We start from the raw sequence: 113,893 nt of genomic DNA on the forward strand, positions 1-113,893 counted from the left end.
TCCGAACAGCCTGCAAGCGTCTCGGCCTCAAGCATATCCGTACCAAGCCCTACACACCCAAGACCAACGGCAAGGCTGAGCGCTTCATCCAGACAAGCCTGCGCGAGTGGGCTTATGCCCGCGCTTACGACACCTCAGACGAACGCGCCGCCGAACTGCCACGCTGGCTTCACCGCTACAATTGGCACAGACCTCATGGCAGTATCGGATCAAAGCCACCCATCAGCAGACTCGGTCTAACCGGGAACAACCTGTTGAGGCTCCACAACTAGAGCGTTTTCAGCGGCGTGGAAACCGCAATATCGCCTCGCCCGATACGCGGCCGGCCTCGCGCTGCTGATGCTCTGGAACGCGCCGGCGGATGCCCGCTCGCTGGCCGTCATCGAGCGCGGCGCGTTGACGCTCTGCGCCAGCCCCAATGCGCTGCCGTTTGCAAGCAAGACCGGACCGGTCCCGGGATTTCAGATCGAACTCGGCGAGAAAATTGCCCAGCAACTCGGCGTCAAGCTGACGCGGGAATGGGTGGTCAGTGCGATCGCCAAGGGCGGCACCGCCACGTCTCCATTCGTGTATGAGGACGACATTGTCGCGGCATTGGCCAATCGCGAGATCGAGGCCCGCCACACCGATGATGGTCGGCTGGTTCAACCTGCAGCATGCCGACAAGCCGTTGCGCCTGATTCCAGCGTTCGACAACGATTCTGACTTGAACTGGAATATTGCGGCGGGGCTGCTCCGCCCCGACGACAAGCTGCAACAGCGTGTCGATGCGGCGATCGAGGCGCTGCTGGCCGATGGCAGCATCGCGCGGATCTATGCTCGCTATCGCATCGAGCTGCGGCCTCCGCAGTGAGGCTATCGGATTGGTGTGTGTATTGTTATGGGACGTGCGCACCACGCATATGGGCCGTGCTTGCGTGTTCCGCACCCAGATGACACGCTTCACGGTAAACTGAGACCCGCCACAGGGCCTTTGTGCTAGTCTGGTAAAGGCAGGTTCTGCGTGTGTGCGGTCCAGAAGCATGCCAAGGGAACCAAAATGGCAATGCATCTTTACCGAGCGCGGTTGGCTGATTGCGCTGGCCGTCGCGGTGGGAATGTTGCTCGGCTTGGCCGGCCCCACCTCTGCACAGTTCTTTAATTTCGGCGGATATCAGCAGGGGCCACAACCGCAACGCGGCGGCGGCTGGTTTGGTAACGAACGCGGTGGCGGCTGGTATGGTAACGACACGTTTGCGCCGTACCAAGAGCACGCGCCGCAGCCTCGTTGGAATGGGCGGCAAGCGCCTCCGCCGCCGCGCGAGGATTTTTCAAAGGCGCCGCCGCCCGAGAAACGCAACACTGTATCGGAGCGCCACATACTTGTGCTCGGTGACGCCATGGCAGACTGGCTCGCCTATGGGCTCGAGAACGTCTATGACGACCAGCCCGAGGTGGGTGTGATCCGCAAACACAAGACAGTCTCCGGCCTGATCAAATATCAGCCGAAGGGCGATCCAGCCGATTGGGCCGCCGCCGCCAAAGGTATTCTTGCCGCCGAAAAAGCGGATGCCATTGTCGTCTTGCTCGGGCTTCATGATCGCACCTCAATCCGCGAGCCGGCGGTCGACAAATCCGACAATAAAGCTGGGAACAAGAAGGACGCCAAGGCGAAACCTGATGGCAAGGCTTCGAGCGCAAAGCCCGAGGCGAAGCCCGATGGCGCAGCCAAGGTGCCGGATCCCGAATTGCCGCCGGACGATGCCGCCGAAAACAATGGCGCGCGGGCGGTGATTGAACCGGAGAGGAGCGCGCATTCGCCGAACGACATCCATGAGTTTCGCGAGAAGCGCTGGGTCGAACTCTACATGCAAAAGATCGAGGAGATGATCGGCGTACTCAAGTCCAAGGGTGTGCCAGTGCTGTGGGTGGGTCTGCCGGTCGTACGTGGCCCCAAGTCGACCGCCGACACGGCGTTTCTGAATACGCTCTATCGCGATGCGGCCGGCAAGGCCGGCATCACCTATGTCGATGTCTGGGATGGATTTGTCGATGAAACCGGCCGCTTCTTGCAGCACGGCCCCGATTTCGAGGGGCAGACCCGCCGGCTGCGCTCTTCCGATGGCGTGTACTTCACCAAGGCCGGCGCGCTCAAGCTCGCGCATTATGCCGAGCGCGAAATCAACCGACTGTTGGCTGCGCGTTCCGCGCCGATTGTGCTGCCCACTGAGCCGGCTACGCCCGACGCCAGTGCGCGGCCGGATGAGCCGGCGCCGCGTCCGCTGGCCGGGCCGATCGTTCCCTTGGCGCCCTCCTCTGTCGGCACGAATCAATTGCTCGGCGGTCCGGGGGGGCGGCCTGTGACGATGGATGCGCAAGCGGCGCGGGTCCTGATCACAGGGGAGCCTTTGTCGGCGCCAGCCGGTCGAGCCGACGATTTTGCCTGGCCGCGACGCGAAATCGGACGCGAAGGGGCCAAGGGTGAGACCCCAATGGCATCAACATCGCTCGATGCCAACGCACGGGCGCCGGCGGCATCGCTAAAGCCGAAAAAGCAACGCCGCTAGAGCGTGACCAACAATCGCTTTTGACGGTTTCCAAGAATGGTCGAAAGACTGTTTCAGTGCATAGCTATGTGGCTCAATGACAACACTGACGCGAAATCGCGCGAATGGATGCCGTGATCGCCCTCTCCGACTTGTATCCGCCCTCATTGGATTGCGACCCTTGCACGTCGAATTCGGTGGGTGGGGTACGATATGTTTTCCATCGGCTGTGCCAGGACTTCGTTCGTCGACATCAACGCAAGCCTCATTCGAGTTAGCGCGCCTTCGGGTTCGGTCGCTGGGCGAGCATGAAGCGCCGCGCGTTCATTTGTGTTCTCGACGCTATCGCTTCGCGATTTTGGCGTCGCGGCCGCATCGTCGTTGCCGCAATGGCCGCAATGATGCTTCTGCCGATCGAGGTCAGCGACGCGGGCTGGCTGTCGGACGTCTTCAAAGGCTCGTCAAAACAGGCGAAATCGCCAAGGCAAGGCAAGCCGTCAACGCACGTCACTTCGCGCAAGCACGTCGCTTCGCGCAAGCCAGCTACTTCGGCAAGATCAGCCGCCTCGCCAAAGCGCCGCACCGTGAAGCTTGCCGCCCTGGGCCCAGTCGCCCTGCCCTCTGCAGCTTTCAAACCGGTCGTCCCCCTGTGCGATCCCTCCAAGTTCCGGATCGTTCTGGATGTGGGACATACCGCCGAATCAGAAGGCGCGATCAGCGCCCGCAACGTCTCCGAGTTTGTCTTCAATCTGCGCCTTGCGAAGCGGATCGAGGAGAAGTTGAAGGCCGAGGGCTTTACTGAAACCAGATTGCTCGTGACCGAGGGCAAGGCGAGGCATAGCCTCGTCAAACGCGTCGCCGCCGCCAACAATCTGCCCGCGGATCTCTTCCTGTCGATCCACCATGACTCCGTGCCCAACAAATTCCTCGAGGACTGGGAGTTCGAGGGAAAGAAAAGCCATTTCAGCGACCGCTTCAGCGGATATTCCGTCTTCGTCTCCCGCAGCAACCCGGACTTCAAGACGAGTTTCGCCTTCGCCGAACTGATCGCCAAGGAAATGAAGGCCCAGGGCCTCGACTATGCCAGGCAATATTCCCAGCCCATCATGGGCCGGTACCAGCGTGAGCTGCTGAACAAGGAGACCGGCGTCTATCGCTACGATGAGCTCATCGTGCTGAGAAAAACCCGGATGGCTGCCGTCCTGCTGGAAGCGGGCTCGATCATCAACCGGGACGAAGAGCTCAAGATGAGTTCGCCTGAGCGGCGGGACATTATCAGCAGCGGTGTTACGGCGGCGGTGAAGGCATTTTGCGAGCCCCGATGGGCCGTGCTCGGTCCGCTCTGATGACGCGGTAGCGTAGCATCTGGACCCCGCCCTCCGGCTTCAACCCTTTGACTGCTTCTTGATTTCGTCGAATTTGGAAAGCGCTCGTTCAAATTTTTCGTTGAACAGCCACATCGCATCGAGAATTTCGCGGTAGGTCGCGGATGTTTTGGCCCGGTCAGCCTGTCCGAAGGTGAAAACGCTGTTGTTTCGCAGATAGGCCATGATCTTCGGGTCTGAAATTCTGTAGTCAACCAGGTTGCGCGAGCCGAGCGCAGACCTGGTCGGGCTCGGAATAATCTGGATGAGTTCAAAGAGCTTCATCTGATCGATCGGATCTGGCAGTGTTTTCACGATCGCCGGTACTTGCGGAAAGATATCCGCGTGTGCGTTCATGAGACCATCTCGCACGGCGGTCCAGTGGTTGTACCGATGGTCCACATTGCCGGCCCGTGCCTCTTCCTTGTCGTCGCGGGCGTTCAGTGCGGGATCAAAGGCTGCGATCGAATTCTTTATCGCCGCCCATTTCTTCCGTCCATTTTGATCTTCGGGTACGCCTGTTTGCAAGCTGCCCTTGTATTTGTTCGAGCGCGCATTCCCGATGTTCTGATTGCCATTTGTCTCGGCAAAAAACAGGCCCAGGCTGATACGGCCTGCTGCTTCGGCATTGGCCGCATCAAGGCCCTTGGCTCGCGCAATGGCCGTGCCCAGATCGACAACGTCCTTGAATGGAGTATCTGAGTTTTGCGCGTTGGCGGGCGGCGCTTGCATCAGGTCGAAAAGTCTCCTGTACTCGTCGAGCAGCGGCTCATTGTCGGCGCTAAAATACGCCGGTGGGATTCCGTATTTATTGGGCCCGCCTATCTTGGACGGAAGAGCGTCGGTGAGATCCTTGTACGCGCTGATCATGTTGTTGCGTGCAAGGTAGAGGGCTTGTCCTGGCAAGTTCGGCAGTCGCTGGTTCGAATTGATCTGCGCGCGCCGCTGGCCCAGGATCGACTCGAAGTTGCTTCGTGCCTCATTGTATGTATTGAGCGCATCCGATTGGGTTTTCGTTAGTGTGGCCGGCTCGCCCATTGCAGGCGACATGAAGCTGAGATTGCCGATCGCGGCCGCCACAAGCGACGCGACCGTGCTGACGATCGCGTTGGTGGCAACGGAAGCCGGCGCAGTGAAGAAGATTCCGAGAGCAAGAGCTGCCGCGGGCGCAGCAGTATGGCTTTTTATCCCCATGGCGATTTTTCCATGCCCAAGTTTCATTGGATCGCGACCGACGCGATCGTAAACAATGAACGTGCAGCTTGGCGAGGCGAAAGCAGCTCCAAATCCGATGCAATGTCCTTTGGTGCTTTTCAGATATTACGCCAAGTCCGGCTTGAGTCCGTAATACGCTTCAAGGCGGACATCGGCCGACGATCGCAGCGCGGGATGATTTCGACAGAGATCACCTAAGCGAGCCAGCGCTTGCGTCGCTTGTAGTGCTTCACATCGCGGAATGATTTTCGCTTCTCCCCGGCGACGCCAAGATAGAATTCCTTGACATCTTCATTTGCGGCGAGCGCCCGCGCCTCGCCGTCCATCACCACGCGCCCATTTTCGAGGATGTATCCGTGTCTGGCGTATTTGAGCGCCATATTGGTGTTCTGCTCGGCGAGCAGGAACGTAACATTTTCCCGGACATTGAGGTCCTTGACGATCTCGAAGATCTCTTCGACGATCTGCGGAGCGAGGCCCATCGACGGCTCGTCGAGCAGGATCATCTTCGGGCGCGACATCAGCGCACGGCCGATCGCGCACATCTGCTGCTCGCCACCCGACGTATAGCCGGCGGTAGAACCGCGCCGCTCCCTGAGACGGGGAAAATAGGCATAGACCCGCTCGAGATCTTCCGCGATCGCGGCCTTGCCGTCCACGCGCGTGAATGCGCCGGTCAGGAGATTTTCTTCGACGGTAAGGTGAGCGAAGCAGCGCCGCCCCTCCATCACCTGAATGCAGCCGCGCCGCACTAGATCGTTTGGCGACAGCGACTGCACTTCCACACCGTCAAACAGGATTGAGCCCTTGGTGACCTCGCCACGCTCTGAATGCAGCAGATTGGAAACCGCCTTCAGAGTCGTGGTCTTGCCCGCACCATTGGCTCCGAGAAGCGCGACGATTCCGCCCCGCGGCACATCCAGCGATACGCCCTTCAATACCAGGATGACGTGATCGTACACGACCTCGATGTTGTTGACCGACAGGAACGGCGCCGCCGCTTCCGTCGTTGTGGCGGCCTTGGGAATCGACACGCTGCTCCCTCCAAACTGTTACAGCTTCAGGAATACCCGGAAGGAAGCGAACGCTCCTTCCGGATCTCCGAGATGTTTTCAGCTCTCTTTCGAGCAGTCGCGAGGCTGAATCTTCTTGTCCGCGGCATACTTCGCGGAAACTTCGTCAACGAGCGGTTCGGTCTCGGATTGGTTGGCCGTGTACCAGTCGGAGATGACCTTCCAGCCCTTGCCGTCCCACTGCTGTACGCGCCCGTCCCGCGCGCCCTCGTGATCGGAGCAGGAAATCTTGATCGGCTTCAACATGCCCTCGAAACCGAGCTCCTTGAGACGCGCTTCCGAGAGGTTGAGGTTCTCAAGACCCCAACGGACCTGCTCGCCCGTCAGCGGCTTCTTGCCGAACTTTTCCTGCGCCTTGCGGATCGCTTCCACCCCGAGCATAGCGTTCACCATGCCGCGGTTGTAGAGAACCTCGCCGATCTTGCCAGGCTCCGACGCGCCCTTGCCCTTTGCATAGACGTGCTTCTCGATCTCGGCATGCACGGGGAATTTGCCCGCACCATGCTGAAGCATCAGCGCCTTGTAGCCGACGGCTTGATCGCCCGCGGGCTGCACATCCGGCTCTGCGCCCGACCACCAAACACCGATCATCTTGTCGCGCGGATAGGCAACGGCCGCCGCTTCCTTGACTGCCGTCCCGTTCATGACGCCCCAGCCCCAGACCAAGACATAGTCCGGGCGGTTCTGGCGGATCGACAGCCATTGCGACTTCTGTTCGACACCGGGATGCGTGACCGGGATCGGTGTGAACTCAAAGCCGTACTTCTTGGCCAGCACCTGCAGCATCGGGATCGGCTCCTTGCCGTAGGGGCTGTCATGATAGAGCAGCGAAATCTTCTTGCCCTTCAGCTTGTCGAAGCCGCCCACCTCCTTGGCGACGTGCTGGATCGCGATATCGGCCGCGGACCAGTACGTGCCGAGCAGCGGGAAATTGTAGGCGAACACGGCGCCGTTCTTGGAATCGGCGCGGCCATAGCCCATGGTGATAATCGGAATCTTGTCAGTCGTGGTCTTCTCGGTGAGGGCGAATGTAATGCCGGTCGACAGCGGATTGACGAAGGCCGCGCCGGTCGGCCCCTTGCCTTTGAGACGCTCGTAACATTCGACACCCTTGTCGGTGGCGTAGCCGGTTTCGCATTCCTCGAACAAGATCTTGACGCCGTTGATGCCGCCGTCGCGCTCGTTGACCAAGTTGTAATAGTCGGCCACGCCGTTTGCGTACGGCACGCCATTCACGGCGTACGCGCCCGTTCGGTAGGATAGTATCGGGATGAACTGCTCGCTCTGCGCTGCAGCAGGAGAGGCAAACGCCCCGCCTGAAAGTATGGCTGCAGCAAGTAATAGTTTGTTGCGTACCATATAACTGTCCTCCTCGTTCAGCCCGTTTTTTCTGTACCGGGTCTTGTTTTCGCGGGCTTCCTTGCCTCCTATTGCCAACGACCGCCGCTCCGCATTGCGATCTTCGGCTTGCTTCGTACTACCCGCCCCTTCAGTAGGGAAACGGCCACAGTCTGAGCTTCTCCTTGCCAATCGATATGAGCCGGGCAAATCCATGTGGCTCCTTGATGAGAAGATAGCAGATCAACGATCCAAAGATGATGAATTCCAGATGGGTAATCGTCTCTGTCGACAGCGGCACACCGAGCTGGGTTGGAAGCAGGTTCAGCATGATGGGCAGGATCAAGATAAAGGCCGCGCCGATGAATGACCCCATGATCGAACCCAACCCGCCGATGATCACCATGAACAGAAGCTGCAGCGAACGCTCGATTGAGAAGGCGAGCGGCTCCCACGAGCCCAGATAGACGAACGCCCAAAGTGCGCCCGCCACGCCGATGATGAATGAGGAGACCGCGAAAGCTGTAAGCTTCGCGTAGAGTGGCCGGATACCGATGAGCTCCGCGGCTATGTCCATGTCGCGGATTGCCATCCATTGTCTGCCGAGATTGCCGCGAACCAGATTCTTCGCCAGAAACGCGAACACCGTTACGAAGATCAGGCACAGCATATAGCGCTCGATCGGCGTGCCTACGTTCAGACCGAAGAAATCCAGCGTCGGTGCACTGACCGACCCCGACGGCGCATAATTGGTGAACCACGGCACCCGCAGGAACACCCAGTCAAAGAAGAACTGCGCTGCGAGTGTTGCGACCGCTAAATAGAGGCCCTTGATCCGCAGACTTGGAATACCGAAGAGGATGCCGACAACCGCCGCCGCCAGCCCGCCGAGCAAAATAGATAGCAGTACGGGCAACGGCGGGATCGAAATCGCAAAGCCAAGCCAGTCGAGCGGAATATGAACGCCGGTCCCCAACTTGTAGGCCGAGTAGGCGCCGATGGCCATGAACGCGCCGCTGCCGAGCGAGATCTGGCCGCAATAGCCGACAAGGATGTTTACGCCGATAGCGGCAAGCGCGAGGATCAGGAAGGGCAGCAGAATGGCGCGAAGCAGATAGTCGCTGCCGAACGGCCAAATGTCGAAGTCGGCCAGCAGCGGCACGCCAATGAAGGCGATACCAAGCAAGATCGCGAGCGCCATACGGTCCTGGCGGATCGGGAAGATCGCCATATCCTCCGCGTAGGTCGTCTTGAATTGGCCTGCCTCGCGATAAAGCACAACTAACTCCTCATCTCAGATGCGCTCGATGATCCGCTCGCCGAACAGCCCCTGCGGCCGCACGAGCAGCACCGCCAACGCCAGCACATAAGCGAACCAATATTCAATACCGCCGCCAATATGCGACCCCAGGAACACCTCGGCGAGCTTCTCGCCCGCACCTACAATAAGCCCGCCGACGATCGCTCCTGGGACAGAGGTAAGGCCCCCAATGATCAGAACCGGCAGGGCCTTCAGCGCGAGAAACGTGATCGAGAACTGCACACCCAGCTTGGTGCCCCACACGGTCGCCGCAACGAGCGCAACGAGACCGGCAACAAGCCAGACCACAAACCAGATCCAGCCGATTGGAATCCCGACCGACTGCGCTGCCATGTGATCGTCAGCAACCGCCCTGAGTGCGCGACCAGTCTTGGTTTGCTGGAAGAAGATCGCGAGACCCGCGACCAGAATGCCGGCGATAAGGCCGCCCCAGACATCAAGCTGGTTGACCAGAATCCCACCCGGAAAGTGACTTTCGAACAGCAGCCAGATGTCGGTCGGGAACAGCCGCAACGGGTAAACATCGGAACCGAAGATCATCTGCGCCGCACCCTCGAGGACGAATGTCACGCCAATGGTGGACATGAACAGCGTAAGAGCGTTCTGATTGACAAGAGGTCCAATCACGAACCGCTCGATCAGCCAGGCCGTTATCGCCATGATCACGGCGGCAAAGCCGATGCCGAGGACGATCGCAACCCAAAGCGGGAAGCCATTGGCCACGAGGAGATCGAGCGAACGAACCAGCGCCAACCCGGCGAGCAACACCATTGCGCCTTGCGCAAAATTAAAGACGCCGGATGCCTTGAAGATCAACACGAAGCCGAGCGCGACCAGCGAATACAGGACGCCAGACATCAATCCGCCGATCAGCACCTCCAGAAATTGACCCAATGCGATCACACTATCGCTCCCTAGTGCGCGATGCCGAGATAGGCGTCGATGACGCCCTGGTCCTTCTTGACCTCATCTGGCGTTCCGTCGGCGATCTTCACGCCATGATCGAGCACCACCACGCGATGGGAGAGATCCATCACCACAGCCATGTCATGCTCGATCAGCGCGATGGTCGTTCCGTAATAGTCGTTCACGTCGAGGATGAACCGCGACATGTCCTTCTTCTCTTCGAGGTTCATGCCTGCCATTGGTTCGTCCAGCAGAAGGAGATCGGGCTCCATCGCAAGGGCGCGGCCGAGCTCGACGCGTTTCTGCAGGCCGTATGGCAAGCGCGCGACCGGCACCTTGCGGATCGGTTCGATCTCCAGAAAATCGATGATCTCCTCGACGCGGTGCCGATGCTCGATCTCCTCCGTCAGCGCAGGGCCGTAGCGCAGCATCTGCCACAGAAGGCCCCGCCGCATCTTCAATGTGCGGCCAGCCATGATATTGTCGAGCGCGCTCATTCCCTTGAACAGTGCGACGTTTTGAAAGGTGCGCGCAATGCCGCCACGGGACGCCTCGAACGGCTGCATCTGGGCGCGGGTTCGTCCCTTGAAGGTGATGGCACCACGATTGGGATGATAGAAGCCGTTGATGACGTTGAGCATCGAAGTCTTTCCGGCGCCATTCGGTCCGATGATGGCGCGAATTTCACCTTTCCTGATGTCAAGCGAGACATCCCTCAGCGCTTTCACGCCGCCAAACGCCAGCGATACCCCCTCGACCTGAAGCAGGATTTCGCTCGTGTCTGGCATCCTCATGCGGCCCTCCCAAAGGGCTCCGCTGCACCAATTGTCTGCACGTCGCGGATCTTGACCCGCGCCGCGATCACGCCTTTGCGGCCATCTTCAAAAGTGACTTCGGTGGAAATGTCGGCTTCATGCGAACCGTCGTAGAGCGCTGTAACCAATGGCCCGTAGCGCTCGGCGATGAACCCGCGGCGAACTTTCTGTGTGCGTGTCAATTCGCCATCGTCCGCGTCGAGTTCCTTGTGCAGAATCAGAAAGCGGCGAATCTGCGCGCCGGCCATCACCTTTTCCTCGGCGAGTGAGCGGTTCACTTCTTCAACGCTTTTCGTCACCAGGTCGTAGACCTGCGGATGCCCCGCCAGTTCCTGGTAGGAGCCGTAGGCAATGTTGTTACGTTCGGCCCAGCTCCCCACCGCAGTCAGGTCGATATTGAGAATGGCGCAAACGAACTCCCTGGAATCGCCGAAGGCGACCGCCTCCTTGATGCTGGGAAAGAACTTCAACTTGTTCTCAAGATACTTCGGCGCAAATATCGTTCCGTCGGCCAGCCGGCCCACATCCTTTGCGCGATCGATGATCTTCAAATGTCCCGTCTGCTCGTCGAAGAAGCCGGCATCACCGGTCTTGACGTAACCGTCAGGCGTCAGAGCCTCCGCAGTTTTCGCCTGATCCTTGAAATATCGGACAAACATGCCGGGTGAACGGAATTGCACTTCGCCCGATTCCGCAATGCGAATGTCGACGTTCGGCGCCGCCGGCCCAACAGTATCGGAGTAGATCTCCCCGTCAGGCTGACACGTTACGTAGAGGAATGCTTCAGTCTGACCGTAGAGTTGCTTCAGGTTCAATCCGATCGATCGGTAAAACGCGAAAAGATCCGGGCCGATAGCCTCACCTGCAGTATAGGCAACGCGTACGCGAGATAGGCCGAGAACGTTTTTGAGGGGCTCGTACAGTATCAATCGTCCAAGCGCATAGAGCAGCCGGCCTGACACCGGCACCGGCTTTCCGGTCAAAATCGATTCGCCATGCCGTCGGGCAATGCCGAGGAAGTAGTCGAAGATACGCCGCTTGATTGGCGCAGCATCCTCCATGCGGATCATCACCCGCGTCAGCATGTTTTCGAAAACGCGCGGTGGAGCGAAATAGAAGGTTGGTCCGATCTCGCGCAAATCCTGCTCGACCGTCTCACCGCTCTCCGGACACGCCATGCAGAAACCGGCGGCAAGGCCCTGCGCATAGTTGAGGTAATGGTCTCCCACCCAGGCGAGCGGCAGATAGGCAAGCGCCACGTCGTTCTCGGTCAACCTGTCGAACCTGACAGTATCCGTTACAGCGTCGATGCACCGTCGCGCCGACAGCATGACGCCCTTCGACGCGCCGGTCGTTCCCGAGGTATAGAGGATGATCGAGACGTCAGAACCTTCACCCTGACGGATGATTTCATCGATCTGATCGCCAAGCGCAGGGTTGCCCGCAAGCGCGGCCCGGCCGCCTTCGATGACATCGTGGATTGCGACCAACCGGCTGTGATCGTAGTCGCGGAGTCCACGCGGTTCATCGTAGACAATCTTCCGGAGATGCGGCACCCGGTCGGATACGGACAAAATCTTGTCGACCTGCTCCTGATCTTGCGCTGCAACAAACTTCACATCGGCATGGGCAAGGACATAGGCAAGCTCGTCAGCCACCGCATCCGAATAGACCGGGACCGGAATGGCACGCAACGCCTGCGCTGCCATCACGGTCCAATAGAGCTTCGGCCGGTTTGAACCGACGATGGCGATCGTGTCCCCTGGCTGCAATCCAATCCGCTGCAAACCCGCGGCATAAGCACGTACGATCCCGGCGACTTCGGTCCAGGTCCACGTCTGCCAGATACCAAGATCCTTGTGCCGAAACGCCGGACCGTTGCCAAACTGCGCCGCGTTTCGCAGAAGCAACTTGGGGAACGTATCAAACGATCCGCCATCGGCCATGTCGGTCTCCACCCAAAAACCGGCACGTTGGTTCGCGCCTGCTTATGGTGATCTGCGCCGTTCAGGCAGCAGTCATGCGAGTTCCGCATGCTTCCCTTGAGAATACAATTGATCGAAAGTCCTACAAGCCCGGTTTGGCAGTCCGGGATGCGGCTAATTGTGTTGCCGCATGTCTCGACCCAATCACCTTATGATTGTGGGCTCAAAGACGGACCTCCCGAGAATGTGGGCTATTGGCGCCACAAGCAGGTATCGCACGAGTGTTTGTTTTCATCCGAAGCCGAAATTGCTTCTGTCGTTCTACGCCCTTCACTGCAGCCGCGCGTTGACCGCGCCGACGAAGCTTGGTCGCTCCACCGGCGCGGCCGTCTAACGCTTACGCGGCGCGAACGTAGCCGTAGCGCAGGTTCGAGGGCGCCTGGGCCGCCTGCGTATACTCGTTCTTGAGCGAAGCGAGGCGGTCCTCGGAATAGGCCGGCATCCTGGTGTTGTCAGCCGCTCTCAGCTTGATCTTGTAGAACCTGGTGGCGTTGCCTGCGAAGATCAGTTGCTTGGTGGCGCTATTGGCGTCGCCGAGCGGCGCAAAGCCGTACTTCTTCTGCATGTCCTCCGGGATTTCGAGCCGGCGCATCGCCTCGATCTGCCACTGCGGTGAGCCGTACCAGACCGAGTCGGTGCCCCACATCACGTGGTCGACCCCCATGCCCTTGATCAGCGTGCCCACCAACGCGGCACAGAACTTGGGATGCGCCACTGCCGAGTTGGCAAAGGACGTGCCGAGTTCGGCATAGACATTGTTGACGCCGAACTTCTGCGGGATTTCCGCGAGATCCGTGGCCCACTGGATGCGGCCGGTCTGCTCGAACTCAGCCCACGCCTTGTCCGGCAGTTCGGTGAACGGCCGTAGCGCCGAGTGATAGATCACGAAGTTCATCTGCGGCCAATCCTTGGCAGCCTTTCCGATGTCCCATGCTGTTGCGTATTCCCACACGCCGGCGAACGACTTCTCGTAATCGGGCGGCAGCAGCCCCTTGTGGATGCACAGCGTGTTGATGCCGGCCTTTACCGCTTTCTCGTAAAACGGATACATCACCTGCTCGTCGTCGAGCCGCCACGGATATTTGGAGGGCGCCAGCGGATCGCCGATCGTGTAGGACTTCCAGGAATCCGGCTTGTAGACCTCGATCGCCTTGTCGGCCTCCTCCATCCAGCCGGGCTGCTTTGGGGTGATGACGCTGTGCGCCAAGAGGCGGCGCGAGCCGGCGAAGTCGTTGATGAGTTCGCGTGCCTTGACGATCTGCTCATTGGAAAGGAGCCACCAGCTCGGATCGTCGAACGGCGCGCCGCTTAGCAGCGCCATGTTGGTGTCGCTGTCGTAGTAGATCTCTTTCACATAATTCTGGAACTTGTAGCGGCCGAGCGAGGAGACGCCCTCCTCCTTCATCTTCGGATTCCAGTGCTGGCTCGCAAATTCCGCCAACCCCAACAGCTCCTTGTGATCGAAGTCGTCGCGCACGAAATGGGTCTGAACGTCGAAAATGAACTGGCCGGCGAGGCCCTGCGCGCGCGCCTGCATCAATTCGGGCTCTCGCGCCTCCGCGGGCGCAACCTGAAAAACATTGCCGTAGACGTCGTTCATGGCGAGGAATGCCGCCGCCATGCCGCAGCTCGTGTGCAGAAACTGCCGGCGACTCAAGCCGAGGTGCTTGCCGTTCGCGTCGGCGAGCTCGTTGATCCGCGCCTCGACTTTCTTTTGCACGGCGCTCTGCGGGGGCGGCAGATACTCGCCGTTGGAAACAATCTGCGTGGGAATCGGCGTTGCCGCCGATGCCGCCTCCGCGCCCGCGACAAGACGCTGCTCTCGCTCGCTAAGCCAGGTGCTCATTGTTCTCCTCCCTGTTTGTTGGGCCACGATGGCGCTGGTCGGTGCGCGCCTCAGCTTCCCGCATTTGGCCACTCCCGATCAGTCACGTGGACGCACCTCCCACGCATGAGGCCATCGCACTCGCCTCATGCCGAAGCCGAGTCTCTTCATCACGTCATTCTGTGAGGGTACAGACACACTTGAGAACTACTTACGGTAGTGGCGCATCTTCGCCGAATTCAATGCTCAAATTTCCAATGGCGCAAGTAATGTTATCGGGCAGTCATGCTGTCCCAAAGGTGGCAGGTTTGCCCCGGGGCGAGTGCAAAGCGCCTTTCGACCTTTACGGGGCGCATGAAACATCGTCCTTCGCGGACGGATGGAGGGATCCAACCCGCGTCAATTGCCCGGGCCTAGATTCGATCGCGTAGCCCTTTGACGCCCTCACCTTCGGCGCAATGCTCGCAACAGAAGAACGTGCCGGACTTCTCCAATCCGTGCCCGACGATGCGGATGCCGCAATGATCGCAGGTCGGCGCGAGCGCATGAATGGCGCACTCGAAACTATCGAAGGTGTGCGATTTGCCGTTCATGGTGACCTGAAAGGACTTGTCGTAGTCATTGCCGCAGGTTTCACATGTAGCCATGATGTCCGCCTTCACTTATGACACGGTCGCCCCTCGCATTGATTAAATTCAATAACGGGGTCTTAAAAGGATGGTTCCTCACTGTTGTCCGCCGGAGTTCGACAGCATCTTCTGGAGTATTGTCTCGACCGGGTGCGGCGATATCCCAAGCTCGGCAAATCCAGGCATATCCGGCGATGACACGGTGTCGATTTCCATCAGCTCCACTTGATTGCGCGTCAGGAATGGAATCCGGAGCATTTCGGAGGCCCATGCCAGTGCATGCCAAGCGGCAAACGGGACTGGAATCAGTCGAGGCGCAAGTCCAGCTTGACGCGCCACGGCTCTAAGCAACTCCTCGTAAGAGTAGACGCGCGGGCCGCCGAACTCGAAGATATCCGGCGTCTCGGCGCGCTGCATGATCCGGCCAATCGCTTCCGCAACATCATCCACATAGGCCGGCTGCAATCTGGTCACGCCGCGGCCGAACATCGGATAGACGGGAAGCTGGCGGAGCAGCTTGAGGATGACGACGAGAAACGCATCGTCCGGTCCGAACATCACCGCAGGACGGATCAAAGTTGCCTCGGGGAACGCGGCCCGCACCACCTGCTCGCCCTCGCCACGCTTTCGGATGTAGCGCGACTGGGAGGCGGCATCGGAGCCGATTCCTGAAAGGTGGACGAGCCTTTTGACTCCGGCCTTGTGCGCTTGAATGGCTACCCGCCGGGCGGCCTCGACATGAACGGAATGAAAAGTCTCCGCTCCGCGCTCGACGTAAAGACTGACCGCATTCACGACGCCGTAAGCGCCGGCAAGCGCATCCGCGACCGACCGCTCGTCGTGAATGTTGGCCTCTACGGATTGAAGTTGCGGATCATCAGCACCAGGCAATGTGTAGCCTTGATCCGGATGCCTTGACGCGATTCGAACCGGAAATCCGTATGAGCGCAGTTGTCGAACGATGCGGCGACCCAGAAAGCCGGTTCCGCCGAACACGGTGACGATCTGATCGTTCGTTGCCACCATGGCCCACTCGCCAATTCATGTCGCAACCACCCCATTATAGCGGCTTCGAACCCTGCCGCGAGGAATAACTGCAAGTCTAGGATGAGGCCGAATCTCGCAACGGTCTTTGCAGTCGAGCGTGACCGCGATCCCGGCACTTACCCGCGGACAAACGCGATTTCGGCTGCGGACCCCAGGGCGGACATCCCCGGCGCAGGTCGTTGCCATCGCAACGGACCAAAACAGCCGCTTAGGGTGCTTCTGCGAAGCGCCTCAAGGGCACCCGTGTACTCAGCCCGAATCTGGATTTGGCGGTGCGCCGCACACGCCGCCGGACCATCCTTGTCGCATCATTGTTTGCCAAGTTCCGGCGTCTTGCTATGATCGAAAAAAATCAATCAAGAGCGATAGGGAGAAGCGTCATGAGGACCGTGCTCCGTATTTTGGCGGCGACAGCAGCCTTGGCCGCGATGGCCATGCCGGCCGCGGCTCAAAACTATCCTGAGCGCCCGATCAAGATGATCGTGCCGTGGGCGGCAGGCGGCGATACGGACAACATCTTCCGCCCATTTGCGCCGCTTCTACAGAAGCACATCGGCCAGCCAATCGTGATCGCCAACGTCACGGGCGCCTCCGGCACCGTCGGGGCGCGCGAAGCCAAAGGCTCGCCGCCGGACGGCTATACGCTTTATGCGGTGCACGACTACATCCACCTTGTGCACTATGCCGGCGTCACAGACGTCAAGTACAGCGACTTCGAGCCGATCTGCCTGCTCTCTGCGACGCCATCGGTCCTGACGGCGAGCCCCAAGACGCCCTGGAAGAGCTGGGCCGAGCTTGCCGAGGACGCCAAGAAGCGTCCGGGCCAGATCACCGTGGGGGCTACCCTCGGATCGACCAGCCACATCTTCCCGGCGCTCATCGAGAAGGCGGCCGGCGTCAAGTTCAAATACGTCTCCTATGAAGGCCTTGCGCCGCGCATGAATGCCATTCTCGGCGGCCATGTCGATTTGACGGATTCCAACCTGACACAGAAGGGCAAGGTCGATGCCGGGCAGCTCAAGTTTCTTGCCATTGCTGCCGAGAAGCGCGATCCCGAAGCCCCTGACGTGCCGACGTTGAAGGAGCTCGGCATGGACATCGTCTACGCGGTTTTGCGCGGCCTGATCGTACCGAAGGGCACGCCGGCCGCGGTGCGCGCCAAGCTGGACGAGGCCTGCGGAAAAGCCGCCAAGGAGCCGGAGTTCGCGGACGCAATGAAGAAGCAAGGCACGCGCGTCTCCTATCTCAACGCCGCCGAATACGGTCCATTCCTCGACAAGCTCGACCGCGAGAGCAAGGTGATCATGACCGAGCTCGGTCTTGCCAAGCAATGAGACTTGGCCGCGATAGCCTTGCCGGATTGATCTTCCTCGCGGTCAGTCTGGCTCTGCTCGTGCAATCGTTTGGACTTCCGCAACTGCCGCTGGTGCCGGTCGGTCCCGGCTTCTATCCGCGCATCGTTCTGATCTTCATGGCCGTGACCAGCGCGGCGCTGATCGCACAGGATCTGCTCGCGCGGCGCGCTGAGCCGGCCGACGTCCCTGCTCCAGCGCAGCCGCAACCGGCCTATGGCCTAGTCGCGCTCGCCTTCGTCATCGTTGCGCTCTACTTGGTGGTTCTGCCTCTGCTCGGCTATCGCATCGCGACCGTCCTGTTCGTCGCCGGACTCCAGGCGACGCTCGAAAGGCCTGCGACCTGGCGGCAATGGGCGATCCTCGCGGCAATAGCGATTGCTACGTCGGCTGTAACGTACCTGGTCTTCGAGCGGTATCTCACGGTGCTGCTTCCTCGCGGTAGCTGGACAAACTGGTAGGCCATGTTCGAGCTTTTGGGACATGGGCTGCTGACGGTGTTGCAGTGGAATTATCTCGTTCCGCTATTCGCCGGCACGCTCATTGGCATCATCGGCGGCGCGCTGCCGGGCGTCACCATCACGATGACGATCATCGTCATCCTGCCGTTCACCTATGGCCTCGATCCCTTGCAGGGGCTGGCCGCGATGACCGGCGTCTATGTCGGCGGCTCTGCCGGCGGCCTGGTTACCGCGTGTCTGCTTGGAATTCCGGGCACGCCCTCGGCGATCGCCACGACCTTCGATGGCTTTCCGATGGCGCGGGGTGGCGCGCCGGGCCGGGCGATCTGGCTCGGCGTGTGGTCGTCGTTGTTCGGCGGGCTGCTCGGCGGTCTTTTCCTGATCCTGGTAACCGGACCGCTCGCGGCCATCGCACTTCAGTTCGGACCGTGGGAGTATTTCTCGCTGTTCGTGCTGGCCATGGCAATGGTGGCCGGCCTGGCCGAGTCCTCATTCATCAAGGGCCTGCTGTCGACCGCCATTGGCCTCCTGATCACCGTCATCGGCACGGATCCGATCGGCAGCGTGCCGCGCTTCACCTTCGGGTCCGAGTTCATCAGCGGCGGCTTCCCGTTCCTGCCGGTGCTGATCGGGATCTTTGCGTTCGCGCAGATCATGTCTGACATCGAGAAGGCAGCAGTTCCAAAGACGCCGGAGGCCGTTCTGACCGCGCAGCCGAGTCTGCGGGTTTCCCACCTCAAGGTGATCGGCGAAATCCTCAGCCGTCCGTTCCTGCTCTTGTGGTCGACGATCGTCGGTATCCTGATCGGCGTGCTGCCGGCGATCGGCGGCAGCGCTGCCAATATGCTGGCCTACGACCAGGCGAAGAAGTTCTCGCGCCACCCCGAGCGTTTCGGCACAGGCGTCCCCGAGGGCATCATCGCTTCTGAGTCCTCCAACAATGCCAATGTCGGCGGCTCGCTGGTGACCATCATGGCGTTCGGCATCCCCGGCGACGCCGTGACCGCCGTCATGCTGGGCGCCATGACGATCCACGGCATCCAGTCGGGGCCGCTGTTCGTCTCGCAGCAACCCGCCCTCGCCTACGGTATCTACGCCGCATACATTTTGGCACACCTGCTGATGGTGCTGATCCTGGCCGCGGGCGCGCTATTCATGCTTCAGATCACCCGGGTCAGGCTCGCGGTGCTTGCGCCGGTCGTGCTGGTGCTTTGCGTAATCGGTGCTTACGCGCTCAACAACACGATGCAGAGCGTCTATGTCCTGCTCATCTTTGGTGTGTTCGGCTATGCGCTGGTGAAGGGCGGATTTCCGCTGGCTCCGCTGATCCTCGGCCTCATCCTCGGCGACCAAATCGAGATCAACCTTATTCGGGCGATCATGACGGACGACAACCCGCTGCTGTTCTTCACGCGGCCGATTTCCGGCGCGTTACTGTTCTGTGCGGGGCTATCGGTCGCCCTGGCTGTCTGGCAGCACATGCGTCATCGGGCGCGAACCGCGCGTGAGGAAGCGCCCGACTTCTGACGCCCGAGTTCGACTTTGCGCTTCATGCAGCCCCACTACCAACTACGAGGCTTAGATTGCGTCTATATTGAAGAGGACTAACTCTCATTTCCGAGCGAAACATGAATATGAATGCTGACGCCGAGGAATAGCCAAGGCGTAGTGCGATCTCCGTGATCGGAAGGTCGCTGCCCAACATTTCGATCGCCTTGAAAAGGCGCAGACGCTGACGCCAGGTGCGCAAGCTCATGCCGACTTCGCTCTCAAAGCGTCGAGTCAGCGTTCGCGGCGACATCCCGATCTCAAGCCCCCACTTGTCACTGTGACGGGGATTGGCGGGATCGGCATAGAGGCTCTCACAAAGTGCAAGCAAGGCCGGGTGTGTAGGCCATGGCAGGGCTCCCGAGATAGGCGTTGCCCGTCGCAACTGCTCGAGGATGAGTGCGGTAACGCGGTCGGCGTAGTGACGATCTTCTTGTTTGAGCGATGCGGCCTCTATGATGAGTGCCCGCAGAAGCGTGGATACATGAATGACCGCCGTCCCGGAGGTCATTCCTTGGCTTGCGTCATCGGCTATCCAGAGGCTTCGGAATTCCGCGCCCATGAGGGAGCCGACCGAGTGTTTGGTACCGGGCGGCAGCCAGACGGCCTGTTCTGGGGAAATGACGAGACTTCTTCCGTCAGCGTTGACGGTGAGCGCGCCGGAAATCGCGTAGACGAGTTGATTCCAGGTGTGGCTGTGCTCGGCAAAGTAGCTTCTCGCAGGAAGCGACTGGACCCGGACGATCAGAGGCTCAGGTGATCCAAGACCTCGCGGGCTATCGAGTGGCTTCCAGCCAACGTTTTTGCGCGATTTGTGACGTTTCATCGATATAAATTGGCATTTTGTAGAGGGAAACACCAGTGCTTTGTTCTTAGGCTAGCCGGATCTACGACGATGCCGAGCTTGATCGCGGGACATCTCATTGACTGGCGGAGCAGTCGCAGCATGAACTTCAATTTTCCCGCGCTCAACCATGAGGCGGCGACAGCCGTTCGCCGAGAGCGCAGCAATGTCGTAAGGCTTGCCGTCGCTCAGGCTCTCGCGGGCGCCAATTCTACGGTCGTCTACGCAATCGGAGCTGTCGTTGGCGACATACTGGCGCCCAGCAGGACGCTGGCGACGCTGCCGGTTTCCGTTTTTGTCGTCGGCATGGCCCTCTGCACCCTACCGGCGGGCGCCGTCGCCGAACGGTATGGCCGGCGTACGACTTTCCTGCTCGGTGCGGGCAGCGGCATCCTCGCGGGCTTGATCGCGTTTCTTGCGGTCCTGCAGGCCTCGTTTCCGCTGTTCTGCATGTCGACCTTTTTCGGGGGCGCCTACGCCGCCGTGGTGCTCTCCTTCCGCTTTGCCGCTGCCGATTGCGCGGCGCCGGAACGGCGGCCCCGTGCTCTTTCCGCTGTGATGGCCGGCGGTGTATTCGCTGGTGTGATAGGTCCGCAACTTGTGACGCACACCATGAACCTGTGGGGGCCTTACCTCTTCGCTGCGACGTTTATTGGCCAAGCGGCGCTTGCGGCTTTCTCCGCAGTCATCCTGGCGGGCGTTCAGCTTCCTCGGCCAACTGCAACTGAGCGAGGCGCCGGAAGGCCGCTCGCTGTGATCGCCTACCAGCCGCGTTTCATCCTGGCAGTGATCTGTGGGGTCGTTTCCTACCTGCTCATGAATTTCATCATGACGGCAGCCCCGCTGGCGATGAAATTCTGCGGCTTGTCCCAGGAGTCAGCCAATCTTGGTCTGCAGTGGCACGCCATCGCGATGTACACTCCTAGCTTTTGGACAGGACGCCTTATCACGCGATTCGGTTCATCCGCTGTCGTCGCCGTCGGGCTGGCGCTCATCGCTGGCTCATCGTCGGTTGGTCTGCTCGGCATCGACGTCGGGCATTTCTGGGTGACGCTGATCTTGCTCGGGATCGGCTGGAATTTCGGCTTCATTGGCGCTTCGGCCATGGTTCTGGAATGCCATCGTCCCGAGGAAAAGGCACGGGTCCAATCGCTTAATGACTTCGTCGTCTTCGGCACGATGACGGTCGGTTCATTCCTCTCCGGCGGGCTGCTGTCGTCCTTCGGCTGGTCGACCGTCTTGGTTCTGTCGTTCGTACCACTACTGATCGCGTTGTTGGCGCTAATTGGGTTTTCGTGTCGAGGCGACCTACAGCGAACCTGACCAGCACGGCGCTTGCCGCCTTGCCAATACAAAGTGTTCAAGCCAGCCGGCTTGCGCAAGAAACGTTTCGAGGAGATGCGACATGAACGAAGCAGACGCCCCAGTGCAATATATGGAGCGAACGCGCCGCTATTACCGTGCTCTCGGTTACGCCAACGACTATGTCTGGGCGAGCTTTGATGATGTCCCCTTCACCCGGCCGGCCAAGCCACTGTCGGAGCTGCGCATCGCACTGATTACCACGGCTAGTCCGCTGGACTTTGATGGGGTGAAGCGGGTGTGGTCAGGCGTCGTTTCGCCGCCGCCGGAGAAGCTGTTTACCGACAATGTTGCGTGGGAGAAGGAATCGACCCACACCAATGACCGGGCCAGCTTTTTGCCGATAGAAGCCGCTTTCGAATTAGTCGCCGAGGGAGTCATCGCCGGACTGACCCCGCGTTTTCACGGCGCGCCAACAGAATACAGCCAGCGAAAAACGGTGACCAAGGATGCGCCCGAAATCCTGGCGCGCGTTCGACAGGATGGAGCGGATGCTGCAATCCTTTGCCCCCTTTGCCCCGTTTGTCACCAGACCGTGAGCCTGGTGGCGCGTCACCTCGAAGCGAATGGAATTCCGACCGTCATTGTCGGTTCGGCGCTGGACGTTGTCGAGCATTGCGGCGTTCCACGGTTCTACTTCACGGATTTTCCGCTGGGCAATCCGTGCGGGCATCCTTGGCGACCCGACATGCAGCGTAAGATCGTACGCGAGGCGCTCGCCCTTTTTGAGACATCGAAGGTGCCGCGAACAACTGTCAAGGCGCCATTTGCCTGGAACGAAGAAGGAGCGGTCTGGCGGGCACGATACGGGCGAGTCACCCCCGCAGATCGAGAGCGACTGCTCAAACTAGGCGATGAGCGGCGCCGTAAGCAGGCGCAATCCAAGCAGGCGGCTGCCAATAGAGAGTTATCCGAATGACTGCGAACTCGATGAGAAATTTCGTGAGCGCTTTTGAAGACCGATACGGGAACACGTTGAGCACAAGCTCCAGCAATGCCCGAGACGCTTATATCGTCGGCGTTGACAAGCTGTTATCGGCTGGCTGGGGCATTGATCAAGCTTTCCGTGAGGCGATCGCGGCCGATGAAAATTTTGCCCTTGCGCACATCGCGCTTGCGCGGAGCTTGCAGATTCTCGGTCGGGGCCACGAAGCAAAAGATCCGCTCGAACGCGCGTTGGCACTCGCCCCAGCTACGACAGCGCGCGAGCAAAGTCATATTGCGATCTTTGCCAAAATCCTGGGCGGTCGGGGCGCTGAAGCTGTTTCGATGATAACCGAACACATCAAGGACTGGCCCCGCGACGCCATGGTGCTGGCGCCGGCCACCGGTGTTTTCGGTCTGATCGGCTTCTCCGGTAAATCCGGGCGCGAGGTCGAGCAGCTAGCACTGCTGGAGCCGCTGGCCACGCACTATGACGATGACTGGTGGTTTCGAACGGTGCTCGCGTTTGCCGAAATCGAACTGCATAAGCTCGATAGTGGTTTCAAGAATATCGAGGCCGCACTTCGCGGCTTTCCTCGCAATGCACACGCTGCGCATATCAAGGCTCACATGTTCTACGAGAAGGGGCAGCGCGAAGAAGGGCTCGCCTATCTCGACCAATGGAATGCCGCCTACCCGCGAGAGGGACAACTGCATTGCCATATAAGCTGGCATCTTGCCCTCTGGTCGTTGGAGACCGGCAGGCGCGATCAGGCATGGAAGATCTATCGCGAAGCGCTGCATCCGGGCGGTTCGTGGGGACCGCAGATAAATGTCCTCACCGACTGCGCTTCGTTCCTTGCACGGGCCGAGATGGCAGGTGAGCCGCGATCTCCGGAATTGTGGGAAGAAATCAGCCAGTATGCGGCGAAATGGTTTCCCAATTCAGGGATCATCTTTGCCGATATACACAGCGCACTTGCCTTTGCAATGGCTGGCGATGCCGAGGCACTTGCGAGGATGATCGAGAACCCAAAGGGTCCCGCTGCGGACATTCTGGTACCGATTGCGCGCGGCTTCGACGGTTTAGCGAGGGGTGACTGGACACGGGTCGTCGATGAACTAGATCCGGTTTTGCACGCCCATGAAAGGGTCGGAGGTAGTCGCGCGCAGCGCGACCTCCTGGAATATTCCGTGACCTGCGCCTTGCTGCGCAGTGGTCGCGCCGACGAAGCGCGGCGCCTGATAACGTTGCGACGACCTCAGAATGCAGCGAGCGGACTTCCGCTCGCCGGAATCTAGAGCGGACCCACTACAGCCAGGCGCGAGCAACGGCGAAAGAGCCGAGGTAGTGGAGCGCCAAACCTTGTATAGTGCTACGATGAGGGAGAGCAGCGATGCGCATTAACGATGACCTATCAAAGCCAGTTTTCGTTCATGCCGCGAAAATGGACTGGGTAGCCAGTCCGTCGGCCGGCGTTGATCGGCGCATGCTGTTCCGCATTGGCGGGGAAGTGGCGCGCGCCACATCGATTGTGCGTTATGCTCCCGGCAGCATCTTCCCGCGTCATACGCATAGCGGTGGAGAGGAAATTGTCGTCCTGGAAGGCACCTTTCAGGACGAGCATGGCGATTACCCCGCAGGCACCTATTTTCGTAATCCTCCGGGCACGTCGCACGTCCCCGCCTCGAAGGATGGCTGCACCATTTTCGTCAGGCTATGGCAGTTCCGTGATGCGGACCAGATTCAGATCGTGCGTCGACCAGGTCAGGGAGAACAGGTCGAGCCGCGGCCTGGCGCAATGAAAGCAACCGTCCTGTTCGAGGATGGGCATGAGGAGGTGCGTCTGGAACAATGGGCGCCAAGTGAAACCATCAGGGTTGCGAACACGCGCGGGTTGGAGTTTTTCGTTCTATCGGGGGAACTGATAATCGGGAACGAAGCGCTGGAGCCGCAGAGCTGGGGCCGCCTGCCCGCCGGCGTCGACCTGAACGTGAGAGTTGGTTCGCAAGGTGCGAAAATCTGGACGAAAGAGGCGCCGCTGCTGCATCCGGATGTCAGTCGGCTGCCCGGCAATCCAGCAGCCTAACCGACCGGGAACAACAAAATAGGAAAAGCTCCTCGCCGAATTGAGCTCTTCCCTAGATCGTCACCTGCGTTCCCACCTCCACCACGCGCCCGGTCGGGATCTGGAAATAGTCGGTGGCGTCGTTGGCGGCGCGGCTGAGGCGGATGAACAGCAAATCCTGCCAGCGCGGCATACCGGAATGGGCGGCGGGTTTGAGCGCGCGGCGGGACAGGAAGAACGATGTCGACATGATGTCGAACTGCCAGCCGAGCTTGCGGGCGATCGCCAGCGTCTTTGGCACGTTGGGCGATTCCATGAAGCCGAACCGCAGCGTCACCCGGGAGAAGGTCTCGCTGAGCTGCTCCATCCGCACCCGCTCGGCATCGTCGATCCGTGGGCTGGGCGCGGTCTCGATGGTGAGGATGACATTCTTCTCATGCAGCACCTTGTAGTGCTTCAGGCTGTGCATCAGCGCCGTCGGCGCGCATTCGGGGTCGGAGGTCAGGAACACGGCCGTGCCGGGGACCCGTTGCGGCGGACGCTTCTCCAACATCGCGACCAGTTCGGCTAGCGGGAATTCCAGCTTGCGCGATTTCTCGAACAGCAGCCGGCTGCCGCGGCGCCACGTGTACATCAGGAGCATCACGATGCCGCCGAGCGCGAGCGGCACCCAGCCGCCCTCGAGCACTTTCAACAGATTGGCGGCGAGGAAGGTGATGTCGAGAAACAGGAACGGGGCGATCAGGGCGGCGGCCGCGATCGGCGACCATTTCCAGACGCGCCAGACCACGACAAAACCCATCATGGCCGTCACCACCATCGTGCCGGTCACGGAGATTCCGTAAGCCGAGGCCAGCCCGCTCGACGAGCGGAACAGGACCACCAGCAAAATCACCGCAACGAACAGCAGCAGGTTGATGCGCGGGATATAGATCTGACCGGAATGCGCTTCCGAGGTATGGCGGATTTCGAACCGCGGCAGCAGCCCGAGCTGGATCGCCTGGCGCGTCAGCGAGTAGGCGCCGGTGATGACGGCCTGGCTCGCGATCACGGTCGCCGCTGTCGCAAGCGCCACCATCGGGATCAAGGCCCAGTCCGGGAACATCAGGAAGAACGGGTTTTCAATCGCCTTGGGGTCGGCGATCAACAGCGCGCCCTGCCCCAGATAATTGATCGCCAGCGACGGCAGCACGATGAAGAGCCAGGCGGTCTGGATCGGCCGCTTACCGAAATGGCCGAGATCGGCATAGAGCGCTTCCGCTCCGGTGACGGCAAGAAACACCGCACCGAGCGTGATGAAACCGATCATGCCGTGATGAAGCATGAAGGACACGGCGTAGAGTGGATTGAGTGCCTGCAGCACTTCGGGATGCCGCATGATCTGCGGCACGGCTGCCACCGCAATGACAGCGAACCAGACGCACATCACCGGTCCGAAGAACGCGGCGACGCGCGCGGTGCCGCGGGATTGCACGGCAAACAGCGCCACCAGAATGATCACCGTCAGCGGCACGACATAGTGCTCGAAGGTGACGGTGACGAGCTTGATGCCTTCGATCGCCGACAACACCGACAGCGCCGGCGTAAGAACCGCGTCGCCGTAAAACAGCGCACCGGAGATGATGCCGAGCAGCACGATCGCCGCCCCGCCCTTGCCGACCGCGCGCTGCGCCAGTGCCATCAGTGCCAGCGTTCCGCCCTCGCCATTGTTGTCGGCGCGCAAGAGGATGACGACATATTTCAGCGTCACCACCACGATCAATGCCCACAGGATCAGCGAGAGCACGCCGAGCACGGCCTGTGGCGTGGCAGCGGTCGAGGCCTCGCTGGCGGCGACCACCGCCTCGCGCAGCGCGTACAAGGGGCTGGTGCCGATGTCGCCATAGACGACGCCGATGCTGCCGAGCATCAGCGCCTTGAAGGTGGCGGTGGAATGCGCTTCGCCATGACCATTGGCCGCGGGCGTTTCCGCCGCGGGGATCGCAAACTGGACTGACATGAGATGGGGGGCCTCGGTTCCTTACCGCACTGCACAAGTGCAGAAGCGCAGCCCTATACTCCCGGGACGAATGGACCGGTTAGCCGGAATCCAGGCCTCCGGTATGCGCCTTCTGCATAGATGGCGGCAACGGCTGCGGCCAGTTTTCCATCTGAAATCAGATGGTTACTTGGGTACCCACTTCCACGACCCGCCCGGTCGGGATCTGGAAGTAGTCGGTGGCATCGTTCGCCGACCGGCTCATCGCGATGAACATATGATCCTGCCAGAGCGGCATGCCCGACTGCGCCGAGGGCTTGAGCGACCGCCGCGACACGAAGAACGAGGTCGCCATGATGTCGAACTGCCAGCCGAGCTTGCGCGCGATCACCAGCGCCTTGGGCACGTTCGGGGATTCCATGAAGCCGAACCGCAGCCGGACGGTAGAAAACTTCTCGCTGATGGTTTCCATCTTGACGCGCTCTGAAACGTCGACCCGCGGCGTTTGTGCGGTTTCGATGGTCAAGATCACGTTGTGCTCGTGCAGCACCTTGTTGTGCTTGAGATTGTGCATCAGCGCGGTCGGCACAAAGCTCGGATCCGAGGTCAGAAACACCGCCGTGCCCTTGACGATGTGGGGCGGTCGCTTTTCCAGGCTCTTGATCAGGTCCATCAAGGGCACCTCGATGCGCCGCGTCTTGGCAGTCAGGATCGCGGCGCCGCGGCGCCAGGTCCAGATCATCACTGCGACCGCAGCGCCGAACAATAGCGGCACCCAGGCGCCTTCCAACAGCTTCAAGAGGTTTGCGGCAAAGAAGCTCATGTCTACGACAACGAAAGGCAGGATCACGGCCGCCGCGGTTGCGGCGCGCCAGTTCCACAACTTCCAGATCACGACAAAGCCCATGATGCCGTCGACCACCATGGTCGTGGAGACGGCAATGCCATAGGCCGAGGCCAGACCGCTGGAGGTGCGGAACAGCAGCACCAGCAGCACGACCCCGATCAGCAGCATCCGGTTGACCCGCGGCAGGTAGATCTGGCCGGCATGGGTTTCGGAGGTGTAACGGACCTCGAAGCGCGGCAACAGACCGAGCTGCACCGCCTGGCGGATCAGGGAAAAGGCGCCCGTGATCACCGCCTGACTCGCGATCACGGTGGCGGCGGTCGCCAGCACCACGAGCGGGATCAACAACATCTCCGGGACCATCCGGTAGAATGAGTTTTCGATCGCCGACGGATCGGACAAGACCAACGCGCCCTGTCCGAAATAATTGATCAGCAACGACGGCAACACAAAAAAGAGCCATGCGGCCCGGATCGGCTTGCGCCCGAAATGCCCGAGGTCGGCGTAAAGCGCTTCGCCGCCGGTCACCGCCAGAAACACCAGGCCCATCGTCACCAGACCGATGACGCCATGGGACAGCATGAACTGGATCCCATACCAGGGATTGATCGCGTAGAGCACCGTGGGATCGTCAGAGATATGGACGAGGCCCATCACCGCCAGCGTCAAGAACCAGACCACCGTGACCGGCCCGAAGGCCGAGGCGACGCGCGCGGTGCCGCTGCTCTGCACCGAGAACAGCACGACGAGGATGAAGATCGTCAGCGGCACCACATAATGTTCGAGCGCGGGCGTGACCAGCTTGAGACCTTCGACTGCCGACAAAACCGAAATCGCCGGCGTGATCATGGAATCCCCGATGAACATCGACGCGCCGACCACGCCGAGCGCCAATAGCGGCCAGCTCCGCCGGCCCAGCGCCCGCTGACCCAACGCCATCAGGGACAGCGTACCGCCCTCCCCATTGTTGTCGGCGCGCAACAACAGCAGCACATATTTAGCTGTCACCACGATCAACAGTGACCACAGAATCAGCGAGAGCACGCCAAGTACAATGATGCGCGATACCGGCTGGCCTTCGGCCGCGTGTGTGGCAGCCTCGCGGAACGCATACAGTGGAGAGGTGCCGATATCGCCGAACACCACGCCGATACTGCCCAGCGTCAGGGCCCAAAAGCCGGAGGTGGCATGCCCATCATGGGCTGCTTCGGTAGATGTGACGCTGACAGTCATGATGGAGAAGGAACGTTCTCGTCGTTGAATTGATCCGCGCGGCTATCGGCGCTTCCGCGTTGCCTGTCAATCATCGCGCGACCATAGCACCACGCGCGATGCGCGACTGGCACAAAGTAGCCACAGCGCGACGCTGGTATTATGGTAGTCGAACCGAATTACGGCTTCAGGTTAGGCGGAAGCGGTGGATTTTCGCGCATCAACGTGATGGTAACGCGACGGTTTGCCGGCAGCGTCGGATCGTCGGGAAACAGCGGCTGGCTGTCGGCCTTGCCGCCGACGGCGTAGATGTGGGATGCGGGCAGCCCTTCGCGTTCGAGGATCTGGCGCACGGCGTTGGCACGGTCCGCCGACAGATCGAAGGCGCCATATTCGCCGCGTGACGGCAGGAAGCCGGCAGAGGTGTGGCCGACAATGTTGAGCCGCAGCGGTGTCGCCTTCAGCGGCACAGCCAGTTTCTGAATCAGCCGGCGGGTGCGGTCGTACGGCACTTTGGAGCCGTCGGCGAACATCGAGCGGCCATCCTGGTCGACGATTTCCAGATTGAGCCCCTCTTTGGTTTCCTCGAACATGATGTTCTTGGACATCTCGGTCAGTTCCGGCATGTCCTGCAGCGCCTGGCGCAACGAGGCCGCAGCGAGCGCGAACTCGCGATCGACCTTCAATCGGGCTCCGTTTTCGCGCTGACGGTCCTTGTCGTCGGGCGTCGGGGTATTGGAGGCATCCTCGGGCGGAATATGCTCGACATTCTTCAGCTTCGGCCGCGTCGGCAGGCCGTCGGATTCGACGATTCCCGAATGCCGGGACTCGGTCTGCACACCAAATGCCTCGCGCATCGAGCCGGCGACGATCTTGAGCTTTTGCTGGTCCTGGCTGGAGAACGCAACCAGCATCACGAAGAATGACAGCAACAACGCCATCAGATCGGCGAACGTCACGAACCAGCCGTGACCGCCATGCGCCTCTTCGCGTTTTTTCTTGGCCATGCTTTATGTCCGCGCCTTGATGCTATCAGCCGATCAGGCCGGAACCAGTTCGCCTTCCTCGTGGCGGTGCTTCTCGGGCAAATAGGCCAACAGCATTTCACGCACCAAGGCCGGGCTCTTGGAATCGCGGATCATCAGGATGCCGTCGATGATCAGCGTGCGATTGGTTTCCTCGTCGATCAGCTTGCCATGCAGCTTGTCGGCGATCGGCAGGCAGATCAGGTTCGCAACGACCGCACCGTAAAGCGTGGCCAGCAAGGCCACCGCCATGAACGGTCCGAGCTTCGAGGGATCCGACATGTTCGAGAACATCTGCACCATGCCGAGCAGCGTGCCGATCATGCCGAACGCCGGCGCGCAGTCGCCGATCGCCCGATAGATCTTCGAACCTTCGTTCAGGTGCATCAGAAAATTGTCGCGATCGCGCTCCATGTTGTCGCGGATGAATTCGAGGTCGTAGCCGTCGGCGACATAGCGGATGCCCTTGGCGAGAAACGGCTCGTCGGTCTCTACCTTTTCCAGTCCGACCGGGCCCTGCTTGCGGGCGATTTCGGCGATGCGCGCCAGTTCGTCGACCAGGTCGCGCGCCGAAAGACGGCTCATGGTGAAGGCGAATTTCGCGCCGAGCGGCATGCCGTGCAGGATCGCGCTGAGCGGAAAGCGGATCATGGTGGCGGCGAACGAACCGCCGAAGATGATGATGACGGCGTGGATGTCGTAGAACATCCGGAAATCACCACCCATCAGGATCAGCGTCGCCAGCACGATTGCACCGGCTGTCAGGCCAACGAGCGTGGTGATATCCATTCTGAACTCCAACGCGTACGCGAACTACCGGCCATCCTGACCGGTCGCGCGCTCCATTCGGAGCTGGCGCAGAGGAACCCTACGACCGCGCAATTAAAGAGCCGTAAAGGTTAAACTCGAACGGGGATCGTAAAAATGCGGGACGGCGGCCTGCGCAATCTCAAGGATTCGCTAACCATAGTGCGCCGGCAGGTTTCGCCCTCGTCATTGCGAGCCACCCGGTCGGCGCAAAGCGCCGCCGGATGACGGGCTCCGCGAAGCAATCCATAGCGCTACGAGCGGATGGATGGATTGCTTCGTCGCTTCGCTCCTCGCAATGACGGGGTTAGGTCAATCGTCCGCGGTTGGCTGCTACTGTGCCTGGGTGCCGATGCCGGTTGACTTGATGATAGGCCACCATTTTTCGATCTCGGCCTTCTGGAAGGCGGCCAATGCTTCCGGCGTCTGCTGCGCGCGCGGCGCGACGTCGAGGCCGAGTTCAGTAAAGCGCTTCTGGATCGCCGGGTCGGCCAGCGCCTCCCGCGAGGGATAGGTTTGTGCCTGCACGGCTGGGACACCGAGAAGGAACGCTAATGACAGTGCCGCCCAGAACCGTCTCATAGCGCTCCCCCTCGCCCGTTTGTTAGATCCGAGTTTCGTCAGTGAATCTCCGCCGAGCGCTTCAGCGCCTCTTTCAGTTTTTCCAGCGTAAAATCCGGGCTGCGCGCGATCTCCAGGATCGGCGTCTCGCGCCGGCCGCAGAGTTCGGCGGCCTCCGGAATCTTTGCGGCGATGTCGACGGGGATCACGATGGCGCCGTGCTGGTCGGCGTGGATGAGATCGTCCGAATGCACCGTCATGCCGGCGACGCGCACCTCACCGCCCCAATGTTCGGCATGGACCCAGGCATGCGACGGTCCGATCGAACCGGCCAAGGCCTGGAAGCCCGGCGCCCATTGCGGGATGTCGCGGATCGAGCCGTCGGTGATGACGCCGAGGCAGCCGAGCGCCTTGTGCACGTTGCTCTGCACCTCGCCCCAGAACGCACCATAGCCGACATCGGCGCCGTCGATATCCTGGATCACGGTGATGCGCGGGCCGAAGCCGGTGCCGACATATTCGTAATAGGCGATGCGGCGCTTCGCCTGCTCATCGGCCGGAAGCGTGGATTTGAGCACCGAGCGGATCGTCACTGTGCGGGCGTAGCCGACCATCGGCGGCAGGTCGGGGAACGGACAGACCAGCGGCTTGGTGGTGTAGCCGATCAGGCGGCGCTCTGGCGCCACGATCTCCATCGCATTGCAGATCGTCGGGGTGTCGTAGCGCGCCAGCGCCTCGAGGACGGAAGCAGGCAGCGGGGCGGTAACGGCTTTGTTCACGGCGTTCTCTCCTGATTTTTCGGCCCGGCTCTTTGAGGCCGTATGTCACTAGGCCCTATAGCCGAGATTGGGGGAGAACCCAACTCGGCTGCCGCTCATGGCAGCCATATCGGAGAGTGGCGAGGACGCTCAGTTCAGCCTCGCCGGCCGTTCGTCCTCGGTGTCGCTGGGGGGCGGCGAGAATGTCGCCGGAGATGACGGCGCGGTTTCAGCCGTCGGAGCCGGCTGTGTGGCAAGGGCGGCGTTGCGCTCGTGGTCGCGATAGGATTTCCAGCCCCAGGGCAGGCTTACGAGGTAGAGCACCGAACCGATCGACAAGATGTGCCAGGGGTAGCCGATCAGAAGCGCGACGAAGAACACCACGGAGACGAAGACCGGCAGCACCATTTCCGGCGGCACGCGCATCTTCACCGTCTTGCCGGAAAATACCGGCAGCCGCGACACCATCAGGAACGCGATCAGCACCGTATAGGCCGCGGTCAGCATTGCCGGCGGCTTGGGGACGCCGAGAAACGCCAGATAGAACGGCAGCATCGCAAGGATCGCGCCGGCAGGCGCCGGCACGCCGGTGAAATAGTTCGCTGCAAAGGCAGGCTTGTTCGGATCGTCGATACTGGCGTTGAAGCGCGCAAGCCGCAGCCCACCCGCGATCGCAAACACCATCGCCGCGATCCAGCCGCCGTTGTTCAACTCCTGGAGCTGCCAGAAATACAGCATCAGGCCGGGCGCGACGCCGAAATTGACGAAATCCGCCAGGCTGTCGAGCTCGGCGCCGAATTTCGACTGGCCCTTGATCATGCGCGCCACGCGCCCGTCGACCCCGTCAAGCACCGCCGCGAATACGATCGCTGCGACGGCAAGCTCCATCCGCCCTTCGATCGACAGGCGGATCGCCGTCAGCCCGGCGCAGATCGCGAGCAAGGTGATGACGTTGGGCACCAGCATCCGCACCGGGATCGGGCGAAACCGGCGGCGGCGCAATTCAGGGTATTTGGGGTCCGGGATCAGCATGCCAGCCATTATATAGCAAGCGCCGGACCAGTTTGCCATTGGCAGCCGCCTAGCCATTTAGGCGCCGAAGGTAGTTAATCAGCGCGAAAAGTCCGGCCCTGCTCGGTCGAACCGAAATCGGCCAAAATCGTTTCGCCGGCAATCGCCGTCTGGCCTTCCGAAACCAGCGATCTCGTGCCTTCGGGCAGATAGACGTCCAGACGTGAGCCGAAACGGATCAGGCCGAATCGCTCGCCGGCGCCGATGGACTGGCCTTCGCGCACGAATGAGACAATCCGCCGCGCTACCAATCCGGCGATCTGAACCACGCCGATCCGGCCGTTCGTGGTCGAGATCACCAGCGAGTTGCGCTCATTGTCTTCGCTGGCCTTGTCGAGCTCGGCATTGATGAAGGTGCCGGGCCGGTAGGCGATACGGTCAATCCGGCCGGTCACCGGGCTGCGGTTCACGTGGCAGTTGAACACGCTCATGAAGATCGAAATGCGCGGCAGGGGCCGATCGCCGAGGCCGAGTTCGGCCGGCGGCAGCACCTGAGCAACCATCGAGACGCGGCCATCGGCCGGCGACACCACGATGCCATCGCGCACCGGCGTCACGCGGACGGGATCACGGAAAAACAGCGCGCACCAGACGGTCAGGATGGTGCCGATCCAACCCAGCGGCGTCCAGAGCCAGAACAGGATCAGGCTGGCCAGCGCAAAGCCGCCGATGAACGGATAGCCCTCCGAGTGGATCGGTGGGATCTGCGCGCGGATGGAGTTCGCAATCGACATTGAGGCTCACTGTTGTCTGGCCAGCTTCCTGCCTTTGAAATACCGGCGTATTTGGATTATTCCGCGGCAGTTGCCAAGGGATCTTTGGATTTTGGCTGGTCAACGGCCGGTTCATTGAGCGGATCATCGACCGGCGGCGGGGCGCGGTTCGGCGCTTCGTTGCCGTCGTCGATCTGCGCGAGCTTCTCCCGCGCCGCCTCGGCTTCACGCTGCCTATTCCACATGCTGGCATAAAGCCCGCCGGCTGCCAAAAGCCTGACGTGGGTGCCGCGCTCGGCGATGCGCCCTTGATCCAGCACGATAATTTCATCGGCGCCAACGATCGTCGACAGCCGGTGCGCAATCACCAGCGAGGTGCGGCCGCGCGAGACGCGCTCCAGCGCTTCCTGGATTTCATGCTCGGTGTGGCTGTCGAGCGCGGAAGTCGCCTCATCGAGCACCAGGATCGGCGGCGCCTTCAAGACCGTGCGCGCGATCGCCACGCGCTGCTTCTCGCCGCCCGACAGTTTCAGGCCGCGTTCGCCGACCTGGGTTTCGTAGCCCTTGGGCGAGTTGCGAATGAAGCTGTCGATCTGCGCCAGTTGCGCCGCCTCTTCCACCTCGGCATCGCCGGCGTCCCAGCGGCCGTAGCGGATGTTGTAGCGGATGGTGTCGTTGAACAGCACGGTATCCTGCGGCACCATGCCGATGGAGGCGCGCAGGCTTGCCTGCGTGACGTTCCTGATATCCTGGCCATCGATCAGGATTTTGCCGCTGGAGACGTCGTAGAGACGGAACAGCAACCGCGAAATCGTCGACTTGCCGGCGCCGGAGGGGCCGACGATCGCGACCGTCTTGCCGGCGGGGACCTCGAAGCTGAGGCCTTTGAGGATCGGCCGCTCCGGATCATAGGCAAAGCGCACGTCCTCGAAGCGCACCCTTCCTGCGCTGACCACGAGCGGCGCGGCGCCGGGGATGTCCTTGATCTCCGGATTGCGCGACAGCACGTTGAACATCTTCTCGATGTCGATGATCGCCTGCTTGATCTCGCGATAGACCATGCCCATGAAGTTCAGGGGCTGGTAGAGCTGGATCATCATGGCGTTGACCATGACGAAATCGCCGACCGTGTTGGTGCCGTTGCGCACGCCGAGCGCACACATCAGCATGGTCGCGGTGAGGCCCATGGTGAAGATGACCGCCTGCCCGGTGTTGAGCACCGCGAGCGAGGTATAGGTCTTGACGCTGTTGTGCTCGTAGCGCTCCATCGAACGGTCGTAGCGTTCGGCCTCGCGCGTCTCGGCGCTAAAATACTTCACCGTCTCGTAGTTGAGCAGCGAGTCGATCGCCTTGGTATTCGCTTCGGTGTCGGAATCGTTCATCTTGCGACGAATTCCGATCCGCCATTCGGTCGCGATGTAGGTGTAATACATGTAGATCACGACCGTGATCGCGGTGACCAGCACATAGCGCCAGTCGAACTGCCACAGCAGCACCGCCATCAGGAGCGAGACCTCGACAATGGTCGGGATGAGCTGCAGGATCACCATCCGCACGATCACCTCGATGCCGGTGCGGCCGCGCTCCAGGACGCGCGTCAGGCCGCCGGTCTTGCGCTCCAGATGAAAGCGCAGCGACAATTCGTGCATGTGAACGAAGGTGATGTAGGCGAGTTTGCGCACCGCATGCATTGCGACGCGGGCGAAGATGCCGTCGCGAAACTGCGTCAGCACCGCCATCAGCACCCGCACCGCGCCGTAGCTTGCGGTCATCAGCAGTGGCGAGGCGATCAGCCACAGCATCCAGTTCGAGGCCTCGACCGGCGCCGTGCCCATGCCGTTGAGCGCATCGATCGCCCATTTGAAGGTGAACGGCACCGTCAGCGTCGCGAGCTTCGCGAGCAAGAGCAGCACCATCGACCAGACCACGCGCATTTTCAGGTCGGCGCGGTCGCCGGGCCAGATATAGGGCCACAGGTGAACCAGCGTCCCGATCAGGGTCGCCTTTTCGGCAGCGTTGTCGGCCGGCAGTTGGGCGATATCGGTGTGCGAATCAGAATCAGCCATCGCTGTCGCGCCCAACGCAAGATGGCGCACCGACCGCCGTCAGATGGTTTCTGATGATCTGCATAGGCCCGTCATATAAAGCGTTTAACTCTCCCGTACAGCCTTGAAAGATAAATCTTTCCCCCGTTTGGTTTGATTTCGGGCCTATTTCTGCTGCATCAGCGAAATCAATCAGACTTGAGGTTTCCTGGGTGCAGTGCCACATGGTCTTTATGGATCAAATCAAAACTGTCTGTGTCTATTGCGGCTCCGGCGCCGGCTCCAATCCCCGTTTTGTCGAAGCTGCCCAAGCCCTGGGAAAAACTTTTGCCGAGAACAGTATCCGCCTCGTCTATGGCGGCGGATCGGTCGGGCTGATGGGCGAGATCGCCAAGTCCACCCTGGATCATGGCGGCCTCGTCACCGGCATCATCCCGGATTTTTTGAAATCGCGTGAACTTGCGCTGTCGCGTGTCCAGGAGATGATCGTCACGCCCGACATGCACGAGCGCAAACGGCTGATGTTCGAACGCTCGGACGCCTTCGTGGCGCTGCCCGGTGGCATCGGCACGCTGGAGGAACTGGTCGAGCAGATGACCTGGCAGCAACTCGGCCGCCACTCCAAGCCGGTGCTGCTCGCCAACATCGACGGCTTCTGGGAACCGCTGCTCTCGCTGCTCGCGCATATGCGCGCGACCGAATTTATCCGCCCGGCGTTCCCAATTGACGTGCTGATAGCCGACCGCGTGGAAGACATCCTGCCGCGCCTGAGTGCCCACGCCGCCCGTACGCCGGCGGCGACAAAGGAGCTTGCGCCGGAAGTGGCGCGGAGGCTTTAGCCCTCCTCGGCTCACTCGCTCGGAAACGTTACCGCTTCGATGCGGTTGCCATCGGGGTCGATGACAAAGGCGGCGTAATATTTGACGCGATCATGCGGCCGAATTCCCGGCGCGCCGTCGGAACGGCCGCCGGACTTCAGCGCTTCTGCGTGAAACGCATCGACATCATCAGTTGTTTTCGCGCGAAGGCAGATATGCGTGCCGCTCTCGGGCGGCACGGGCGCCATGCCGGCGCGCAGGTTAATCCAGAATTCGGGATAGGTTTTGCCGAAGCCGATGGTGGCCGGACGGGCGACGAGGCGCGAGAGACCGAGGGCTGCGAGGGTTGCTTCATAGAAGCGTGCTGAACGTTCGAGGTCGCTGACGCCTACGGAGATGTGATCGATCATTTGCATCTACTCCCAGCCGTCATTCCGGGGCGATGCGAAGCATCGAACCCGGAATCTCGAGATTCCGGGTCTGGTCCTTCGGACCATCCCGGAATGACGACCCTCCTCACGCCGGCGCGCCCGATTTCACCAGCTTGTAGACCACCGAATCCATCAGCGCCTGGAACGAAGCGTCGATGATATTGGGCGAGACGCCGATCGTGGTCCAGCTCTCGCCGTTCTCGTCCTCGCTCTCGATCAGCACCCGCGTCACCGCTTCCGTGCCGCCATTGAGGATACGCACGCGGTAATCGATCAGCTTCAGGCCCTCGATGTATTTCTGGTACTTGCCGAGGTCCTTGCGCAAGGCAACGTCGAGCGCATTCACCGGGCCGTTGCCTTCGGCCGCCGAGATCAGCCGCTCGCCGGCGACATTGACCTTCACTACGGCGAGCGCCACCGTGACGCGCTGGCCGTTGGCGTTATAGCGCTGCTCGACATTGACATCGAACTGCTCGACCTTGAAATATTCCGGCACCCGGCCGAGCGTGCGCCGCGCCAAGAGATCGAACGAGGCGTTGGCGGATTCGTAGGCAAAGCCGGCCGCCTCCCTCTCCTTCAATTCCTCGACGAGCCGCGCGAGTTTTGGATCGTCCTTCTCGTAAGGAATACCGGCGCGGTCGAGTTCGGCCATCACGTTGGAGCGGCCGGCCTGATCCGAAACCAGCACCTTGCGATGGTTGCCGACCAACTCGGGCAACACGTGCTCGTAACTGTGCGGATCCTTCATCATCGCAGAAGCATGAATGCCGGCCTTGGTCACAAAAGCGCTTTCGCCGACATATGCCGCGTGGCGGTTCGGCGCACGGTTGAGCATGTCATCCAACGTGCGCGATACCCTCATCAGCGTCGCCATCTTCTCGTCCGTGACGCCGATCTCGAACGCATCGGAGAATTCATTCTTCAGCCGTAGCGTTGGGATCAGCGAACAGAGATTGGCATTGCCGCAGCGTTCGCCGAGCCCGTTCAGCGTGCCCTGGATCTGCCGCGCGCCGGCCCGCACCGCGGCCAGCGAATTGGCCACCGCCTGCTCGGTGTCGTTATGGGCGTGGATTCCGACATGACTGCCCGGGATGTGCTTGGTGACAGCGCCGACAATGGTCTCGATCTCGTGCGGCATGGTGCCGCCATTGGTGTCGCACAGCACCACCCAGCGCGCGCCGGAATCATAGGCCGCCTTTGCGCAGGCGAGCGCGAAATCGGCATTCTCCTTGTAGCCGTCGAAGAAGTGCTCGCAGTCGACCATCACCTCGCGCCCGGCGTCCTTCGCAGCAGCGACGCTGTCGCAGATCGAAGCGAGGTTTTCCTCGTTGGTGGTCTCAAGCGCCACCCGCACCTGATAGGCCGAGGACTTTGCGACGAAGCAGATCGCATCGGCCTTGGCTTCGATCAGCGCCGTCAGCCCCGGATCGTTCGAGGTCGAACGGCCCGGACGGCGCGTCATGCCGAACGCGGTGAATTTCGCGTATTCGAGCTTCGGCTTTTCGGCGAAGAATTCGGTGTCGGTCGGATTGGCGCCGGGATAACCGCCTTCAACGTAGTCGATGCCGAGTTCATCCAGCATCTGCGCGATGATCTGCTTGTCATGCAGCGTGAAATCCACGCCGTTGGTCTGCGCGCCGTCGCGCAGCGTAGTGTCGAAAAGATAGAGACGTTCGCGGCTCATGTCGGCGCTCCCGGCGCGGCGCTACCGGCCAGCGTCTTCTGCATCGTGGTGTTGGCGAGCCACTCGCCGTTGAGCGAGACGGTATTGCGCTGCTTGGCGGTATAGCCGCGCTTTCTGAACAACGGCTCGGCCGTATCGCTTGCATCGACCGTCAGGGTTTTCGCGCCGCGCGCGCCCGCCAGTTTTTCCAGCGCATCGACCAGCATCGAGGCCACGCCCTGCCCGGCCACGCTCGGATGCACGTAGAGCATATCGATTTGGTCAGCGCCCTTCAGCGAGGCGAAGCCGACCGGCGCGTTCTGGATGGTCGCGATCAGCGTCAACTGCCCGGCGAGCTTCTTGCCGAATGCGGCTTCGTCGTCGGCCACCTGCGCCCAGGCCTCCTGCTGCGCCTCGCTATAGTCGTCGCCGGTCAACCCCTCGATGGCGGCAACGAAGATCGCCGCCAGCATCGGAACATCCGCCGGCAAAAACGGCCGCAAGCCAGGTTTTGGCAATGCCTGTCCCATCGCGTCAAATTACTCCGAACAATCGCAGGGCCAGCACGACCGCAGCAACGATCAGCGCCCACTTGATGAAGATGTAATAGCGCCAGTGTTTTGGGAACGGCGTATCGGGCTTGTCCATCACGCGATCTCCCAAGTGGTTACAGGTTTTCCGTCCGTGTCCTTGCCGTCCTTGATGGCAACGCCCATCGCGGCGAGCTCATCGCGGATACGGTCGGATTCCTTGAAATCCTTACGCGCGCGCGCCGCCGCGCGATCCGCAATCAGGCGGTCGACGTGTTGGGGATCTATGCCGCTCGCCTGCTGCTTCCGCCCCTTCCATTCCGCAGCGCTCATCGAGAGGAAGCCGAGCAGGCGGAGCGAGGCCGCAAACTCGCCGCGTTCCCGCGCGCCGCCGGACGCCGCCGCGTTGCGCAGGCTGTGCAGGACAGCCATCGCCAGTGCCGTGTTGAGGTCGTCATGGAGCGCCTCGATCATGGCCGGCGACGGCTCGGTGGCGACGGCGTCGGCTGTGATCGCATACCAATCGTCGAGCGTCTTCGCGCTCTCTTCCGCACCCTTCAGGGTCCAGTCGAGCGGTGAACGATAATGCGTCTTGAGCATGCTCAAACGCAGCACCTCGCCTGGCCAATCGGCCAGCATCTCGCGGATCGTGAAGAAGTTGCCGAGCGACTTCGACATCTTCTCGCTCTCGATCTGCAGGAAGCCGTTATGCATCCAGACATTCGCCATGCGATCGGAATGGAAGGCGCAGCAGGTCTGCGCGAGCTCGTTCTCATGGTGCGGAAACACCAGATCGATGCCGCCGCCATGAATGTCGAACTTCTCGCCGAGATGCTTCCAGGCCATCGCCGAGCATTCGATGTGCCAGCCGGGGCGGCCTTCCACCTTAATGCCCGCGGGCGACGGCCAGGACGGCTCGCCCGGCTTCGACGGCTTCCACAGCACGAAATCGGTGTTGTCACGCTTGTAGGGGGCAACATCAACGCGGGCGCCGGCGATCATCTCGTCGAGCGAGCGTTTCGACAGCGCGCCGTAGCGCGGCATCACGGAATTGGCTTCGTTCATCGCCTGCGGCGAGAACAGCACGTGGTCCTCGGCGACATAGGCAAAGCCGCCGGCGACCAGTTTCTCGATGATCGCCCTCATCTCCGGGATGTGTTCGGTCGCGCGCGGCTGCACCGTCGGGGCCAAGCAGCCAAGCGCGGTGACGTCGTCCTGGTATTGCTGATAGGTCTCTTCGGTGACCTTGCGGATCGCCTCGTTCAGCGGCACGCCGGGATAGTCGCGCGCGGCGCGCACGTTGATCTTGTCGTCGACGTCGGTGACGTTGCGGACATAGGTCACGTGATCGGCGCCGTAGTGATGGCGCAGCACGCGAAACAGCACGTCGAACACGATCGCCGCGCGGCCATTACCGATATGGGCGAAGTCATAGACCGTCGGTCCGCAGGCATACATGCGGACGTTATCGGCATCGAGCGGCACAAACGGCCGCTTCTCCTTGGTCAACGTATCGTAGAGACGCAATTCCATGGAAAACCCATCCCAGTGCCGAGGGCGATTTGAAGTTCCTGCAGTGGTAGCAGCGAGATCGACCAGGAACTTCAAATCGCAGGCGGCACTAAACTTTTAGTTTCTTGCAGCGCACCTGCTCTCGCATTCGCAACCCCATTCGCCGCAAGAACATGCGAATGCGAGAGCCGATGCGCTGCCGGCCGGGCGTCCAGTGATCTCATTTTGAGAAAAGACGGCCTCAGCCAGCGAATCGCTAGCTAATAATCTCGCGGCAAATGGCGCAGATGGCGAGGAGACCGTTCATGGTTCCCACCATTGCGGTATCGCAGGCACGCCGTCAAGGCCTTGCTTGTGCCCGATTTGGGGGCGATCAGGCCGCCGAACCCCGCCATTCGCAGCCGCCCTGGGCCCTCATGGTTAATCATTATTAACGTTTTGGGCCTATTTCTGAGGGCGGTCCCTTCCCGCCGCCGGTGCCATCCATGCGACTTTCCTCCGCACTCATTGCCTGTGCCTCCCTGCTCGCCGCCTCGGCCGCTGCCGCCGACAGCCGCGTCTTCATCGTGGCCAACCAGGCCGACGGTTACGGCGTGGACGAGTGCCTCGCCAGAGGCGACAAATGTGGCGCCCATGCCGCCCGCTCCTATTGTCAGTCACGGGAATTTGCGCAGGCGACCGCCTATCGTCGCGTCGTACCCGACGAAATCACCAACGCGGTTCCGATCGGCGGTGGCGACCGCTGCTCAGGCCCGGCGTGCGGCGAATACGTCGCCATTACCTGCCAGCGCTAAAGAGACCTAATCCCGTAATTTCAAGGGCCGGTTTGCCACACCCGCGCCCCGGAAACGACGTGACGCTGCCCCGAGAAGCAGCTATTGGATGCGGCCTTGGCCGCAGAACGCCGCCTTGGCCGCGTCATCAGGCTTTTTGAGCCGCGCGGATCAGCTCTCAATGGCCGGATATGCTGGAAATTCGCAACGCTTCCCTCTCCCTTCGAATTTTGACCTGCGCCATGCTGCTCGGCATCGCCGTACCGGGCGCACCCGCTCTGGCGCAGAGCAACGAAGACGCCATGGCGCAGATGAACCAGGACGCCCCGCCCCAGCAGGGCGCGCAGGCCAATCCGATCTGCATCCGGCTCGAAGGACAATTGGCGACGATCGACCGCGGCGCCGGCACCGGCGACCCCGCCAAGGATGAGCAGATCCGCCGCTATCAGGACGCCGAGGCCAAGCAGCAGGCCGAGCTCGATCGGGTGACGCTGCAGGCCAAGCGGATGGGCTGCGAAAGCTCAGGCTTCTTCTCGCTGTTCAGCGGCCGTTCCGCCCAGTGCGGTCCGGTGAACAACCAGATTCAGCAGATGCGCGCCAATCTCGATCAGATCACCACCAGCCTGGAGCGGCTGCGCAGCGGCGGCATCGGCGGCGCTGACCGCGAAAACCAGCGCCGCTCGGTGCTGGTGGCGCTCGCGCAGAACAATTGCGGCCCGCAATATGCCGCTGCCGCGCGCGGCCCTGGCAACTTCATCGACAGCCTGTTCGGCAACAACAACAACACGCTGCCGCCGCCGAGCGCCGATCTCGGCGCGCCATCCGGCACCTACCGCACCGTCTGCGTCCGTACCTGCGACGGCGCCTATTTCCCGGTCTCGTTCGCGACCGTGCAGGCTCGCTTCCAGGACGATGAGCGGACCTGCAAGGCGCTATGCCCGGCGGCCGAGGCGAACCTGTTCGCCTATCGCAATCCCGGCGAAGACATCAACCAGGCGGTCTCGATCAACGGCCAGCCATATTCATCGCTGCCCAACGCGTTCAAATTCCGCACCGAGTTCAACGCATCCTGCTCCTGCAAGCCTGCGGGCCAGACCTGGTCCGAAGCACTGAAGTCCGTCGACGACAGGGCGGCGGTCGAACAGCAGGGCGACATCATCGTCACCGAGGAAAGTGCGAGGCGGATGCAGCAGCGCGGGCAGTCGAAAGGCGCGCCGCCGCCCAAGAAGGGCGCTGCGCCCGCAGGCACCACCGCCGCCGCGCCTGCACCGGTGACGGCTCCGGCTGATACGACCGCGCCGACCAACGACAAGGACAAGCCGATCCGCACCGTCGGCCCGACCTTCATCCCGCCGAAGCAGTAGGCGCCAAACGACCTACCCTTCGAACGCATCCGCCGAGGCGCGGCCGGCGCGGGCGACCAGCTTTTCGTCGGGCGCGGGCAGCGCCTTGCCATTGTCGCGGAAGCGGTTGGTGATGGGATAACGGCGGTCGCGGCCAAAGTTCTTTTCCGTCACTTTGACACCGGGCGCAGCCTGCCGCCGCTTGTATTCGGCGATGTTGAGCAGGCGATCGATCCGCGTCACCATTTCAGCCGGGAAACCGGCCGCGATGATCGTGGCCAGCGGCTCCTCGCGCTCGACAAGACGCTCCAGTATGCCGTCCAGCATCTCGTAGGGCGGCAGCGAATCCTGGTCTGTCTGGTTCTCGCGCAGCTCTGCCGTCGGCGGCCGGGTAATGATGTTGACCGGGATCACCTCGCCCGACGGCCCGAGCGCGCCGTCCGGCTTCCATTCGTTGCGCAGGCTCGATAGCCGGAACACTTCGGTCTTGTAGATGTCCTTGATCGGATTGAAGCCGCCGTTCATGTCGCCATAGAGCGTAGCGTAACCGACCGACATTTCCGACTTGTTGCCTGTCGTCACGACCATCGCGCCGGTCTTGTTGGAAATGGCCATCAAGAGCGTGCCACGGGTGCGCGCCTGCAAATTCTCTTCGGTGATATCGCGCGGCAGGCCGGCAAATGGTCCGGAGAGGATTTTCTCGAAGCCGTTCACCGCGTCGGCAATCGGCAGCACCTCGTAGCGGATGCCAAGTGCTTTGGTGAGTTTCGCGGCATCGTCGAGCGACACCTGCGCGGTGAAGCGGAACGGCAGCATCACGCCGCGGACCTGATCGGCGCCGAGCGCATCGACGGCGATGGCCGCGCACAGCGCGGAATCGATGCCGCCGGAGATCCCGAGCAAGACGCCCGGAAAGCCGTTCTTGCGGACATAGTCGCGCAGGCCCAGCACGCAGGCGGCATAGTCGCCCTTGTCGCCTTCGAGCAGCGGTACTACGGGGCCCGAGCAGCGCCAGCCGTCGGCGCCCTTGGTCCAGCGCAGCGTGGTGATGATTTCTTCGAACGCGGGCAGTTGCGCGGCCACCGACAGATCGGCGTTGAGCGCGAATGACGCGCCGTCGAACACCAGTTCGTCCTGCCCGCCGATCTGATTGAGATAGACCAGTGGCAGCCCGCTCTCGGTGATGCGTGCAACTGCGATCGACAGCCGGAGGTCGTTCTTGTCGCGCGCGTAGGGCGAACCGTTAGGCACCACGAGAATTTCCGCGCCGGTCTCGGCGAGGCACTCGACGACGTTCTCGTATTCCTCGGACTCTTCGAGCCAGATGTCCTCGCAGATGGGGACGCCGACGCGGATGCCGCGGACCGTCACCGGCCCGGCGGCCGGACCGCGCGCGAACAGGCGCTTTTCGTCGAACACGCCGTAGTTCGGCAGATTCGCCTTGAAGCGCAACGCGGCGATGCGGCCCTGATCGAGCAGCGCGCAGGCGTTATAGAGCTTGCCGTCCTCGACCCACGGCGTGCCGATTAGAACAGCCGGTCCCCCGCCCGCGGTCTCGCGCGCCAGCTCTTCGACCGCGGCGCGGCAGGCGGCCTGAAAGGCCGGCTTCAGTACCAGGTCTTCCGGCGGATAGCCGCAGATGAACAATTCGGGCAGCAGCAGGAGGTCGGCGCCATCGGCCGAGGCCTTGTCGCGCGCCGCGCGGGCCTTGGTGGTATTGCCTGGCACGTCGCCGACCGTCGGGTTCAACTGCGCCAGCGTGATCGTAAAGGTGTCGGTCATGGGAGCGATGGTGCCTTGCACAAGAGCAAACTGCAATTGCTCGCTTTGATAGCGTTTTCGAGCGAAAGCCTGCCCCGGACTTGATCCGGGGTGGATACCGGTTCGCGTGAAGAAAACGCGTCAAAACAAAAACTTAGATATGCGGTTCTGATGCAAATCAGAACCGCATATCTAAATGGCGCCTATGCGTTCGGCGAGGGCGAACAGCCAGAAAGCACCGGCCATTAGTAGCGCCACGCCGACCGCGGCCGAACCCATGTCCTTGACCCGGCCGATCTGCGGATCGTGATCGGTGGTCAGGCGGTCGGCGAGCTTTTCGATCGCGGTGTTGAGCAGCTCGACCACCAGGACAAACGCCACGGCCGCGACCAGTTCCACGCGGCGCATCATGGTCGCGCCGATCAGCCAGGCCAGCGGTACCGACAGCGCCAATGCGAACAGTTCCTCGCGGACGGCCTGCTCCGAGCGGATCGCAAAAGCGAGGCCGTTACGCGTGTTGATGGTGGCCCGCCAGAGTCGCAGCAAATCAAAGTCCCGCTGCGGCCGGCATCGGCTGAGCTTTCCCGGCGCGTTCCTGCTTCAGCAGTTCGGCAATCAGAAAAGCCATATCGATCGACTGTTCGGCATTGAGGCGGGGATCGCAGACCGTGTGGTAGCGGTCGTTGAGGTCCTCGTCGGTGATGGCGCGCGCGCCGCCGATACATTCGGTGACGTCCTGGCCGGTCATCTCCAGATGCACGCCGCCGGCATGGGTGCCTTCCGCCGCGTGGATCGCGAAGAACGACTTCACTTCCGACAGCACCCGGTCGAACGGACGGGTCTTGTAGCCTGATGTCGAGGTGATGGTATTGCCGTGCATGGGATCGCAAGACCAGACCACAACCCGCCCTTCCCGCTGCACGGCGCGGATCAGCGGCGCGAGATGATCGCCTACCTTGTCGGAGCCGAAGCGGTTGATCAGCGTCAGCCGCCCCGGCTCGTTGTCGGGATTGAGGATATCGATCAGCTTGAGCAACTCATCCGGCTTCAGCGAGGGGCCGCATTTCAGGCCGATCGGATTCTTGATGCCGCGGAAATATTCGACATGGCCGTGATCGAGCTGGCGGGTGCGGTCGCCGATCCAGATCATGTGGCCTGAAGTGGCGTACCAGTCGCCGGTGGTGGAATCCACCCGGGTCAGCGCCTGCTCGTAGCCGAGCAGCAGCGCCTCGTGGCTGGTGTAGAAATCGGTGGCGCGCAGTTCGGGATGGCTTTCGAGATCCAGCCCACAGGCGCGCATGAAGTTCAGCGCGTCCGAAATACGATCCGCCAGCTCCTTGTACCGGCGTGACTGCGGGGAATCCTTGAGGAAGCCCAGCATCCACTGGTGCACGCTGCCGAGATTGGCAAAGCCGCCGGTCGCGAATGCGCGTAGCAGGTTCAGCGTCGCCGCCGACTGCCGGTACGCCATCATCTGGCGTTGCGGATCGGGGATGCGCGCTTCCGGGGTGAAGGCGATGTCGTTGATGATGTCGCCGCGGTAGCTCGGCAGCTCGACGCCGCCAACCTTCTCCGTGTTCGACGAGCGCGGTTTTGCGAACTGCCCGGCGATGCGGCCGACCTTCACCACCGGCAGCGCGCCGGCATAGGTCAGGACCACGGCCATTTGCAGCAGCACGCGGAAGAAGTCGCGGATGTTGTTGGCGCCGTGCTCAGCAAAGCTCTCGGCGCAATCGCCGCCCTGCAGCAGGAAGGCCTCGCCAGCCGCGACGCGGGCGAGCGCCTTCTTCAGGTTACGGGCCTCGCCGGCGAACACCAGCGGCGGAAACGTAGCAAGCTGTGCCTCGACGTCGGCCAATGCCTTGGCATCGGGATAATCGGGGACCTGCAGCACAGGCTTGGTGCGCCAGCTATCGGGCGTCCACCGCTCGGACATGACGTTAACTCCTGAGCAAAAACCGCAACTTAGGTTACGAAGGCCGGGTTATACACAGGCCGCGGGCCGACCGCCAGTTAGATTTCCAGTAGTCCTGACAAGCTCTTGCGGCGAAATCCGAATTCGCATTTGTTATGGCCGCTCGCAAAGCTGGCAGGAGAACACGGTGGCCGAGCCGGGGCTGGACGACGTATTTAGCGACGACATCACGGTGCCCGCGACGGATGGATATCCCCTTGCCGCGACGCTGTTTCTGCCCCGCGGGGCCAAGCGCCACGCGGTCCTGGTCAATTCGGCAACCGCCGTTCCCCGCAAGCTTTACCGCGGTTTTGCCAGCTATCTCGCCCACCGCGGATGCGCGGTTCTGACCTACGACTATCGCGGCACCGGCGACTCCAGGCCGCAGGCGCTGCCCGGCTCCATCAGGCCGAAATCGCTGGTCGGCTTCAAGGCCTCGATGTCGGACTGGGCAGCCCAGGACATCACCGCAGCGGTCGCCTGGATGCGGGAGCGTTACAAGGCGCTGCCCTTCGCCTATGTCGGGCATTCGTTCGGCGGGCAGGCGCTCGGCCTATTGCCGAACAATTCGGAGATTTCGCGCGCACTCCTGATCGCCGCACAAGCCGGCTACTGGAAGCTGATGACGGCGCCGGAGCGATACCGCGTCTACGCCCTGCTGAATTTCGTCGGCGCTCCCTTGACCCGCGCGCTCGGCTACATGCCCGGCAAGGCCGGCCTCGGCATGGATCTGCCGAAGGATGCATTCCTGCAATGGGTCCGCTGGGTGATGAGCCCGCGCTACCTGTTCGACGATGCCAAGCTCGAAGCCGTGCAGAATTTCCCGAAATATCAGGGCGCGTTGCGTGCGCTCTGCATGTCCGACGATCCCTGGGCAACGCGGCCGGCGGTCGAATTGTTGTGTTCGGGATTTACCTCGACCGCGCCTGAGATCATCACGGTGAGGCCTGCGGATACCGGCGTGAGCAAGATCGGGCATATGGGATTTTTCCGGCCCGAGCATCGCGACACGCTGTGGCGCGGGGCCGCGGAATGGATCCAGGCGGGCCGCGCATAATTCACCATCAGCCCTCGCACCGAGGACATTGGCCGTCCGCGGCCTCACCAAGCTGACGCGAGAGCTCGCTCCTGACAGCTTCCACCGGCCAATGGGTGCCATCGCTCCTGACCATTCTTCTTGCGCGCTCGAACGCATGACTCTCGGCGGCGTCATCGCCGACGCGAACAATCACATCCCAATGGAAAGGGCATGCTGCCGTGGCGCGCGTGGTCTCCAACGCGTAGCGCACCGTTGCTGTCAGATCGTCGGCATCGACCTTCACAGGCATGAATAATCCCCTCTACGCAGGGACGGCCATCGGCGCTGAGACCGCGCATACGCGTAGCGGCCGGCGCTCACCTCACCACGGCGGCCGCGTCACCTTCGTCGCGGGGCAAGACGTATTCGACCGCCAGCAGCCCGCCTTCAACGATGAGAAACGCAACCGCGCCGCCTAGCCAGCCGAAGTACGCAATTGCGAAGGCCAACAGGAGCAAGGCACATACGACATCCGCCAGTATCTTGCCGCTCCGCTCGATCGTATCCTGTCCTCTGGAAAAGTAAGCCATGGCCTTCTCCCACCACGCGCCATCAACCACGAATGCAACGTGGCACAAAGGCGGGAGTTCCGTTCACCCTCGGCTATCGCCGAACCTCGGTCGCGACTTTACACATGCTCGGCAAGGCCGGACGTTCCCCGCCGGCTGTTGAAACCAGCTCCCATTTTCCGAATTAGCCTTCTCAATGAGGCGAGAGGCCAGCCATGGAAGGAATTCGCGACGCCGCACATCTGTGCATCGATATGCAGAACATCTTTGCCAAAGGCGGCGTGTGGGAAACGCCATGGATGGAAAAAGTATTGCCGGTGATCTCGCAGATCGCCGCACGATATCAGGAGCGGACGGTATTTACGCGCTTCATCACACCCGAGCGGCCGGAAGACCGTCGCGGCCAGTGGCGCGTCTACTTCACCAAATGGGAGCGCGCGACGCGCGGCCATCTCGCACCCGGCGCGCTCGATATCGTACCGGCCCTAGCACGATATTCGCCGCCGGCTCTGGTCGTCGACAAGCCCGCCTATTCGGCGTTCTTCGGATCGCGGCTCGGTCATCTCCTCGTCGAGCGGCATGTCGGCACGGTGGTGGTGTCAGGCGCGGAGACCGATGTCTGCGTGCTTGCCACGGTGCTCGGCGCGGTCGATCTCGGCTTCCGCGTCATCATCGTGCAGGATGCGCTCTGCAGTTCCTCGGACACCGGCCATGATGCGCTGATGACCATGTACCGGACACGGTTCAACGAGCAGATCGAGCTGGTCAGCGCCGCGGAACTGTTCGAGATGTGGCGTCCGGACTAGATGCTCCGGTCACGCCCCGGAACCGCCGCTCCGGCTGCAACGTTGAGACGGCAGCCATCGTCGTGCGAAAGGATCGATCCATGGCGGCGCCGGACGTTCGCAAGGAAATGCCGCCCGTCAAATTGCCACGCGAGGAATTCGAGAGGCGCTATCGCGGCCGCTTCGTCGATCCGGTCTTCCAGCCGCTGCAGCGCGAGCTCGACGCCATCGTCGCGGCGGCATGGGACGCCTATAGCCATTCCCGCAAAGCCCCGCTGACGCGCAAGGCGGGCGCCGGCTTCGCCGATCCCGAGTACGAAATCGCGGTGGACTGGCTGGCCGCACGCGAGGCAATTCTCGAAGCGCAGCGGCGCCACGACGATGCTGCTGCGCAGCCGCGCATCCTCGTCATCAACGGCTCGGCGCGAAGCGAGCATACCTGCCCCGGCGAGACATCCAAGACGTGGCGGCTGGTCAAGCTCGCCGAGCCGGTGCTGGTCGAAATGGGATGTGCGGTCGACATCCTGGATCTGTCGCGGCTAACGTCGGAATATGGCCGGCAGATTCATCCCTGCAAATCCTGCGTCGCCACCGCGATGCCGCTCTGCCACTGGCCCTGCAGTTGCTATCCGAACTATTCGCTCGGCCAGACCGACGACTGGATGAACGAAATCTATCCGCTCTGGGTGGCAGCGCACGGCATCCTGATCGTGGCGCCGGTGAACTGGTATCACGCGCCGACACCGCTGAAGGCGATGATGGATCGCCTGGTCTGCGCCGATGGCGGCAATCCCGATCCGACCTCGACACACGGCAAACACGCCGACCAGGCCAAGGCGCTCGAACTGAAGGGATGGCCCTATCCGCGGCATCTGGCCGGCCGATATTTCGGGCTTGTGATTCACGGTGACAGCGGAGGCGCGGAAACGCTGCGCCGCTCGCTGTCGGACTGGCTGACCGACATGGCGCTGATCTCGGCTGGCCGCACTGCCGAAGCCGAGGGCTATATCGGCTACATGGAGCCCTACGCCACCTCGCATCAAGCGCTGGATGAGGACCGCGAATTCCACAATGAGGTACGCAACGCAGCACGCGCGCTGGGGAATGCAGTGAAGTTGGCGCGGGCGGGGAAGCTGGAGAATCCGGCCAAGGGTCTTGTCGAGCCCGATCCGAAATGACTTCGTCGAGTACGTAGGATGGGTGGAGCGAAGCGATACCCATCACCCCTCCGCGCAAAGAATGATGGGTTTCGCTTACGCTCTACCCATCCTACACCTCTCACTTCCCGTAACTATAAAACCCCTGCCCGGTCTTGCGGCCGAGATGACCGGCGGCGACCATTTCCTTCAAGAGCGGCGCCGGGCGGTATTTCGGGTCGTTGAAGCCCTGGTAGAACACCTCCATCACCGACAGCATGGTGTCGAGGCCGATCATGTCGGCGAGCGCCAGCGGGCCGATCGGATGGTTGCAGCCGAGCTTCATGCCGGCATCGAGGTCTTCCGCCGTCGCCAGTCCCTCCTGCAACGCGAAGATCGCCTCGTTGATCATCGGGCAGAGGATGCGGTTGACCGCAAAACCCGGGCTGTTCTTCGCGGTGATCGACACCTTGCCGATCCGCTTTGCAAAGGCTTCCGCCTTGGCATGGGTATCGTCGGAGGTTTGCAAGCCCCGGATCAATTCCAGCAGCGCCATCAACGGCACCGGATTGAAGAAGTGCATGCCGATGAAACGGTCCGGCCGGTCGGTCGCCGCCGCGAGTTTCGTGATCGAGATCGAGGACGTGTTGGTCGCGAGCAGCGCCTGCGGCCGCAGTTTTGGGCAAAGGTCCTTCAGTATCTTGACCTTCAGCTCTTCATTCTCGGTCGCCGCCTCGATCACGAGATCGCAGGTGGAAAACTTCGCCGTGTCCGTGGTCGTCGTAATCCGCGCCAGCGCCGCCTGGCGGTCGGCGTCGGTCATCTTCTGCTTGTTGACGAGGCGCTCCAGGCTGTTGGCGACCACAGACATGCCGCGGGTGAGCGCTGCATCGGAAATATCGGTCATGACCACCGGAAGGCCCGCCGCCGCGCACACCTGCGCGATCCCGTTGCCCATCGTGCCTGCGCCTACGATACCGATCTGCTCAATCATTGTTCGCCTACCTCTGTTCTTGAATACTGAATGACGCCGTTATCAGAATGCGGCGGATGTCGGTAGTCCGAGCCCGTAGGACGGGTGGAGCGACTTGTCCGCCGTAGCTCAACGAGCGTAGGCGGAAGCGATACCCCATCCTTCGCGTTGCGCAGCAGATGATGGGTTTCGCAAGGGCTCAACCCATCCCACGATTCTGCCTACTCCGCCGCCTGCCTCACATACCGTGCCGTCGGCGTCCGCATGGTCACCAGTTCCTCGGCCGCTGTAGGATGCAGCGCGATTGTCGCGTCGAAATCGGCTTTGGTCGCTTTCATCTTTACGGCGATCGCGACCGCCTGGACGATCTCGGCGGCGGTGTCGCCGACGATGTGACAGCCCAGCACGCGGTCCGTCGTGCCGTCGACCACGAGCTTCATCAGCATGCGGGTGTCGCGGCCGGACATCGTCGCTTTGATCGGGCGGAAATCGGCCTTGTAGATGTCGACATGGCTTACTTGCGCGCGCGCCTGCGCTTCGGTCAGGCCGACGGTGCCGATCTCGGGCTGCGAGAACACCGCCGTCGGAATGGTGGCGTGGTCGACCGCTACCGGCCGCTTGCCGAACACGGTGTCGGCGAAGGCATGGCCCTCTCGGATCGCGACCGGCGTCAGATTGAGGCGATGGGTGACGTCGCCGATCGCATAAATGTTGTCGACCGACGTCTTCGACCACTCGTCGACGGCGATGCCGCCATTGGCGGGATTGATGACGACGCCGGCCTTCTCGAGCCCGAGATTGGCGACGTTCGGGTGGCGGCCGATCGCGAACATCACCTTCTCCGAGGCGATGCTCGAACCGCTGGATAGATGCGCGGTGTACTCGTTGCCGTGCTTGTCCACTTTATCGATGGTGCAGCCGGTGATGATCGTAATCCCCTGCTTCTCCATCTCGGCGCGCACGTGCTTGCGGACGTCCTCATCGAAACCGCGCAGAATGTTGTCGCCGCGATAGATCACGGTCACGTCGGAGCCGAAGCCGGCAAAGATGCCGGCGAATTCCAGCGCGATATAGCCGCCGCCCTGGATCACGATGCGCTTCGGCAGTTCGGTGAGGTGAAACGCCTCGTTGGAGGAAATCACGTGCTCGATGCCGGGGATCTCCCGCCCATGGTTGGGCGCGCCGCCGGTCGCGATCAGGATGTATTTTGCGGTGACCGTTTCGCCGGTCAACAGGCGCAGCGTGTGGGCGTCTTCCAATACCGCGCGCGTCTTGACAATGCGCGCGCCTGATTTCTCGACATTGGCGGCATAGATGCCTTCGAGGCGGGCGATCTCCTTGTCCTTGTTGGCGACCAGCGTCGGCCAATCAAAGGAGGGTTCGGCAATGGTCCAGCCGAAGCCTTTTGCGTCCTCGATCTCGTGGCGGACGTGCGAGCCGAGCACGAACAGCTTTTTGGGCACGCAGCCGCGGATCACGCAGGTGCCGCCCATCCGGTATTCTTCGGCAACCATGACCTTTGCGCCATGGCCGGCAGCGATGCGGGCGGCGCGAACGCCGCCCGAACCACCACCGATGACGAACAGATCGACGTCGAACTTAGCCATCTCAACCCCGCCCGAAGTCGCCCGTTTGCTCTCTTATATCTGACGCGTTTTCTTCATGCGAACCGGAAGTCCACCCTCGGATCAAGTCCGAGGACATGCTTCGCTTGAAGATCATATATCCTTGCCGCGCTTCTTCATCTCGGCGCGGAACTGGCCGTTGATGACTTCAGCAAATTGCTGTGCCCACTGGTTCATGTAGGACATGCTGAACTGAATGGCGCGGGGCTCGTTCGCGAGCAGCTTCTGGCCGAGCGGCGACTTGTAGAAGGTCACGAGGTCCTTCAACTCCTGCTCGGTGAACTCATTGGCGTAGACCTGCGCCATGCCTTCGCCGATCTCCTTTTCGCGGCCGGCGAGATTCTTGGCCACGATCACCGCGACTTCGTTGAGATCCTTCTGATAGTTCAGATTGCTCTGCATCAGCACGTTCTTGGTCTGCTCGACGAGATTGGGAACGGCATTGGCGTACATCGCCGCCGCGTTCTTCATCGCCAGGATTTCCTTGGCGGCGGCGATCGCCGCCGGTGAACCGGGCTTGAGTGGCGCGGTCGCAGGCGCCGCGGGCGCGTTCTTCTGCTGCGCGCCGGCCGGAGCGCCGGTCAGGGCCAGCCCCACCGCAAGGCCGGCCGCCGACAAAATCCGTGAAAGCCTCTTCATTCCAATTCTCCTCGATTACCGGCGTTACCGCCGCTCAACTACGCGAATTCCCTGGGCACCTGCCAGGACGGCGGTGCTGGCCAGGCCAATGAACAACCCGTGTTCGACGACACCCGGGATCAGGCTCAACAGGCCCGCCAGACGCGGCGCATCGGCGATGCGCCCGAGATGGGCATCGATAATCCAGTGGCCGCCATCGGTGACAAAAACGTGGCCGTCCTTGCCCTTGCGGAGCCCCATTTGCCCGGAAACGCCGCTTTGGGCAAATGCCGCGGCCATGGCCCGCTGGGTGGCGGCCAACCCGAACGGAATCACCTCTACAGGTAGGGGGAAGCGGCCGAGAACATCGACCCATTTGGTATCGTCGGCAATCACGATCATGCGATCGGATGCCGCTGCCACGATCTTCTCCCGGAGCAGCGCCCCACCGCCACCCTTGATCAGGTTGAGGGCGGGATCGACCTCGTCGGCGCCATCGATGGTGAGGTCGAGCCGGTCGACTTCATCGAGCGTGGTCAGCGGAATTTTGCAGGCTTCGGCCTGGGCGCGGGTCGCTTCCGAGGTCGGCACGCCGATCACCTTCATCCCGCCGGCAACCCTCTCGCCGAGCAGTTCGACAAAGTGCCTGGCGGTCGAACCGGTGCCGAGCCCGAGCTTCATGCCATCCTGCACGTGCTCCAGCGCCCGTGCCGCCGCTTGCCGCTTAAGTCCATCCATATCCACGCTGACGATGCTCCCAGAATCCGCTGATCCGCGGGCGCATGTCTAGCGTCGTTTTGGCTTTGGGAACAGCGCCGCGGCCCGTCTAAATTGCCAGAAATAGGTTGTCCGCTGTGTCGGGGCTGCACTTGCATGAAGGCGCGCCTGCCGCTAGCGAATTCCGGATGAGCCTTCCCCGCACTGTAGTCTTCGATCTCGACGGCACACTGGTCGACACCGCGCCCGACTTGATCGCCGCCCTCAATTTCGTGCTTGATCGCGAAGGATTGCCGCCGGTGCCGCTGCGCGCCGCGCGCAACATGATCGGCGCGGGCGCCCGCAAGCTGATCGAACGTGGGCTGGAGCTGGAGGGCCGTGCGACAAGCACCGACGACATCGACCGTCTCACCAGGGATTTTGTCGATTATTACGGCGCCCATATCGCAGTGGAATCGCGCCCCTTCGAGGGTCTGGAGGCTGCCCTCGACGATCTCGAGGCGCAGGGCTGTCGTTTTGCGGTCTGCACCAACAAGCTGGAATGGCTGTCGAAGCGGCTGCTCGACGAACTGGGATTGAGTGGACGATTCGCCGCGATCTGCGGCGCCGACACGTTCGGCGTCGCCAAGCCCGACCCCGTGATCCTGCAGCAAACGGTGGCGCGCGCCGGCGGGGATATCGGTGCGACCATCATGGTGGGTGACGCGGGACCTGACGTCGGCGTCGCCAGGCGGGCCGGCGTTCCCGTGATCGGGGTCGAATTCGGCTACACCGACGTTCCGATCGCCCAGCTCAAGCCTGACCGGCTGATCGGGCATATGCGCGAATTACCGGCCGCCGTGGATGGCCTCAGCCGTCGCTTTACGGATTTAACTGCTTGATTTTGCATAAATTATTGGACCGCCACGCGCCAGGTCCGCCCTGTCCCGCGGCCCCCTCTGAGAGGTTGCGATTGTAGGCGCCTTACAAGGTGCCTAGATTATGCTAGCGAACCAGCGTGCGGCCCTTTAGAGGCAGTTTGAATGAGCGGCTTCCCGTCACCCGATCATCTGATACGTCCGATGGTCGATCCCTTCGGCCGGACCATCCGGTATCTGCGCGTGTCGGTCACCGATCGCTGCGACCTGCGCTGCTTCTACTGCATGTCCGAGGACATGACGTTCCTGCCGAAGAAGGATCTCCTGACGCTGGAGGAACTCGACCGGCTGTGCTCGGCCTTCATCGCCAAGGGCGTGCGCAAGATCCGCCTCACCGGCGGCGAGCCGCTGGTCCGGCGCAACGTGATGTCGCTGGTGCGCTCGCTGTCGCGGCATCTTGGAACCGGCGCGCTCGATGAGCTGACGCTGACCACCAACGGCTCGCAACTGGCGCGCTTTGCGGCTGAACTGCGCGACTGCGGCGTGCGCCGCGTCAACGTCTCGCTCGACACGCTTGATCCCGCAAAGTTCCGCGCCATCACGCGCTGGGGCGATCTCGACCAGGTTTTGGCCGGCATCGAGGCTGCGCGGGACGCAGGGCTTGCGGTCAAGATCAATGCGGTGGCGCTGAAGAACATGAACGAGGAAGAGATCCCCTCGCTGATGGAATGGGCGCACGGCAAGGGCATGGCGTTGACGCTGATCGAAGTCATGCCGATGGGCGACATCGGCGAAGGGCGGATCGACCAGTATGTGCCGCTGTCGCTGCTCCGTGCCCGCCTTGCGCAGCACTATACGCTCACCGATCTCGACGACAACACCGGCGGCCCCGCCCGATACGTCCGCGTCACTGAGACCGGCGGCAAGCTCGGCTTCATCACGCCGATGACGCATAATTTCTGCGAGTCCTGCAACCGCGTACGGATCACCTGCACCGGCACGTTGCACACCTGCCTCGGCCATGAGGATGCCTCCGATTTGCGCAAGCCGTTGCGCGCGTCCGCCGACGACGACCTGGTCTCGGCAACGATTGATCGCGCCATCGGGTTGAAACCGAAGGGCCACGACTTCATCATCGACCGCCGGCATAATCGCCCGAGCGTCTCGCGCCACATGAGCGTGACCGGCGGTTAGATCTTTTCGGTTCTGATTGAATCAGTACCGGGCTCTAGCTACCGCAACCCCTATAGTCCGACGCATTTTCCGATTGACGCTGTTGCAGCACGCTGGAATGGTGCGGCTGCTTCACGCCAGCATGGCTGGACAGGCCACGCACCTAAACGGAGCGGCGAAGACGGCGGAAGCGCAAGAAGGGGGAGGACGATCGATGCCATCGATCGCGACATCGGCGATGGCGTCGTGGCCACCGCCTGGGCAGGTATGATGCGGCCGTTGTTAGCGCTCAGTGCCGGCATCGATCTGCTCAACGAAAAGATCGGCAATCTCTGCAACTTTCTGGTCCTCGCAGCGTGCACGGTCAGCGCCGGCAATGCGATGATCCGCTGCGCGTTCGGCTATAGCTCCAACGGCTGGCTCGAACTGCAGTGGTACATGTTCGCCATCTTCGTGATGTTCGGCGCCTCCTACACCTTTAAGCGCAACGAGCATGTTCGCGTCGAAATCTTCTATTTGATGCTCTCTGAACGCGGCCAGCTCTGGCTCGACCTGATCGGAACGCTGTGCTTCCTGATCCCGGCCTGCCTGCTGCTGACCTGGCTGTCCTGGCCGTTCTTCCTGCAGGCCTACGCCGTCGGCGAGGAATCCAGCAACGCTGGAGGCCTGTTGCGCTGGCCGATCAAGCTCGTCGTGCCCGCAGGTTTCGTGATGCTCGCACTGCAGGGCGTCTCCGAGGTCATCAAGCGCGTCGCCGCGCTGCAGAATCTCGTGACCATCGATGCCAGGTACGAAAGACCGGTGCAATGATCACGCTGGAAATGATGCCGCCGCTGATGTTCGGCGGACTTATTCTGGCGATGCTGATCGGCTTTCCCGTCGCATTCACGCTGGCGGCGGTCGGATTCTCGTTTGGCTTTCTCGCGATCCATCTCGGCTTTTTCGACTTCAGCTTCATGCAGGCGATTCCAGGCCGCATCTTCGGCAGCGTGCTGGCCAACGAATTGCTGCTGGCGATCCCTTTCTTCACGTTCATGGGAGCCGTCCTCGAACGATGCGGCCTGGCCGAAGACATGCTGGATTCGATGGGCCAGTTGTTCGGCCCGGTGCGCGGTGGACTAGGCTACTCCGTCATCATCGTTGGCTTCATTCTCGGCGCGATAACCGGCACGGTGGCGGCCCAGGTGATCGCCATGGCACTGATCTCGATGCCGGTGATGATCCGCTATGGCTACAATATGCGCTACATCACCGGCGTGCTGGCGGCCTCGGGCACCATCACCCAGCTCGTGCCACCGTCGCTGGTGCTGATCGTATTGGCCGACCAGCTCGGCAAGTCGGTCGGCGACATGTATCTCGGCGCCTGGGGGCCGTCGCTGTTCCAGATCGCGCTGTTCGCCGGCTACACCTTTCTTCTCGGCATCATCAAGCCGGACCACGTGCCGCCGGTGCCGAAGTCGGCGTTGACGCTGACCGGCTGGCCGTTGTGGCGAAAATGCCTGATGGGAATCATCCCCTCGGCGGTGCTGATCTTCGTCGTGCTCGGCACCATGATGCTGGGCCTGGCGACACCGACCGAAGCCGGCGCGATGGGCGCCGTTGGCGCCGTCGTGCTTGCCGCAATACACCACAAGGAATTCAGCGCCGCCGGCAACAAGGTTCTGCTGATCGGCATCGTCGCCGCAGGCGTCGGAACGATTCTCGGAATCCTCTACACGGGCAGCTTTCTCTTCAAGATCGCCTTCGCAATCACCTATCTCGGCGTGATCTGGATTTGTCTGGAAGCCGTGCGCATCCCCGACCTCCGCGACCTCATCCGTCAGGGCTATCAGTCGACGATGCGCCTCACCTCGATGGTGGTGTTCATCCTGATCGGTTCGACCTGCTTTTCCGTGGTGTTCCTCGGCGTCTCCGGCGGCGTCTGGCTGGAGCACATGCTGACCTCGGTACCCGGCGGGGTCTGGGGCTTCCTGATCTTCATCAACCTGTTCATCTTTTTCCTGGCGTTCATCCTCGACTTCTTCGAAATCGCCTTCATCATCCTGCCGATGGTTGCGCCGATTGCGCAAAAGGTGCTGGCGCCAGTGGTCGGCGCGGATGCGGCGCTGATCTGGTTCGGCGTGATGCTGTGCGTCAACATGCAGACGTCGTTCCTGCATCCGCCGTTCGGGTTTGCGCTGTTTTACCTGCGTGGCGTGGCGCCCAAGGAGGTCAAGAGTTCCGACATCTACTGGGGAGCGATTCCCTGGATCGGCCTGCAGGTCATCATGGTTGTGCTAGTGATCGCTTTTCCCTGGACCGTTACCGCGTTGCTGGACAAGCCGGTGAGCGCGGAGGATCTCAGCAAGATCAGAATTGAGGTTCCGCAGATCGAATTGCCGCCGCTGGATTTAGGTCCGCTCAAGCAGCAGTAGAAACTACCCCTGAAAACAATGACTCGTTGACGAAGTCGCGCCTACGGCCTGCCGCCTGGGCCAAGACGCAATGGTGTTCCGCAGACGAAATATTCCCCTTCAATATCAACAAACTTCCGATTGACGGCGGCAACGAGCGCTGGTTTGGTGCATCGGCTTCATGCTAGCTCGGCAGGATAAGCCGGCTGCGCCTAACCGCGCGGTCAAGACAGCAGAGGTCAGTCTGGGAGGGTAATCGTTGCAATCGCTCTTGAAATTGAGCCGGGGAATCGACGCGTTCACGCGTTGGACGGGCAAACGCCTGGCGTGGCTCATTCTGATAGCCGTGCTCATCTCGGCCACCAACGCGATCGTGCGCAAGACTTTCGACGTGTCGTCAAATTCCTGGCTGGAACTGCAGTGGGTGCTGTTCGGCGTTGTCTTTCTGCTGTGCTCGCCGTGGACGATGCTCGACAACGAGCACATCCGCATCGATATCGTAAACAACCTGTTTTCCAAGCGCTGGCGGGATATCGTCGACATCATCGGCCACGTATTTTTCCTGATGCCACTCTGCATCGTGATGATCATCACCGGCGGTCCGTTCTTCATGCGCTCGGTTGAAATCAACGAGCAGTCCGGCAATGCCGGTGGCCTGCCGCAATGGCCGGCCAAATCGCTGATCATCATCGGGTTCGTGTTCCTGTTCGCTCAGGGCATTTCCGAACTGATCAAGCGAATCGCCGTGATGCGCGGCCTGATTCCAGATCCACACGCATCGCAGATGCATGCTCTCGAAGCCGAGGTCGAGCACCTCGTCGAGGCGATCGAAAAACGCTGATCGTCGGGCGCGCTCTCAGGGGGACTAGATGACTGCTTTTCTCATCGCCAACATGGCGCCGATCATGTTCGCGTCACTGGTGATTATCCTGCTGCTGGGCTATCCGGCGGCATTTTCGCTCGGCGCGGTTGGACTGATCTTCGCCTTTGTCGGCATCGAGCTTGGCGAGTTCCGCCCGGACTTCCTGCAAGCGCTGCCTGAGCGCGTCTACGGCGTGATGAACAACGACACGCTGCTCGCCATTCCGTTCTTCACGTTCATGGGACTGGTGCTCGAACGGTCGGGCATGGCCGAGGATCTGCTCGATACCATCGGACAATTGTTCGGCACGATCCGCGGCGGCCTCGCCTATGCCGTCATTTTCGTCGGCGCGTTGCTGGCGGCGACCACAGGTGTCGTTGCCGCTTCCGTCATCTCGATGGGCCTTATCTCGCTGCCGATCATGTTGCGCTATGGCTACGACCGAAGGATGGCCTCCGGCGTCATCGCCGCTTCCGGTACGCTAGCGCAGATCATTCCTCCCTCACTCGTCCTGATCGTGATGGCCGACCAGCTCGGCAAGTCGGTCGGCGACATGTACGAGGGCGCGTTCGTCCCGGGAATGGTGCTTGCCGGCCTGTATGCCGGCTACGCGTTCCTGGTAAGCATGATCTTTCCCAAGGCTGCTCCGGGTCTGCCAGCGGAGGCGGTCGGTTTCCGTGAGCCCAATGGCAGCCGCGGACTTTGGTCGCTCGGTGTCCTCTTCATTGTCAGTTGCGTATTCGGCTGGTTCATGATGCGCTCTTCGGAAGCGCGCGGTGCCGATTACGTCGTGCTCAGCATGTTCTATGGCATCCTATTCGCCTTCTTCGTGGCTGTGGTGAACTGGTTGATCCACAAGGTCTCCGGCTTCCGCTTTCTCTCGGCAATGGCGCAGCAAACCACGTTCGTGATGGTACCGCCGCTATTCCTGATCTTCCTGGTGCTCGGCACCATCTTCATCGGTGTCGCTACACCGACCGAAGGCGGCGCGATGGGCGCAGCCGGCGCACTTATTCTCGGCGCCGCCAAGCGCCGGCTGAGCTGGGATCTGATCCGGCAAGCGACGGAATCGACGGCCAAACTGTCGGCCTTCGTGATCTTCATCCTGATCGGCGCGCGCGTTTTCTCGCTGACCTTCTACGGCGTGAATGGCCACATCTGGGTCGAGCATCTCTTGACCTCCCTGCCCGGCGGACAGATCGGTTTCCTCCTTTTCGTCAACGCCCTCGTCTTCGTCCTGGCCTTCTTCCTCGACTTCTTCGAACTGGCCTTCATCATCATTCCGCTGCTCGGACCCGCGGCTGAAAAGCTCGGCATCGACCTGATCTGGTTCGGCGTCATTCTCGGCGTCAACATGCAGACGTCGTTCATGCACCCGCCGTTCGGATTCGCGCTGTTCTATCTGCGCTCGGTGGCGCCAAAGGAATCCTATATCGACCGCGTCACCGGCAAGCGCATGGATCCTGTGACGACCGGCCAGATCTATTGGGGCGCGGTGCCGTTCGTCGTCATCCAGGTCATCATGGTGGTGCTGGTCATCATGTTCCCGGCGATGGTGATGCACTACAAGGGCGCGGCGTCGACGATTGATCCGAACTCGATCAAGATCGAGGTGCCGCAGATCGAATTGCCGCCGCTCGATTTCGGGCAGCCCAAACAATAGCGCCCCGGCTCAAATCATCCGCTTCCCCCAAATAAAGAACCCCGGAGCTTTCGCTCCGGGGTTTTGTTTGCTTCGCGCAGGTTCGACGAAATCAGCCCTGCGAGTGACGCGCCATGAAGCCGTCGTATCCGAGTTCGGCCACCTGGAACCATGAATAGCCGTTGTTCGAGAATGACGTCAGCGATTCATACACCTTCTTGAAATCGGCGTTACCGGCCGCGACTTCGCTGTGCAATTCCTTCGCCGCCTTGTAACAGGCTTCCATCACAGGCGCCGGGAACGGGCGCAGCTTGGCGCCGGCTGCGATCAGCTTGCGCAACGCGGGCGGATTAGCCTGATCGTACTTCGCCATCATCCAGTTGTTGGCGTAGTGGCCGGCTTGCTCGAGAACCGACTGATAGTATTTCGGCAAGGCATTCCACTTGTCGAGATTGACGAAGGCCAGCAGCATCGGGCCGCCTTCCCACCAGCCGGGATAATAGTAGTTGGGGGCAACCTTCGCGAAGCCGAGCTTCTCGTCGTCGTAGGGGCCGACCCACTCCGCGGCATCGATGGTGCCCTTTTCGAGCGCCGGGTAAATGTCACCGCCGGCGATCTGCTGCGGGACGACGCCAAGCTTCTGCAGCGCGCGACCGGCAAAGCCGCCGATGCGCAACTTCAGCCCCTTAAGGTCGTCCGGCGTCTTGATCTCCTTGCGGTACCAACCGCCCATCTGCGCGCCGGTATTGCCTGCGAGCAGCGAGGTCACGTTGTACTTCTTGTAGAATTCGTTGAGCAGATCCCTGCCGCCGCCAAGCATGTACCAAGCCTGGTTGAGACGCATATTCGGCCCGAACGGCACCGCGGAGCCGAAGGTGAAGGTCGGATCCTTGCCGAAATAGTAGTATGACGCGGTATGGCCGATCTCGACGGTGCCGTTCTGCACGGCGTCGAGAACCTGCAGGCCGGGGACGATTTCACCGCCGGCAAATGTCTGGATCTGGAACTTGTTGTCGGTGGCTTCGCCGACCATCTTGGCCATCAATTCGGCACCGCCATAGAGCGTGTCCAAGGACTTCGGCCAGCTCGTCGGCATGCGCCACTTGATTTCGGGCAAGCCCTGCGCAATCGCGGGCGCTGCGATCGTTGCAGCCCCTGCCGCACCCAAGCCGGTTACTTTGAGAAAGTCTCTTCGCTTCATATTTCATCCCTTTGGTTGTGCCGATCAGCCTTCGTGTCGAGGCTTGGAACCGAGCATGAAGCATCCGGCCGCCAAATTCCATAAGCAATTGGATGCAAACGCAAAAAAGCCCGACCTTCCTGCGAAGGCCGGGCTTTCTTGTAAGCTTTTGGGACAGGTGTGCGGGTCAGATCAGCCGCGCGTGCGCGAACGGATCATGAAGCTGTCATAGGTATACTCGGCGACCTGCCACCACAGATACTGGTCGGAGCGATAGGCCTGCATTGCGTCGATGGCCTTCTTGAAGTCCGCGTTCTTGCCGGAAATTTCGGCCCACAATTCGTTGGTCGACTTCAGGCAAGCTTCCAGCACTTCGTTGGTGAAGGGACGAAGCTGCGTGCCGCTGGCGACAAGGCGCTTCAGTGCCGCGGGGTTCAGCATGTCGTAGCGCTGATTCATCCAGGCATTGGTGTTCGCCGCCGCGTTGGTGAGAATGCCCTGGTAGCTCTTCGGCAGTTCATTCCACTTCTCGAGATTGGCGAAGGCGTGGACCGTCGGGCCGCCCTCCCAGAAGCCGGGGTAGTAGTAGAACTTCGCGACCTTCTGGAAGCCGAGCTTTTCGTCGTCATACGGACCGACCCACTCGGCGGCATCGATGGTGCCCTTTTCGAGCGCCGGATAGATATCGCCGCCGGCGATCTGCTGCGGCACCACGCCAACCTTCTGCAGGACCTGGCCAGCGATGCCGCCGATGCGCATCTTGAGGCCCGACAGATCGGCAACCGTCTTGATCTCCTTGCGGAACCAGCCACCCATCTGCGTGCCGGTATTGCCGCAGGGGAAGCCGATCACGCCGGACTTCTTGAAGAACTCATTGGCGAGGTCGTTACCGCCGCCTTGCGCCAACCAAGAGTTCTGCTGGCGCGCATTGAGGCCGAACGGCACGGCCGAAAAGATCGCAAAGGTCGGATCCTTGCCGACGTAATAGTACGAAACCGTGTGGCACATCTCGACGGTGTTCTTGGAGGTCGCGTCGAGTGCCTGCAGACCCGGAACCAGCTCGCCGGCCTGGAAGACCTGGATCTGGAATTTGTTATCGGTCATTTCGGCGACCTGCTTCGCCAGGTGCTCGGCACCGCCGTAGATAGTGTCGAGCGACTTCGGGAAGCTCGACGTCAGGCGCCATTTGATCTCAGGCGACGATTGCGCGATCGCCGGCGAGGCAACGGCTGTCGCGGCAGCACCGGCCGCTGAAACCTTCAAAAAATCACGACGCTTCATTCAAGCTCTCCTTCGGGTCGTTCCCCAAATTTCCTCGAGCGTTCCTCCGGCGGGACGAATTCCATGGCATCCGGGGCGCTCTGGCGGGGGCGCTTTAACACGGAAGTTCGCGCCAGAAAACGCGACAAAGGCATGACTGCACTGATTAAACGAAAGTCGTATGGGCGCGAATAAGGCGACTTCAGGCCGCGGCAATCGCGCCCTGAAGCTGGTCGCGAACTTTGGTCCCGATGGCCCGGTAGACCGCGGCATGCGGGCCGTCAGGCTGGCTCGCGACCACAGGATTACCTTCGTCCGAGGTGGTCCGAATCGACATGTGCAGCGGGATTTCGCCCAGGAATGGGACACCCAGCCGCTCCGCCTCATGGCGCGCGCCGCCATGGCCGAAAATGTCCGAGCGCGTGCCGCACTCGGGACACTGGAAGTAGCTCATGTTCTCGATGAAGCCGAGCACCGGCACGTTGACCTTCTTGAACATCGCAAGCCCCCGCCGCGCGTCGATCAGGGAGAGGTCCTGCGGGGTTGAGATAATCACCGCTCCCTTCAACGGCACGTTCTGCGCCAGGGTCAATTGCGCGTCCCCCGTACCGGGCGGCATGTCGACGACGAGAATATCGAGCGTGCCCCACGCCACGTCGCGCAGCATCTGGGTGATCGCCGACATCACCATCGGCCCGCGCCAGATCATCGCAGTGTTTTCCTCGACCAGGAAGCCGATCGACATGATCGAAAGCCCAAAACGCTTGATCGGAATCATCTTGCGATCGTCGTTGAGCTGCGGCTTCTCATTGATGCCGGAGAGCCGCGGCACCGAGGGGCCGTAAATGTCGGCATCGAGCAGCCCGACCCGCAGGCCGAGGTCGCGCAGGCCAAGCGCAAGGTTGAGCGCGGTAGTCGACTTGCCGACACCGCCCTTGCCCGAGGCCACCGCGATGACGGCGGCAACGCCAGGAATCTCCGCCTGCTTCGACATCGGCGACGCCGCGCCCTGCGGCGGCCGGTGGGCGGAAGCGGGTTGCACGCCATGCGCATGCCGATGCGCCGCGGGCGCGGCCTGCGGAGCACCGGGCTTGCGCTCGGCCGTGAGCGCGATCATCGCCATGCTGACGCCGGGGATCGCGCGCACTGCAGCTTCGGCTTGCGCGCGCACGCTTTCCCAGACTCTAGCCTCGGCGGCGTCGACATTGATGGAGAAGAACACCTTGCCGTCGGTGACCGAGATCGCCGATAGCACGTTGGCATTGGTCAGTGGCACGCCGCGCGGCGAGGCCACCCGGCTAAGGGCATCGAGAACCTGTTGCTGCGTTACGCTCACTCGCGTCTCCTGAAGCCCTTGCAGTTCCGAGCGAGAACCGGGCCCTACTCGCTTGTTTTGACGCGCATTCTTGATGCGAACCTGACCTGCTCCGGACCAAGTCCGAAAGTAGGGCCCCGTTCCAATACGCCGGAGCATGATCTCTGCGCAAACGCATTCCGCGTTTGTCGCGAGGAAAACCGGTCCCCACTTTTCCGGATCATGCTCGTCCGATGCGACCCATAGAGCGATTCAGCCCAAAAGGCTATCTCGCTCCTACGTCATCCCACCGCTCCGCGGGGGCGGCAGCCGCCTGCTCCTTCGCCGCCTCGTAATTCAGCTCGATCATCACGCCATTGGGGTCATTGACGAAGATTTGCCAGAGGTCACCGCCCGGAACCTGCCGGGAGTCATACGCCATGCCCTTCTGTTCCAGCCGCCGTTTCATGCCGTCAAAGCCGTAGCTGGCAAACGCGACATGGTGGACGACGCCGGAATCGGGCTTCTGCGGCTCGTCGGTCTTGGAGATATCGACGAGGTGCACCACCGCCTTGCCCTCGCTGTACATCCACGCCCCGGGAAATGCGAAGTTCGGCCGGGCGCCCTTTTCCAGGCCCAGAATGTCCTCATAGAACCGGACCGTATCGGCAAGGTTGCGGGTCCGGATGTTGAAATGGTCGAGCACGCCCACGCTGACGCCCATGCGATGTCACTCCCTTTTTTGTGAGGTTCTTGAGGAACCTATCCTAGCACGAATCCGGCTCCGCCCACCAACGAAGGCGTTGCCCTCCCCTGCGCAGTGGTTATGGTGCGGCTCCTCCAAAAACACCGTCCGGCCGGCCCAACGTCGCCGGCGAAAACTCCAAGGTAACACACATGGCTAAAGTCGCTTTTCTCGGTCTCGGCGTAATGGGCTTCCCCATGGCAGGACATCTGGCGAAAAAAGGCAGCCACGAGGTGACCGTGTACAACCGGACCGGGGCCAAGGCGAAGGAGTGGGCGGACAAGTTCGGCGGGCGCACCGCGCCGACGCCGAAGGCCGCGGCGGAAGGTCAGGATTTCGTGATGTGCTGCGTCGGCAACGACAATGACCTGCGCGCGGTCACGATCGGCACCGATGGCGCCTTCGCCGGCATGAAAAAGGGCGCGGTATTCGTCGACCACACTACCGCCTCCGCCGAAGTCGCCCGCGAGCTCGATGCTGCAGCCGTTAAGGCGGGCTTCAAGTTCATCGACGCGCCGGTGTCCGGCGGCCAGGCGGGTGCGGAAAACGGCGTGCTGACGGTGATGTGCGGCGGGAAGGAAGACGCCTACGCCGCTGCCGAGCCAATCATTTCCGGCGCTTATGCGAGAATGTGCAAACTGCTCGGGCCCGCCGGCGCCGGACAGCTCACCAAAATGGTCAATCAGATCTGCATTGCAGGTCTCGTCCAAGGCCTGTCGGAAGGCATTCACTTCGCCAAGAAGTCCGGACTCGACGTCGCGGCCGTGATCGAGACCATCTCCAAGGGCGCGGCGCAGTCCTGGCAGATGGAGAACCGCTACAAGACCATGAATGACGGCAAGTTCGACTTCGGCTTCGCCGTCGAATGGATGCGCAAGGACCTCTCGATCTGCATCGCTGAGGCCCGCCGCAATGGCGCCAACCTGCCAGTGACCGCCCTCGTCGATCAGTTCTACGCCGAGGTCGAGAAGATGGGCGGCAAGCGCTGGGATACGTCGAGCCTTTTGGCCCGGCTTGAGCGGTGAGTTAAAGAAACAGGTTAAGACAAAGCGCAAAGCCCCCGCTTCTTATCCAGTCAGAAGCGGGGGTTCCGTCTGCCCGACAGGTTAATTTTAACTTCCTGTTTACGAGAATTTTTAGCTCTTTAAGTCATCGCTTAATGATTTAGCGGCACAGATAGACAATGCAAAAGCCCGCGCAGTTCGCGGGCAGGATTTGTGTTGTTCAATGAGTAAGCCCGCAGAGAAGCCCGAGGTTGTCCAGCTTCCGGCAGAAGCGCCGGTCGCATCAGCGGTCAACACCCGGCGCGTGGCGGCGCAGCGGGTGCGCGAGGCGCGTGATCGGTTAACGTCGACCAGCGGGACCCGCCCCGCCTTCGATACCGAATTGCTCCGACAATACGCCCAGACCCGGGTATCGGCTTCCTTCGTGGTCATGCTGCTGGTGGTTGCGACCGGCGTTCTGTTCGGCCTCTGGAAGTATGCCGTGCCGGCCGCGGTCTGGACCGTCGGCATGCTCTGCATCCATTTCACCATCATTCGCAACTGCAAGCGCTTCCTCAGCGAGCAGCCTAATCTCGCCGCCACGCGCAAATGGCAAACCCGCTTCGTGCTGCTCGACCTGCTCTACGGCCTGAGCTGGACGGCGATCCTGCTCGACCCTGCCGGCCTCGACGTCGTCTCGAACACGATGATGATGTTCCTGATGCTGCTGGTGATCGCGGTGTCAAGCATGCTGGCCGCGACGCTGCCCATTGCGGCGGTGGCGGCAACCGCGCCGGTGACGGCTGCGATCGCGCTCAATTTCGTGATGGGCGGAACCTTCGACAATTACGCGCTCGCGCTGTTGGCAGTCGCCGCCGAAAGTTATTTTGCGCTGCTTGCCCACCAGCTTCATTCGACGACGCTGGAGACGATCGAAGCACGCGCCGAGAAGGACGCGCTGATCGGCGAGCTCGAACAGGCCAAGGCGATTTCGGACGAAGCGCGGCACCGCGCCGAATCCGCCAACGTCGCCAAGTCGCGCTTTCTGGCGCAGATGAGCCACGAGCTGCGCACGCCGCTGAACGCGATCCTCGGATTCTCCGAGGTGATGAAGAGCGAAATCTTCGGCGCCCACGCCGTGCCGGTCTACAAGGAATATTCCGCCGACATCCATAATTCGGGCGTCCACCTGCTCAACCTCATCAACGAGATTCTCGATCTGTCGCGGATCGAGGCCGGCCGCTACGAACTCAATGAGGAAGCGGTGTCGCTGGTGCATGTCGTCGCCGACTGCCACCATCTGTTGAAGCTGCGCGCGACCAGCCGCGGCATCACCATTCATGAGGTGTTCGAGCACGGCATGCCCAGGATCTGGGGCGACGAGCGCGCCACGCGCCAGGTCGTGCTCAATCTCATATCCAACTCGATCAAGTTCACTCCGCCGGGCGGCGATATCTGGCTTAAGGTCGGCTGGACCGCGTCCGGTGGCCAATATCTCAGCGTCAAGGACACCGGCTCCGGCATTGCCGAGGATGAAATCCCGATCGTGCTGGCGTCGTTCGGCCAGGGCTCCAACTCGATCAAATCGGCCGAACAGGGCGCAGGCCTGGGCTTGCCGATCGCCAAGAGCCTGATCGACATGCATGGCGGCACCTTCACGCTGAAATCGAAATTGCGCATCGGCACCGAAGTCATCGTCACCTTCCCGCCGGAGCGCGTGATGAGCGCGCTGGCGCCGATGGCCGAGGAGGCCCCGCCATTGCAGCCGGACCCCGCAATCACAGTAGCCGCCGAGGACAAGCGGCGGCCGCGTCACAAACCGATTATGAGTGCCGGCACCGGGTTGTAGCTGCAATCGCTTGCGCAAAGGATGCAAACCACTTCACTATCCAGCAATGAGCAAAGAAACGCCGTGTATCGCAGTCTGTATGATGGATCCCAAAACCAAACTCTGCTTCGGCTGCGGACGAACGTTGCCGGAGATCGCGCGCTGGCACCGCATGGAAACGGCGGAGCGATTGGCCGTGATGGAAGGGCTTGCGGCGCGCATGGTGGATGCGGGCCTAGTTCCGATGCCGCCGCGCACCGAGCGCGGCTGATCACCGGAGGAAACGGCGGAGGCGCCAAGTGATCCGCATCATGCTCGTTCTGGCGATGCTCGCTGCCACCGCCGGCGCCGTCGTCGCGTATGGCGATCCGAACCAGATCGCGCGCGCCAGCAACTCGGTATCGAAAATGCTATGGCAACGCAGCCTGGAGCCGGCGCCCGCTGTGGAGATCGCACGCGGCAAGGCCGGCGAGTTCGCGCTGCACGCCAAGATCAACGGCGTCAAGGCGCCGATGGTGATCGACACCGGCGCAACGTCGGTGGTGCTGACCTGGGAAACGGCGAAGGCGATCGGCCTGCCGACCGAGATGCTCGAGTACAACGTCGAACTCGAAACCGCCGGCGGCCACACCAAGGCGGCGCGGCTAACCCTCGATCGTCTCGCGGTCGGCGGCCTCGTCGAGAAATCGGTCCCGGCGCTGGTGGTGCCGCGCGGGTTGATGAAGACCAACCTGCTCGGCATGAGCTTTCTGGACCGGCTGGAAAGCTGGGGCGTGCGGGCCGACAAGCTGAAGCTGCACGGCTATCCCGAAGTGGCGGCGTCCAACCGCAAACGCACCCGGTCGGCTGCGAATTAGATTTGGCTGTTGTTCACGGCTGCTTAGGGTCCAGGAGCGGCGCTAAGCAGAGATGCCGATATCGATGCAATGGGCCAATAGGCGACATACCGGCAAGGAACGGCTTTTAGTTGATGTAACCTAGTTCACATACCGAAAAACGCCACCGTAGTATTCCTTGATCCGATATCGCGTCGCTTCCGCAGCCGTTTTGAAAGCTGCGCACTATCCCAACTCGATCGTTCGAGAACTCAAACGTTCTTTTTGAATAACAGGTTTGCCCTTCTGCAAACCACTCCACGCGGACGATACTGAAGGAATTGTCGGATTGCATTGCGGGGCGCAGTAACGTGCGCCAGGTAGGTCGCCATGGACCGAACTGTTGGCAACGAAAGCGGTTACCAGGCCATACAAAGTGGCGGTACTCTCCTTGTTGCGATGCTCTGCATCGCCCTCTTCGCGAGCGAAGCCAGTGCTCAATGTACTGCGCGAGACGTCCTGCAGAAGCGCTTGATGTTTAAGCCAAGTCCTTCAGCTAATACTCCGCCAATTCTGATCAAATCCGCCTTCGCTGTTCCGGTGTGGAGAACGATCACAGTAGGGACGTTTGCAAATTCGTTTGCCCTCATTAACGCGTTGGATGCAGCAGGCTGTGGCATCGGAGGCTTGGCTGAGGAAATTCTCGCTCGACCGGCTTTCAGCGTCGGCACCACGAAAACAAACGTGGAGCTTTTTGCGGTGTCGGCGGCCGAACTCGGCTTTCAGACCGATACCGCGCCGCTAGCAGACGTTTATGCGCGCGCTCGACAATTGGGCTTCGGACTTGCCGCAGCAGAAGTAGCTCCGCAACTAAGGCTCCAGTATTTTGACCAGCCGATGGGTGAGTTTGTTATCGGGATGGAGCCGATCAAAACGTGGAAAGGCGAGCCTGTCATTTTAACCGTGGCCAATGGCGGAGCGGGATTAGTCCTCATCGGCCGGGATGGTAGCGCCGACGCAGAAATACCTGTGGCGTCCCGCTTTTTGTTCGTGCGGTCCAATGAGCCTGCGTTAGCGAAGGCGGCCCTTGGGGCTCGGTGAGGCCGCAACGCTCGGCCACGCCGGGCAGATCGTTCGTTCCCCGCGATCGACCTACAGTCACGATGATCTCGCCACTGTGCCAGCAGACATCTTGGAGCGAATGGCGCGCTCCATCGCTCGTGCGTTACGGAAAGTTAGACTCTCGCCTTCGCCGCCTTGCGCGCCTTGTTGACTTCCTCGATTTCGGGCTCGATCGAATTTAGGCTCTCGTAGATTTCTGCGAGCACCGTCTTCAGATCCGAAACGTTCTTCGACGGAAAATTGCGAACCGCCACCTCCTCGAAATGGATGGCGATCGGGATCAATTCTTCCACCAGCGTCCGCCCCTTGGGCGTGAGGTTGATCGCAACCGTGCGCGCGTTGTCCTTCAGCCGCGTGCGCGTCACGAGGCCTCGCCGCTTCATCTCCCCGACCAGGCGCGACAGCGTCGATATCTCGATCGTCGTCATGTCGGCGAGATCGCCGAGGCGCTGATCGCCTTTTTCCCAGAGCGCGGCCATCACGCGGTACATCGGTAATGTTACGCCATAGCCCGCGATGCGCCGGGAAAACAGGTCGCCCATCCGCACGCCGACGCGGTTGAGCATGTAGGGCAAGGAATTCGTCAGCCGGTACAAGGTCTTGCGTCCCGCTTTGGTGCAACTTTTGCATCCCTCCAATAGCCGGGCGCCGATCATTTTTCAAGGCAATTGTTGCAATTGAAAGTTTTCGATTGACTTGTCATTTGCAAATGCAATTATTGTTCGCGAAAATTAAGCCGCCGATCAAGAGCGGATTGTTCAGTGGAGGAAACCATGTCGCTGGATTCGGCATCCGACGAATTGCGTGAAACGTTCAAGCGCGCGTTGCGGCGATTTCCGGCCGCCGTGTCGGTGATCACGTCTGCCGACCAGAACCGCCGCCACGGGATGACGGCGACCGCGGTGACGTCGCTGTCGCTTGATCCTCCCTCGCTGATCGTCTGCGTCAACCAACAAACGCTGCTGCACGACATCATGCTGCTGGCGCGCCGCTTCTGCGTGAACGTGCTGCGCCGCGATCAGGTTTCCCTTTCATCGGCGTTCAGCGGCGCGGTCCCCGCCGAGGAGCGGTTCGGGCTCGGCCAATGGATGACCTCGGCCGAGGGCGTCACCTATCTCGCTGACGCGCAGATCAACATCTTCTGCAAGAAGGCCGCCGCCGTGCCCTACGGCACGCATACGATTTTCATCGGCGAAGCTGAGACCGTGAACGTGCGCGATCCGATCGAGCCCCTGATCTACCAGGACGCGACCTACTGCTTCTCGGTGCCCCACGACAGCCAGGCTGCGTGATCCGCCCAGCCGCCGCCTTCCAGCCCATCGAAGATACGGAGCAAACCAATGGTATCAGTCGCCCAGTTGAAGGACGTGCCGGCGCCGCCGCCCCCTCGCCCCGACATCAGCGAGTTGCGGAGCCGCGTGGCGCAGATCGCGCCGCAGATCAAGGCGCGCGCCCACACCACGGAAAAGGCAGGCCGCGTGCCGGAAGAGAACATCACGGCGCTGCGCAACATCGGCTATTTCGACATCGTCAAGCCGGCGATGTTCGGCGGCTACGAGCACGATTTCGACGTGCTGGTCGAGCTGAACATCGAGCTCGCGAAAAGCTGCGCCTCGACGGCGTGGGTCGGCGGCCTGCTCGCCGCCCATCAATGGCTGATCGCGGGATTTCCGGAAGCCGCGCAGCGCGACGTCTGGGATGATAATCCGGACGCACTCGCTTGCGGCTCCTACGCACCGGCCGCCAAGGCGATCGAGGTCGAGGACGGCTATCGCCTCACCGGGCGCTGGTCGTTTGCGAGCGGCTGTGACAACGCGCAATGGTCGTTGTGCGCGGCGCTGTTGCCGTCGAAGACGGAAGCCGGCCAGTTTGCGCCGGCCTTCCTGCTGGTTCCGGCCACCGACTACGTCATCGACGATACCTGGAATGTCGTCGGCCTCAGCGGCACCGGCAGCAAGACGCTCGTACTGTCAGACGTGTTCGTGCCGGCGCACCGCCTGCTGTCGTTCGCCGACACCACATCCGGCAAGACGCCGGGCGCTGCGCTCTATGCCGCCAACCCCACCTTCTCGATTCCGATGCTCTCGAACATTCCTTCCTGCCTGGCGTCCACCGCAGTCGGCGCCGCCGCCGGCGCGCTGGAGGACTATCTTGCCGTTACCTCCAGGCGAATCACGCGCGGCGCGGTGGCGGGCCACAACAACCGCATGGCGGATTTCCCCACCATCCAGCTACGTGTTGCCGAAGCGGCCGCCTCCGTCGATGCGGCGCGTGAAGTGCTGCTGCGCGATCTCAGGGACCGTGCGGCGACGATCCGCGACGGCAGGCCGGTCTCGATCGAGGACCGCATCGTCAGCCGCCGCGGCCAGGCGTTTTCAGTTGCACTGGCCATCCGCGCCAGTGAGGCGCTGAACGCCTCGACCGGCGGGCTCGGCCTCGACCTTTCCAATCCGGTGCAGCGCGCCTGGCGCGATGCCAATGCCGTCGGCCGCCACATCAGCATGAACTGGGACGCCGTCGGCACCATGTACGGCCAGCTCGCGCTCGGGCTGACGCCCCAAGGTCAATACTAAGGGACAGTACTAACAACATCAGACATCAGCGAGGACGACATGCAGGGCAAGATCGCATTAGAGGAACATTTCGCCATCCCGGACACGCTGATGGACTCAGCGGGTTTCGTTCCGGACTCCTATTGGCCGGAGTTGAAGGACCGCCTGCTCGATATCCAGGACAAGCGGCTGGCGCAGATGGACCGCCACGGCGTCGAGATGATGATCCTGTCGTTGAACGCACCGGCGGTTCAGGCGATTCCCGACGTCGTCAGCGCCAACGAGATCGCGATCCGCGCCAATGATTTCCTCGCCGAACAAGTGGCAAAACGGCCGTCACGCTTTCAGGCCTTTGCCGCACTGCCGATGCAGGACCCCGATCTCGCGATCGCCGAACTCGAGCGCTGCATCAAGACGCTCGGCTTCCGCGGCGCGCTGGTCAACGGCTTCTCGCAAATCGGCGACGGCAAGCGGCCGGTCTATTACGACCTGCCGCAATACTGGCCATTCTGGGAAGCGGTCGAGCAGACCGGCCTGCCCTTCTACCTGCATCCGCGCAATCCTCTGCCGGAAGACTGCGCGATCTATGAAGGACATCCGTGGCTGATGGGCCCGACCTGGGCGTTCGGACAGGAGACCGCGGTCCATGCGTTGCGCCTGATGGGATCGGGATTGTTCGATGCCTATCCAAAACTGAAGATCATCCTCGGCCATATGGGTGAAGGCCTGCCCTACAGCATGTGGCGCGTCGATCATCGCAACGGCTGGGTCAAGGCGCCGCCAAAACATAAGGCGAAAAAGAAGATCTGCGACTATTTCAATGCCAACTTCTTCCTGACCACGTCGGGCAATTTCCGCACCCAAACGCTGATCGATTCCATTCTCGAAATCGGAGCCGACCGCATCCTGTTCTCGGTCGACTGGCCGTTCGAGAACGTGGACCACGCCTCCGACTGGTTCAACAGCGCCAGTATCAGCGAGAACGATCGCCTGAAGATCGGCCGGCGCAACGCCATCGACCTGTTCAAGCTCGATCTCGGTGACTTGGCCGTCGCCGAGCACGGCATTCACCAAGCCGCGGAATAAGCGGCCTCAAACGACATAATCACCATCTGGGAGGGAAACGGCCATGGCCGCGCAGGCAATCGACCTTCACGAAGAGCTCGCCGAAGCAAAGGTAGGGAAATTTCACTGGCGCCTCGGCGCCATCATGGGACTGCTAACGCTGTTTGACGGCTATGACACGTTCAACCCGGCTTACGTCATTCACTATGTCGCAAAGCCATGGGGCCTGCAGGCCGGCCAGGCGGGACTGTTGATCTCCAGCGGACTGGTTGGATTCCTGCTCGGGGCCGCCATCCATGGCATCATTGCCGATCGGCTCGGCCGCCGTGGCACCCTGCTCGGCGGCTTGTGGATCACCAGTATCTTTACACTGCTCACCGCGACCTCGGCGGACTCGTTCCTCTCCTTCTGCATCCTGCGGCTCCTGACCGGCATCGGCCTCGGCGTGTTGCTACCGCTCGCGACCACCTACATCAACGAGCTGGCGCCGCGGCGCGTGGCGAACACATTTGCGCTGTGGGGCGTCGCGCTTGGCTGGGCGCTCGGCGGCACCCTCGCCGGTGTCGCCGGCGTGTTTGCAACCCCGGTGTTCGGCTGGACGTCGCTGTACTGGATCGGCTCGCTGTCTTTCCTGCTCTTGCCGTTCATGCACATGATGTTACCGGAATCGCCAAAATTCCTCGCACTCCAGGGCCGCACCGATGAAATCCGCGACATGCTGACGAAGCTTCGGCCCGAGCGCGCCGGCGCCTACAAGTTGGCTGAAATTGCCATCGGACAAGCGGAGAAGCCGGTCAATTCGGTGGCAGTGCTGCTGCAGTCGAAATATCGACGGACCACATTTGCGATCTGGGCCTCGGCCTTCCTCAGCCTGTTCTGCATCTTCGGCCTTTCGGGATGGATTCCGACGGTGATGATGCAGCGTGGCGAAACCTTTGCCGCAAGCTTCGGCTTCGGCGCGCTGATGCAGATCATGTCGTTCGTCGGCGGCCTTGTGCTTGGCAACCTCGTCGATCGATCGGGCGGCAGCCGCGGGCTGATCGCGACCTGGTGGGCCTTTGGCGGCCTCGCCGTGTTGTCGCTCGTGGTACTGAACGTCCACATCGTCAACATCACCTCGGTCGCCGCCGCCGGCTTCTTCATTATCGGCGCGCAATTCGTGCTGAACAATTTCACTGCGGCTTCCTATGAGACCGGCGTGCGCGCCACCGCTGTCGGAATGGAGCTCGGGGTTGCCCGCGTCGGCGCCATCCTCGGCCCGTTCGTGGCTGGTGCGCTTCAGCAATATTACCAGAGCCCGACACCGATGTTCCTGTCGATCGGCGTCTCCGCGATTGCCGCCGGTGCGATCATCTTGCTGGCCAGGCGGCCGGCGAGCGTACCAGCAAGCAGACTTGAAGAGGCCGCCGGCTTGCGCAAGGTTGCACAGCCCGCCTCTTGAGCCGGAAGTCCGGCTCCAGGGCGGCCTGATCCTGGAGCCGGTCATTCGTCCGCAAGGAGCAACCATGCAAGACTTCACCTACCAGAGCGCGCCGATGCGGGTGGTGTTCGGCACCGGCACGCTGCGTCAATTGCCCGATGAATTGTCTCGCCTCGGCGTTACCCGCGCCCTCGTGCTGGCGACCCCGCGACAGAAAGATCTGGTCGCCGGCATCCGGGAGATGATCGACGAACGCTTGGCCGGCGTCTTCTCCGGAGCGGTCATGCATACGCCCGTCGAGGTGACGGAACGGGCGATGGAAGTCGTGCGCGAGAGCAAGGCCGATGGCGTCGTCGCGATCGGCGGCGGTTCGACCACCGGCCTCGGCAAGGCGATCGCCTTGCGCACCGATCTGCCGCAGATCGTGCTGCCGACAAGTTATGCCGGCTCGGAGATGACGCCGGTGGTCGGCCAGACCAGCGGCGGGATCAAGACCACGCAATCGAGCCCGAAGATCCTTCCCGAGATCGTGATCTACGACGTCGACCTCACCATGACGATGCCGGCAAAACTATCGGCGACATCGGGCGTCAACGCCATTGCGCACGCGGTCGAGGCGCTCTACGCGCGGGATCGCAACCCCATCATATCGCTGATGGCGCGGGAAGGCATCGGCACGCTAGCGCGGGCGCTGCCAAAAATCTGCGCTGAGCCAAGCAACAAGACGGCGCGCACCGACGCGCTCTATGGCGCCTGGCTCTGCGGCGTCTGCCTCGGCGCGGTCGGCATGGCGCTGCATCACAAGCTCTGCCACACGCTGGGCGGGCTATTCAATCTGCCGCATGCGGATACCCACACCGTCATTCTCCCGCACGCCCTCGCCTACAATGCGCCTGCCGCACCTGATGCAATGACACGCATCTCCACAGCGCTTGGCGTGAGCGACCCGGCGCTCGGCCTCCACGATCTGGCGCGAAAGCTTGCCGCGCCGCTGTCGCTGCGCGAGATCGGCATGCCCGAGAGCGGCATTGATCAGGCCGCCGACCTCGCCGTGAAGAACCCCTACTGGAATCCGCGCCCGATCGAGCGAGAAGCGATCCGCGGATTGATCGCGCGCGCCTGGCGCGGAGACGCTCCGCAAACCGCCGAATGATTCCCTGGACGACGCCCGTGGTCGACGTCTGGCATTCGGACAATGACGGCTATTACGCCGCGACGGGCTCCGCCGCGCGATCCTCGACCAGTGCGATCGCATCGCGCAGCACGTCAACGCCGGCGCCCGGCCTAGTGCCCTTCTCCGCGAGATGGCGGCGAAAGGCGCGCGCGCCGGGCACGCCGTGAAACGCGCCGACGAAGTGCCGCGTCATCGCATGCAGCTTTGCGCCTTGCGCCAACTGGTCTTCAATATAAGGCAACATCGCTTCGAAGACGTCCTTCATCGTCGCGTGAGGTGCCACCTCGCCGAACAATTCCGGATCGACATCGAGTAGGCGCCATGGCTCCTGATAGGCCGCCCGCCCCAGCATCACGCCGTCGACATGGTCGAGGTGCCGCTTCGCCTCGGCAATACTGCCGACGCCGCCATTGATGATAATCGGCACACCCGGCAGCGCGGCCTTGAGCCGGTAAACCCTATCGTAATCGAGCGGCGGGACGTCGCGGTTTTCCTTCGGCGACAACCCGTTGAGCCAGGCCTTCCGGGCATGCACGATCAGCGCGTCGGCGCCGGCCGCGACCACGCCGCGCGCCAGCACGTCGAGCGCCACTTCCGGGTCCTGGTCGTCGATGCCGATCCGGCATTTGACTGTAACCGGAATCTTGACCGCACGCTTCATGGCAGCCACGCCCTCGGCGACCAGCGCCGGCTCCGCCATCAGGCAAGCGCCGAAGCGGCCATCCTTCACGCGGTCGGACGGACAGCCGACATTGAGATTAACTTCGTCGTAGCCAAAATCCTCGCCGATCGTCGCGGCGGTCGCAAGATCATCCGGAACGGAACCACCGAGCTGCAGCGCCAGCGGATGCTCGCTTGGATCGAAGCCGAGCAGCCGCCTCCGGTCGCCATGAATGATGGCGCCCGTCGTCAGCATCTCCGTATAAAGCCGCGCGCGCCGGCTCATCAGACGGTGGAACACGCGGCAGTGCCGGTCAGTCCAATCCATCATCGGAGCCACAGAAAAGCGATAGTCTTGCGATTTCAATGATTTATCCTGTACCCTCAATAGGATGAAAGAGGAACGTGTGCACTTCAAACTAGCCGAAATTGCACACGTTTGTACCCGTTTTGACCTCTCGGTGCACACGTAGCGCACACGAATTGGGGAGTGCACACGGCTATGGCCAGCTTCACTCAGTTGCCCTCCGGGAACTGGCGCGTCCAGGTCCGCCGCAAGAACCGCTATGTGTCAGAGACCTTTCGCCGTCGCAAGGACGGCGAAGACTGGGCGCTCGATATGGAGCGCAATATCGACCGCAGTGGATCACCAAAGCCACGCGCTGCCGTACAGGCGCGTACATTCGGTGACATCATCGACCTTCATGTCGAGGATATGCATGAGGTAGGTCGCCCTCCCCGCCGTTCCAAGGCGGCCGTATTGGAAGCACTGAAGGAAGCCTTAGGCACAGTGAAGTTGGCCAAGCTCAATCGCGAGCGACTTATCGAATTTGGTCGCAAGCGGGCGAAGGAAGGTGCGGGCCCAGCCACGCTGGCGATCGATTTCTCCTTTATCAGAACTGTCGCCACACACGCTGCAGCCGTTCATGGCATTGAAGTCTCGGCCGAAGAGGTTCGCTTAGCGCGCTTTGCGATGAAGCATTTGGGCCTTGTCGGGAAATCGGAGGAACGAGATCGACGTCCAACTGAAGACGAGCTTGGCGAACTCATTGAATATTTCGAGACCAATCCTCGACAAGTCATTCCAATGGGTCGGATCGTTCGGTACGCAGTCGCGACAACGATGCGACAAGAGGAAATTTGCCGACCCGACTGGCCGGACGTGGACATGAAAACGCGGGTTCTGATCATCCGTGACCGCAAAGATCCCCGGGCGAAGGATGGCAACGATCAGAAAGTCCCCCTTCTCAATCTGACCGGCTACGATGCGTGGGAAATCATGCTCCAGCAGCGGATCATCACGAGAGGTTGGGGTCGCGTGTTTCCGTATAATCACCGCTCAGTAAGCGCTGCTTTCACGCGAGCCTGCGATGAGTTGAAGATCGAGGATTTGCATTTTCATGACCTGCGACACGAGGGGACTAGTCGTCTTTTTGAAGCAGGGCTCACGATCGAGAAGGTCGCGCTGGTAACCGGCCATAAGGATTGGCGGACGCTGCGGCGTTACACCAAGCTGAAGCCGGAAGAACTCCACAAGCTACAAACGGCGCCGCAACCCTCTTTGGAGGAGTTCATCCAAACGCTCACGAGAAACGAGCTTGCAACGGGAGTGCGACAACAGGTGTAAAGACGCGGGCTGCGAGTTGCGGCTTTACGGCGCGCTCGGAGGCGGTCGCATTTGCTGTGTTTTTCAATCGCTTGCCGGGATGGACAAAGAAATAAGGTGAATTTCCGACCTATTTGTCGCTTTAGGCTCTCGGCCCAACCACGCCTGCGCTCGCCAGAACAGGCGCAAGGCATCCCCAAGGACCGCTGCGAAGCTCGCATTCAGATTGGAAGGCTGTGGCGCTGAAGCAAAGCGTCCTTCCCGCTTCGCCTCGTACGGAGCATTTAACGATGGAGGTCGGCCAACCGATAGATGGCGTCACAGTGGATCTGGGCCGCCAAGTTCGAGACCGGAATCCGGCTGGGTCGAACGCGCGCCCTCGCCCAGCCGCCTCCGCTAGCCGTCAGACGTTTCGTCCGAGCCGCATGATGTGCTCGCGCAATTCGTTGCAGGCCGGCGCCATGCTGGGCGCCGGCTCCTTCGGATCGAAGCGATAGCTTATCGTCGTGACGCCGGCGAGGTCGCTCGGCAATTTCACGCGGGTCGCCCGAGGCTCCATAAGGATCGCGCGGCTTCGGCCTAGCCGTCCCATGAAGAACCCGAGCTCGAACACGACGTTGTCGCGCGGCGTCGGCCAGTCCTCGTCTCGCACTTCTGTCCGATCGTCGGGATGCGCGATGGCTACGGCGAAGTCGGAGCGGTCGAGTTCGTTCTCCAAGGATTCGAGGGTGTAGTTAGTGACCCGGAAGACGCCGTCAGCCCAGACGACGGTTGCGAACGGATCGTGGGCGAAAGCATTCTGGATGGTCCGGGCGACCGGCAGCGCCTCGGCTGAGGAGATGACGAAGACGCGGATCTTCTCGTTGGGCTCCCGAATGAACACGTTCCGTTGCTCCAGGCGCCTCGCGACTTCCTGAGCGACGCGACGCCAGATTTCCGGGAACTTGGTCGCGATCTCGGAGAATTTCGGCTCCTCGATCTTCAGGACCACGGCGTCCTCGTCGCAGATGACCGTTGCCGAGCGCTTCTGAATCGGCGACACCGTCGCCATCTCGCCGATCGAGTCCCCACTGAAGCGACGCGCGACTTGCTTACCGTTGACCAGGACGCGAAATGCGCCGGCGACGACGAGGAAGATGTCGTTGTCGGTGCCGTTCTGCTCGACAAGCGTATGGTCCTTGACCACGGCGTCGAGGACGCCGGTGTCGGCCAACGCCTCGGCGGCGCCGGCGATCCCGACCACAATCTTCTGCTTGCGGAGCTCCTCGATCAGGAGGGCGCGTCCCCGGTCGCCGTGAAACCTATTGATCATCACGCGGTCTCCTTCCGCAGCGGACAATAGTCCATGGTTCCGCAGCACTCGATACCCAGCGCGGTGTAGGCTGCATAGAATTCCTCCTCCGCCCGTTTCCAGCCATGTAAGGCGAGAGTGAGGTTGGTGAGCGCAGCTTGGTGATCGCCGCAGGCGCAGGCCGGAAGGCCGAGACGTGCTGCATCATCGCATTTGCAGCGCGCCCGTTTGGTCATCAGGCGGGAATCTCGTTCCGAAACCGTGACCAGACGTACGCCGTCGCGCAAAAGACGTATCCGCGGCTGGCCCGCGACCGACTTGCGCCGTGTGCTCAGACGCATCAGCTGCTTTCTGAATCGGGGTCCGAGCTCGGAGGCGGCGCGCTCTGCCACCACTTGGTGTCTGGCTGCACGCATGCCGTGAGCTCTGGCTTCGGCCTGGGCCGGCCACTGCCGACGCGCCGCGGCGACCCGCTGCCTGCGCAAGAACACGAGGAGCTTGCCGAACCAGAGCGAAGCGGATTTCGCATCCGTGACGGAAAGGGGTTCGGCTTCCTCCCAGTACAGGCAGAATGTGCCGTCGCAGTTGATGTGCCGTTCGGGGCAGCAAGCCGGCAACAGCGTCGGCTCGACCTCGCGGACCACGGCGGCATCCCCGACTTCGTCGATGCGCAGCCTGTACGTCGGCCCAGGCGCCCCGGAGACGGCCGGCGGAGCCACATCGAGGATGGCGTGATCGCGCTCGAGTACAATCGGCTGCGCATGGTGCGCAGCCGATACGCCGCTGATGATTTCAAGTGGGCTCGGCGGCATTCACGGCGTTTCGCTGAAGGGCCGGAACGGCTGTTCGACCGCCTTGGCCATTGCGGGAGCCGCCACCGCGTAGGCCGCGATCGCGGCGTCCTTCGCGACCTTGTCGCCCTCCGCTTCGAGCGAGTCCACGGCTGTGTCGTAGTCGAGGCCGGAGAGCTTGCGCGTCTTGCCGAACAGCTTCCTGACCGCATCGGTGCCGGCGTCATATGCGGCCTGTCCGATCGCCGTCTCGACGCCGTTGCACCGGCACTGCTCGTCTTCCGAGGCAAGAACGCCGCGGCTGACCGAGCAACGCACGCGGTCGCCTTGCATGCCGAGACGGGTCACGGTCATCGGGCCGAATTCGTAACCGATCGCCAGGCCCAGACCGGCGACGCCAACCTTGTTCGCCTTCAGCCGCTCGAGGGCGAGATCGAAGCTGCTCCTCAGAGCGCCGGCGCACAGCGTCGCCGTCGAGATGGTCTCCTGGTCGTAGGTCGTATGAGCCGTCCCCTCCATCAGAAGGGCGTGGATGCAATCGCCGACGAAGCGGATTCTGCGGCCGCCGAAGTCGGACGAGACGACCCGATCGAGCTCCGAGCGGATGACCTGGAAGCAGCGCACTACGTCGGCCGCCTTCTTGTCGATGTTGTCGGCGACGTACTTGGTGAACCCGTCGATATCGGCGTAGACCGACATTGCCTTCATCCGCTTGGAATTGCCAGGCGTGAGGACCGAGATGTTCAAGCTGCGCAGCGGCGGAGTCGGACGCGAGAAGTCGAACGAGCCGATCGGGTTGTCCTTGTTGTCCTGACGCCATTCCTTGACTATCGTGTCCTTGCCGACCTCGAGCTTGGCAACATCCTGACAATAGGCGATCTGGTCCGCCGTGAGCGGCGTCGTTCCCTCCTTGCCTTCTTCGGTCTGTTCGATGCCCGCCGCCTTGCGGGCTCCGTTCGTGAGATAGATGCCCTCGGCGCGCCAGTTGGACGCCAGCTTGGCGGCGAGGTTGGCCGCCGACCCGAGGAACAGCGGCTCGCGGTTACCGTTGCGCCCGTTGTTGACGGCCAGCGTCAAACCGCTGTCGATGCCGATCCTGACCTTCGCGTTGGGGATGTCCTCATCGTCGTCTCCGGTATCTGCGAGCACGTCGATGATGAGCTTGCCGATCGCGACCGCCCGACAGACCCGCTTCTTCTCTTCTTCGGTCCCATAGGGCTTCGCGACCAGGGAATGAAGACGCTGGTTGTGAAAGTCCACCCGGCGCGCGTCGCAGCGGGACAGGATCCTATGGACCGCGCGTTGATGGAGGTTGAGGAAGCGCAGCGTCCGCCTATGGCTGCGCTCGCCCTCCTTCTCGGTCGTGGCGAGGATGTCGGCCATGTTGAGGATATCGGCATACAGATGGGCGCCATCGACGCGATAGGCCTTGTTGGTCGGGATCGACTCCAGCGACATATCTCGCTTGTAGTCGACGATCTCAACTGTCTTGACCTCCTCGAAGCGCTTGTCGATCGCTTCCTTCGCGCGGTCGTATTTCCAGGAATTGCCCACGAGAAAACTCCAGCTTGTCGGCACTCGGTGCTGACCGCTATGCCGGGTTAGGCCAGCCAAAGAGCGGCCCTAGCCGACTCCGGCACGAAAACGTTCGGTATATCGAACACGATTGGTGTTCGCTTGTCAACTACGATCTCGTACGGTATATCGAACTCGATCTAACTAATTGCCCTGGCTGGAGAATTACTGGACATGCCCGTTTCGCTCCGCGACAAGCTGAAGGAATTGCGCAAAAAGAAGGGGTACTCGCTGGACGAACTCGCCCGGCTCAGCGGCGCCAGCAAAAGCTACCTGTGGGAGCTCGAGAACCGCAGCGAGCGCAAGCCATCCGCCGAGAAGCTCATCGATATTGCGAGGGTACTCGATACAACCACCGACTATCTCGTCGACGACAACGCGGGCTTCGACGACCAGCAGGTCAAGGAGGCATTCTTCCGCAAGTTCAACAATCTCGACGATGACACCAAGGGGCGGGTGATGGACATGATCGAGACCTGGAGCCGGAAGAAATGAAGATGCCGAAGACGTGGGAGGGTTGGGCCTCCCGGGTTTCGCTCTATGTCCGCGAAGGAAAGAAGCTGCTGGGCGAGCCTCGTTTTCCCATCAGGATCGCCGAGATCGCGCAGGACTATTCCCGGAACGTTTTTCCGGCGGATCCTATCGTGCACGTCGAAGGCAGAAACTTCGCGGGGAAGTTCGAGGGTGCCCTCGTCCCCAACGAAAGCAGGCAGTGGGCGATCTTCTACGACTCCGGTCATTCATCCAAAGGGCGCATCAACTTCACGATGGCTCACGAGCTGGGTCATTATCTCGCGCATCGCCACCTCTCCGGCCAACCTTTCTACTGCTCTAGGCGCGACATGTGGACGTGGAATGGAGGCGGAGGCGAACAGCTTTGCCGCCTTCGTCCTCATGCCTCCCGACGACTTCCGCGAACAAACACGCGATTTCATCAAGCCGACATTGGCTCAATTCGAAGTGCTGCGGGACCGCTACGAGGTTTCGCTCACCGCAGTCGTTCTAAACTGGCTGAAAAGGACGAAGCGTCGGGCCATGCTGGTGGTCAGCAAAGAAGGCTTCATCGACTGGTCTTGGGGGAGTGACCCGCTGTTCGCGTCGGGTGTGTTCTTCAAGGCCAAGCAGATAACGACGCCGGTGCCGGAGCGCTCTCTCGCGGCACTCGGTGTCGGCGCAGGCGTAGCAGAGATTCAGCATCCGCCAGGCGTATGGAATCCGCGCGAGTCTGTCCTCGAGTCTGTGGTTTTCTCCGAATACCACGACATGACCTTGTCGCTGCTCATCTTCCCTCCCCACGGTCCTGCGATCGGGTTGTCAGGCTCGGAAGAAGACCAGCTCGTGGACACTTTCGACGCTTTCCGCGGGTGATCGAGCGCACCGCCATTGTGTCATTCAGTCGGCCGCCATGACCTGGAAGTTTCGGAGAAAAGAGCGCGAAAAGACCCATTGCTCGCAAATGGCTGAACCTAGCTCTCGCTTCCTTCAGCCTTCGCCAACTCGTCAATCCATTGAGTGACCCAATCGTGATCCAAGCGCGCCAGAGACACTTGTCCCTCCACGAGGATCATCCAATCCATTGATATATTGGAAGATCGGTGGACGCACCAGGGCTCGAACCTGGACCCTCTGATTAGGAGTCAGATATCTTTTTACGCCACACCCTGCACTCAAAATCGCGGAAACGCTTGCGCTGCAGTGGTTTTCGTATACATAGCGCGTTGAGGCTATCACACGCACCACGCCAATTGCAGGGTGCCAAATCGGTGCCACGATGCAGAAGCATCAAGCGTTGACCGACATCACCCTTCCCTAACGCACATGTCATCGAGTCTCACCGCTTTGCGATCTATCTTCCTGACCGCAATGCCCAGGCCGAATTCATCGTCGATATCGAACTTTGGGTCCGCGAAGCCGCGTATGTACTCACAACCATAACCGGAGGGGGCAGCCCGCTTGGCACCCGCTACAGGTATGTGGCAGAACACGGACACGGGCGTGCTGATCGAAGAGACAACTCATATCGTTTACACGATCATTGAGCCGCCCGCTTTTGCCATGGATATCCAGCTGGTGCGAGACTTCATCTTCCGCTTCGTCAAAGAGATCAAACACCAAAGCGTCGCAGTCGAGCTTCTCGGAAAGGTATATTTCATCAGCGACTTCGAGCCGAAGCCGCCAAAGCTATCCGTCGTCGCTTGACGCTGGTCCGCTTTGGCGGGCCTTTTCTTTCGTGCGGTGCATTGGGCAGGAAGATCCCCGAAAGCATGAGCCTACCATGACGCTGATGCTACACAGCGGCGCTAAGGCCGTGTCTTACGACGAGCTCCGTCCCCGAGCCGACCGCCTCCCACGTCCCCGTCCCCGCTTCATGCTCGACCTCCACCAACGAGATCGCCGAGGAGCATCACGCCGTCACGCCCGACGGCGCTAGGTACTTCGGCATCATGTGCCTGCGCTCCCCGCACGGCGACTACACGGACATGCTCGGGCTGCCCAACAGCCACGACAAGTCCCTGCCGATCGGCATCGCGTGAAGAAGGCGGTCAAGAAGGTCGGCAACAGCCGCAAGAGGCTACGGAAATCATTACTGGGTCGCTGACCAGCCATCGAGCAGAAATCCGTCCCACAACACAACGCCGGGCGTATCTCATGGAGCGGCGTGCGCCCGGTGGTTCGCCGCCCATTCGGGCCGCCATTCGAACGTGGTGCCGGTTGAGGCCGTCGTGCACTAGGCGCGGCTTGTCCGGATCGAACGAGGCCATAGAGTTCACTGGACGGTTTACGCCTCGGAAGCCATGCGCTCCGCAAGCTCCTTCTCGTTCCAGACACGGCCAGAGGGCTCCCGCAGTTCGATCACACGGCGTCCCTCAGTGACCGCCTTTCGCCCGCTTGCCAAAGCTTCCCGCAAGGTCATCCAACCCGAGTGGTCGGGCGAGACCTGGGTCTTGTCCTGAATCGCTATCCAAAAGAACATTAGTTACTCCGGTCGTTACTCTCCCTCATATAGTGGTTAGTTCGCCAGCCAGAAGCCCTAAAATGTGCCGTCCTGCTAACGCAACGACCCGTTAGAATGGCCACCCCTGCCAAAGCCGTCGGACGCCTTCCAAGAAGTCGATATAGCCTTGTACGCTCCACGACGTGTGCGTGTTGTCGCGAACGAGCGGATGAATGCCGTTGGCGCACGTCAAATCAGCATGACTATTACAGTTATTGATCCATCCCCAGCAGTTCTCGACGGTAGCTTGGCGGCTCCTGACAAATTGGTTTGCAGGAACGTTATACAGCATTCCCTCGATAAAATAGGACGGTGCGGAGCCGCTCTTCAACTTGCCGTCCCGGATTAGACGATTGCGCATGTTTTTGAATATGCGCACCGTCGGCTTTAGCCGCTCCTCGGTGTTTTGATGCTTCCACGTCATGTTTTCGGAATGCTGCTTCGGGTAATTGATGATGCTGGTTCCGTCGGTAGTGATGAACATAACCCCGTCAACGCATTGCTTGTCCTGCTCGCTGTAGTAGCGCGTATACTTCCTATGCGGCGCGACAAGCAGGATGTCGGAGCTGCGGCGGTTGTCGGTTGCCTTCAAACGCAGCGCCTTCTTTCCAGATGTGTCGAGGTCGGTCTTATACTGGTCGTACAGCCATTTGATCGCGTCATCCCGGAAGTTTGCCAACTGGTATTTAGAATCCGTCGGGTGCACGGTCCTGAACGCGGTCTTCTCCCCTTCGGACAGGGAATCGAGGTTGTAGTGGAAAAATGCCTTAGTCCGCAGAACAATATCGACGTCGCTATCGGCTCCGTACACGTTCGTGTCGTTTCCGTAAGATCCCTGCAGAAATGAGTCTATCCGCCGGGACGCGTAGGGAGCATTGCTGCTCTCTATCACGCCCTTGATGGACTGGTATGTGGCGGCGGATTGCGCCGCCGCCCCGATATGGGTCCAAGTTTCGAGCTGATTTTCGGGAATCGCCACGCCGCCCTCCTCAAAACAATTTCTTCAATGCGGGTTCGTACTCGCGGAAAGACTCGCGGCCCCGCTGGTAGAGCTGGTCCAGCTTGTCGAGGTCCGCTTCGAAAAGGTCGGCCGCCATTCTCGGCTCGGTGTACTTATTGCTGATGCGCACCGTCGCGATGTCCTTGAACAGGACGTGCAAAAGCTGGTCCATCGACTTCGTGTTGATCTCGAGAACCCGCTGCAAGAGGCGGACTGTGAACAGGTAGCCGAACCAATGGGAAAGCGTCAGGTAGCGCTTCGGCGTTGGGTATTCGCCCACTCCTACGCTCACGACACGGATGTGCTCGCGCGGCACCTTGAACGCCTCGGTAGCGTCAGCGATCGCATATAGGGTGGGGTTGTTCGCGCAGAAGCCGCCGTCGGCCGTCAGTATCTTCTGCTTGTCGCCGGTAACGATGAGCTTCCGGCGGAAGAACGGGTAGGCCGAGCATGAGGCTTGTACCGCGTCGCCTATAGTGCAGCCGAACCCGGGAACGAAGTTGCCGTGATCTCCGTGCGCCTGGGCAACCGAGGTCTTGAAGATAATCGGCGTCTCAAAATTCCACCGCGTCGCGACGATGCCAATATTCGTCTGAACGGCAGTGAAATCCCTGTTCCCGAAAACCTCAGCGGCAAGTTCGCGCAATGCTTGCGATTTGGTCCACGGAAACCACTTTCCCATCACCTTCACGACATGGTCGCGGTAGAGCTGGTGGACTTCATCGATAGGGCAGCCCAAACAGACGAGCGCCGCGATTATCGACCCGGTGCTAGTGCCGAAGACGAGGTCGAAATGCCTATGCAGAGGGGCGCCAAGCAGGCCCTCAAGTCCTTTTAGCACACCGATGGTGTAGAAGCCTTTAGCGCCCCCGCCGTCTAGGCTAAGGATGCGACAAGGTCTGGCCGCAGAAAACTCGGCCATTCTGGCCCCCGAAGTTTGCGCGTTTCTTTACTTGGGGTTCCAAGGGGTTCCCTACAACCCTCGCTGCTCGTCAGCGACAGTTTCCACCAGAAAATTCAGGCTGCCGAAACCGATGTATGGAGGTGCCAAATCGGTGCCACGGGCAAAGCCCGGCCGGCTTCAAACCCTTGCAAGTATTTGAAAGGACTGTTGGGCGCACCAGGGCTCGAACCTGGGACCCGCTGAATAAGCGGCGTGTGATTTACAAGGAAAATCAATAGCCATTCCGACAAATGGGACGATAGAACTGCATTGAGGCCGCAAGGGCGTTTCTCTTTGTCGGAATGATGGGTTTCGACTGGCGAGAACGATGAGCCAGCTCCTGTTCGGGAAAAGAGGACTGCGAATTGTCGGGGCCTTTTTCTATCGGAAAAGACCCTAGCTCCCGAGCTGAAGTCTCGGAAGTCGGTCAAAAGCTCCAGCTCCTACGCACTCCATCGCCAACTCAGACCGGCTAGGTTCAAATCCCCGACCGGCAATCATCTTTACTTGCTCTTCAGCGCAGCGGCTTAACACCTCGAAAAATAGAACAAAGTCAAATACATCAGGGTCACCTCTTGATACAGGTTCCCGCGCACCCACGCTGAACTTGTTCGCGTGGTGCCTGTCCTCACGCGGCGGAGAACCGATTCATTCGTTCTCGGAATGTTCCGCCGTCGGTGCCAACGCACTTCCGACTTGGGGATTGGTTTACTCAGACGATAGGCAAACCACTTCCACAACTGTATGTTTTGCATGTTTTAATGACCAATTGCGCCGGCCGGAAGGTCTTGGATTCGAGCCACGATAATACCGTCGCTGCACAGGCCGCAGGCTACATCCTGCAGCTCGATCGTGCATTACACCACTTGGCGCTCGCGGCGAGCAGCGATCTTGCTGTTGCAGTAGAACACGTCGACGACGTCGTCACCATGCGCGACGGCAAGGTCGTCCTGGTCGAGCAGGACAAGAGCTCTTCTCAGCCGACCGCTCAGTTGTTAGCCAATCGAAGCCGAGCTTTTTGGCGTACACTACAGATTTGGCTTCGCCATCGAGAAGGTCCAGACGGTCATTTTGTCAAGCGCCGGCTGTTCTTCGTCAATCAATGGGTGTCGTCTCCGATCGCGCTTCTGCTCAAGAAGCAAGCCAAGCGAGAGATCGAAGCCACCGAAGTCGTCAAAGTGATGCGGGATGTCGGAGCAAAACGCAGCAGGTCAAAAGCACAGGCTCTGATTGACGACGTGCTATCCAGGAGTGACGAAGACCTAGCCGCGCTTGTCGAAACGATTGAGATCGTCGAGGCTGAAGATCCCGCGAGCGAGAGAGCGAATCTAGCAAACGGGCTCGGTCTGAATCCTCGAGCCGATGCAGATGACATCTTGAACGGACTTCTAGGATGGCTGACGACAAAGCTCCGGACCGAATGGTCTGAGGGGCGCCCGGGTGTGATTACACGCAAGGAGGTCCTTACTCAGAGCTACGCGCTACAGGAAAAGCAAGCCAAGAGACGATTCCTCCCTCGTCCATCCGCTGAGATCCTCATCAGCGAGGAGGACCGTGAGGGCGCACTCGCGCGAAATTTCGTCGAACATCTCGGACGGATCAGCGCTGAAAACGAAGACGTCGTTCAAGCCGTCGATCATTTCCTCAAGTTCAGCATCGAGAAGCACCGTCTTGTTCGTGCCGGAGACGTGCCCGTCGCCGAGTGGGGCAACCGCTCAAATCGGCTTAGGGAGCGTTGGGGTAACGTAATGCGCCGAAAAAGACGAGAGCTCGCAGGATCCGAAAACGCTACCATTGGCCAGGCAGTGCTCGCGGACACTACTTATGAGCACCGTGAAAGTCTCGATGGCCAAATGTGCGACGAGCTCTACATGACGTCCGGGCACTATCATCGTCTCGCGGAGGAAGATGAGGTTTGGTGGGATCCGAACTTTTCTAGGGAGGCACAGCATGAGAGATGACCACGAGGAGCTTCTTGCACGCAATCCTGCTCTCCTCAGCCGATGTTTCTGGCATCTGGCCCGAAAGTACGGAGAAACGGCGGGAGGACAAGCTCCGAGTCTGCCAATATTTCTTGTAGGTGCGGGCCTTCTCTTTCACAGAGATACTCTCGACAAAGTACACCGCATGAACTTTGATAGTCGGTTTCTCAAGGTAGTCGCCGAAAGGCCTGATTTGCTGGGTGGCCTGCAGTCAAGGGTAGAAGGGGCATTTGGCGCGTCACTCTTAGCGCTGCAGCTCGGTGTTGCGTCAGAGCTCCTCCAGCGCGACGGTGGAAGAGGCTTTCCCACGTTTCGAGCGTTGGGTGGGGCAGATTTGCCGGTCTCTCTGCGAGAGCCCTCCGGCTCAGGAGAAATGATCGCCGCAGCCAAAAGGCTCGGCGCATGGTTTGCGCTGGACCCCTTCGAGGTGATTCAACGTCAACTCGTTATAGAGTTTTAAGTCGATGAAACTTTTCATTAAGGCGGTCGTCGTATGGCCGGAGGACCCAAACCACGATCCGCGAAGGGTACCCTTCGATATCGATAAAGTGTCCGTAGTGACCGGTTGGAGCAGTACGGGTAAGTCCTCGATCGTCGACATTATTAATTACGTTCTTGGGTCGGGAACCTGTTCGATACCGGTTGGCTACATCCGCGATCTTGCATCTTGGTACGGGCTGGAGATCGAGACTGACGTGGGTCCGATGCGGATCGCACGTCCTAAACCAGCCGCTCGTCAGATTTCGGACGACATCTGGCTACAGCAAGGTGGCGACACCGAGGGCCCACTCCCTAGGCGGCCAACGCCGACTATTAATGTTGCGCGTTTGAAAGCAATGTTCGATGCGATGTCAGGCCTGTCAAATCTAGGCATCGTCCCAGAAGGGGAGCAAAGCCGAGCAAGCTTTCGCGACATGGCATCCTTTAATCTGCTGCCACAGCATATAGTCGCTAATCCCTACACGCTTCTCTTCAAAGCGGATTCGCAGTCTCACCGCACCAAGCTCCAGCAGGTGCTTCCTTTGGCCATGGGCATTGTGACTAATGAAGATTTGGTTCGCGCCCATCGGCTAAGGCTTCTTCGCGACGAACTTCGTCAGATAGAAGCGGAGTTACGGACAAGACGCGATGCGATCGACAACTGGAAGGCGAATGCGCGGGGTGCTTTTTATCGCGCTCAAGAGCTTAGCTTGCTTCCGCCTGGCGAACCGCCCGAAAGCCTGCAGCTCTTGATCGGGCTCCTCCAGAAGGTCGTGAATGCCGGTGGCCATACGATCGCTACGGCAGGCAGAGTGACGGCTGCCGTCGAGCGGCTCGAAGACATTCGCCGGCGCGAGGAACATCTTGACGCCAAGATTAGCGCGGATCGACGACGGCTTCGCAAATTGAAGAGCTTAGCTCGCTCGGTGCTTGACTATGACGAAATCCTGCAAGAGCAACGGGCGAGCGTGGTTGGAGTTGGATGGTTCAAGGCTCAAACCCATGCAGAGACGTGCATTCTGTGTGGATCTGATACGGATACTGCCAAACAGGCACTCGCTAATTTGGAAGAGCCCATAGCCGAACTCTCTGCCCTCGCAGCTAGCGCCACTTCGACCAAGCCGATGGTCGATCGAGATATCATCGTAATCCAAGAGGAACTGTTGCGACACGAGCGGGATCTGTTGGCATTACGGCAGACGCGACAGGTCTTTGAAGCCGAAGTCGATATCGAGCAAGGCCGCAGTCAAAGCTTGGAGAACGTTTATCGGTTTATTGGCTCAACTGAGCAGGCTCTCAACATGCTCGGCGAGGTCGAAGGCGAGAGTGGACTCGCGGAGCGCGCAGAGGCGCTTCGCAAGGAGATCGCAGACCTCAACGCCCAAGCCAATGAGCTGGAGCGAAAAAGCCGGGCAGAACGGGCTCACAATCAGATATCAGGCTATATCCCCAGATTCATCGAGGCGATGGGCGTCGCCGGTGCGGAAGGCAAACCAGTCCTCGACGAACGTGAGTTAAACATCAAGTTTGAACGAGAAGGAGCAAATCGCCCTGACTATCTGTGGGAGATCGGCAGCGGAGAGAATTGGATGGCGTACCATCTGGCCGCGCTTCTGGCACTTCACGGTGTGTTCCTAGCGCGTGGCACGACCAATCCAGTACCTTCCTTCCTCGTCATCGATCAGCCCAGCCAGGTCTATTTTCCGAGCGACACATTCGACGCATTCATCAAAGGCGAACAGCCCGCAGGTGGGCAGGATCAGCGGCCTAGACGCCGCAGGCATCTGACAGACATCGAGAGCACCGAGCGCATCTTCTCCAGCCTCGCGCGCGCCCATAAGAGCTTTGAGGCCCGCGTTCAGATTATCGTTCTAGATCACGCAGACCGAAATGCTTGGGGTGACGTGGATGGGGTTGTTGGAGTTGCCAATTGGCGCGATGACGAGGACTTCCTTATCCCAGCCTCGTGGATCTCTCCACGATCTCAGGATACAGAAAAGACTGATGAGTACAACTGATATGGCGCCGCGCGGAAGGCGGCCAAGCCACAGCTGATCGTTTCGGAGACTGTCCATGAAATGGGGAGACAGCGCCCGCGATTTTGATACCGCGCTGGCGGTCTGGCCGCAGTATCGCCCGTTATACGATAACTGGCTGATGCAAGAACTGGTGGAGCAGGGCGAAAAGGCTCCAATCTGGCGCGATCGCAGGGTGCCGACCGAGAATGGACATGTACGCGGCGACGTCTATCCGGATCGCGAGGCCGCATTGTCGGCCGCCGCCGCTCTCAACGAGACGCTCCACGACGCACTTGCAGCGCGCGACATGGAGGCCATGAGAAAGCTTTCGCTTCAGCTTAAAGTCGCGAAGAATCTGCAATCCAAAGAGCGCCTTCGCGACGAAGAGGAGCTTATGCTCGCCGAAGCACGGCGCAGGCACGCGAGCGATCCACGGCCGGACCCAACCGCCATCGTGCTCCCGGCGGAATCAGAGCCCTTCCGCCATGAACTGAGCGAACAGCTTTCAGACATGCCTTATCTGAGGGTCGCAATAGTCGGGAAGCCGGCTCGCCGTTGGCACCGTTCCATTCTATACCTCTCACACGACAACAGTTGGTCCAAGCCTTACATGGCGGGTGAGCGATCCGCAACAATGGCCATGCGCGCACGGATCGCAAACGGTTTCGGCTGCAGCGCCGACACGCATTGGGGAAAGACCAAAGCCAAGATCCGCCAAGTCTTGTTGCCGCGCGCCAATCAGCTGCTACAGCTCGCAAGCGTGCAGCGCATGCTCGCGGAAGCATTGGCCAACGGCCAGAAGGTGCTGGTCTCGAACGGCATCGTCTTCTGGTACGAAGAGGACGGCGGTGTCGGCTGGCAGGTCAAACATACCGTGTCCACCAGAGAGTCTGAGGGCAACACCTTATGGAAGGAAGGCACCATCCGCTCAATAAACCACGGTCGATTGGTTATCTTGCCCTACATCAAGGAAAACGGTGAGCAGGTGCGGGGGCACACCAGGAACGGACCGAACGACGGTAGAGCCAAACCACGTCATCCGGATCACTACGTGGATATCCCATTCGCGCAACTCGACGGTGACCTCATGATCGGTCTGTTCGGCGAATTACCATATGAGTAGCTTGAAGCGGCGCGAGCACTCACGACCTTGTGGTTATCAAGCACCTGGCGGTTTCTCTTATCGCGATCCGGCCCATCGATTTCGAACACCAGTAGGCATAGCTTCCCAAGGAGATTCTTTTAGGATCGCTAAAACGTGCCCCCATTACCAGGATACGTAGACATGGAGTGTTTTCGTATCGACGAAAGTGGATACACGGGGTTTGACCTTCTGAACACCGACCAGCGTTTCCAGGGCGCTTCAGCGATTGCTATTAGCGACGAAGATGCCGCTCGCCTCATCAAGGAACACTTTCCCCGGCTCCAAGCACCAGAGCTCAAGTATCGTTCGCTATCGCGTCGCCCCGCCAATCACGAGCGGCTGCTTTCGCTGCAAGGCGACCTTCTCACCCACTACAAATGCGTGACATATGTCTGCGACAAACGCTATCTGTTGGTGCTCATGTTCGTGGACTACGCCGTCGAGCCCTTCTACGACGAACGGGGCATCGATTTTTACGAGGACGGGCAGAACTTCGCGATGGCGTCGTTGCTCACGATGTCCGGCCCTACCTTTCTCGGACAGGCGGCCTTCGATAACATACTCGCGGCGTTCCAACATGCCGTCAAGGACAAGACGCCGGAGGCTTTAACGACACTTGTTGCCGCAGTGCGCGCGACCCGCTGGCGCGAATTCCCCGAGGGCCTGGGACCACTCGCCCAGTACGCCGCACCCGAATGTCTCTCAGCAATCGCGACACCCGGCGTAAACACCGACGCAGCGTTGATAGTGTTGCAGTCGCTCATCAGCCGAATGGAAGTGATGGCAGACGGGCCCTATCGCGTCGAGCACGACCGGTCAAAAAATCTACTCACTTACCATAACCTGCTGCAGCGTTTCATCGATCACGACCAGGAAATCGAGTTTCGCCAAACCGAGATTGCATCACTCAAATTTCCGCTCAAGCTCACCGAGGTCACACAGGTTGATTCCAAGGCGAGTCCAGCAGTGCAACTGGCTGACGTCATGATTGGTGCCGCGATTGAAACGGCAAACAATATAGCAGGCCTGCGGTCCGGTGGGCTCGATCCCGAAGCGGTGATGTCACTCTATGCCGACCACCAGTTCATCCATATGATCCCTTCCGTCGACTTCGAGGAACAGCGGCGTTTCAGACAAGGCACCCAGGCTGCCGAACTGATCGACTATTTTTCGGCAAACTTCTATTATGGCCCACGCGAAAGCTGAAGGGACCTGACCTGCGTCGACACAAGGGGGAAGCCTTCCCCTGCGTCCGAGCCCGTCGGTCTCGCCCCCTCTTCGGGCAGCTGTCCCGCAACGCCCCACTTGTGACACCTATCTGACTTTCAGAAGGTTCGCCGCCCTTTCGCAGCTGAGACAATCCGTGCAAGCGCGTTCGAACCGCTACCGTCAGGAGTACCACATCGAAGATCGTAGTTTGGCGTACAAAATCGTCGCCCGTGGTAGCGGGGACGCGAATCGAACCCCGGCTCCTATTGTTCTTATTCTTCAGATTGGCAACCAGCCGCGACATCGCGCTGCCCGAATGAGAGAGAGCAGACCACTGTCGTGACAACCGCTGACTCGGGTTGTCGGAACGAGACTCCAACAATCTCTATAAGTGCTTGATTTTGCTATGGTGGGCGCGCCAGCGCTCGAACCGGCGGACCCGCTGATTAAGAGTCAGCGGGTCCGCCGGTTCGCCGTCGTCGACGATGAACTAGCTCCTCGGGGTCGACATCCAAAGCCCTAGCTATCCGCTCAAGTACTAAGAGAGAGGGATTTCTCTTGCCCGTTTCGACGCCACTGAGATAGGTCTGATGGACCTTGCACCTGTCGGCGAGCTCCTCCTGGCTGAGTTTCTTTGCCCGGCGCAACTCCTGAATATTTAAGCCGACTCGGTCCTGCAAGCGCATGCAGGAAAATCGAGAGAAACTGCACCATCAGCCCATAGACTATGAGTCATAAAGCGACTAAGTTAGCGGCTTCTGATGCAAGTTCAGAGAGCTATGTCAACAGAACAAGTGGACCTCACTTTTGGCGCCTTCGCCAAATGCGGCCAAAGCACTGCAACCGTTGGATACCGTGATGCATCGACAGGAAGCGTGGTAGCCTCGATCGAAATTCCGACCCAAGTGATCGAATGCGCGGTTCTCGAGAATGCTTCCGTGGAAATCACCTTGTTAGGCGACGGAGAGATTGCCTCCGCTGTCGCTGGACCGGCATCTGATTGCTTTTCGGCAAGGACGAGCATCTCCATTGACCACCTGGTGGACGCGTTCGTAGCTAGCCATAACCTCCACAAGGAAGAGGCGACGGAAGCGGAGCTCAGAACATTGCTCGAACGCCTTCACAAATCCGTTGAAGCGGTTGAGCGCACGATCCGTCGCCTTGGAGGTAAGGCGAAATAGGGCGCAGAGTTGCAGCTAGGATGCAACGCCCATCGATCCGCCGTGTCTTTTCTTGCTGCCTCTCCTAAAATCTGCGTCACTGTCAAGAAACGCCTCGAGCATAAATGGTATCAGTTCGGCGACCTCCTCCTTGCTGCCGTAACTCTCCGCATAGAAATCAGCGTACTCGCACAGCCGCTTCGCGAGGCTTGGCGCCAACACAACATTCATCTTGACCGGTGTCCGATCGGGCAGCTTCGCAAGCTTCATCCCTCACTCGCCCTTCGCTACTGCCTGAACGTCCTGGTATGGCTTCAGCACCAGGTCCTTAGAAACAATCACCCGTAGCGGCCAACCCGGCCGGACCGTGATCGTCGGCTGCACGTCGAGCTCACGCTCTACCAGCCGCTGCCCTGCACGGTTGGTCGTTTGCTGCGTGCTTTCCCGCAGTGCCTTGACGAGATCGCTCTCGTCGTTGCCGATCGATAGCTGCGTCCCCACCCCGATCAACGTTGCTAACGCCACGCCCTTGAGCAACTGCCAGGTATGGAAGTCCACCTCGTCCTCGAGCCCGGCATAGCCTGCGACATCGGTCGCCGGAAGGTTCTCTATCACGATCGAATTACCGTTCGGCAAGATCAGCCGCGTCCAGACGACGAGCGCCCGCTTCTGGCCAAAGGCGACGACACTATCGTATTTGCCCACAAGCCGCGTGCCCTGCGGGATCAACAGATGCTCGCCCGTCACCGTGTCGTAGACGTTTTCCGTGACCTGACCGATTGTCGCGCCAGGCAGGTCCGAATTTAGCCCCGTGACGAGACTCGCCGGAATGATCGAGCCCGCCATGACGGCAAATTTCGAAGGTGCTGCGGTAAGCGCGTGAGGATTAGTGGTCTCGGTGTCCGCTTTTGCTCCGACAAACATGAGCTTTCGCGCCTGTGAAGATGGGATGAACTCGTTGGAGCGGTCGACCATCATTCGCGCGGCCTGTGCCAGCTCTGCAGCAGATAGTCCTTGATCGCTCGACAGTGGGCGGAACGAGGACGGTGGGTTGGCTGCCGCCTCGGTGTTGCTCGCCTGTTTGCGCTTGGACTGCTTCTCAGAAAGTCTGAAGAACAATCCGGACTCCTTGGCTTGTTGCGCAATGCGCACCTGACGAATGCGCTCGGCCCGTTCTGCGTCCTCTTCCGGGTTGCTGCGGAAACTGAGATCCGAGGTGCCCGCCTTTTTTTCGTTCTCAGCGAAGGCGCGGCCAATATCACCAGGCGATGGAGGACCGAGACGGGGCGTTGAGGGAGGTAGCTCCTCGTAGGACTTTGGCAGCTTGTTCAGGCCCTCGGCCGTTTGCTTCCGCTCGGTGTTGTAGAGCTCTGATCGTTCGGCCTGTCTGAACGCACGAGGCCGAAGCGCAATGATCGCCGCACCAGCGACGAATAGTGCCGCAACGGCGCAACCGATCATGAGTGCACGTCTGCTGAGACGCCGGATTGGCCGCGGCCGTGCTCGCAATTCCAACGGCTCCGGGGATTCCTGATCCTCGTTCGTCATGAGGCGCTCCCGGTGCCGATGGACTGAGAAACCGGCCGCGCGTCGATGCGAATGATCCGGACGATGCGTTGGGGATTCTCGCCAAGGCGCAGCTCAGCGGCGCCAAACATCCGATCGACAATGTAATACGAGCCCCGCACGCGGTAGTTTACAAGATTTGGGCGGCCGTCGGCGCCCGTAACAAACAACGGCGGCGCCTCGCCTTGCGAGAGACCGGATGGCATCTGGATATAGACCTTGCGACCGTCATCGAAGGCGCGCAGCGGCCGCCATGGCGGATCATCGCCCTCGATCCGATAGCGGAAGTTCAGGCTGTCGAGGCGCACCCCGCGATCCGCCACTCGTTCCTGGTTGACCTCCGCAGCTGCGTTTTGCTTATGAAGCGCAAGCAGCGTATCCGTCGGGTACGTCCACGAGATCGAAGCCATGTAGGACTGCTTGGTAGAGACAAGCTCGAGGTGATAGGCGCGCCGATCCGTCAAGACCACGAGGTTAGTCTGGATATCCGGCAGCGTCGGCTTGACCAGGATGTGCACGCGCCGGGCTCCGCCCTGCCCGCTTAGCGTATCGCCAACGACCCAGCGGACCGTGTCGCCCGTCGAGACGTCGATCAGCTCCTCCCCCGCCTGAAGCACGATCGTTGAGACTTTCTCGGGGCTCGCATAGAGCCGGTAAAGGGCTCCCTCCGTCCATGGATAGACCTGGATGGCGTTGATGTATCCGGCCCGCGTCGGTTCCATCCTTGCCGCCTTGTTAGCCTTCGCGATTGTCTGCTCCGGCGGGACCTTTTCCTCTTTTGCGCCCTTCGTCGGATAAGGCTTTAGCTGACCGGGCAACGGCAGGATCTTCGGCACCTCAACGACCTGGACTGGCTTTGGCGGGTCCGCCTCGGGAAGCGCCTGCTCGAACGTCATTTCGTCGTAGGGCGCTTCGAGGTTGAGCTTGGTGGCGCATCCGCAGAGCACGAGGGACAGAGCGAGCACACTGGCCGACGCAGGTTTGGTGACAGCAGAATTCATTTGGAGTCTCCGATGAGGTCGCGCGACCAGTTGAGGGAGTGGACGAAAAGGCCGAGCGGATTCTTGCGCAGCATCTGCGCATCGGCCGGCGGCTTGAGGACGGTGGTGACAATGCCTGTGAAACGCTCGGTCTTGGCGATCGAGCCATTCTCGTAGGTGCTTTCTTTCCAGCGGATCTCAAAACTGTCGCTGGACGCACGCACAACTGAGGTGACTTCCACCGTGACCGTCCTAGAGCCGATCCTCGCAAACGGATCAGCCTCGCGCGCGTAGTCATTTAGAGCTAACGCACCGCGATCGGTGACGAAGTCGTAGGCACGCAACCAGTTACTTCGCACGATGATCGGGTCGATCGACAGGGAACGAACATTTTCGATAAACCGCGCCAGGAAATGCGCGATCTGCGCATCCGAGGGCTGATACGCTTGGAGCGCGGGCCCGACTGCGCGCACCTCGCCGAGCCGATCGACTTCGACGACATACGGGACAACACCCGAACGGGCGATCACGGTCAGGAGCGTCAACCCGAGAATTCCAGACGAGGCGATGGCGGCTAGCGCCGCAAGCCGCCAGTTGCTCGCCTGAACTCGCGCGGAGCCTAACCGCTCGTCCCAGACCTGGGCTGCCTTCTGATAGGGCGTTACCGGTTCCGGCGTTTCACCATAGCGAACGGACACGCGCTCAAAGGGATGGCTAGACACGTGTCAGTCCTCCCCCAGCTTCGGACCTGACGAATGTCCGCCCTTGTCACCTTCCTTCAGGGTATGGGCGGCAACGCGCGCAGCCTCGGACGCCGATGGTCGTCCCGCCGAGCCGGATCCCCAGGTCGAGCCCGTGGCGCTCCCGCCAGCAGCAGGGCCGCCACTCCGCGGACTCGACAGTTGATCGACCGCTGAACCTCCCACCGTGTTGCTAGCTGCTGAAGCCGCTCCGGCTAGCGATGCGGCCGAGCGCACTGCCGTTGCCGATCCACTTGCAGCAGCGCGGAGCCCGCCCGCTGCGGCAGCCCCTCCTCCAATCACGACGGCGGCCGCGCCCGCCAGCGTTCCCGCGGCCGCGCCGGCACCGAGCTGAGGCGCTCCCGAAACAAGTCCCGCGGCAATACCCGGACCGAAGATCCCAAGTCCGAACAGAGAAAGCGCCGCAAGCAACAGGCTCATGGCCGAGGCAATATCGATCGGCCGCGTCAGTGTGCTCGCGAGTTGACCGAAGATTGTTGACCCGATGCCGATGATAATGGCGAGAACCATCACCTTCACACCGGAAGCGACGACATTGCCTAGGGTCTTCTCGGCCAGAAAGGCGGTCTTGCCCCAGAGCGCGAACGGCACCAGGATGAAGCTCGCGAGCGTTGTCAGCTTGAACTCGATCAGCGTGACGAAGAGCTGCACCGAGAGCACAAAGAATGCGAGCACGATCAGAATCCAGCAAAACAGCAGGATCAGGATCGTCGGCAGATTGGTCAGCACATCGAATCCGGAGAACTGGCCCGTCTCCTCCAGAAGCGGATGCGCGGCGGAAAACCCAGCGGCAGCGACAAACCCTGGCCGGGTTAGGTCGGCCGCACTAAGGGTGCCACCCGACGCTTTCAGACCGATGCTCGAGAACGAGGTGAAAATGATATCGGCCAGACTCTTGAAGTTGCTGATGATAAAGGCGAAGGCGCCGACATAAAGCACCTTCTTCGCAAGGGTCACCAAGACCTGATCGTCAGCGCGCACACTCCAGGCAAGGCCGGCAAGCGTGAGATCGATGACGACGAGGGTCGAACTCAGGAACGAGACATCGCCTGCGAGGAGACCGAAGCCGGAGTCAATGTATCGCGAGAAGGTCTCGGTAAAGCGATCGATAACGGAGAGATCAGCCATGACGCCCTCTCCTACTTGCGGCCATTGTAGGCGCGCCCGTCGCCGATGAAACGAATGAAACGTTCCTTGGCGGCGGCAACGGATGCCTGTTGCTCGGCCGCTCTTAAAGTGTCCGCGCGCGCTTGGGTCGCCAGCAGCGCCTGGGTCTGCAACGACTGCTTGACCTGCAACGCCAGCAGTTCGTTGCCCGACTGTTGGGCTTGCAGTGAGCCGATCGCCCCCGACGAGTTCGCCATCAACGTACGAAGGGTCTGGCCATCCAGCTCCAGGGTGCTGACAATAGCCGCTTGAATTGCGAGCGTCTGTTTCAGACCCTCGTAGCTGTTATCCCAGCGAGCGCTGGCATCCTGCACCATCTTGTCGGACGAGATGGCCGCCCCATACTGACGAGGATAGAACTGCGCAAAATCCCGTTGAGCCTTTTCAACGTCGAATGAGATGCTTTTCGCTTGAGCGATGAGGCTGTTCATCTGGTTGATCGTCGAAGTGAGCTGCCCGACAACACTGGTCGGAAGAGCCGCTAGGTGTTTGGCTTGGTTGAGAAGCGACCGCGCCTGATTTTCGAGGCTCCTGACTTGATTATTGATTTGCTCAAGAGCTCGCGCGGCAGTCAGGAGATTCTGGCTGTAGTTCGAAGGATCGAACACGATGCCTTGCGCGCCGAGCCGTCGTGATCCATTCACGGCCACAATCATGGATAATGCGATTGCCGCTATTGCTCTTAAAGTTGAGCGAGCGGGTACGCGGCAGATGCCTTCGAACATGAGTCACTCCAGAGGTTGAGATTGCGGGTTCGGGGTCAGGCCTTGCGAGCCTGTTCGAAGGTGCTGATCAGGTTCGCAGCCCAGTGCAGGTCTCGTTCAGCGAGATAGCGCTCGGCAAAGTGATGGGGGCCGGACCTGGACAAGACCGCTTCGATGGTACGCTGGTCTTCCGGCGAGGATGCTCCAACGAGTGCAAGCGCGACCGGCCCGAGTCCTAGTTCGAACAGGCGGTTGCCTGCGCGAGACTGCAAATAGTAGTCGCGCTTGGGAAAGGCTTCTGCGATCAAGCGGATCTGGGTGTCATTCAAGCCGAAGCGCCGATAGGTTTCGGTTTGGGTCGGCTCGAGGGCGCGTGGATTTGGCAGAAATATCCTGCTTGGACAGGATTCGATGATCGCGGGCGCAATCTGGCTGTCGGCGATATCCGCCAGCGACTGGGTGGCAAAGATCACAGCCACGTTTTTCTTGCGCAGCGTCTTCAACCATTCACGAATTCGGCTTGCGAACAGCGGATCGTCCAGGAAAACCCAGGCTTCATCGAGCACGAGCAAAGTTGGGCGACCGTCAAAACGTGCATCCAGGGTGTGGAAAAGATAGGTGAGAACGGGCGCAACGAGTTCGGGCAGCGCCATCAGTTCCTCCATCTCGAAGGTCAGAACGTCGGCGCTCGACAGACGGTCGGCGTCCGCATCAAGAAAGCGGCCGTAAGGTCCTTCAAGGGTGTATGGCTGCAGCGCCTGACGCAGGGCATCGCGTGCAAGCAACGCCACGAGTCCGGTCATCGTGCGCTGGCAAATGGGCGCGGTGCCGAGGCTCTTGAGCGCGGACCAGACGGTTTCCTTGACCTCAGGCGTTACGGTGACGCGTTCGTGGGCAAGTACGCCGCAGAGCCAGTCGAGCGCCCAAAGCCGTGCCCCCTCCTCCGCAACATCCTTCAGCGGCTGAAACGCGATGCCGCCCTTGGCTCCCAGCTCATACCAGGCGCCCGACAAGGCGAGTGTCGTGGCGCGAGCGGACCGTCCCTTGTCAAACGTGATCAGCTGCGCATCCGGGTAACGGCGAAATTGCAGTGCGAGCATCGAGAGCAGCACCGATTTTCCCGCGCCGGTTGGCCCGACCACGATGGTGTGCCCAACATCTCCGGCATACAGCGAAAGCCTGAAGGGGGTCGCTCCCTTGGTTTTGGCAATCAGAAGCGGTGGCCCATCGAGGTGCTCGCATCGCTCCGGTCCGGCCCACACGGCCGACAGCGGGCACATATGGGCCAAATTGAGCGTGTGGACGATCGGCTGGCGAATATTCGCATAAGCCTGTCCTGGCAAACCGCCAAGCCAGGCCTCGACCGCATTGACACTTTCCCGGATCGTGGTGAAGCCGCGGCTATTGATCACACGTTCGACAAGCCGGATCTTGTCGTCGGCTGCGCGCGCGTCCTCATCGCTAACTGTGACGGTCGTCGTGATGTAACCGAATGCCACGAGATCGTCGCCAAGCTCCGTGAGCGCAGCATCCGCGTCGATCGCCTTGTTGCTGGCGTCTGTGTCAATGAGCGCGGCCTGCTCGTTGAACATGACCTCCTTCACGATTGCAGCCAGGGATTTGCGCTTGGCGAACCATTGGCGGCGGTACCGCGACAGGGTCGCTTGGGCCTGCGTGCGATCGAGCGGTAGAAACCGCGTCGTCCAGCGATAAGCAACGCCAAGCCGGTTCAGTTCGTCGAGCAAGCCTGGAAAGGTCACGGCCGGGAAGCCGAGGACGGTCAGCGCACGAAGGTGGCTTCGGCCGATCGCTGGCGATAATCCCCCGGTCAACGGCTCGTCGCTCAGAAAACAATCGAGATAGGCCGGGATTTCGGGGACAGCGACCGGATGGCGCTTGGTGGAGACGCAACTGTGCAGGTAGGTCAGCGTCTCCTCGTCGCCAAGCGGCCAGATCTCGGGCAGGACGGAAGACAGGAGATCGATCGCTCGGTCGGTTTCCTGAACGAAGCGCTCAAGGTGATCCCGGTATGTATGGCCCCGCGATGGCCGAGGCTGTCCAGGCTCAACGTCGAATTCCGAGACGTGCTCGTTTGGTGAATCACCCTCTTGCCTCGCCTCAGAATCTTTTTGAGCGCGTTGCTGAGGCTGTCGCAGTCCAGCAGCCTGCTTTTCCCTCGGACGTTCCAGGAATAACCCCTCCAGACGCGACACGCGTTCGGCGGGTGGCAGATACATTAAGGTCAGATGCAGCACGCTTTCAAAATGCTGCCCGCGCGGCCGCGAAGGATCGTCCCATGATTCCTCAGACGTGCTTTCGAAAGCGGCGCGACGCTCCTCATCGATAAGCCAGGATACCGCATCTGGAAACTGTGAGTGCGGATATTCCGAGGCCTCGATCCGCGTAGCGTCAAAGAACAGCGCCCAGCCCGAGCCAAAGCGTTTCAAGACATTGTTGACCCGCGAGACCACGCTCATCAGCTCCGCTTCGGTGGCGCTGTCGAGATCAGGTCCCCGGTAGCGAATGGTGCGCTGAAAGCTGCCATCCTTGTTAAGGACAACTCCGGGCGCCACCAGACATGCCCAGGGCAGCCAATCGGCCAGCCGATAGGCGTTTGCGCGGAATTCTCTCAAATTCAACATGCGAGCCAGCCCTTATGTTTGGTGTGGCGGATGGCGACCTCGACAAAGGCGGCATCCCGCTTGGCAAGCCAAACAGCTATGCCGTGACCGACAAGCCAGAGCACGAGGCCAGCGATCCAAAGCCGCAAGCCGAGCGCCAGAACGGCCGACAGGGTGCCGATCAGGATGGCCGCAGCACGCGGTGCGCCACCGATGAGAATGGGTTCGGTCAGCGAACGATGGAGCACGAGTTCGAAGCCGTCGGGGCGCATCAGATCAGGGCTCCGCCGCCGAACGAGAAGAAGGAAAGGAAGAAGGAGCTCGCTGCAAAGGCGATCGAGAGGCCGAACACGACCTGGACCATCTTGCGAAACCCGCCGGAGGTGTCGCCGAAGGCAAGCGAAATACCGGTGACGGTGATGATGATAACGGCGACGATCTTGGCAACCGGCCCCTGCACGGATTCCAGGATGCGTTCGAGCGGAGCCTCCCATGGCATGCCCGAGCCAGCCGCGTGAGCAATCGATGTGGTGAAGACCAGACAAGCTGCACCTGTCCCAAGCTTCATGAGTAGAGGCTTTTGAACACGGCGAAGGAGAAGGAACGTGCAGTTGAAGGCCGCAAAACAAATCATGTCGTACTCTCCGTGAGGAATCAGGGACGATGGGAGCTGTTGGGAAGGCCTGGCGGCGTCTCTAGGACGTAGTCGCCCGAGGGATCGAGGCCCTTGAGCTCGGCGAGAGCTTCGATCCGGCGCGCCGGCCCACGCCCCTTGATGAAGACGACGAGATCGATCGCCTCGGCAATGAGCCGGCGCGGCACAGTGGCAACAACCTCCTGGATCAGTTGCTCGATCCGGTAGAGTGCCGCGCGCGCAGAATTGGCGTGAACCGTCGCGATGCCGCCCGGGTGACCCGTATTCCATGCCTTCAACATGTCGAGGGCTTCGGCCCCTCTTACCTCGCCGACAATGATGCGGTCAGGACGCAAGCGGAGCGTGGAGCGTACGAGATCGGCAAGGCTTGCGACGCCCGGCTTGGTTCGAAGCGTCACGGCATCCTTGGCCTCACAGCGAAGCTCGCGCGTGTCCTCGATGATGACGATGCGCTCATCGAGGCGGGCGATCTCGGCCAGAAGCGCGTTGGCAAGCGTCGTCTTGCCAGAACCCGTGCCGCCGGCGACAAGAACGCTCTTGCCTTCTGTGACCGCAGCGGCGAGCACCTTGGCCATCACAGGTGACGCAATCTGCGCCTTGACGTAATCCGAGAGACGGAAGGTGGTCGTTGCGGGTTTGCGGATGGCAAAGCACGGCGCAAGCGATACCGGCGGCAGAACGCCTTCAAACCGTTCACCAGTTTCGGGAAGCTCGGCCGAGATGATGGGGAATGACCCGCTTGCTTCTGCCCGGACATGGCTTGCAACCAGGCGGATAATCCGCTCTGCCTCCTGCGCAGTCAGGACCACGCCGGTATCCGCACGCCCTGACCCGTGTCGGTCGAGCCAAAGCCTGCCGTCGGGATTGACCAGCACTTCAACGACGTCGGGCTCTTCCAGGGCCAGCGCGATCGCTTGTCCCATCGCGGTCCGCAACATGCCGCGGCGTCGCTCGCGGGTCTCGGGCGAGAGAAGATCAGACATAGCCGACCTCCTCCCGCCGTGCCGGAGATGGCCCCGGCTGCTCACCCGTCGCGTGCTGCGAGCGGGATTCGGTTGAGGAGCTATCCTTGTTGGCGCCGAGAGGCGCTCCTTCCTCCAGATGTCGCATGAAGAGGTCCGGATTTGACGTCGAGACCTGCTCCATGACGTCAGCGACCAGTCGGCCACCCGACGCAACGCGCTTGCCGACTTGGACTACGAACATTTCGAACCGTTCGCGTCCCAGCGCCCGCGCCGCATCCTGATCGCCGGACGGCAACGGCGGCGTAATCGTCAGGTAATAGCGAACAAACAGAGCGATGGTTTCCGCCATGATCGAGAGATCACGGTCGGCCCGATCGAGCTGCCGGCTCATGCGGTCGAGCCTGCGTATCAGCGCTGCATCGCCGCTGGTGTCGCGCTCCGGATTGAGGAAGCGATCGACCGCGGCTTCGACGATCGCCGATTTGTTGGTTCCGGGTCGCTTGGCTGCCAGCTCGAGCCGCTGTGCCACGCTGTCGGATACATAGGCTGACAGTTTGGGTTTCATGGGAATACTCGTCAGAACGCAGGAAGGAGATCGTCGTCATCGCGGGTAACGGCATGAGCGCTGCGAATGGTGCTTGAGCCGTTGATCGCGCGCTGCATCTGGTTGCGATCCGCAGCTACGTCCGCGTCATCATCGAGCAGCCGCTCCTCGGCGAAGCGTGCCGCCTCCATGCGGGGGGCCGTTTCCTCAAACAGCGGCAGTTGCTGCTTGAGCCCGCCCTCCTCGGCGCCTAGTTGCATGAGATCGCGGTACGGCAGGGTCGCTAGCCGAAGATCGACGCCTCGAACCTGACAGGCCCAGTCATTTGGACGTGCCGTTGGCCGGTCGCGATACTCGGCCGTGGCGAGCTGAGGCGGTGACCGCAGACGTCCAACGAAGTTTGCGTCTTCATAGTGCTTGAGCTTACGCGCCCGAATCGGGGCAAGCCCTGAAACCAGCACGATGGCCTGGTCGGGTGGCATCTGCATCACTTCGCCCGGCGTGAGCAGCGGCCGTGCGGTTTCCTGACGGCTGACCATGACATGGCCGAGCCAGGGCGCGAGCCGGTGGCCCGCATAGTTGCGCTGTGCCCTGAGTTCCGTTGCTGTGCCGAGCGCGTCCGAAATACGCTTTGCCGTACGCTCGTCATTTGCGGCAAACGCGATGCGGACGTGGCAATTGTCCAGGATCGCGTTGTTCTCGCCATAGGCCTTGGCGATCTGGTTCAGCGATTGGGCGATCAGATAGGCGCGGATGCCAAAGCCGGCCATGAAGGCAAGCGCGCTCTCGAAGAAGTCGAGCCGGCCAAGCGCTGGAAATTCATCCAGCATCAAGAGCAATTGACGATGCCTGGCCTCACCCACCTTCGTGTTCAAGGATTCGGTCAGGCGGCGGCCGATCTGGTTGAGGATCAACCGGATGAGTGGCTTGGTGCGGCTGATGTCAGATGGCGGCACGACAAGATAGAGAGTGACCGGCTTGTCGGCACTGACCAGGTCGGCAATGCGCCAATCGCAGCCTTCGGTGTTCCGGCTCACGATTGGATCGCGGTAGAGCCCGAGAAAGCTGACGGCGGTCGACAGGACGCCGGAGCGCTCATTCTCAGACTTGTTGAGGAGTTCGCGAGCGGTCGAGGCGACCACCGGATGGACCTTTGGCTCAGCTTCGGTGCCGAGATGGTTTGTGGCCATCATAATCCGCAACGTCTTCTCGAATGACTGCGCGGGATCGGCCAGGATCTCGGTCACACGTGTCAACGTCTTCTGCTCTTCCGCGTAGAGAACATGAAGGATGACACCGACAAGCAGAGAATGACTGGTCTTCTCCCAATGGGTGCGGCGTTCCAGCGCGCCTTCCGGGTCGACGAGGATGTCGGCGATGTTCTGGACGTCGCGCACTTCGGCCGCGCCTTTGCGGACCTCGAGCAGCGGATTGTAGCGGGCGCTTCTCGCGTCCGTCGGATTGAACAACAGGCAGTGCGAGAAGCTTGAGCGCCAACCGGACGTTAGCTCCCAGTTCTCACCCTTGATGTCGTGGACCACCGCCGATGAAGTCCATGACAACAGCGTCGGCAGCACAAGCCCTACGCCCTTTCCTGAGCGCGTCGGCGCAAAGCACATGACATGCTCCGGTCCGTCATGACGCAGATAGTTGCTTTCAAAGCGCCCCAGAAACACGCCCTTGGCAGCAAAGAGGCCGGTTTCCCTGATCTCCTTGGCCATCGCCCAGCGTGCCGAGCCGTAGGTCGTCACGAGCTGATTTTGCCGCGCACGCCACACCGAGTTGACTATCGCAAACAGTGCGCCTGCGATCCCGCCGGCCGCGGCAATGCAGCCTCCCTCTTCAAAGATTTCCGGGGCGTAGGCTTCGTAGGCGAACCACCATTCAAATAATCGCCAAGGCAGATAGACCGGATAGCTGGCAACGACGAACCAGGGCGCGCCCAGCCGCTCCTGAAAGCCTAGAGCCGCCGCGGTCCATTGCGTCGCTCCCCAGGCCGAGCCGATGACGATGGCGAACACGATCGTGATCTGCCCGACATAGATTTTTGCTGGAAACATTCGCTGCCCCATCGACCCACGCAACGTGAGCGGCGCGATGAAAGGGGCGAAAGCGCTTTGCGTTCAATGAAAATAAAAATTGCTCGCGGGAAGACAGAGCAAGGTCGATCATGCGTACTGCGGTCAGAAGGACTTGCGTCCAATCTGGTCGTGGATGATCCGGCGCTTCAACAGAAGGTGAAGAGCCGGCTCGAGTTGGACGATGCTTCGAGCGGACGGCGATCCACCGAGGGCCCGGACGCTCCGTCACCAAGGCCCAGAGCCACACCGCAGCAGCCGATTGGGTCTCGATTCGGTCCAAAATCATGGTTATTTTTGGCTATACTCAACTTGCGAACTGAGTATAAGAACGCTGGACAGCCGGGTTCCATTAGCATTATACTCAATCTGCAAAATGAGTATAAATCCGGAGCGGACCATGCCGGCCCCCACCCTGGTTGGGCAGACGACTTACGCCGAGCTTTTGGAGCGCAGCGCCAACGCCGCCTTCCAGGACGCCTTCGCGGAGGACGGTGCGTTCACGGCCAAGACCATCAAGGGCCGGAAATACTGGTACTTTCAGGCCGGCACCGGCGCCGAGCGGTCCCAACGCTATGTCGGCCCGGAAACGCCAGAACTCCTGGAGCGCATCGCCCGTCACAAGGACATTCGCGAGGACGAGCGCGAGCGCCGCGCTCTCGTCTCCACGTTGGTCAGGTCGTTCGGCTTTCCCCGCCCCATTCCCGAGATCGGCGAAATCATCGCAGCGCTCGCCAAGGCCGGCGTCTTCCGCCTCCGCGGCGTGCTCGTTGGAACCGTCGCCTATCAAACCTATGCCGCAATGCTCGGCGTTCGCCTGTCCGTCGGCTCCCTCCAGACCGGCGACGTCGACATCGCCCAGTTCAAGAATGTCTCGGTGGCGGTCGAAGACTCCACGCCGCCCGTGCTGGAGGTGTTGAAGGAGGTCGACAAGACCTTTCGTCCCGTTCCTCATACGGCCGATGGCCGACGCGTGACCAGTTATGCCGCCAGGGGCGGCTTGCGCGTCGACTTTCTCACTCCTCACGAAGGCAAGGAGACCGCCAAGCCCCAGAAGCTGCCGGCCCTTCACACGGACGCCCAGCCGCTCCGTTTCCTCGATTTCCTGATCCGCGACCCCGAGCCTGCGGTCATCCTGCACGGCGCGGGGATCCACGTGCACGTGCCAGCCCCGGCCCGCTACGCAGTCCACAAGCTGATCGTTTCCCGCCGGCGTCCGGAAGGGTTTGCGAAACGCGACAAGGATCTCCAGCAGGCGGAAGCGCTGCTCGCGGCCTTGGCGGACAAGCGACCCTACGAGGTGAAGCTCGCATGGGAGGAGGCCTATGGCCGCGGCCCGAAATGGCGCCAGTTGCTTATCGAAGGTCTTGGCCTGCTTGCCGCCCCGGTTCGGGACACCGTGCTCAAGACTATCGGCCTCCGCCGCTCGGCTATTCCCGGGATCGATCTCTCCTTTGAGAATCCCCCCGCCCGCTATGATTTCGGCCGCGATGTCGTGACCTTCACGGGCCAGGCCCTCGATCAGCCGGTCAGTTGCGCGATCAGCCGCGAAGCGCTGGACGACCATTTCGGCGCCGATGGCCTTGGACAGGAAGGTCGCCTGCAAGCCTTCCTCAAGAACAGGTCGAGGATCGAGGAGATCGCTCGCGCCAAGTATGTCGCCTCTCCGGTCGAAGAGCCAGGCGCTGTCCTGATCAAAACGTCGGACGTAGAGCGTTTCCCGCAAACTGGCTCCCTCGGCAGCAAAACATCCTCCGCGCCACGGACACCCAAGCGTAAGTAGCCGGGGCTCGCTTCACCGTCCGATACCGCGCTTGATCCCGATCGACCACGAGATGCCCTCGCCGCCGACGCTGCCGGTGACCGTTTGCCCACGCGCCCTCTCCAGCACCGGCCGCCAGGGCACAAGCGCAAAATCGTGGGATCGCTCGATCAACGCAAAGCGACCGCTGTTAAGCGTCAGCATGCGCCGATAAACGCCGGTGAGATTGTCGCCGGCCTTGACGTCGCGATGTTCAAGCCCCGTTCGCGCAGCAATCTCCGCAGCCGTCTGGCGGAGCTCACGGGCCTCGAGTGTCCGCAACAGATCCCGAGCGTAGCGCACTTGGCCATCCTGCTCGCGCGCGAGTCCTTGTTCGATCAGCCATTGCCGCCTCGTCCGCATTGCCGCCTCGACTTCGCTACCCATCCCGCTGTGCCCAAGCACCTCGCGCGTCCTGGCGACGAGTTGACGGTCGAGCCAGGTTGCACCCACCGCCTGTGGCAAATCCTCAAGCCGCTGCCATGACAGCACTGCAATCCGCACGGGAATACGAGAGCGCTGGCGGCTCTCATATTGAACCACCCTATCGAGATGGTCCTCGCCCACCACAAAGCTGCCATCGCCAAGCCGGCTCACTATTCCGTCCTGTCGCATCGCTTCCAGACGACGCACATGCGACGCGACAAACTGGCCCGAGGCCTGACGATCGAACTCGCGGTGAATGCGTTCGCTGTAACGCCCATCATGGGCGGCCGCGATCGTCACGATGGTTCGATCGATTTCGCGCGCCTCTGCGCGTCGAGAGGAGAGCTCCACGATGGTATTCCGGATCGGAGGCTCATCCCGAGCGGAGAGGCTGCCGATCTCCACGTAATGCGTCCGCCCATCGATCCCATCGAGCACGACATAACGGCGCTCTCTGAGCTCATCCGAAAACCCGTCGCCGACGATGCGTCCGACCAGGCGCTGGCCGCCCTCGCCCGGGTCGAAGGTGGTGTAGGTGCCTACAGCTCGCGCCATTCCAGCGGCAGCAAGTTCGCGATGAATGGTCTTGATGATGTCGCCACGCTCGCCCATGCGCCTGAGCTTTGCCTCGAGGCCGGTGTCGATCCGCCAATGGCCGGGGCCAGTCTCTTCCGCCAACCCCATCCGCTCGAGCGTTTGCAGGCGGCCCATTCGCGCGGCCTGCCAAACCGGATCCCGCGCCGGCATCGCGTTGAGTTCGAGAGCGCCATCCGGCGCATCGCGCAGGATGGCCTGGTCGAGACGCGTGAGCCGCTCGGCTGTAACCTCCTGCTGGAGCTTGCGCACGGCCTCGATTTCGGTCTCTGGACCGAGCTCCCGCGTGAGGAGATCGGCGGCCCGCGCCCGCAAGCCGTGAGCGATATAATCGCGGGCGATCACGAGGTCCTGTCCCTCGTCGTCCTTTCCGCGCAGGACGATGTGGCTGTGCGGATGGCCCGTGTTGAAATGATCCGCCGCGACCCAGTCAAGCCTGGTGCCGAGGTCACTCTCCATCTGCCGCATCAGGTCGCGGATGAATGGCTCCAGGTCGGGGAGTTCCGCGCTGTCTTCAGGCGCCACGATGAACCGGAATTGGTGGCGATCCCCGGCACTTCGTTCCGTGAAGGCCTTGCCGTCGGCGCGGTCGTTGGTCGCGTCATAGAGCTCGCCTGGATCACCGTCCCGCGTAACGCCGTCGCGCTGAACGTACCGCAAGTGCGCCCGGATGGCCCCAGGATCGCCTGTCTTGATGCGCACAATGCGCGCCTTGATCACGACGCGTCGCTGGCCCTTCGCCCTCGCCCGTCCGGCCAGCATCGCACCTTGGGCGTATCCGCGGCTGATCCGGCCGCCCGAGAAGTTCGACTTACATTGCGATCTGGCGCCGGCCTTCTCGGCCGCCTGGCGGACACGCCGAAGATAGCTGGTTGCCCGCCTGGCTTTGCGGTTGCCGATCCGGCCGAGCTTTACTTCGAATTCGTCGTCGACGCCGTGCATGATGCTGGCTCTCGTTAAGACCCCGGATATGTGAAGCCGGCAAGCGACTGCCAAGACGCAGACGAAATCAGCAAGCAACGCGATCGACTTGAGCAGAACTTGGCGACAACGCTCAACTCGGTGTCGACAAAACTGGGATGTGCAGACAACGGCTTAGGCCTCCTCAAGCTCCAGTGCTTTTATCTTGCCCTCCCGCTTCGCTGGTTCACCCGTTGATCTCAATGGAAGAGCTTGCTTCACCGCAGATTCGCGATCTGCCCGAACGAAGGCTCAGCGGCATACCAGGGAAAGGTGCGCGCCCTTTTCTGACACGCACATCGCTGTCATGGAAATTCAAATATCTGGATTCCAGGTCAAGAGCGGATGCGCCACGCCTAGGATGTCGCAGCGCAGCACCGGGCCGAAGTATCGCGAGTCGAACGAATGAGGGTGCGGCTGCAGCAAGAAAAATTCTCCTTCACTAAGCCGCAAGCAGCCCTCCCAGGTTGGCAGGGGCCGTCCCCGTCGATCGTTCTGAAGCACCTCTACAATGACCCTTCCATTGACCAAAACCGATTCGACCGGTGCTTTGGCGCGGCACACTTCATCGCCGCCCGCCGCAGCCACCTGCTTCAAAAGGGGCACCGGGCCCGGCAAAACGCCATGCGCGATGATAAGGAGCTCAATAGCCGGCGGCGGTCTGAACAGCGCCAGTTCACCGTGCGCGGGCAGACGTTGCTCCAGATAGTAGAAGCCGAGTGGCGCGCTGCCCGAGGCATTGTAGATCAAAAGCGGCATACCGCTCGCGAAGGAAATCAGCACTGCGATGATGCTGGCGCACATGGCCGAGAGCACGGCCAGTTGGCGCCAGCGGCTTGCGCGATCAATCAGCATCGGAGGTTGACCTCCGCTTATTGGCTTGCGAATATTCGATGAGGTCTTCGATGTGGTAGCGGACATAGCGTCCGTGCTTGCGGTAGGCGGGCCCTCTGCCGTTCACCCGCATTTTTTCAAGGGTATTCTTGGTGAGGCGCAACCAGGCGGCAGCCTCTACTGTATTGAGAAACGGCTTATCGGACCGTTTGTCGTCACTGTTAGTCATTTCCGAGGCTCCTTCTCACCTACCTCGTCAAGCACGAGGCGTGAGAAGAAGCGTCGTCACATTAGCAACCTGATTGGGAGTGGCGAATGCGGCAGGGTCTGTTTCGCCATCCTGCGAAAGCAAGTCTCGTCAAGCAGCCGCGACAAGAAGCGGCTAGCTCAGGAGATCGCGATAGCCGCCCTTCATCAATTCGGTTCCCTTGGCAACAAGCCGTCGCGTGCGATCTTTCAAGAATTGACTATGCCCGTACCATTCCTCCGCAACTTTTTTCTCCCCGAAGATCGTGATTGCGATCTGGCGGTAGGTCTTGCCCTCCAGGCTTTCATCGAGCGCGATCAGGGCGTGATGCATACGTTCGTCGCTTGCGAATGGCGGCGTTTGTATTGTCCTCTGGCCAGGCTCGGTGAAACGCTTCAAGCGCTTCAGAAGCTCGATTTGCGCGGAGAGGTCGCCGAGGCCATGGAGCTCGAAGACCGGCGCAAATGGCGCAGTTAGGGCAGGAAGACCGCGGATTTCGAGGGGGACATGTACGCCCGCTCCCTTCACCAACACCAACGGGACTTTGTCGACACCGATGACCGCCGTTCGATTGAACTTGAAGTCCGCAAGCGTGGACGGCGGCGTGTTTTCGTTGCCATTCTGCCTTTGGGCGTTGAGGCGGATCACCCGCTTCAGGGCACCGACGTGCCAGAACACCGGTGCCTGCCGGGCGCATAGCGCAGGGTCGGCAAAGGCATAAAGTCCCCATCGTTCGGCGCGCGGAAAGCGTCGCTGCAGCCGCAACAGCCACGTCCCATCGCTAAGTCTGATGTACGGCAGACGTCGAGGAACGGAGCCTCGCCACTCGGCGATATAGTCTTTGTTCCGGCGCAAGAACTCCCACGCCCAGTCGCATGCGTCATAGCCCGCCGGATCAAGGCGAGCGACGCCATCGCGCGCACGGCGGTGCGAAGACATGACGGGATGGTTCAGGGCCTGCCCCAAGCTAGAAAGCACATCGGAGCGCTGATCGTTTCGGCCAAATGGGGCAACAGAACGGCCCAGCGGGTACTTTCGGGCGCCGATTGCATCAGTCCGCCAGAGTCGAGATCATGCCCGCGCAAGTTTCTGCTAGTGTCTTTGTGGATCGCCCAACACCGGATCACGTAATGCGAATCGGCCGTGGTTGCGAGAACCCTTCTCTCGCCCCCGTGGTGACCCCGCGGCAGACACTCGAACGCGGTAGCGTCACGAACAAGACGTCTCAATGTCAATCTTGCAAATTCCGTGGTACGCTTTCTCGTGTGCAGCCCGATTCCGGTCTGCGCAGTAAGCGAGCTCATTTGATATTTAACGGAGGGGCACATGGCCAAGAAAGCGAAGAAGGCGAAGAAGACCACTGTGAAAAAGGCCAAAAAGAAGAAGATGAAGAAGTAAGTCTTCGACGACCTTCTGCTCGTTCCGAGCAAGATGCCTGCTGCGGCAACGTTTGCACTCGTCGAACTCACTTTGGTCTGAATGGACCGATCAATGGTTGGGCTGGACCGCATGGCGCTAGGCACCATGCAGTCCGGCCCTCAAATTCTTACAGTCGTTTCCGGCAGCTCTGCCCTGAGTTGGCGAGGCCTTTAATGAAACCCATTCATCACCGTCACGACCTCCGATAGCAGGACGCCAGTCGACATCAGCGCGGCAAGGCTGATGATCATTTGCGCCAGGCAAGTGCGCTTAAGCGTCACCGCTGGTGGATCGGGAAACACCATGAACGGACTCGCCATCGTCAGCTCCGTGAAGCGGTGAACACGTTTGTAGTGGCCGAGAAATAGGGTGAGTCGCGTCGATCGCGATGCAGTATATTTGTTGCCCGTAAGGTTGACTCTTCACCGACTCGGCTGAGGCAAACTCGCGGGCACGAATTGAGGCCCCGCGCCGAATCGGTTGGCCTAAGTTCAGGTAAACAAAAG

The 113,893-nt window shown here is 61.1% G+C and carries 107 protein-coding genes and 2 pseudogenes; 46 read left to right on the top strand and 63 right to left on the bottom strand.

Going from position 1 to position 113,893, the window contains the following annotated elements; all coding sequences use genetic code 11:
* From YUO_RS0125065 to YUO_RS0125085, 5 genes are all read left to right on the top strand, one after another.
* Positions 1–272: integrase core domain-containing protein (locus YUO_RS0125065; protein WP_028349743.1), on the top strand; the 272-nt coding region annotated here is incomplete at its 5' end.
* A 67-nt stretch (positions 273–339) separates the two neighbouring features.
* Entirely contained in the window at positions 340–705 is a 366-nt protein-coding gene (locus tag YUO_RS0125070; RefSeq protein ID WP_028349744.1) for a type 2 periplasmic-binding domain-containing protein, read from the top strand.
* A gap of 1 nt (position 706) precedes the next feature.
* Entirely contained in the window at positions 707–853 is a 147-nt protein-coding gene (locus YUO_RS46475; RefSeq protein WP_156908763.1) for a hypothetical protein, read from the top strand.
* Positions 854–1,022: 169 nt separating this feature from the next.
* A complete protein-coding gene (locus YUO_RS41660; RefSeq protein ID WP_051379638.1) occupies positions 1,023–2,546 on the top strand; it encodes an SGNH/GDSL hydrolase family protein in 1,524 nt (507 codons plus the stop codon).
* A 563-nt stretch (positions 2,547–3,109) separates the two neighbouring features.
* Entirely contained in the window at positions 3,110–3,871 is a 762-nt protein-coding gene (locus YUO_RS0125085) for an N-acetylmuramoyl-L-alanine amidase family protein (RefSeq protein ID WP_430649562.1), read from the top strand.
* 39 nt (positions 3,872–3,910) lie between these two features.
* Here the strand turns inward: YUO_RS0125085 and YUO_RS0125090 are convergent, their stop codons facing one another.
* The 10 genes from YUO_RS0125090 to YUO_RS0125140 form a co-directional block, all read right to left on the bottom strand.
* The gene (locus YUO_RS0125090) at positions 3,911–4,939 is read right to left on the bottom strand and encodes a hypothetical protein (RefSeq protein WP_235782833.1); all 1,029 of its coding nucleotides are present in this window, start codon (positions 4,937–4,939) and stop codon (positions 3,911–3,913) included.
* Between the two features lie 359 nt (positions 4,940–5,298).
* Positions 5,299–6,138 (bottom strand): ABC transporter ATP-binding protein, encoded by an 840-nt coding sequence (locus YUO_RS0125100; protein ID WP_051379639.1) that lies wholly within the window; start codon positions 6,136–6,138, stop codon positions 5,299–5,301.
* Between the two features lie 78 nt (positions 6,139–6,216).
* Complete coding sequence (locus YUO_RS0125105) at positions 6,217–7,536, bottom strand: ABC transporter substrate-binding protein (protein ID WP_028349749.1); 1,320 nt, start codon at positions 7,534–7,536, stop codon at positions 6,217–6,219.
* 130 nt (positions 7,537–7,666) lie between these two features.
* Positions 7,667–8,794: a branched-chain amino acid ABC transporter permease gene (locus tag YUO_RS0125110; RefSeq protein WP_028349750.1), complete on the bottom strand. Its 1,128-nt coding sequence runs from the start codon at positions 8,792–8,794 to the stop codon at positions 7,667–7,669.
* Between the two features lie 15 nt (positions 8,795–8,809).
* Entirely contained in the window at positions 8,810–9,739 is a 930-nt protein-coding gene (locus YUO_RS0125115) for a branched-chain amino acid ABC transporter permease (RefSeq protein WP_283806426.1), read from the bottom strand.
* Between the two features lie 11 nt (positions 9,740–9,750).
* Entirely contained in the window at positions 9,751–10,536 is a 786-nt protein-coding gene (locus tag YUO_RS0125120) for an ABC transporter ATP-binding protein (RefSeq protein WP_028349752.1), read from the bottom strand.
* A complete protein-coding gene (locus tag YUO_RS0125125; RefSeq protein ID WP_028349753.1) occupies positions 10,533–12,503 on the bottom strand; it encodes an AMP-binding protein in 1,971 nt (656 codons plus the stop codon). The genes YUO_RS0125120 and YUO_RS0125125 overlap by 4 nt, the downstream gene beginning before the upstream one ends.
* 376 nt (positions 12,504–12,879) lie before the next feature.
* Complete coding sequence (locus tag YUO_RS0125130; protein WP_028349754.1) at positions 12,880–14,388, bottom strand: amidohydrolase family protein; 1,509 nt, start codon at positions 14,386–14,388, stop codon at positions 12,880–12,882.
* A 392-nt stretch (positions 14,389–14,780) separates the two neighbouring features.
* The gene (locus tag YUO_RS0125135) at positions 14,781–15,014 is read right to left on the bottom strand and encodes a hypothetical protein (RefSeq protein WP_028349755.1); all 234 of its coding nucleotides are present in this window, start codon (positions 15,012–15,014) and stop codon (positions 14,781–14,783) included.
* Between the two features lie 78 nt (positions 15,015–15,092).
* Positions 15,093–16,022: a complex I NDUFA9 subunit family protein gene (locus YUO_RS0125140; RefSeq protein ID WP_028349756.1), complete on the bottom strand. Its 930-nt coding sequence runs from the start codon at positions 16,020–16,022 to the stop codon at positions 15,093–15,095.
* A 401-nt stretch (positions 16,023–16,423) separates the two neighbouring features.
* Between YUO_RS0125140 and YUO_RS0125145 the strand changes: the two genes are divergently transcribed.
* The 3 genes from YUO_RS0125145 to YUO_RS41665 are packed head-to-tail and all read left to right on the top strand — an operon-like array spanning position 16,424 to position 19,383.
* Complete coding sequence (locus YUO_RS0125145; protein WP_051379640.1) at positions 16,424–17,377, top strand: tripartite tricarboxylate transporter substrate binding protein; 954 nt, start codon at positions 16,424–16,426, stop codon at positions 17,375–17,377.
* Positions 17,374–17,856, top strand: coding sequence for a tripartite tricarboxylate transporter TctB family protein (locus YUO_RS0125150; protein ID WP_028349758.1), 483 nt, complete (start codon positions 17,374–17,376; stop codon positions 17,854–17,856). The genes YUO_RS0125145 and YUO_RS0125150 overlap by 4 nt, the downstream gene beginning before the upstream one ends.
* Positions 17,857–17,859: 3 nt before the next feature.
* Complete coding sequence (locus YUO_RS41665) at positions 17,860–19,383, top strand: tripartite tricarboxylate transporter permease (RefSeq protein WP_051379641.1); 1,524 nt, start codon at positions 17,860–17,862, stop codon at positions 19,381–19,383.
* 22 nt (positions 19,384–19,405) lie between these two features.
* On the opposite strand, the gene YUO_RS0125160 is transcribed toward YUO_RS41665, so the two are convergent.
* Positions 19,406–20,230: an AraC family transcriptional regulator gene (locus YUO_RS0125160; RefSeq protein WP_035727598.1), complete on the bottom strand. Its 825-nt coding sequence runs from the start codon at positions 20,228–20,230 to the stop codon at positions 19,406–19,408.
* 120 nt (positions 20,231–20,350) lie between these two features.
* Here YUO_RS0125160 and YUO_RS0125165 point away from each other — a divergent pair, with 120 nt between their 5' ends.
* From YUO_RS0125165 to YUO_RS0125180, 4 genes are all read left to right on the top strand, one after another.
* On the top strand, positions 20,351–21,571 hold the full coding sequence (locus YUO_RS0125165; RefSeq protein ID WP_028349760.1) for an MFS transporter: 1,221 nt from the start codon (positions 20,351–20,353) through the stop codon (positions 21,569–21,571).
* 82 nt (positions 21,572–21,653) lie between these two features.
* Positions 21,654–22,529 (top strand): hypothetical protein, encoded by an 876-nt coding sequence (locus YUO_RS0125170; RefSeq protein WP_028349761.1) that lies wholly within the window; start codon positions 21,654–21,656, stop codon positions 22,527–22,529.
* 23 nt (positions 22,530–22,552) lie between these two features.
* Positions 22,553–23,836: a tetratricopeptide repeat protein gene (locus YUO_RS0125175; protein ID WP_235782824.1), complete on the top strand. Its 1,284-nt coding sequence runs from the start codon at positions 22,553–22,555 to the stop codon at positions 23,834–23,836.
* Between the two features lie 95 nt (positions 23,837–23,931).
* Positions 23,932–24,624: a cupin domain-containing protein gene (locus YUO_RS0125180; protein ID WP_028349763.1), complete on the top strand. Its 693-nt coding sequence runs from the start codon at positions 23,932–23,934 to the stop codon at positions 24,622–24,624.
* Between the two features lie 52 nt (positions 24,625–24,676).
* Here YUO_RS0125180 and YUO_RS0125185 read toward each other — a convergent pair whose 3' ends face one another.
* The 9 genes from YUO_RS0125185 to YUO_RS0125225 all read right to left on the bottom strand — a co-directional run bounded on the left by YUO_RS0125185 (position 24,677) and on the right by YUO_RS0125225 (position 35,641).
* Positions 24,677–26,602 (bottom strand): potassium transporter Kup, encoded by a 1,926-nt coding sequence (locus YUO_RS0125185; RefSeq protein WP_028349764.1) that lies wholly within the window; start codon positions 26,600–26,602, stop codon positions 24,677–24,679.
* A 157-nt stretch (positions 26,603–26,759) separates the two neighbouring features.
* Positions 26,760–28,661, bottom strand: coding sequence for a potassium transporter Kup (locus tag YUO_RS0125190; protein WP_028349765.1), 1,902 nt, complete (start codon positions 28,659–28,661; stop codon positions 26,760–26,762).
* Positions 28,662–28,819: 158 nt separating this feature from the next.
* Positions 28,820–29,647, bottom strand: a complete 828-nt coding sequence (locus YUO_RS0125195) for an OmpA/MotB family protein (protein ID WP_028349766.1) — start codon at positions 29,645–29,647, stop codon at positions 28,820–28,822.
* A gap of 33 nt (positions 29,648–29,680) precedes the next feature.
* Complete coding sequence (locus YUO_RS0125200; protein WP_028349767.1) at positions 29,681–30,454, bottom strand: motility protein A; 774 nt, start codon at positions 30,452–30,454, stop codon at positions 29,681–29,683.
* A gap of 351 nt (positions 30,455–30,805) precedes the next feature.
* Positions 30,806–31,054, bottom strand: a complete 249-nt coding sequence (locus YUO_RS0125205) for a hypothetical protein (protein WP_198028087.1) — start codon at positions 31,052–31,054, stop codon at positions 30,806–30,808.
* Between the two features lie 38 nt (positions 31,055–31,092).
* Positions 31,093–31,812 carry an RraA family protein gene (locus YUO_RS0125210; RefSeq protein ID WP_028349769.1) on the bottom strand — a complete coding sequence of 240 codons (720 nt, stop codon included), beginning with the start codon at positions 31,810–31,812 and terminating at the stop codon, positions 31,093–31,095.
* Positions 31,813–31,941: 129 nt separating this feature from the next.
* Positions 31,942–32,823, bottom strand: coding sequence for a CDP-alcohol phosphatidyltransferase family protein (locus YUO_RS0125215; RefSeq protein ID WP_028349770.1), 882 nt, complete (start codon positions 32,821–32,823; stop codon positions 31,942–31,944).
* A 74-nt stretch (positions 32,824–32,897) separates the two neighbouring features.
* Positions 32,898–33,596 (bottom strand): phosphatidylserine decarboxylase, encoded by a 699-nt coding sequence (locus YUO_RS0125220; protein WP_028349771.1) that lies wholly within the window; start codon positions 33,594–33,596, stop codon positions 32,898–32,900.
* A gap of 56 nt (positions 33,597–33,652) precedes the next feature.
* A complete protein-coding gene (locus tag YUO_RS0125225) occupies positions 33,653–35,641 on the bottom strand; it encodes an ABCB family ABC transporter ATP-binding protein/permease (protein WP_051379643.1) in 1,989 nt (662 codons plus the stop codon).
* A gap of 212 nt (positions 35,642–35,853) precedes the next feature.
* On the opposite strand from YUO_RS0125225, the gene YUO_RS0125230 reads away from it, so the two are divergent.
* Positions 35,854–36,459 carry an LOG family protein gene (locus tag YUO_RS0125230; RefSeq protein ID WP_028349773.1) on the top strand — a complete coding sequence of 202 codons (606 nt, stop codon included), beginning with the start codon at positions 35,854–35,856 and terminating at the stop codon, positions 36,457–36,459.
* An 11-nt stretch (positions 36,460–36,470) separates the two neighbouring features.
* On the opposite strand, the gene YUO_RS0125235 is transcribed toward YUO_RS0125230, so the two are convergent.
* The 4 genes from YUO_RS0125235 to cysS form a co-directional block, all read right to left on the bottom strand.
* The gene (locus tag YUO_RS0125235) at positions 36,471–36,848 is read right to left on the bottom strand and encodes a VOC family protein (RefSeq protein ID WP_028349774.1); all 378 of its coding nucleotides are present in this window, start codon (positions 36,846–36,848) and stop codon (positions 36,471–36,473) included.
* A gap of 106 nt (positions 36,849–36,954) precedes the next feature.
* A complete protein-coding gene (gene cimA / locus YUO_RS0125240; RefSeq protein ID WP_028349775.1) occupies positions 36,955–38,553 on the bottom strand; it encodes a citramalate synthase in 1,599 nt (532 codons plus the stop codon).
* Positions 38,550–39,062, bottom strand: a complete 513-nt coding sequence (locus YUO_RS0125245; RefSeq protein ID WP_028349776.1) for a GNAT family N-acetyltransferase — start codon at positions 39,060–39,062, stop codon at positions 38,550–38,552. Before YUO_RS0125245 ends, cimA begins: the two co-directional genes overlap by 4 nt.
* Before the next feature lie 117 nt (positions 39,063–39,179).
* Positions 39,180–40,595, bottom strand: coding sequence for a cysteine--tRNA ligase (gene cysS, locus YUO_RS0125255; protein ID WP_028349777.1), 1,416 nt, complete (start codon positions 40,593–40,595; stop codon positions 39,180–39,182).
* 464 nt (positions 40,596–41,059) lie between these two features.
* Here cysS and YUO_RS0125260 point away from each other — a divergent pair, with 464 nt between their 5' ends.
* Complete coding sequence (locus YUO_RS0125260; protein ID WP_028349778.1) at positions 41,060–41,368, top strand: hypothetical protein; 309 nt, start codon at positions 41,060–41,062, stop codon at positions 41,366–41,368.
* 221 nt (positions 41,369–41,589) lie between these two features.
* A complete protein-coding gene (locus YUO_RS0125265; protein WP_083754704.1) occupies positions 41,590–42,711 on the top strand; it encodes a DUF2865 domain-containing protein in 1,122 nt (373 codons plus the stop codon).
* A 12-nt stretch (positions 42,712–42,723) separates the two neighbouring features.
* Here the strand turns inward: YUO_RS0125265 and YUO_RS0125270 are convergent, their stop codons facing one another.
* From YUO_RS0125270 to YUO_RS0125280, 3 genes are all read right to left on the bottom strand, one after another.
* Positions 42,724–44,472: an NAD+ synthase gene (locus YUO_RS0125270; protein WP_028349780.1), complete on the bottom strand. Its 1,749-nt coding sequence runs from the start codon at positions 44,470–44,472 to the stop codon at positions 42,724–42,726.
* Between the two features lie 171 nt (positions 44,473–44,643).
* Positions 44,644–44,997: a diacylglycerol kinase gene (locus YUO_RS0125275; protein WP_028349781.1), complete on the bottom strand. Its 354-nt coding sequence runs from the start codon at positions 44,995–44,997 to the stop codon at positions 44,644–44,646.
* Between the two features lies 1 nt (position 44,998).
* Positions 44,999–46,387, bottom strand: coding sequence for a class II 3-deoxy-7-phosphoheptulonate synthase (locus tag YUO_RS0125280; protein ID WP_028349782.1), 1,389 nt, complete (start codon positions 46,385–46,387; stop codon positions 44,999–45,001).
* Between the two features lie 166 nt (positions 46,388–46,553).
* On the opposite strand from YUO_RS0125280, the gene YUO_RS0125285 reads away from it, so the two are divergent.
* The gene (locus YUO_RS0125285; RefSeq protein ID WP_028349783.1) at positions 46,554–47,462 is read left to right on the top strand and encodes an alpha/beta hydrolase family protein; all 909 of its coding nucleotides are present in this window, start codon (positions 46,554–46,556) and stop codon (positions 47,460–47,462) included.
* A 7-nt stretch (positions 47,463–47,469) separates the two neighbouring features.
* On the opposite strand, the gene YUO_RS0125290 is transcribed toward YUO_RS0125285, so the two are convergent.
* Both YUO_RS0125290 and YUO_RS0125295 read right to left on the bottom strand, forming a co-directional pair.
* Positions 47,470–47,733 carry a hypothetical protein gene (locus YUO_RS0125290; protein ID WP_028349784.1) on the bottom strand — a complete coding sequence of 88 codons (264 nt, stop codon included), beginning with the start codon at positions 47,731–47,733 and terminating at the stop codon, positions 47,470–47,472.
* A gap of 67 nt (positions 47,734–47,800) precedes the next feature.
* The gene (locus YUO_RS0125295) at positions 47,801–48,013 is read right to left on the bottom strand and encodes a hypothetical protein (protein WP_028349785.1); all 213 of its coding nucleotides are present in this window, start codon (positions 48,011–48,013) and stop codon (positions 47,801–47,803) included.
* 194 nt (positions 48,014–48,207) lie between these two features.
* On the opposite strand from YUO_RS0125295, the gene YUO_RS0125300 reads away from it, so the two are divergent.
* Positions 48,208–48,798: a cysteine hydrolase family protein gene (locus YUO_RS0125300; RefSeq protein ID WP_028349786.1), complete on the top strand. Its 591-nt coding sequence runs from the start codon at positions 48,208–48,210 to the stop codon at positions 48,796–48,798.
* A gap of 80 nt (positions 48,799–48,878) precedes the next feature.
* Complete coding sequence (locus YUO_RS0125305) at positions 48,879–49,955, top strand: flavodoxin family protein (RefSeq protein WP_028349787.1); 1,077 nt, start codon at positions 48,879–48,881, stop codon at positions 49,953–49,955.
* A gap of 100 nt (positions 49,956–50,055) precedes the next feature.
* Here the strand turns inward: YUO_RS0125305 and YUO_RS0125310 are convergent, their stop codons facing one another.
* From YUO_RS0125310 to rpiA, 4 genes are all read right to left on the bottom strand, one after another.
* Entirely contained in the window at positions 50,056–50,907 is an 852-nt protein-coding gene (locus tag YUO_RS0125310) for a 3-hydroxybutyryl-CoA dehydrogenase (RefSeq protein ID WP_028349788.1), read from the bottom strand.
* Between the two features lie 200 nt (positions 50,908–51,107).
* A complete protein-coding gene (gene gor, locus YUO_RS0125315; RefSeq protein WP_028349789.1) occupies positions 51,108–52,493 on the bottom strand; it encodes a glutathione-disulfide reductase in 1,386 nt (461 codons plus the stop codon).
* A gap of 111 nt (positions 52,494–52,604) precedes the next feature.
* Positions 52,605–53,150, bottom strand: coding sequence for a DUF2059 domain-containing protein (locus YUO_RS0125320; protein ID WP_028349790.1), 546 nt, complete (start codon positions 53,148–53,150; stop codon positions 52,605–52,607).
* Positions 53,151–53,174: 24 nt separating this feature from the next.
* Positions 53,175–53,873, bottom strand: a complete 699-nt coding sequence (rpiA, locus tag YUO_RS0125325) for a ribose-5-phosphate isomerase RpiA (RefSeq protein WP_028349791.1) — start codon at positions 53,871–53,873, stop codon at positions 53,175–53,177.
* A 161-nt stretch (positions 53,874–54,034) separates the two neighbouring features.
* Between rpiA and YUO_RS0125330 the strand changes: the two genes are divergently transcribed.
* The 6 genes from YUO_RS0125330 to YUO_RS0125355 all read left to right on the top strand — a co-directional run bounded on the left by YUO_RS0125330 (position 54,035) and on the right by YUO_RS0125355 (position 60,794).
* Entirely contained in the window at positions 54,035–54,727 is a 693-nt protein-coding gene (locus YUO_RS0125330; protein ID WP_028349792.1) for an HAD hydrolase-like protein, read from the top strand.
* A gap of 141 nt (positions 54,728–54,868) precedes the next feature.
* Positions 54,869–55,897 (top strand): GTP 3',8-cyclase MoaA, encoded by a 1,029-nt coding sequence (gene moaA, locus YUO_RS0125335; protein WP_028349793.1) that lies wholly within the window; start codon positions 54,869–54,871, stop codon positions 55,895–55,897.
* Positions 55,898–56,146: 249 nt separating this feature from the next.
* A complete protein-coding gene (locus YUO_RS0125340; protein WP_028349794.1) occupies positions 56,147–56,686 on the top strand; it encodes a TRAP transporter small permease subunit in 540 nt (179 codons plus the stop codon).
* The gene (locus tag YUO_RS0125345) at positions 56,683–58,290 is read left to right on the top strand and encodes a TRAP transporter large permease (protein WP_028349795.1); all 1,608 of its coding nucleotides are present in this window, start codon (positions 56,683–56,685) and stop codon (positions 58,288–58,290) included. The genes YUO_RS0125340 and YUO_RS0125345 overlap by 4 nt, the downstream gene beginning before the upstream one ends.
* A gap of 238 nt (positions 58,291–58,528) precedes the next feature.
* A complete protein-coding gene (locus YUO_RS0125350; protein WP_028349796.1) occupies positions 58,529–59,110 on the top strand; it encodes a TRAP transporter small permease subunit in 582 nt (193 codons plus the stop codon).
* Positions 59,111–59,138: 28 nt separating this feature from the next.
* Positions 59,139–60,794, top strand: coding sequence for a TRAP transporter large permease (locus YUO_RS0125355; RefSeq protein WP_028349797.1), 1,656 nt, complete (start codon positions 59,139–59,141; stop codon positions 60,792–60,794).
* Positions 60,795–60,885: 91 nt separating this feature from the next.
* On the opposite strand, the gene YUO_RS0125360 is transcribed toward YUO_RS0125355, so the two are convergent.
* The 4 genes from YUO_RS0125360 to YUO_RS0125375 all read right to left on the bottom strand — a co-directional run bounded on the left by YUO_RS0125360 (position 60,886) and on the right by YUO_RS0125375 (position 65,231).
* Positions 60,886–61,974 carry a TRAP transporter substrate-binding protein gene (locus tag YUO_RS0125360; RefSeq protein ID WP_028349798.1) on the bottom strand — a complete coding sequence of 363 codons (1,089 nt, stop codon included), beginning with the start codon at positions 61,972–61,974 and terminating at the stop codon, positions 60,886–60,888.
* 171 nt (positions 61,975–62,145) lie between these two features.
* Positions 62,146–63,234, bottom strand: coding sequence for a TRAP transporter substrate-binding protein (locus YUO_RS0125365; RefSeq protein ID WP_028349799.1), 1,089 nt, complete (start codon positions 63,232–63,234; stop codon positions 62,146–62,148).
* 181 nt (positions 63,235–63,415) lie between these two features.
* Positions 63,416–64,549 carry an Mrp/NBP35 family ATP-binding protein gene (locus YUO_RS0125370; RefSeq protein WP_028349800.1) on the bottom strand — a complete coding sequence of 378 codons (1,134 nt, stop codon included), beginning with the start codon at positions 64,547–64,549 and terminating at the stop codon, positions 63,416–63,418.
* A 244-nt stretch (positions 64,550–64,793) separates the two neighbouring features.
* Positions 64,794–65,231, bottom strand: a complete 438-nt coding sequence (locus YUO_RS0125375) for a VOC family protein (protein ID WP_028349801.1) — start codon at positions 65,229–65,231, stop codon at positions 64,794–64,796.
* A gap of 167 nt (positions 65,232–65,398) precedes the next feature.
* Here YUO_RS0125375 and YUO_RS0125380 point away from each other — a divergent pair.
* The 5 genes and pseudogenes from YUO_RS0125380 to YUO_RS0125400 all read left to right on the top strand — a co-directional run.
* A pseudogene (locus YUO_RS0125380) lies at positions 65,399–66,277 on the top strand (NAD(P)-dependent oxidoreductase); the annotation flags it as partial.
* Positions 66,278–66,479: 202 nt separating this feature from the next.
* Complete coding sequence (locus YUO_RS0125385; RefSeq protein WP_028349803.1) at positions 66,480–68,084, top strand: sensor histidine kinase; 1,605 nt, start codon at positions 66,480–66,482, stop codon at positions 68,082–68,084.
* Between the two features lie 46 nt (positions 68,085–68,130).
* Positions 68,131–68,334 carry a DUF1289 domain-containing protein gene (locus YUO_RS0125390; RefSeq protein ID WP_028349804.1) on the top strand — a complete coding sequence of 68 codons (204 nt, stop codon included), beginning with the start codon at positions 68,131–68,133 and terminating at the stop codon, positions 68,332–68,334.
* 28 nt (positions 68,335–68,362) lie between these two features.
* A complete protein-coding gene (locus YUO_RS0125395; RefSeq protein WP_028349805.1) occupies positions 68,363–68,920 on the top strand; it encodes a TIGR02281 family clan AA aspartic protease in 558 nt (185 codons plus the stop codon).
* A gap of 348 nt (positions 68,921–69,268) precedes the next feature.
* Positions 69,269–69,979 carry a hypothetical protein gene (locus YUO_RS0125400; RefSeq protein ID WP_028349806.1) on the top strand — a complete coding sequence of 237 codons (711 nt, stop codon included), beginning with the start codon at positions 69,269–69,271 and terminating at the stop codon, positions 69,977–69,979.
* Between the two features lie 134 nt (positions 69,980–70,113).
* On the opposite strand, the gene YUO_RS0125405 is transcribed toward YUO_RS0125400, so the two are convergent.
* Positions 70,114–70,596, bottom strand: coding sequence for a MarR family winged helix-turn-helix transcriptional regulator (locus YUO_RS0125405; RefSeq protein WP_028349807.1), 483 nt, complete (start codon positions 70,594–70,596; stop codon positions 70,114–70,116).
* A 177-nt stretch (positions 70,597–70,773) separates the two neighbouring features.
* Between YUO_RS0125405 and YUO_RS0125410 the strand changes: the two genes are divergently transcribed.
* The 5 genes from YUO_RS0125410 (at position 70,774) to YUO_RS0125430 (ending at position 76,190) form a co-directional block, all read left to right on the top strand.
* Positions 70,774–71,292, top strand: coding sequence for a flavin reductase family protein (locus tag YUO_RS0125410; protein WP_028349808.1), 519 nt, complete (start codon positions 70,774–70,776; stop codon positions 71,290–71,292).
* A gap of 48 nt (positions 71,293–71,340) precedes the next feature.
* Complete coding sequence (locus YUO_RS0125415; RefSeq protein WP_051379644.1) at positions 71,341–72,573, top strand: acyl-CoA dehydrogenase family protein; 1,233 nt, start codon at positions 71,341–71,343, stop codon at positions 72,571–72,573.
* Positions 72,574–72,612: 39 nt separating this feature from the next.
* Positions 72,613–73,638, top strand: coding sequence for an amidohydrolase family protein (locus YUO_RS41670; RefSeq protein WP_051379645.1), 1,026 nt, complete (start codon positions 72,613–72,615; stop codon positions 73,636–73,638).
* Between the two features lie 43 nt (positions 73,639–73,681).
* The gene (locus YUO_RS41675; protein WP_035727606.1) at positions 73,682–75,058 is read left to right on the top strand and encodes an MFS transporter; all 1,377 of its coding nucleotides are present in this window, start codon (positions 73,682–73,684) and stop codon (positions 75,056–75,058) included.
* Between the two features lie 64 nt (positions 75,059–75,122).
* Positions 75,123–76,190 carry a maleylacetate reductase gene (locus tag YUO_RS0125430; RefSeq protein WP_035727608.1) on the top strand — a complete coding sequence of 356 codons (1,068 nt, stop codon included), beginning with the start codon at positions 75,123–75,125 and terminating at the stop codon, positions 76,188–76,190.
* A gap of 52 nt (positions 76,191–76,242) precedes the next feature.
* Here the strand turns inward: YUO_RS0125430 and dusA are convergent, their stop codons facing one another.
* Entirely contained in the window at positions 76,243–77,238 is a 996-nt protein-coding gene (gene dusA, locus YUO_RS0125435) for a tRNA dihydrouridine(20/20a) synthase DusA (protein WP_283806427.1), read from the bottom strand.
* Between the two features lie 135 nt (positions 77,239–77,373).
* On the opposite strand from dusA, the gene YUO_RS41680 reads away from it, so the two are divergent.
* Positions 77,374–78,498 carry a site-specific integrase gene (locus tag YUO_RS41680; RefSeq protein ID WP_051379646.1) on the top strand — a complete coding sequence of 375 codons (1,125 nt, stop codon included), beginning with the start codon at positions 77,374–77,376 and terminating at the stop codon, positions 78,496–78,498.
* A 382-nt stretch (positions 78,499–78,880) separates the two neighbouring features.
* Here the strand turns inward: YUO_RS41680 and YUO_RS0125445 are convergent, their stop codons facing one another.
* From YUO_RS0125445 to YUO_RS0125455, 3 genes are read right to left on the bottom strand one after another with little or no spacing between them, the layout of a single operon-like run.
* On the bottom strand, positions 78,881–79,789 hold the full coding sequence (locus YUO_RS0125445; protein ID WP_028349812.1) for a TIR domain-containing protein: 909 nt from the start codon (positions 79,787–79,789) through the stop codon (positions 78,881–78,883).
* Positions 79,789–80,580: an E2 domain-containing protein gene (locus YUO_RS41685; RefSeq protein ID WP_051379647.1), complete on the bottom strand. Its 792-nt coding sequence runs from the start codon at positions 80,578–80,580 to the stop codon at positions 79,789–79,791. Before YUO_RS41685 ends, YUO_RS0125445 begins: the two co-directional genes overlap by 1 nt.
* The gene (locus tag YUO_RS0125455; protein WP_028349813.1) at positions 80,581–82,113 is read right to left on the bottom strand and encodes a nucleotidyl cyclase domain-containing protein; all 1,533 of its coding nucleotides are present in this window, start codon (positions 82,111–82,113) and stop codon (positions 80,581–80,583) included.
* A 195-nt stretch (positions 82,114–82,308) separates the two neighbouring features.
* On the opposite strand from YUO_RS0125455, the gene YUO_RS0125460 reads away from it, so the two are divergent.
* The 4 genes and pseudogenes from YUO_RS0125460 to YUO_RS0125475 all read left to right on the top strand — a co-directional run bounded on the left by YUO_RS0125460 (position 82,309) and on the right by YUO_RS0125475 (position 84,333).
* Positions 82,309–82,629, top strand: coding sequence for a helix-turn-helix domain-containing protein (locus tag YUO_RS0125460; protein WP_028349814.1), 321 nt, complete (start codon positions 82,309–82,311; stop codon positions 82,627–82,629).
* A 2-nt stretch (positions 82,630–82,631) separates the two neighbouring features.
* Positions 82,632–82,937, top strand: a pseudogene (locus tag YUO_RS48975) (ImmA/IrrE family metallo-endopeptidase); the annotation flags it as partial.
* Between the two features lie 52 nt (positions 82,938–82,989).
* A complete protein-coding gene (locus YUO_RS47900; RefSeq protein WP_051379648.1) occupies positions 82,990–83,502 on the top strand; it encodes an ImmA/IrrE family metallo-endopeptidase in 513 nt (170 codons plus the stop codon).
* A 627-nt stretch (positions 83,503–84,129) separates the two neighbouring features.
* Positions 84,130–84,333, top strand: coding sequence for a hypothetical protein (locus tag YUO_RS0125475; RefSeq protein ID WP_156908766.1), 204 nt, complete (start codon positions 84,130–84,132; stop codon positions 84,331–84,333).
* 580 nt (positions 84,334–84,913) lie between these two features.
* Here the strand turns inward: YUO_RS0125475 and YUO_RS0125485 are convergent.
* From YUO_RS0125485 to YUO_RS0125495, 3 genes are all read right to left on the bottom strand, one after another.
* A complete protein-coding gene (locus YUO_RS0125485; protein ID WP_028349816.1) occupies positions 84,914–85,108 on the bottom strand; it encodes a hypothetical protein in 195 nt (64 codons plus the stop codon).
* A 91-nt stretch (positions 85,109–85,199) separates the two neighbouring features.
* Positions 85,200–86,108 (bottom strand): anti-phage nucleotidyltransferase, encoded by a 909-nt coding sequence (locus tag YUO_RS0125490; protein WP_028349817.1) that lies wholly within the window; start codon positions 86,106–86,108, stop codon positions 85,200–85,202.
* 10 nt (positions 86,109–86,118) lie between these two features.
* Complete coding sequence (locus tag YUO_RS0125495; RefSeq protein WP_028349818.1) at positions 86,119–87,051, bottom strand: anti-phage phospholipase; 933 nt, start codon at positions 87,049–87,051, stop codon at positions 86,119–86,121.
* A 782-nt stretch (positions 87,052–87,833) separates the two neighbouring features.
* Here YUO_RS0125495 and YUO_RS0125500 point away from each other — a divergent pair.
* From YUO_RS0125500 to YUO_RS0125520, 5 genes are all read left to right on the top strand, one after another.
* Positions 87,834–89,033, top strand: coding sequence for an ABC-three component system protein (locus tag YUO_RS0125500; RefSeq protein WP_028349819.1), 1,200 nt, complete (start codon positions 87,834–87,836; stop codon positions 89,031–89,033).
* A complete protein-coding gene (locus YUO_RS47905; RefSeq protein WP_083754709.1) occupies positions 89,023–89,514 on the top strand; it encodes a three component ABC system middle component in 492 nt (163 codons plus the stop codon). Before YUO_RS0125500 ends, YUO_RS47905 begins: the two co-directional genes overlap by 11 nt.
* Before the next feature lie 4 nt (positions 89,515–89,518).
* On the top strand, positions 89,519–91,552 hold the full coding sequence (locus YUO_RS41695) for a DUF3732 domain-containing protein (RefSeq protein WP_051379649.1): 2,034 nt from the start codon (positions 89,519–89,521) through the stop codon (positions 91,550–91,552).
* A gap of 55 nt (positions 91,553–91,607) precedes the next feature.
* Positions 91,608–92,675, top strand: a complete 1,068-nt coding sequence (locus YUO_RS0125515) for a hypothetical protein (protein WP_028349821.1) — start codon at positions 91,608–91,610, stop codon at positions 92,673–92,675.
* A gap of 162 nt (positions 92,676–92,837) precedes the next feature.
* Positions 92,838–93,902: a DUF3800 domain-containing protein gene (locus YUO_RS0125520; RefSeq protein ID WP_028349822.1), complete on the top strand. Its 1,065-nt coding sequence runs from the start codon at positions 92,838–92,840 to the stop codon at positions 93,900–93,902.
* A 449-nt stretch (positions 93,903–94,351) separates the two neighbouring features.
* On the opposite strand, the gene YUO_RS0125525 is transcribed toward YUO_RS0125520, so the two are convergent.
* Positions 94,352–94,591: a helix-turn-helix domain-containing protein gene (locus YUO_RS0125525; protein WP_028349823.1), complete on the bottom strand. Its 240-nt coding sequence runs from the start codon at positions 94,589–94,591 to the stop codon at positions 94,352–94,354.
* A gap of 93 nt (positions 94,592–94,684) precedes the next feature.
* Here YUO_RS0125525 and YUO_RS0125530 point away from each other — a divergent pair, with 93 nt between their 5' ends.
* Positions 94,685–95,086 (top strand): hypothetical protein, encoded by a 402-nt coding sequence (locus tag YUO_RS0125530; RefSeq protein ID WP_156908768.1) that lies wholly within the window; start codon positions 94,685–94,687, stop codon positions 95,084–95,086.
* 15 nt (positions 95,087–95,101) lie between these two features.
* On the opposite strand, the gene YUO_RS0125535 is transcribed toward YUO_RS0125530, so the two are convergent.
* The 12 genes from YUO_RS0125535 to YUO_RS0125590 form a co-directional block, all read right to left on the bottom strand.
* Complete coding sequence (locus YUO_RS0125535; RefSeq protein WP_028349825.1) at positions 95,102–95,335, bottom strand: DUF2274 domain-containing protein; 234 nt, start codon at positions 95,333–95,335, stop codon at positions 95,102–95,104.
* Between the two features lie 3 nt (positions 95,336–95,338).
* A complete protein-coding gene (locus YUO_RS47910; RefSeq protein WP_235782825.1) occupies positions 95,339–96,526 on the bottom strand; it encodes a TraB/TrbI/VirB10 family type IV secretion system protein in 1,188 nt (395 codons plus the stop codon).
* Between the two features lie 83 nt (positions 96,527–96,609).
* On the bottom strand, positions 96,610–97,632 hold the full coding sequence (trbG, locus tag YUO_RS0125545; RefSeq protein WP_028349827.1) for a P-type conjugative transfer protein TrbG: 1,023 nt from the start codon (positions 97,630–97,632) through the stop codon (positions 96,610–96,612).
* Positions 97,629–98,333, bottom strand: a complete 705-nt coding sequence (gene trbF / locus YUO_RS0125550; RefSeq protein ID WP_028349828.1) for a conjugal transfer protein TrbF — start codon at positions 98,331–98,333, stop codon at positions 97,629–97,631. Before trbF ends, trbG begins: the two co-directional genes overlap by 4 nt.
* Before the next feature lie 3 nt (positions 98,334–98,336).
* A complete protein-coding gene (gene trbL / locus YUO_RS0125555) occupies positions 98,337–99,500 on the bottom strand; it encodes a P-type conjugative transfer protein TrbL (RefSeq protein ID WP_028349829.1) in 1,164 nt (387 codons plus the stop codon).
* An 11-nt stretch (positions 99,501–99,511) separates the two neighbouring features.
* Entirely contained in the window at positions 99,512–100,264 is a 753-nt protein-coding gene (trbJ, locus tag YUO_RS0125560; protein WP_051379650.1) for a P-type conjugative transfer protein TrbJ, read from the bottom strand.
* Between the two features lie 35 nt (positions 100,265–100,299).
* A complete protein-coding gene (gene trbE, locus YUO_RS0125565; protein ID WP_028349831.1) occupies positions 100,300–102,885 on the bottom strand; it encodes a conjugal transfer protein TrbE in 2,586 nt (861 codons plus the stop codon).
* Positions 102,879–103,136, bottom strand: coding sequence for a VirB3 family type IV secretion system protein (locus YUO_RS0125570; RefSeq protein ID WP_028349832.1), 258 nt, complete (start codon positions 103,134–103,136; stop codon positions 102,879–102,881). Before YUO_RS0125570 ends, trbE begins: the two co-directional genes overlap by 7 nt.
* Positions 103,136–103,432, bottom strand: a complete 297-nt coding sequence (locus YUO_RS0125575) for a TrbC/VirB2 family type IV secretion system protein (RefSeq protein ID WP_035727612.1) — start codon at positions 103,430–103,432, stop codon at positions 103,136–103,138. The genes YUO_RS0125570 and YUO_RS0125575 overlap by 1 nt, the downstream gene beginning before the upstream one ends.
* An 86-nt stretch (positions 103,433–103,518) precedes the next feature.
* Entirely contained in the window at positions 103,519–104,502 is a 984-nt protein-coding gene (gene trbB, locus YUO_RS0125580) for a P-type conjugative transfer ATPase TrbB (protein WP_028349834.1), read from the bottom strand.
* Positions 104,495–105,049 (bottom strand): hypothetical protein, encoded by a 555-nt coding sequence (locus YUO_RS41700; RefSeq protein WP_051379651.1) that lies wholly within the window; start codon positions 105,047–105,049, stop codon positions 104,495–104,497. Before YUO_RS41700 ends, trbB begins: the two co-directional genes overlap by 8 nt.
* An 11-nt stretch (positions 105,050–105,060) precedes the next feature.
* A complete protein-coding gene (locus tag YUO_RS0125590) occupies positions 105,061–107,088 on the bottom strand; it encodes a conjugal transfer protein TraG (protein ID WP_028349835.1) in 2,028 nt (675 codons plus the stop codon).
* A gap of 418 nt (positions 107,089–107,506) precedes the next feature.
* On the opposite strand from YUO_RS0125590, the gene YUO_RS46485 reads away from it, so the two are divergent.
* The gene (locus YUO_RS46485; protein ID WP_051379652.1) at positions 107,507–108,889 is read left to right on the top strand and encodes a GSU2403 family nucleotidyltransferase fold protein; all 1,383 of its coding nucleotides are present in this window, start codon (positions 107,507–107,509) and stop codon (positions 108,887–108,889) included.
* Positions 108,890–108,901: 12 nt separating this feature from the next.
* On the opposite strand, the gene rlxS is transcribed toward YUO_RS46485, so the two are convergent.
* The 5 genes from rlxS to YUO_RS46490 all read right to left on the bottom strand — a co-directional run bounded on the left by rlxS (position 108,902) and on the right by YUO_RS46490 (position 113,707).
* Positions 108,902–110,869, bottom strand: a complete 1,968-nt coding sequence (rlxS, locus tag YUO_RS0125600; protein ID WP_028349836.1) for a relaxase/mobilization nuclease RlxS — start codon at positions 110,867–110,869, stop codon at positions 108,902–108,904.
* Between the two features lie 333 nt (positions 110,870–111,202).
* Positions 111,203–111,742 carry a S26 family signal peptidase gene (locus tag YUO_RS0125605; RefSeq protein ID WP_028349837.1) on the bottom strand — a complete coding sequence of 180 codons (540 nt, stop codon included), beginning with the start codon at positions 111,740–111,742 and terminating at the stop codon, positions 111,203–111,205.
* The gene (locus YUO_RS0125610) at positions 111,732–111,950 is read right to left on the bottom strand and encodes a helix-turn-helix domain-containing protein (protein WP_028349838.1); all 219 of its coding nucleotides are present in this window, start codon (positions 111,948–111,950) and stop codon (positions 111,732–111,734) included. The genes YUO_RS0125605 and YUO_RS0125610 overlap by 11 nt, the downstream gene beginning before the upstream one ends.
* A 153-nt stretch (positions 111,951–112,103) precedes the next feature.
* A complete protein-coding gene (locus tag YUO_RS43950) occupies positions 112,104–112,733 on the bottom strand; it encodes a DNA -binding domain-containing protein (protein ID WP_198028089.1) in 630 nt (209 codons plus the stop codon).
* A gap of 824 nt (positions 112,734–113,557) precedes the next feature.
* Positions 113,558–113,707 carry a hypothetical protein gene (locus YUO_RS46490; protein ID WP_156908770.1) on the bottom strand — a complete coding sequence of 50 codons (150 nt, stop codon included), beginning with the start codon at positions 113,705–113,707 and terminating at the stop codon, positions 113,558–113,560.
* Between the last annotated feature and the right edge of the window lie 186 nt (positions 113,708–113,893).

This window comes from Bradyrhizobium murdochi (genome assembly GCF_000472965.1).
In the GTDB taxonomy this organism is placed as follows: Bacteria; Pseudomonadota; Alphaproteobacteria; order Rhizobiales; family Xanthobacteraceae; genus Bradyrhizobium; species Bradyrhizobium murdochi.

Bases quoted from the DNA above. Each gene is read 5' to 3' on its own strand.
- YUO_RS0125360 (WP_028349798.1), bottom strand. From the start codon at position 61,974: ATGAAGCGAAGAGACTTTCTCAAAGTAACCGGCTTGGGTGCGGCAGGG.
- YUO_RS0125460 (WP_028349814.1), top strand. From the start codon at position 82,309: ATGCCCGTTTCGCTCCGCGACAAGCTGAAGGAATTGCGCAAAAAGAAG.
- YUO_RS41670 (WP_051379645.1), top strand. From the start codon at position 72,613: ATGCAGGGCAAGATCGCATTAGAGGAACATTTCGCCATCCCGGACACG.
- YUO_RS0125345 (WP_028349795.1), top strand. From the start codon at position 56,683: ATGATCACGCTGGAAATGATGCCGCCGCTGATGTTCGGCGGACTTATT.
- YUO_RS0125180 (WP_028349763.1), top strand. From the start codon at position 23,932: ATGCGCATTAACGATGACCTATCAAAGCCAGTTTTCGTTCATGCCGCG.
- YUO_RS0125245 (WP_028349776.1), bottom strand. From the start codon at position 39,062: ATGGGACAGGCATTGCCAAAACCTGGCTTGCGGCCGTTTTTGCCGGCG.
- cysS (WP_028349777.1), bottom strand. From the start codon at position 40,595: ATGGAATTGCGTCTCTACGATACGTTGACCAAGGAGAAGCGGCCGTTT.
- YUO_RS0125135 (WP_028349755.1), bottom strand. From the start codon at position 15,014: ATGGCTACATGTGAAACCTGCGGCAATGACTACGACAAGTCCTTTCAG.
- YUO_RS0125140 (WP_028349756.1), bottom strand. From the start codon at position 16,022: ATGGTGGCAACGAACGATCAGATCGTCACCGTGTTCGGCGGAACCGGC.
- cimA (WP_028349775.1), bottom strand. From the start codon at position 38,553: ATGAGCCGCGAACGTCTCTATCTTTTCGACACTACGCTGCGCGACGGC.
- YUO_RS0125130 (WP_028349754.1), bottom strand. From the start codon at position 14,388: ATGAGCACCTGGCTTAGCGAGCGAGAGCAGCGTCTTGTCGCGGGCGCG.
- YUO_RS0125165 (WP_028349760.1), top strand. From the start codon at position 20,351: ATGAACTTCAATTTTCCCGCGCTCAACCATGAGGCGGCGACAGCCGTT.
- YUO_RS47905 (WP_083754709.1), top strand. From the start codon at position 89,023: ATGAGAGATGACCACGAGGAGCTTCTTGCACGCAATCCTGCTCTCCTC.
- YUO_RS0125260 (WP_028349778.1), top strand. From the start codon at position 41,060: ATGCGACTTTCCTCCGCACTCATTGCCTGTGCCTCCCTGCTCGCCGCC.
- YUO_RS0125355 (WP_028349797.1), top strand. From the start codon at position 59,139: ATGACTGCTTTTCTCATCGCCAACATGGCGCCGATCATGTTCGCGTCA.
- YUO_RS0125340 (WP_028349794.1), top strand. From the start codon at position 56,147: ATGCGGCCGTTGTTAGCGCTCAGTGCCGGCATCGATCTGCTCAACGAA.
- YUO_RS0125195 (WP_028349766.1), bottom strand. From the start codon at position 29,647: ATGGCCAAGAAAAAACGCGAAGAGGCGCATGGCGGTCACGGCTGGTTC.
- YUO_RS0125500 (WP_028349819.1), top strand. From the start codon at position 87,834: ATGACCAATTGCGCCGGCCGGAAGGTCTTGGATTCGAGCCACGATAAT.
- rlxS (WP_028349836.1), bottom strand. From the start codon at position 110,869: ATGCACGGCGTCGACGACGAATTCGAAGTAAAGCTCGGCCGGATCGGC.
- YUO_RS0125170 (WP_028349761.1), top strand. From the start codon at position 21,654: ATGAACGAAGCAGACGCCCCAGTGCAATATATGGAGCGAACGCGCCGC.
- YUO_RS0125160 (WP_035727598.1), bottom strand. From the start codon at position 20,230: ATGAAACGTCACAAATCGCGCAAAAACGTTGGCTGGAAGCCACTCGAT.
- YUO_RS0125590 (WP_028349835.1), bottom strand. From the start codon at position 107,088: ATGTTTCCAGCAAAAATCTATGTCGGGCAGATCACGATCGTGTTCGCC.
- YUO_RS0125120 (WP_028349752.1), bottom strand. From the start codon at position 10,536: ATGAGGATGCCAGACACGAGCGAAATCCTGCTTCAGGTCGAGGGGGTA.
- YUO_RS0125090 (WP_235782833.1), bottom strand. From the start codon at position 4,939: ATGTCGCCTGCAATGGGCGAGCCGGCCACACTAACGAAAACCCAATCG.
- YUO_RS0125150 (WP_028349758.1), top strand. From the start codon at position 17,374: ATGAGACTTGGCCGCGATAGCCTTGCCGGATTGATCTTCCTCGCGGTC.
- YUO_RS0125235 (WP_028349774.1), bottom strand. From the start codon at position 36,848: ATGATCGATCACATCTCCGTAGGCGTCAGCGACCTCGAACGTTCAGCA.
- YUO_RS0125430 (WP_035727608.1), top strand. From the start codon at position 75,123: ATGCAAGACTTCACCTACCAGAGCGCGCCGATGCGGGTGGTGTTCGGC.
- YUO_RS0125145 (WP_051379640.1), top strand. From the start codon at position 16,424: ATGAGGACCGTGCTCCGTATTTTGGCGGCGACAGCAGCCTTGGCCGCG.
- YUO_RS47910 (WP_235782825.1), bottom strand. From the start codon at position 96,526: ATGATCGGTTGCGCCGTTGCGGCACTATTCGTCGCTGGTGCGGCGATC.
- YUO_RS0125305 (WP_028349787.1), top strand. From the start codon at position 48,879: ATGGCGGCGCCGGACGTTCGCAAGGAAATGCCGCCCGTCAAATTGCCA.
- YUO_RS0125230 (WP_028349773.1), top strand. From the start codon at position 35,854: ATGGATCAAATCAAAACTGTCTGTGTCTATTGCGGCTCCGGCGCCGGC.
- YUO_RS0125265 (WP_083754704.1), top strand. From the start codon at position 41,590: ATGCTGCTCGGCATCGCCGTACCGGGCGCACCCGCTCTGGCGCAGAGC.
- YUO_RS0125515 (WP_028349821.1), top strand. From the start codon at position 91,608: ATGAAATGGGGAGACAGCGCCCGCGATTTTGATACCGCGCTGGCGGTC.
- YUO_RS0125570 (WP_028349832.1), bottom strand. From the start codon at position 103,136: ATGCGCCCCGACGGCTTCGAACTCGTGCTCCATCGTTCGCTGACCGAA.
- YUO_RS41685 (WP_051379647.1), bottom strand. From the start codon at position 80,580: ATGCCGCCGAGCCCACTTGAAATCATCAGCGGCGTATCGGCTGCGCAC.
- YUO_RS0125610 (WP_028349838.1), bottom strand. From the start codon at position 111,950: ATGACTAACAGTGACGACAAACGGTCCGATAAGCCGTTTCTCAATACA.
- trbL (WP_028349829.1), bottom strand. From the start codon at position 99,500: ATGGCTGATCTCTCCGTTATCGATCGCTTTACCGAGACCTTCTCGCGA.
- trbE (WP_028349831.1), bottom strand. From the start codon at position 102,885: ATGTTGAATTTGAGAGAATTCCGCGCAAACGCCTATCGGCTGGCCGAT.
- YUO_RS0125525 (WP_028349823.1), bottom strand. From the start codon at position 94,591: ATGCGCTTGCAGGACCGAGTCGGCTTAAATATTCAGGAGTTGCGCCGG.
- YUO_RS0125415 (WP_051379644.1), top strand. From the start codon at position 71,341: ATGGTATCAGTCGCCCAGTTGAAGGACGTGCCGGCGCCGCCGCCCCCT.
- YUO_RS0125575 (WP_035727612.1), bottom strand. From the start codon at position 103,432: ATGAAGCTTGGGACAGGTGCAGCTTGTCTGGTCTTCACCACATCGATT.
- YUO_RS0125485 (WP_028349816.1), bottom strand. From the start codon at position 85,108: ATGTTCTTTTGGATAGCGATTCAGGACAAGACCCAGGTCTCGCCCGAC.
- YUO_RS0125320 (WP_028349790.1), bottom strand. From the start codon at position 53,150: ATGAAGAGGCTTTCACGGATTTTGTCGGCGGCCGGCCTTGCGGTGGGG.
- YUO_RS0125200 (WP_028349767.1), bottom strand. From the start codon at position 30,454: ATGGATATCACCACGCTCGTTGGCCTGACAGCCGGTGCAATCGTGCTG.
- YUO_RS0125535 (WP_028349825.1), bottom strand. From the start codon at position 95,335: ATGAAGCTTGCGAAGCTGCCCGATCGGACACCGGTCAAGATGAATGTT.
- YUO_RS0125290 (WP_028349784.1), bottom strand. From the start codon at position 47,733: ATGCCTGTGAAGGTCGATGCCGACGATCTGACAGCAACGGTGCGCTAC.
- YUO_RS0125225 (WP_051379643.1), bottom strand. From the start codon at position 35,641: ATGGCTGATTCTGATTCGCACACCGATATCGCCCAACTGCCGGCCGAC.
- YUO_RS0125310 (WP_028349788.1), bottom strand. From the start codon at position 50,907: ATGATTGAGCAGATCGGTATCGTAGGCGCAGGCACGATGGGCAACGGG.
- YUO_RS0125270 (WP_028349780.1), bottom strand. From the start codon at position 44,472: ATGACCGACACCTTTACGATCACGCTGGCGCAGTTGAACCCGACGGTC.
- YUO_RS0125530 (WP_156908768.1), top strand. From the start codon at position 94,685: ATGTCAACAGAACAAGTGGACCTCACTTTTGGCGCCTTCGCCAAATGC.
- YUO_RS41660 (WP_051379638.1), top strand. From the start codon at position 1,023: ATGCCAAGGGAACCAAAATGGCAATGCATCTTTACCGAGCGCGGTTGG.
- gor (WP_028349789.1), bottom strand. From the start codon at position 52,493: ATGGCTAAGTTCGACGTCGATCTGTTCGTCATCGGTGGTGGTTCGGGC.
- YUO_RS47900 (WP_051379648.1), top strand. From the start codon at position 82,990: ATGGAGGCGGAGGCGAACAGCTTTGCCGCCTTCGTCCTCATGCCTCCC.
- YUO_RS41675 (WP_035727606.1), top strand. From the start codon at position 73,682: ATGGCCGCGCAGGCAATCGACCTTCACGAAGAGCTCGCCGAAGCAAAG.
- YUO_RS0125220 (WP_028349771.1), bottom strand. From the start codon at position 33,596: ATGTCGATTGCGAACTCCATCCGCGCGCAGATCCCACCGATCCACTCG.
- trbJ (WP_051379650.1), bottom strand. From the start codon at position 100,264: ATGTTCGAAGGCATCTGCCGCGTACCCGCTCGCTCAACTTTAAGAGCA.
- YUO_RS41700 (WP_051379651.1), bottom strand. From the start codon at position 105,049: ATGAAACCCAAACTGTCAGCCTATGTATCCGACAGCGTGGCACAGCGG.
- YUO_RS0125185 (WP_028349764.1), bottom strand. From the start codon at position 26,602: ATGTCAGTCCAGTTTGCGATCCCCGCGGCGGAAACGCCCGCGGCCAAT.
- YUO_RS41695 (WP_051379649.1), top strand. From the start codon at position 89,519: ATGAAACTTTTCATTAAGGCGGTCGTCGTATGGCCGGAGGACCCAAAC.
- YUO_RS41680 (WP_051379646.1), top strand. From the start codon at position 77,374: ATGGCCAGCTTCACTCAGTTGCCCTCCGGGAACTGGCGCGTCCAGGTC.
- YUO_RS0125365 (WP_028349799.1), bottom strand. From the start codon at position 63,234: ATGAAGCGTCGTGATTTTTTGAAGGTTTCAGCGGCCGGTGCTGCCGCG.
- YUO_RS46490 (WP_156908770.1), bottom strand. From the start codon at position 113,707: ATGGCGAGTCCGTTCATGGTGTTTCCCGATCCACCAGCGGTGACGCTT.
- YUO_RS0125495 (WP_028349818.1), bottom strand. From the start codon at position 87,051: ATGGCCGAGTTTTCTGCGGCCAGACCTTGTCGCATCCTTAGCCTAGAC.
- YUO_RS0125105 (WP_028349749.1), bottom strand. From the start codon at position 7,536: ATGGTACGCAACAAACTATTACTTGCTGCAGCCATACTTTCAGGCGGG.
- YUO_RS0125400 (WP_028349806.1), top strand. From the start codon at position 69,269: ATGGACCGAACTGTTGGCAACGAAAGCGGTTACCAGGCCATACAAAGT.
- YUO_RS0125070 (WP_028349744.1), top strand. From the start codon at position 340: ATGCTCTGGAACGCGCCGGCGGATGCCCGCTCGCTGGCCGTCATCGAG.
- YUO_RS0125205 (WP_198028087.1), bottom strand. From the start codon at position 31,054: ATGAGACGGTTCTGGGCGGCACTGTCATTAGCGTTCCTTCTCGGTGTC.
- YUO_RS0125215 (WP_028349770.1), bottom strand. From the start codon at position 32,823: ATGCTGATCCCGGACCCCAAATACCCTGAATTGCGCCGCCGCCGGTTT.
- YUO_RS0125605 (WP_028349837.1), bottom strand. From the start codon at position 111,742: ATGCTGATTGATCGCGCAAGCCGCTGGCGCCAACTGGCCGTGCTCTCG.
- YUO_RS0125295 (WP_028349785.1), bottom strand. From the start codon at position 48,013: ATGGCTTACTTTTCCAGAGGACAGGATACGATCGAGCGGAGCGGCAAG.
- trbB (WP_028349834.1), bottom strand. From the start codon at position 104,502: ATGTCTGATCTTCTCTCGCCCGAGACCCGCGAGCGACGCCGCGGCATG.
- YUO_RS0125410 (WP_028349808.1), top strand. From the start codon at position 70,774: ATGTCGCTGGATTCGGCATCCGACGAATTGCGTGAAACGTTCAAGCGC.
- YUO_RS41665 (WP_051379641.1), top strand. From the start codon at position 17,860: ATGTTCGAGCTTTTGGGACATGGGCTGCTGACGGTGTTGCAGTGGAAT.
- YUO_RS0125300 (WP_028349786.1), top strand. From the start codon at position 48,208: ATGGAAGGAATTCGCGACGCCGCACATCTGTGCATCGATATGCAGAAC.
- moaA (WP_028349793.1), top strand. From the start codon at position 54,869: ATGAGCGGCTTCCCGTCACCCGATCATCTGATACGTCCGATGGTCGAT.
- YUO_RS0125190 (WP_028349765.1), bottom strand. From the start codon at position 28,661: ATGACTGTCAGCGTCACATCTACCGAAGCAGCCCATGATGGGCATGCC.
- YUO_RS46485 (WP_051379652.1), top strand. From the start codon at position 107,507: ATGCCGGCCCCCACCCTGGTTGGGCAGACGACTTACGCCGAGCTTTTG.
- YUO_RS0125445 (WP_028349812.1), bottom strand. From the start codon at position 79,789: ATGATCAATAGGTTTCACGGCGACCGGGGACGCGCCCTCCTGATCGAG.
- trbG (WP_028349827.1), bottom strand. From the start codon at position 97,632: ATGAATTCTGCTGTCACCAAACCTGCGTCGGCCAGTGTGCTCGCTCTG.
- YUO_RS0125385 (WP_028349803.1), top strand. From the start codon at position 66,480: ATGAGTAAGCCCGCAGAGAAGCCCGAGGTTGTCCAGCTTCCGGCAGAA.
- YUO_RS0125280 (WP_028349782.1), bottom strand. From the start codon at position 46,387: ATGTCCGAGCGGTGGACGCCCGATAGCTGGCGCACCAAGCCTGTGCTG.
- YUO_RS0125375 (WP_028349801.1), bottom strand. From the start codon at position 65,231: ATGGGCGTCAGCGTGGGCGTGCTCGACCATTTCAACATCCGGACCCGC.
- YUO_RS0125330 (WP_028349792.1), top strand. From the start codon at position 54,035: ATGAGCCTTCCCCGCACTGTAGTCTTCGATCTCGACGGCACACTGGTC.
- YUO_RS0125390 (WP_028349804.1), top strand. From the start codon at position 68,131: ATGAGCAAAGAAACGCCGTGTATCGCAGTCTGTATGATGGATCCCAAA.
- YUO_RS0125520 (WP_028349822.1), top strand. From the start codon at position 92,838: ATGGAGTGTTTTCGTATCGACGAAAGTGGATACACGGGGTTTGACCTT.
- YUO_RS0125125 (WP_028349753.1), bottom strand. From the start codon at position 12,503: ATGGCCGATGGCGGATCGTTTGATACGTTCCCCAAGTTGCTTCTGCGA.